The sequence below is a fragment of the Acinetobacter rudis genome, assembly GCF_000829675.1.
Classification (GTDB): Bacteria; Pseudomonadota; Gammaproteobacteria; order Pseudomonadales; family Moraxellaceae; genus Acinetobacter; species Acinetobacter rudis.
On record NZ_BBRX01000024.1, the window covers coordinates 1 to 94,369 of the forward strand.

Annotated in this window: 79 protein-coding genes, 2 tRNA genes and 1 pseudogene; 31 read left to right on the forward strand and 51 right to left on the reverse strand. The window is 39.5% G+C overall.

The genetic code is table 11. The features are described from left to right. From Aru01_RS06640 to Aru01_RS06655, 4 genes are all read right to left on the reverse strand, one after another. Positions 1–1,152 (reverse strand): HlyD family secretion protein (locus Aru01_RS06640; protein WP_016655723.1); only part of this gene is annotated, 1,152 nt, incomplete at its 3' end. Positions 1,153–1,665: 513 nt separating this feature from the next. Next, entirely contained in the window at positions 1,666–3,162 is a 1,497-nt protein-coding gene (gene scpC / locus Aru01_RS06645; protein ID WP_016655722.1) for a succinyl-CoA:acetate CoA-transferase ScpC, read from the reverse strand. A 120-nt stretch (positions 3,163–3,282) separates the two neighbouring features. Beyond that, a complete protein-coding gene (locus tag Aru01_RS06650; protein WP_016655721.1) occupies positions 3,283–4,452 on the reverse strand; it encodes a thiolase family protein in 1,170 nt (389 codons plus the stop codon). Positions 4,453–4,619: 167 nt separating this feature from the next. Next, on the reverse strand, positions 4,620–6,398 hold the full coding sequence (locus Aru01_RS06655; RefSeq protein WP_016655720.1) for an acyl-CoA dehydrogenase C-terminal domain-containing protein: 1,779 nt from the start codon (positions 6,396–6,398) through the stop codon (positions 4,620–4,622). Positions 6,399–6,992: 594 nt separating this feature from the next. On the opposite strand from Aru01_RS06655, the gene Aru01_RS06660 reads away from it, so the two are divergent. Further along, the gene (locus tag Aru01_RS06660; protein WP_016655719.1) at positions 6,993–7,619 is read left to right on the forward strand and encodes a TetR/AcrR family transcriptional regulator; all 627 of its coding nucleotides are present in this window, start codon (positions 6,993–6,995) and stop codon (positions 7,617–7,619) included. 1,044 nt (positions 7,620–8,663) lie between these two features. Here the strand turns inward: Aru01_RS06660 and Aru01_RS06665 are convergent. From Aru01_RS06665 to Aru01_RS06695, 7 genes are all read right to left on the reverse strand, one after another. Next, on the reverse strand, positions 8,664–11,609 hold the full coding sequence (locus tag Aru01_RS06665; RefSeq protein ID WP_016655716.1) for a TonB-dependent receptor: 2,946 nt from the start codon (positions 11,607–11,609) through the stop codon (positions 8,664–8,666). Positions 11,610–11,685: 76 nt separating this feature from the next. Continuing rightward, positions 11,686–12,120 carry a YbaN family protein gene (locus Aru01_RS06670; RefSeq protein ID WP_016655715.1) on the reverse strand — a complete coding sequence of 145 codons (435 nt, stop codon included), beginning with the start codon at positions 12,118–12,120 and terminating at the stop codon, positions 11,686–11,688. Between the two features lie 14 nt (positions 12,121–12,134). Next, a complete protein-coding gene (locus Aru01_RS06675) occupies positions 12,135–12,719 on the reverse strand; it encodes a biliverdin-producing heme oxygenase (protein ID WP_016655714.1) in 585 nt (194 codons plus the stop codon). A gap of 73 nt (positions 12,720–12,792) precedes the next feature. Further along, complete coding sequence (locus Aru01_RS06680; RefSeq protein WP_016655713.1) at positions 12,793–13,743, reverse strand: FecR domain-containing protein; 951 nt, start codon at positions 13,741–13,743, stop codon at positions 12,793–12,795. 7 nt (positions 13,744–13,750) lie between these two features. Continuing rightward, positions 13,751–14,236, reverse strand: coding sequence for a sigma-70 family RNA polymerase sigma factor (locus Aru01_RS06685; protein WP_016655712.1), 486 nt, complete (start codon positions 14,234–14,236; stop codon positions 13,751–13,753). 66 nt (positions 14,237–14,302) lie between these two features. Then, positions 14,303–14,929 carry a GNAT family N-acetyltransferase gene (locus tag Aru01_RS06690; RefSeq protein ID WP_016655711.1) on the reverse strand — a complete coding sequence of 209 codons (627 nt, stop codon included), beginning with the start codon at positions 14,927–14,929 and terminating at the stop codon, positions 14,303–14,305. Then, positions 14,926–15,582, reverse strand: a complete 657-nt coding sequence (locus Aru01_RS06695; RefSeq protein WP_016655710.1) for an FMN-binding negative transcriptional regulator — start codon at positions 15,580–15,582, stop codon at positions 14,926–14,928. Before Aru01_RS06695 ends, Aru01_RS06690 begins: the two co-directional genes overlap by 4 nt. A gap of 113 nt (positions 15,583–15,695) precedes the next feature. On the opposite strand from Aru01_RS06695, the gene pdxR reads away from it, so the two are divergent. Continuing rightward, complete coding sequence (pdxR, locus tag Aru01_RS06700; protein ID WP_016655709.1) at positions 15,696–17,237, forward strand: MocR-like pyridoxine biosynthesis transcription factor PdxR; 1,542 nt, start codon at positions 15,696–15,698, stop codon at positions 17,235–17,237. Positions 17,238–17,262: 25 nt separating this feature from the next. On the opposite strand, the gene Aru01_RS06705 is transcribed toward pdxR, so the two are convergent. Further along, on the reverse strand, positions 17,263–17,850 hold the full coding sequence (locus tag Aru01_RS06705) for a pyridoxine/pyridoxamine 5'-phosphate oxidase (protein ID WP_016655708.1): 588 nt from the start codon (positions 17,848–17,850) through the stop codon (positions 17,263–17,265). A gap of 171 nt (positions 17,851–18,021) precedes the next feature. Between Aru01_RS06705 and Aru01_RS06710 the strand changes: the two genes are divergently transcribed. Next, positions 18,022–18,891, forward strand: coding sequence for an NmrA family NAD(P)-binding protein (locus tag Aru01_RS06710; protein WP_016655707.1), 870 nt, complete (start codon positions 18,022–18,024; stop codon positions 18,889–18,891). A 96-nt stretch (positions 18,892–18,987) separates the two neighbouring features. Here Aru01_RS06710 and Aru01_RS06715 read toward each other — a convergent pair whose 3' ends face one another. Then, a complete protein-coding gene (locus Aru01_RS06715) occupies positions 18,988–19,848 on the reverse strand; it encodes a DMT family transporter (RefSeq protein WP_016655706.1) in 861 nt (286 codons plus the stop codon). A gap of 123 nt (positions 19,849–19,971) precedes the next feature. Here Aru01_RS06715 and Aru01_RS06720 point away from each other — a divergent pair, with 123 nt between their 5' ends. Beyond that, a complete protein-coding gene (locus Aru01_RS06720) occupies positions 19,972–21,363 on the forward strand; it encodes an aminotransferase-like domain-containing protein (protein ID WP_016655705.1) in 1,392 nt (463 codons plus the stop codon). A 50-nt stretch (positions 21,364–21,413) separates the two neighbouring features. Here Aru01_RS06720 and Aru01_RS06725 read toward each other — a convergent pair whose 3' ends face one another. After that, on the reverse strand, positions 21,414–21,851 hold the full coding sequence (locus Aru01_RS06725; RefSeq protein ID WP_016655704.1) for a GNAT family N-acetyltransferase: 438 nt from the start codon (positions 21,849–21,851) through the stop codon (positions 21,414–21,416). 336 nt (positions 21,852–22,187) lie between these two features. Here Aru01_RS06725 and Aru01_RS06730 point away from each other — a divergent pair, with 336 nt between their 5' ends. Together Aru01_RS06730 and mutS are read left to right on the forward strand one after the other, a co-directional pair. Then, entirely contained in the window at positions 22,188–23,171 is a 984-nt protein-coding gene (locus Aru01_RS06730) for a hypothetical protein (protein ID WP_016655703.1), read from the forward strand. A gap of 306 nt (positions 23,172–23,477) precedes the next feature. Then, positions 23,478–26,102 carry a DNA mismatch repair protein MutS gene (gene mutS, locus Aru01_RS06735; protein ID WP_016655702.1) on the forward strand — a complete coding sequence of 875 codons (2,625 nt, stop codon included), beginning with the start codon at positions 23,478–23,480 and terminating at the stop codon, positions 26,100–26,102. 64 nt (positions 26,103–26,166) lie between these two features. On the opposite strand, the gene Aru01_RS06740 is transcribed toward mutS, so the two are convergent. Continuing rightward, entirely contained in the window at positions 26,167–26,973 is an 807-nt protein-coding gene (locus tag Aru01_RS06740) for a DUF481 domain-containing protein (RefSeq protein ID WP_228128727.1), read from the reverse strand. A gap of 687 nt (positions 26,974–27,660) precedes the next feature. Here Aru01_RS06740 and Aru01_RS06745 point away from each other — a divergent pair. Together Aru01_RS06745 and fdxA are read left to right on the forward strand one after the other, a co-directional pair. Beyond that, the gene (locus Aru01_RS06745) at positions 27,661–28,833 is read left to right on the forward strand and encodes a Bcr/CflA family efflux MFS transporter (RefSeq protein WP_016655700.1); all 1,173 of its coding nucleotides are present in this window, start codon (positions 27,661–27,663) and stop codon (positions 28,831–28,833) included. A gap of 414 nt (positions 28,834–29,247) precedes the next feature. Then, the gene (gene fdxA, locus Aru01_RS06750) at positions 29,248–29,571 is read left to right on the forward strand and encodes a ferredoxin FdxA (RefSeq protein ID WP_004279936.1); all 324 of its coding nucleotides are present in this window, start codon (positions 29,248–29,250) and stop codon (positions 29,569–29,571) included. An 8-nt stretch (positions 29,572–29,579) separates the two neighbouring features. On the opposite strand, the pseudogene Aru01_RS06755 reads toward fdxA, so the two are convergent. Beyond that, positions 29,580–29,866, reverse strand: a pseudogene (locus tag Aru01_RS06755) (zinc ribbon domain-containing protein); the annotation flags it as partial. A gap of 227 nt (positions 29,867–30,093) precedes the next feature. On the opposite strand from Aru01_RS06755, the gene Aru01_RS06760 reads away from it, so the two are divergent. Then, on the forward strand, positions 30,094–30,807 hold the full coding sequence (locus tag Aru01_RS06760; protein WP_040331102.1) for a M15 family metallopeptidase domain-containing protein: 714 nt from the start codon (positions 30,094–30,096) through the stop codon (positions 30,805–30,807). A 91-nt stretch (positions 30,808–30,898) separates the two neighbouring features. Continuing rightward, complete coding sequence (locus Aru01_RS06765) at positions 30,899–31,564, forward strand: O-methyltransferase (protein WP_016655698.1); 666 nt, start codon at positions 30,899–30,901, stop codon at positions 31,562–31,564. 380 nt (positions 31,565–31,944) lie between these two features. On the opposite strand, the gene Aru01_RS06770 is transcribed toward Aru01_RS06765, so the two are convergent. The 8 genes from Aru01_RS06770 to Aru01_RS06805 form a co-directional block, all read right to left on the reverse strand. After that, entirely contained in the window at positions 31,945–32,787 is an 843-nt protein-coding gene (locus Aru01_RS06770; protein WP_016655697.1) for a universal stress protein, read from the reverse strand. Positions 32,788–32,924: 137 nt separating this feature from the next. Next, positions 32,925–33,581, reverse strand: a complete 657-nt coding sequence (locus tag Aru01_RS06775) for an acyltransferase (protein ID WP_016655696.1) — start codon at positions 33,579–33,581, stop codon at positions 32,925–32,927. Positions 33,582–33,590: 9 nt separating this feature from the next. Then, positions 33,591–34,178 carry an IMPACT family protein gene (locus tag Aru01_RS06780; RefSeq protein ID WP_016655695.1) on the reverse strand — a complete coding sequence of 196 codons (588 nt, stop codon included), beginning with the start codon at positions 34,176–34,178 and terminating at the stop codon, positions 33,591–33,593. Positions 34,179–34,238: 60 nt separating this feature from the next. Beyond that, complete coding sequence (lptB, locus tag Aru01_RS06785) at positions 34,239–34,985, reverse strand: LPS export ABC transporter ATP-binding protein (RefSeq protein WP_016655694.1); 747 nt, start codon at positions 34,983–34,985, stop codon at positions 34,239–34,241. Continuing rightward, the gene (gene lptA / locus Aru01_RS06790) at positions 34,985–35,551 is read right to left on the reverse strand and encodes a lipopolysaccharide transport periplasmic protein LptA (protein ID WP_016655693.1); all 567 of its coding nucleotides are present in this window, start codon (positions 35,549–35,551) and stop codon (positions 34,985–34,987) included. The genes lptB and lptA overlap by 1 nt, the downstream gene beginning before the upstream one ends. Next, positions 35,538–36,083, reverse strand: coding sequence for an LPS export ABC transporter periplasmic protein LptC (gene lptC, locus Aru01_RS06795; protein WP_016655692.1), 546 nt, complete (start codon positions 36,081–36,083; stop codon positions 35,538–35,540). Before lptC ends, lptA begins: the two co-directional genes overlap by 14 nt. 39 nt (positions 36,084–36,122) lie before the next feature. After that, on the reverse strand, positions 36,123–36,662 hold the full coding sequence (locus Aru01_RS06800; RefSeq protein WP_016655691.1) for a KdsC family phosphatase: 540 nt from the start codon (positions 36,660–36,662) through the stop codon (positions 36,123–36,125). Positions 36,663–36,665: 3 nt separating this feature from the next. After that, positions 36,666–37,643, reverse strand: a complete 978-nt coding sequence (locus Aru01_RS06805) for a KpsF/GutQ family sugar-phosphate isomerase (protein WP_040331154.1) — start codon at positions 37,641–37,643, stop codon at positions 36,666–36,668. 201 nt (positions 37,644–37,844) lie between these two features. On the opposite strand from Aru01_RS06805, the gene cysS reads away from it, so the two are divergent. Next, a complete protein-coding gene (gene cysS, locus Aru01_RS06810) occupies positions 37,845–39,266 on the forward strand; it encodes a cysteine--tRNA ligase (RefSeq protein ID WP_016655689.1) in 1,422 nt (473 codons plus the stop codon). Positions 39,267–39,328: 62 nt separating this feature from the next. Further along, a tRNA-Gly gene (locus Aru01_RS06815) sits at positions 39,329–39,404 on the forward strand. An 83-nt stretch (positions 39,405–39,487) separates the two neighbouring features. Here Aru01_RS06815 and Aru01_RS06820 read toward each other — a convergent pair. The 4 genes from Aru01_RS06820 to Aru01_RS06835 all read right to left on the reverse strand — a co-directional run bounded on the left by Aru01_RS06820 (position 39,488) and on the right by Aru01_RS06835 (position 45,546). Then, complete coding sequence (locus tag Aru01_RS06820; protein WP_016655688.1) at positions 39,488–40,843, reverse strand: MATE family efflux transporter; 1,356 nt, start codon at positions 40,841–40,843, stop codon at positions 39,488–39,490. 51 nt (positions 40,844–40,894) lie between these two features. Further along, positions 40,895–42,019, reverse strand: coding sequence for a siderophore-interacting protein (locus Aru01_RS06825; RefSeq protein ID WP_016655687.1), 1,125 nt, complete (start codon positions 42,017–42,019; stop codon positions 40,895–40,897). 75 nt (positions 42,020–42,094) lie between these two features. After that, on the reverse strand, positions 42,095–43,324 hold the full coding sequence (locus Aru01_RS06830) for an MFS transporter (RefSeq protein ID WP_016655686.1): 1,230 nt from the start codon (positions 43,322–43,324) through the stop codon (positions 42,095–42,097). Between the two features lie 38 nt (positions 43,325–43,362). Further along, positions 43,363–45,546: a TonB-dependent receptor gene (locus Aru01_RS06835; protein WP_016655685.1), complete on the reverse strand. Its 2,184-nt coding sequence runs from the start codon at positions 45,544–45,546 to the stop codon at positions 43,363–43,365. A 261-nt stretch (positions 45,547–45,807) separates the two neighbouring features. Between Aru01_RS06835 and Aru01_RS06840 the strand changes: the two genes are divergently transcribed. Continuing rightward, a complete protein-coding gene (locus tag Aru01_RS06840) occupies positions 45,808–46,548 on the forward strand; it encodes a thioesterase II family protein (RefSeq protein ID WP_016655684.1) in 741 nt (246 codons plus the stop codon). A 51-nt stretch (positions 46,549–46,599) separates the two neighbouring features. Then, positions 46,600–47,406 carry a 4'-phosphopantetheinyl transferase family protein gene (locus tag Aru01_RS06845; protein WP_016655683.1) on the forward strand — a complete coding sequence of 269 codons (807 nt, stop codon included), beginning with the start codon at positions 46,600–46,602 and terminating at the stop codon, positions 47,404–47,406. Between the two features lie 242 nt (positions 47,407–47,648). On the opposite strand, the gene fbsK is transcribed toward Aru01_RS06845, so the two are convergent. The 10 genes from fbsK to Aru01_RS06895 all read right to left on the reverse strand — a co-directional run bounded on the left by fbsK (position 47,649) and on the right by Aru01_RS06895 (position 64,194). After that, positions 47,649–48,257, reverse strand: coding sequence for an N-hydroxyputrescine acetyltransferase (gene fbsK / locus Aru01_RS06850; protein ID WP_016655682.1), 609 nt, complete (start codon positions 48,255–48,257; stop codon positions 47,649–47,651). An 86-nt stretch (positions 48,258–48,343) separates the two neighbouring features. Then, positions 48,344–49,504: a type III PLP-dependent enzyme gene (locus tag Aru01_RS06855; protein ID WP_081407222.1), complete on the reverse strand. Its 1,161-nt coding sequence runs from the start codon at positions 49,502–49,504 to the stop codon at positions 48,344–48,346. A 47-nt stretch (positions 49,505–49,551) separates the two neighbouring features. Next, a complete protein-coding gene (fbsI, locus tag Aru01_RS06860; RefSeq protein WP_016655680.1) occupies positions 49,552–50,847 on the reverse strand; it encodes a putrescine N-hydroxylase in 1,296 nt (431 codons plus the stop codon). 12 nt (positions 50,848–50,859) lie between these two features. Next, positions 50,860–52,479 carry a (2,3-dihydroxybenzoyl)adenylate synthase gene (locus tag Aru01_RS06865; RefSeq protein WP_016655679.1) on the reverse strand — a complete coding sequence of 540 codons (1,620 nt, stop codon included), beginning with the start codon at positions 52,477–52,479 and terminating at the stop codon, positions 50,860–50,862. Between the two features lie 11 nt (positions 52,480–52,490). After that, the gene (locus tag Aru01_RS06870) at positions 52,491–55,724 is read right to left on the reverse strand and encodes a condensation domain-containing protein (RefSeq protein ID WP_016655678.1); all 3,234 of its coding nucleotides are present in this window, start codon (positions 55,722–55,724) and stop codon (positions 52,491–52,493) included. A gap of 14 nt (positions 55,725–55,738) precedes the next feature. Continuing rightward, on the reverse strand, positions 55,739–58,954 hold the full coding sequence (locus tag Aru01_RS18780; RefSeq protein ID WP_016655677.1) for an AMP-binding protein: 3,216 nt from the start codon (positions 58,952–58,954) through the stop codon (positions 55,739–55,741). Between the two features lie 2 nt (positions 58,955–58,956). Beyond that, positions 58,957–61,455: a condensation domain-containing protein gene (locus Aru01_RS06880; protein WP_016655676.1), complete on the reverse strand. Its 2,499-nt coding sequence runs from the start codon at positions 61,453–61,455 to the stop codon at positions 58,957–58,959. 15 nt (positions 61,456–61,470) lie between these two features. After that, positions 61,471–62,250: a 2,3-dihydro-2,3-dihydroxybenzoate dehydrogenase gene (dhbA, locus tag Aru01_RS06885; RefSeq protein WP_016655675.1), complete on the reverse strand. Its 780-nt coding sequence runs from the start codon at positions 62,248–62,250 to the stop codon at positions 61,471–61,473. Positions 62,251–62,281: 31 nt separating this feature from the next. Beyond that, a complete protein-coding gene (locus Aru01_RS06890) occupies positions 62,282–62,917 on the reverse strand; it encodes an isochorismatase family protein (RefSeq protein WP_016655674.1) in 636 nt (211 codons plus the stop codon). Positions 62,918–63,012: 95 nt separating this feature from the next. Continuing rightward, on the reverse strand, positions 63,013–64,194 hold the full coding sequence (locus Aru01_RS06895) for an isochorismate synthase (protein ID WP_016655673.1): 1,182 nt from the start codon (positions 64,192–64,194) through the stop codon (positions 63,013–63,015). 375 nt (positions 64,195–64,569) lie between these two features. On the opposite strand from Aru01_RS06895, the gene Aru01_RS06900 reads away from it, so the two are divergent. Next, on the forward strand, positions 64,570–65,496 hold the full coding sequence (locus Aru01_RS06900; protein ID WP_016655672.1) for a helix-turn-helix transcriptional regulator: 927 nt from the start codon (positions 64,570–64,572) through the stop codon (positions 65,494–65,496). 346 nt (positions 65,497–65,842) lie between these two features. On the opposite strand, the gene Aru01_RS06905 is transcribed toward Aru01_RS06900, so the two are convergent. Beyond that, positions 65,843–66,514 carry a GntR family transcriptional regulator gene (locus tag Aru01_RS06905; RefSeq protein WP_016655671.1) on the reverse strand — a complete coding sequence of 224 codons (672 nt, stop codon included), beginning with the start codon at positions 66,512–66,514 and terminating at the stop codon, positions 65,843–65,845. 135 nt (positions 66,515–66,649) lie between these two features. Here Aru01_RS06905 and madL point away from each other — a divergent pair, with 135 nt between their 5' ends. Genes madL through Aru01_RS06950 form a run of 9 tightly spaced genes read left to right on the forward strand, consistent with a single transcriptional unit; the run spans position 66,650 to position 73,901 of the window. Next, positions 66,650–67,057: a malonate transporter subunit MadL gene (madL, locus tag Aru01_RS06910; RefSeq protein WP_016655670.1), complete on the forward strand. Its 408-nt coding sequence runs from the start codon at positions 66,650–66,652 to the stop codon at positions 67,055–67,057. A gap of 44 nt (positions 67,058–67,101) precedes the next feature. Next, complete coding sequence (gene madM, locus Aru01_RS06915) at positions 67,102–67,863, forward strand: malonate transporter subunit MadM (protein WP_016655669.1); 762 nt, start codon at positions 67,102–67,104, stop codon at positions 67,861–67,863. A gap of 15 nt (positions 67,864–67,878) precedes the next feature. After that, positions 67,879–69,534: a malonate decarboxylase subunit alpha gene (gene mdcA / locus Aru01_RS06920; RefSeq protein ID WP_016655668.1), complete on the forward strand. Its 1,656-nt coding sequence runs from the start codon at positions 67,879–67,881 to the stop codon at positions 69,532–69,534. A 16-nt stretch (positions 69,535–69,550) separates the two neighbouring features. Continuing rightward, on the forward strand, positions 69,551–69,868 hold the full coding sequence (gene mdcC / locus Aru01_RS06925; RefSeq protein ID WP_016655667.1) for a malonate decarboxylase acyl carrier protein: 318 nt from the start codon (positions 69,551–69,553) through the stop codon (positions 69,866–69,868). Next, positions 69,861–70,760: a biotin-independent malonate decarboxylase subunit beta gene (locus Aru01_RS06930; RefSeq protein ID WP_016655666.1), complete on the forward strand. Its 900-nt coding sequence runs from the start codon at positions 69,861–69,863 to the stop codon at positions 70,758–70,760. Before mdcC ends, Aru01_RS06930 begins: the two co-directional genes overlap by 8 nt. Then, on the forward strand, positions 70,750–71,466 hold the full coding sequence (gene mdcE / locus Aru01_RS06935) for a biotin-independent malonate decarboxylase subunit gamma (RefSeq protein ID WP_016655665.1): 717 nt from the start codon (positions 70,750–70,752) through the stop codon (positions 71,464–71,466). Before Aru01_RS06930 ends, mdcE begins: the two co-directional genes overlap by 11 nt. A 12-nt stretch (positions 71,467–71,478) precedes the next feature. Then, positions 71,479–72,129 (forward strand): malonate decarboxylase holo-[acyl-carrier-protein] synthase, encoded by a 651-nt coding sequence (gene mdcG, locus Aru01_RS06940; protein WP_016655664.1) that lies wholly within the window; start codon positions 71,479–71,481, stop codon positions 72,127–72,129. Continuing rightward, positions 72,122–73,009 carry a triphosphoribosyl-dephospho-CoA synthase MdcB gene (gene mdcB, locus Aru01_RS06945; RefSeq protein WP_016655663.1) on the forward strand — a complete coding sequence of 296 codons (888 nt, stop codon included), beginning with the start codon at positions 72,122–72,124 and terminating at the stop codon, positions 73,007–73,009. The genes mdcG and mdcB overlap by 8 nt, the downstream gene beginning before the upstream one ends. After that, positions 72,987–73,901, forward strand: a complete 915-nt coding sequence (locus tag Aru01_RS06950; RefSeq protein WP_016655662.1) for a malonate decarboxylase subunit epsilon — start codon at positions 72,987–72,989, stop codon at positions 73,899–73,901. The genes mdcB and Aru01_RS06950 overlap by 23 nt, the downstream gene beginning before the upstream one ends. 94 nt (positions 73,902–73,995) lie before the next feature. Here the strand turns inward: Aru01_RS06950 and Aru01_RS06955 are convergent, their stop codons facing one another. The 7 genes from Aru01_RS06955 to Aru01_RS06985 all read right to left on the reverse strand — a co-directional run bounded on the left by Aru01_RS06955 (position 73,996) and on the right by Aru01_RS06985 (position 80,433). Further along, positions 73,996–74,760 carry an MtnX-like HAD-IB family phosphatase gene (locus Aru01_RS06955; RefSeq protein WP_016655661.1) on the reverse strand — a complete coding sequence of 255 codons (765 nt, stop codon included), beginning with the start codon at positions 74,758–74,760 and terminating at the stop codon, positions 73,996–73,998. Then, positions 74,747–75,655: an efflux RND transporter periplasmic adaptor subunit gene (locus Aru01_RS06960; RefSeq protein ID WP_016655660.1), complete on the reverse strand. Its 909-nt coding sequence runs from the start codon at positions 75,653–75,655 to the stop codon at positions 74,747–74,749. Before Aru01_RS06960 ends, Aru01_RS06955 begins: the two co-directional genes overlap by 14 nt. Beyond that, positions 75,652–76,392 (reverse strand): ABC transporter ATP-binding protein, encoded by a 741-nt coding sequence (locus tag Aru01_RS06965; protein ID WP_016655659.1) that lies wholly within the window; start codon positions 76,390–76,392, stop codon positions 75,652–75,654. Before Aru01_RS06965 ends, Aru01_RS06960 begins: the two co-directional genes overlap by 4 nt. An 18-nt stretch (positions 76,393–76,410) precedes the next feature. Beyond that, positions 76,411–77,547 carry an ABC transporter permease gene (locus tag Aru01_RS06970; RefSeq protein ID WP_016655658.1) on the reverse strand — a complete coding sequence of 379 codons (1,137 nt, stop codon included), beginning with the start codon at positions 77,545–77,547 and terminating at the stop codon, positions 76,411–76,413. Then, the gene (locus Aru01_RS06975; RefSeq protein ID WP_051145765.1) at positions 77,547–78,923 is read right to left on the reverse strand and encodes a TolC family protein; all 1,377 of its coding nucleotides are present in this window, start codon (positions 78,921–78,923) and stop codon (positions 77,547–77,549) included. Before Aru01_RS06975 ends, Aru01_RS06970 begins: the two co-directional genes overlap by 1 nt. A gap of 293 nt (positions 78,924–79,216) precedes the next feature. After that, positions 79,217–80,149: an LpxL/LpxP family acyltransferase gene (locus Aru01_RS06980; protein ID WP_016655656.1), complete on the reverse strand. Its 933-nt coding sequence runs from the start codon at positions 80,147–80,149 to the stop codon at positions 79,217–79,219. A 207-nt stretch (positions 80,150–80,356) separates the two neighbouring features. Further along, positions 80,357–80,433, reverse strand: a tRNA-Met gene (locus tag Aru01_RS06985). Between the two features lie 245 nt (positions 80,434–80,678). Between Aru01_RS06985 and Aru01_RS06990 the strand changes: the two genes are divergently transcribed. From Aru01_RS06990 to Aru01_RS07000, 3 genes are read left to right on the forward strand one after another with little or no spacing between them, the layout of a single operon-like run. Next, on the forward strand, positions 80,679–81,290 hold the full coding sequence (locus tag Aru01_RS06990; RefSeq protein ID WP_016655655.1) for an MptD family putative ECF transporter S component: 612 nt from the start codon (positions 80,679–80,681) through the stop codon (positions 81,288–81,290). Positions 81,291–81,292: 2 nt separating this feature from the next. After that, a complete protein-coding gene (locus Aru01_RS06995) occupies positions 81,293–81,955 on the forward strand; it encodes an energy-coupling factor transporter transmembrane component T family protein (RefSeq protein ID WP_016655654.1) in 663 nt (220 codons plus the stop codon). Continuing rightward, the gene (locus Aru01_RS07000; RefSeq protein ID WP_016655653.1) at positions 81,943–83,370 is read left to right on the forward strand and encodes an ABC transporter ATP-binding protein; all 1,428 of its coding nucleotides are present in this window, start codon (positions 81,943–81,945) and stop codon (positions 83,368–83,370) included. Before Aru01_RS06995 ends, Aru01_RS07000 begins: the two co-directional genes overlap by 13 nt. A 374-nt stretch (positions 83,371–83,744) precedes the next feature. Here Aru01_RS07000 and Aru01_RS07005 read toward each other — a convergent pair whose 3' ends face one another. From Aru01_RS07005 to Aru01_RS07015, 3 genes are all read right to left on the reverse strand, one after another. After that, positions 83,745–84,926, reverse strand: coding sequence for a hypothetical protein (locus tag Aru01_RS07005; RefSeq protein WP_016655652.1), 1,182 nt, complete (start codon positions 84,924–84,926; stop codon positions 83,745–83,747). 164 nt (positions 84,927–85,090) lie between these two features. Next, positions 85,091–85,534, reverse strand: a complete 444-nt coding sequence (locus Aru01_RS07010) for an IrmA family protein (protein WP_016655651.1) — start codon at positions 85,532–85,534, stop codon at positions 85,091–85,093. A 62-nt stretch (positions 85,535–85,596) separates the two neighbouring features. Further along, positions 85,597–86,502 carry a LysR family transcriptional regulator gene (locus Aru01_RS07015; RefSeq protein ID WP_016655650.1) on the reverse strand — a complete coding sequence of 302 codons (906 nt, stop codon included), beginning with the start codon at positions 86,500–86,502 and terminating at the stop codon, positions 85,597–85,599. A gap of 107 nt (positions 86,503–86,609) precedes the next feature. Between Aru01_RS07015 and aptA the strand changes: the two genes are divergently transcribed. From aptA to Aru01_RS07030, 3 genes are all read left to right on the forward strand, one after another. Beyond that, on the forward strand, positions 86,610–87,941 hold the full coding sequence (gene aptA, locus Aru01_RS07020) for an omega-aminotransferase AptA (RefSeq protein ID WP_016655649.1): 1,332 nt from the start codon (positions 86,610–86,612) through the stop codon (positions 87,939–87,941). A gap of 62 nt (positions 87,942–88,003) precedes the next feature. Next, positions 88,004–89,500: a CoA-acylating methylmalonate-semialdehyde dehydrogenase gene (locus tag Aru01_RS07025; protein ID WP_016655648.1), complete on the forward strand. Its 1,497-nt coding sequence runs from the start codon at positions 88,004–88,006 to the stop codon at positions 89,498–89,500. Positions 89,501–89,657: 157 nt separating this feature from the next. Further along, positions 89,658–91,061 (forward strand): amino acid permease, encoded by a 1,404-nt coding sequence (locus Aru01_RS07030; protein WP_016655647.1) that lies wholly within the window; start codon positions 89,658–89,660, stop codon positions 91,059–91,061. A gap of 75 nt (positions 91,062–91,136) precedes the next feature. On the opposite strand, the gene Aru01_RS07035 is transcribed toward Aru01_RS07030, so the two are convergent. Beyond that, positions 91,137–92,774: a cyclohexanecarboxylate-CoA ligase gene (locus Aru01_RS07035; protein ID WP_016655646.1), complete on the reverse strand. Its 1,638-nt coding sequence runs from the start codon at positions 92,772–92,774 to the stop codon at positions 91,137–91,139. A gap of 205 nt (positions 92,775–92,979) precedes the next feature. Continuing rightward, a complete protein-coding gene (locus Aru01_RS07040) occupies positions 92,980–93,477 on the reverse strand; it encodes a MarR family winged helix-turn-helix transcriptional regulator (RefSeq protein WP_016655645.1) in 498 nt (165 codons plus the stop codon). A 475-nt stretch (positions 93,478–93,952) separates the two neighbouring features. Here Aru01_RS07040 and Aru01_RS07045 point away from each other — a divergent pair. Then, positions 93,953–94,369: MFS transporter (locus tag Aru01_RS07045; RefSeq protein ID WP_042111233.1), on the forward strand; the 417-nt coding region annotated here is incomplete at its 3' end.

Genomic DNA, 94,369 nt, shown 5'->3' on the forward strand with positions numbered 1-94,369 from the left:
CTTCGAGTTGAGGTCGATCGTGGCATCCATAGATAAGCCCACACGCAGTGGATGCTCTTGTAGCTCTTTAGGATCAAGCTGAATCCGAACAGGTAAACGTTGTACAACCTTAATCCAGTTACCTGTTGCATTTTGTGCTGGGATCAAAGCGAAGGCTGCGCCTGTACCTCCTGAAAAACCAATCACTTTACCGTGATATTCAACGTCTTTCCCATAAAGATCTGAGGTCAAAACAGCCGTTTGTCCGACTCGAACACGTTTTAATTGGCTTTCTTTAAAATTTGCATCGACATAAAGCTGCTGAACTGGCACGACAACCATTAATACAGAACCAGGTGCAACACGTTGTCCTACCTGCAAATTACGATTGGTAATCACACCATCCAAAGGCGCACGAATCACAGTACGTGATAAATCGAGTTTTGCCTGATCCACAGCAGCTTGTGCGACCAATACATCTGGCGTTGAGTCTTGCGAAGTACCCCGAATCAATGCTTCATTCGCTGCAAGATTACTTTGTGCTGCTTTTTGTTTGGATTCTGCTTGTGCCAAACTGGCTTTAGCCACATTTAAGTTGGCCTGTGCTGTATCCAAAGCACTTTGATAACTGGCCAACTCTTCTTTGGATATTGCACCAGTTGCTGCCAATTGACCACGGCGTTGATATTCATTTTGTGCTTTGGTCAAAGTAACCTGTGACTGTACCACCTGTGCACGCGCACTATTGATATCATCATTACTCACTAACACCTGTGAAGACAATGAACTACTGTTGGCTGAACTTTGCGTATATTGGCGTTTTGCTTTAGCCAATTGTGCCTCTGCTTGTTGTAGAGCAATTTGCGCATCACGCTGATCAATAATCGCTAAAATATCGCCTTTTTTGACTTGCTGAGTATCACCGACCATCACTTGAAGTACTTGGCCGTTGAGCATCGAGGTAATTTGTGCATTGTCAGCGCCTACATAGGCATTATCAGTGTTGACACTGTTGTCAAAAACTAGCGTCACAATTGCATAAATTAATCCAATAGTAATGACGATCACAGCAAAAATAGTGAGTAGTTTCTTGCGTTTGGATTTCATTGCTGTTGGATTATTTGCAGCCTTTGCTTCGACTTGAGTGTCTGCTGTATTTTGTGCATCTGTCATGGTTTATTCCTAAGCCGCACTCATCTACTTAATTTGTCCCATCACGTCACGTCGATACAGCGTAGAGACTGTACTCATTATTCATGTGATTGATTATTTATGTCTGGCATAATGGGTGGAGAACTAAGCTTAAAGCATTGAAATGGTTAGTTGTAATGACCTTAATTATTGAATTACACTGTAATCAAGTCATCCTAACCTTCTAGATTTAACTGCGTTAAAAATATCGCTAAAATCAAAAAGCAGCAAGACTTTATCCAATTACTGATCAGTCAGCAGCACGATGGCCTAAACGATTAATGCGTTTTATTTATTTTTATAATCAATAAGTTAAATAAAAAATACATCAGTTCCAAAACAGAACCATTTGATCGAATTTTAAACAAATTTTGCAATACACCACTCAGACCTTCAATTCAAACATGGCCATTTAATCCATCTACGACATTTGAGTGAATTGAATCAAATGTTCTAGATACCTAAACAGCCATTTCAAATCAAGCAATTGAATCGTTAAACAGCCTTCATACGACCCGTTTCTTGAAATTGAGCATGCCAAGACAAGGCTTCATGCAGTAAATGAGGTGTCTGACCTCCTTTCTCACAAGCTCGCTCAAAATAACTCATCAGATCTTCACGATAGCTTGGATGTGCACAGTGCTCAATCACCTTCAATGCACGTTCTCGTGGTGCAAGACCACGTAGATCTGCAAGACCCTGTTCTGTGACTAAGATATCGACATCATGATCGGTATGATCTGTATGACTCACCATTGGAACCACAGACGAAATCGCACCAGCCTTTGCCACAGACTTGGTCACAAAAATGGCGATATGTGCATGACGAGTAAAGTCGCCTGACCCTCCAATCCCATTCATCATTTTTGTGCCTGCCACATGTGTTGAATTTACGTTGCCATAAATATCAAACTCAAGCGCGGTATTAATTGCAATGATACCTAAACGACGAATGATTTCAGGGTTGTTTGAAAGTTCTTGTGGGCGCAGCATAATTTTGTCTTTGTATTGATCAAAATTATTCATGACATGCGCCGCGCAAGACTGTGACAGTGTCATTGAACTGCCTGAGGCAAACTTCATTTTCCCTGAATCAATCAACTGAAAAGTGCAGTCTTGTAGTACTTCAGAATACATCTCAAGATCATGAAAGTTTGAGTGCTCAAAGCCAGAGAAAACAGCATTAGCAATCGACCCTACACCTGACTGTAATGGTCCTAGATTTTCAGGCAAACGTCCTGCTGCAACTTCTGCTTCAAAAAACTGGATAAGATGTTGTGCGATCGCTAGCGTTTCTGTATCCGGCTCATCCATCGCAAATGAAGTGTCGGGTAAATCATTTAAAACAATTGCTGCTATTTTTTCAAGATCAACGCTGATTCCAATACTACCAATTCGATCACTGGCTTGAATAATTGGAATTGGGCCACGATTTGGACGTGCCTTCGGTACATAAATATCATGTATTCCTTCCAAAATAGGGTTAATCGTATTGTCAATTTCAACAATAACAAAGTCTGCCATTTCGACAAAGTTTGCTGAATTACCACTAGAACCTGTTGGAATAATTAAACCATCTTCAGTAATTGCGGTAGCCGCAATAACTGCAACGTTAATCTGCGGTAAATTATGATGACGTATATTGTCAGCCATTTCAGACAAGTGCTGATCGATATACATCACCTCACCAGCATTAATCGATTGGCGTAATCCAGGATCAGCTTGATAAGGATAACGACGTGCCAAAGCATGTGCTTCATTTAAGCGTCCATCAATCTGATTACCTAAACTCGCCCCTGTCGCAAGGGTAATTTTGAGTGGGTGATCTTTTGCGTAATCTGCCAAAGCTAAAGGAACCGATTTTGCTTCGCCAGCACCACCAAAACCGCTCATTCCAACTACAGCACCATCTTTAATCAATTGCACTGCCTGTGCTGCTGGCATCACTTTGTCATGTAGGGAATGTAAACGAATGCGATCTAAACCATTCATAATCAAAAAATCTCAAAATAAAGCAAGTCGATGTGATCTCTTTTTGAGATCACATGATCGAATGCTTATAAAACTAAATCACTAAAAACAGAATCTATAAAAGGTAAACTTTTCAATAGACTAAATAAGTTCAATCGCAATCGCAGTTGCCTCACCACCACCAATACATAGGGTTGCAATCCCTTTTTTGCCGCCAGTGCGTTTTAATGCATGTATCAGAGTGACAATAATACGCGAGCCCGATGAACCCAAAGGATGCCCGAGTGCACATGCCCCACCATTGATATTGACTTTGTTTGGATCAAGTTTAAAACCATCAATTGCAAGCATAGTGACCATAGCGAAAGCTTCATTGACTTCCCATAGATCGACCTGTTGCGTATCCCAACCTGATTTGTCTAGAACTTTTTCAATTGCACCCAGCGGCGCAATAGTAAACTCAGAAGGGTGCTGTGAATAAGTTGCATAAGCGACTATTTTCGCTAATGGTTTTAAACCACGAGCAGCCGCATTCTCTTCAGAAGTCAGCAACAATGCCGATGCACCATCAGAAATCGAGCTAGCATTTGCAGCAGTGATTGTTCCATCTTTTTTAAATGCAGGTCTTAAAGTCGCAATTTTATCGACCTTGGCATTTAATGGCTGCTCATCGGTATCAACTGTCACTTCGCCTTTACGTGTTTGAATATGGACAGCAACGATTTCATCTTTGAAAAAGCCACTATTAATCGCAGTAACTGCCTTATTGAGTGAGCCTATCGCATAAGCATCTTGTTGTTCACGGGTATAGCCTTTTTTATCTGCCATTTCTTGAGCCAACACGCCCATAGACAGACCTGTTTCAGCATCTTCTAAGCCTTCTTGGAACATATGATCAATGGTTTTTCCATGTCCCATACGATAACCAGCACGTGCTTTTTCTAAAAGATAAGGTGCATTGGACATCGACTCCATCCCACCTGCAACCACGATTTGTGCAGAACCTGCTTTAATCGCATCTGCAGCCTGCATCACGGCTTTCATTCCTGAACCACAAATTTTATTAATTGTTGTTGCACCTGTGCAATCATCTAAACCTGCTTGACGCATCGCCTGACGTGCTGGGCCTTGTTTTAATCCTGCTGGTAGTACACAGCCAAAAATCACTTCATCAATATCCGCAGCAACTAAACCAGAACGCTCAATCGTAGCTTTGATTGCAGCAGCACCCAAATCAGGTGCAGTACATGAAGCCAATGAACCCTGAAAACCACCCATTGCTGTGCGTACGCCATCTACAATTACAATCATTATTTTATTCCTTCCTGTTTATACATCTTGTTGACCTCAATAATGCAAAAAATGCTTTGAGGTTGATCATCTGTTTTCCTGTCAACGATGAACAGGATTGAGCATGACTAAATTTCCATAACCGAGTTTAAATCGTAGTCAATGTCTCAATCCCCATCGCCTAAACGCTATGCTTGAGCCGTAAAATATTCTTCAGGCAATTGCATAATCAATGTTGAACCTGCATGTATGCGAGCAATACGTGCTGCTAAATCAGGGAGTACCTTGGCAATATAATAGTCAGCCAGTACCAGCTTGTTTTGATAGAAGCTTTCTGCCTTAAGCGATGCAGCTTGGCGAATACGTGCAAACATATAAGTGAAGCTTAATAAGCCCACGCTATGCAAATAATCAACTGCTACGGCATTACTAAAATCAGCTTGAGTCTGAGCTTGTTCGACAATGAACTGAGTCAAAGCTTCAACTTGATCACATACTGAAGCTGTTGCAGTTTTTACGCTACACTCATCCATAGTCGCCACAAATTCACGTATTTCAGCGATATATTCAGCAATAAAAGCACCTTGACATTTCGTGGTTTTACGCCCAATTAAATCAATAGCTTGAACTGCATTGGTGCCTTCATAAATTTGAGCAATACGTAGATCACGGATACATTGCTCCATACCCCATTCACGGATATAGCCATGTCCACCAAAGCACATCTGTGCTTCTAAGGCTGAATCTAAAGCTTTATCAGTCAAATAAGCTTTTGCAATTGGAGTTAACAACGCTACGCGATCATTGGCTTTACGCACCGCCTCTGCATCAGTTGAGAACTTGGTGATGTCAAGCTGTTGACCCACATATACGGCAAACGCACGTGATGCTTCGTTATTTGATTTAATATTGAGTAACATACGACGCACATCACCGTGCACTAAAATTGAGTCAGCAGGTTTTTCAGGAGACTGAACACCTGTAGCTGCGCGACCTTGCAAACGATCTGTCGCATATTGTGCGGCATTTTGATATGCAAACTCTGCTGCACCAATGCCTTGAATCCCCATAGATAAACGCTCATAGTTCATCATGACGAACATGCCTGCTAGGCCTTCATTTTCATTACCGACCATATAGCCTTGGGCGCCATCGAAGTTCATTACACACGTTGCAGAGCCTTTGATTCCCATCTTATGTTCGATAGATCCTGCAGAAACAGCATTGCGTTCACCCAGTTGGCCTGCTTCATTGAGCAAAAATTTAGGCACGATAAATAGTGAAATACCGCGTGAGCCTGCTGGTGCATTTGGGGTTTTAGCTAAGACCAAATGAATAATGTTTTCACAAAGGTCATGTTCACCACTGGTAATAAAAATTTTGGTCCCTGTAATATTATATGAACCATCTGCATTCGGCTCAGCTTTGGTTTTGATCAAGCCTAAATCAGTACCTGAATGTGGTTCAGTTAAGCACATGGTCCCTGACCACTCACCCGTATATAGCTTAGGTAAAAACGTTTGTTTCTGTAGTTCTGAAGCGCGGTCATTAATCGCCATACCTGCGCCAACAGTCAACAACGGATAAAGCATAAATGATGGATTTGTACTCCAAATCATTTCATCTGCAAGTACGGTGAGCATTTTTGGCATGCCTTGACCGCCCCACTGTTCTTCTGCCCCTAAACCAATCCAACCGCCATCTGCAAATTGTTGAAATGCCTCTTTAAAGCCTTCAGGCGTGCTGACCTCACCCTGATTAAACTGCGCACCGCCTGCTTCATCAGCACTGCGGTTTAAATCTAAAATGACATTTTTTGAAAACTTTGCCATTTCTTCTAAAATGGCGTTGGCAGTTGCCATATCAATATGCGCAAAGTTTTCATTGGCCTGCCAAAATTCATCAGCTTTAAACACATCATTTAAAATGAAGTCCATGTCTTTGAGCGGCGCGTTATAAATTGGCATTGTTGCTTACCTTATCGTGCAAGTGAGTTAAAATAAATCCGTATCTTTTTCAAAGACAAATATGCCCGATAAAACCAGCATGCTGATTTTATTTAGAGGAAATTTAGGTCTGTATAATCAATGTCATTAATTTGAATCAATGACATAAAAAGAAAAGAACGTGTCGTCTAATCCTGTGGCGTTTTAGAACCGCGTTCGATTGGATAAAAACTGAATAAAATGGACTAAGTTCATAAATTGATTTTGCATTGAACAGTACATAAATAACCTAAAAACAAAACTTAAGACCAAATAGCAAAGATCAAACGATAAAAGTCAATTGCTGTAGTGACAGCAAGTCACCGTTGATTTTGTGCGCATTGACAATAGTTCAGTTTCCTAAAAAATGGAATTTTATTTGTTAGAATTGACCTCAACGGTTCACTTTTCTTGACTTTAGACGACAATTACTGTGAAAAATACAATAAAATTAAGCTGAAATGCTTATTTTATGGACACTTATAATAACTATAGTCTACCTTGGCATGATTTGAGATAAAATCAGGACAGCTTGATCTAAAATGACTTTATCAATTGATGTATATGGAATTCAAAATGACTACTGTACGGCAACAAAACCTTTTACAACGCAAAGAAAAGATTTTGGCGATGGCAGAAACATTATTGCTGGACAAACATCAAGATATAACATTAAGTGAATTGGCCAATGAACTCGACATTGCCAAAGGCACAATTTACAAACATTTTAAAAGTAAAAATCAGCTGTATTTGGAATTAATTATTTTAAATGAACAGCGTTTATTTGAAATTTCCAAAAAATATAATAATGACATCAAAGCTTATGTTTCACAGTACATGCTTTACAACATGCTTAACTCCAATCGCACGATTTTATTACATGTGATTGAAGAACGTCTCACCAATAACGAACGCAAGCTCAATGACCTGTTTAAAGAGCTTTACCATATCCGTGAACAACGAATTTTAGAAATTAAAGATATTTTTGCAGCCTATTTAAAAGAATCCAATAGCATCATGTCGATCCGTGACTATTTATCGTATATTTGGACGGTTACCTATGGCGCATCGCTATTACTCAACTCGACTCATTATCAAAAATCGATTGGTTCGCGAGAGCGTCTCATTAAGCTCTATGTTAATCAGGCTCTCATGACTCCAGATAATATTTCTAGTCATCACGATCAACATACGAGTGGCTAACGACTGCCGTTATTCTGGTGAAAGTTAAACGATACACTTTGATCTGAGTGAGCGACTTAAGGCATTCAATCTCAGCACCATGTTTAGGCATAAACTTTTTCGCTACTGAATAGCTTGATGAGTCGCCAAAACATCCAGTACGCTAAAGCGATCTGAGCAAATGGTATGACATTAAGCAGCTCAGGTCGCATCAGACTCTGTCTACCAGATATGAAATTCAAGCAAAAAGGTTGCTCGGGATTTAGTACAGTTCTACGACTGAGATCAAGTTATTCAACAGATCTAAGATTTTTATTTTTTAAAAATAAAAATTAAACTCAATATCCCAAATAGCATTTGAAAAAACAACCAAGCCAACATGAGGTAATTTTTACACATCGAAATAGATGTCATAATGACTTCTTTATAATCAAATAAAGTGAATATTCGATTGAATAAAAATAATTCTAAAATGAGAAAAAAAAACATCGCGAATGTAAATAAAATTTTATAAGGAATCAGCGAGGCAATAATGGCGAAAACTATACTGACTATAGCAATCATCGTAAAAACAACACCCTCATCATTTGACGTGCCTTCTAAATGCGCGATGATGCTCAATTGATTTTTTTCAAATAGACCATAAGTGCATATTTGATTCGAATCCATTGCAAAACAGAATACAGCGGATAAAACGAGGCAACAAATAGCAATATTGCGAATCATATTTTAAATGCCTGAATGAGTCTTGAGTGTATTATACAGAACACCTCACTGGGCACTATTCATTTTATCTATTAGGATTTTCTTTACTCTTGATGGGTATTTGTTTTAACTATTAGGTCTTGAAGAAAAATAAAGGAGAATTAAAACAGTCAGTTTAAACCAATAAAGAGATGAACTTGATTTGGTTCATCTCCGAAGTAAACATTTCCGATACTCAAAAAATTAATTATCCCAATGAACACCAAGCTCAATATCTGGTTTTTAATCAGCAGATCAATCCAGCAATCGAACTTGAATTGATCCTATATGTTAACTCAACTCTCAAGCATGGCCATGTGCTTAAAATTTATATTGAAGTGCTAAACGATAGTTTCGACCTGGAGCTGGCATTAAACTTTGGGCCAAAGGATCTAGATAATAACGATTAGTAATATTGTCCACCGAGAAATTAATATTCATTGCTTGGTTATAATCATAATTAACAAAAGCATCTATAATTTCAGTTGGGTGATAGTAAATCTGTGGTGTTGTCGTTTGTCCTTGCCAAGCACGATCTAATTTACTTATTGGGCCACTGTTTTTAGTTAAACGTGCACCGATAGTCAGCTTGTCATCTAACCAACGTGTGCCCATAGTTAAACCAATTGTATATTCTGGCGGGTTTTGTGTATTGACATATGAACCTTCAAAGCCACCACTCACACAAGCTGTTGGGTTGCCTCTGTACTTATTTTTAGCCAGTATTTGTGCTGCTTTTGCATCACAAGTTTCTGCTTTAAAGTACTTTGTCACGGCTAGATCGCTAAAGAAACGCCCCATGTCATAAGAGGATTGTAACTCCACACCTGTTACAGAGAAACTTTCAGCATTATACATTTCTAAAGTTTGAGGTAATGGGCCTTGTGTTTGAGTTAATAAATAGCGCGTAATAAAGTTTTTAATGTGATTGTCAAAATACGAGACTTTGATTCGAGCCGCATCATGATCAGTTAATAAACCATCTTTAAAAGCACTTAGACCAATTTCCCAGTTTTGGGTACGTTCAGGTTTTAAGTCTGGATTAGCATAAGTTAAACCTGATTGCATGCCCATCGTGGTTTCAAATAGACCAGGCACTCGAATTGCTTCACGGTAATTCACATATATTTGGCTATAAGGATTAATTTTATAACTTACTCCTACAAATGGAGCAAAAGCCTCTCCTTCTGTTTTCACAGGCTCACTCAGTTGATACTGAGTACCCAGATAAGTTCCTTTTTGCTCAGACTGGTCATTACGCATATATGAAATGTTTTCAATTTTTCCATACAGCTCTTCAAATTCTTGAACTGTAAATTGCTCTCCTTTGTAATTTTCAATTTTAAAGTTAGGATCTTGGCCATTTTTATAAATATTCACTGGATTATCACTTTCTTGATAAATTCCATTTTGATCTGGATACCATTTTGTAGAACCTAACTGGCCAATAAATCCATTTGGCAAACGCCCGCTGACCCGAATTGTTTTAAATGGCTTCTGATCAAAGACATGTTCTAATTGTGAAAATCGATTTCGGTCTGTATTTTCATATTTTGTATATCGCCCACCGACTTGAAATTCTAAAGCATCTATTGGTTTATAACTTAATTGAGTTAATAAGCTGCCTTCTTTACGTTTAGCATCACGCAAGACTTTATTATTGTTATAGTCATTTTGAGTAATGAGCACATCATCTGGTTTTACATCTTCCTCTAAATAAGAACCACCGACTGTCCATGCAAACTCACCGATACTCGGGCTAAAGGTCATAATGTTATTAAAATCAAAACCCCAACGCGTGTTTCTCAATTTTGCCCAACGATAATTAGATCCAAGTACTGATATTTGTGAGTCAGGTGCTGTAGGGCCTGCATTTAATTGATGACTTTTCGCATCCGTCAACCATGCATTCACAGTTAAGTTAATCAGTGGATTATCAGGTTTAAATTGGTATTTCGTGGTATAGCTATTTATTTTCATTGAGCCTACAGGCCACTGAGAAATTCCCTCACCCCGTATTAATGCTGAGCCCATTATCTCACCAAACTCACCATCATAATGACGATAACCCAATTCCAGCGATTGATGATCACTTGGTCGAATCACCGTTTTGAGCAAGAAAGATTCACTTTGATTAGAACTATTCATAACTTCTTCACCGGGTCTAAACATATCGGTGACCGTTTTTTTATTAGTTTCTTCATAGCGCTGACTGCCATGTTTACCCGCAAAGTAGTTGCCCTGATGCTGTATTGCATAAGCTGCAACCACATCGACTAATGCTGTTGTTTTAGCAAATGCAATACTGCCAGATCGACCTTTAAATTGAGACATTTCAGCAGGTGCTTGACGTGCGGGGACTTGCATAAAGCTCCCCCTAGGCGCATTCAACTGCGGATCTACACTGTTGGTCCAAAGATTACCTGTAATACGAAATCCAGTATCCTGATCTGTCTTTAAAATATCCTGTACACCCAGTGTTTGCATTGCCACTGTTCCACCAATGGCGCCTGATGCTCCTGCATGCTGACTTGGCCCCTTATCAATGGTAATGTTACTGATTAAATCCGCCGAAATATAACTTCTGTTTTGTGTCCCCCCATAACCACGGTAAGTTTCCATCGACTGTTGACTGCCATCAACCGTGACCTGTACACGCCCCATCCCCTGAATACCACGTATATTGACATCCAAAGCACCACCATTACGTGTATCACCCGTTTGTACACCTGCAACCCCTTTTAAAATATCCGCAGGAGAAATACGACCAAAACGATTCAATTGTTCAGCAGATAAGTAAGTACTTGAAGAAGCCTTTTTATATACATCATCTGCAGGATCATTTTCTGTTGCATATAAAGTAATCGTACTTAATCTCAGTATATTTTTATCTTTGCTCAATAAATGGGTAGGTGTAGGATAAATATCTGAAGACTGTGTTGTTGACGATTGAAGCAATACATAAATATCTCCGCGCTTAACTGCGGTATAACCTGTATTTGTCAAAATTTTTTCAAAACCCTGCTCAACACTATAACTACCCGTTAAACCTGAGCTTTGCATATTTTTTAGTACTGATGCATTAAAACTGAAAACGACTCCAGCTTGTGTTGAAAACTGAGATAATACTTTGACTAAATCGCCTGCGGGGATTTGATATATCTTTTTTTGAACCAACGATGCTGTGACGACTTCAGCTTGTGCATAGACGCCTCCTACGCAAATCATATTGATTAAAACAGCTAAAGTTTGTCGTTTGAATCGCATTTCAGTCTCCGCAATTAGTATAAATGATATTCACTCTTACTATCATTACCAACTGGAACTTTGAATCATGACAACTTTATTTTCTTTTTATCCATAGCCATACAATGAATGCAAAAATACACACATATAAACTAAGTTTTAGGTGCTGATGCAATTCGGAAAAATAAATAATTGCGCTTGAGAATATGAGGCTAGTACTAATAAAAAGCTTATAACCCACAGACATTTGTCTAATATTTTTATACTTATTTAATAATGGCCCAAATAATCGATGTTGATAAAGCCACTGATGTAAACGTTTAGAACTTTTGGATGCAAAAAAAGCTGCTAAAAACAAGAAATCTACTGTGGGTACACCAGGTAAAATGATGCCTATACACGCAAGTAAAATACACAATAGCGCCAATACAATATATACAGCCCTCACCAGCTTTGAAGAATGAGGGATGGCTTGAGTGTAAGAAGACAAAGCGCTAGCTCTGTCTTCGTTCAACTGGTTGCTAGTTTTCATATCAATGATTTTAACTATGCAGCTGGCTGATCGGTTAATAATGCTGCAAAGCGCTGAAATCCTTGCTTAGCTGCGAGTACAACCTGATCCATTTGTTCTTGGGTCAGATTGGCTTGATCTATCTCTGAAATAAAATGCTTCCACACTTTTGCACGGCCTTCTGGATACGCCGCTAAATTACGTGCACCAAATTCCGCAGATAACCCTAAACTTGCTTGAGCTTGTTTAAATAAAAATGCTGCGCCCAAAGTTGAGCCCTCTGACACATACAGCCAGCCAATTGACTCTGGGAATTTCACCTGTTCAGTCGCTAACTTTATTTCAGCATAGTGAAGTTCAAGATCTTGTAAGTCAGCTTTAGCTGCTTCAGAACGGCCACGAATATCCAGATCTGAAATTAAATCCATCAGATTTTCATCAGCAAAAAGATGTTCAATGTCCTTTTGAAAGTAATACTGGGCTAAAGTGAACTTAGAATAGTTTTCTTGATTTAAAAATACTGCTGCCTTTTCCATAAGAACATGCATATGCTCATGATCTACAGCAGTTTCTTGCTTTAAACGTAATGCTAAACCATTCGATTGTTCAGTAACACTCATGTCAAATTTCTTTTTAAGCCTATAGTACTAATAGAACCCATTGAAAAAAGAAAACCTGACAAAATATTTGAAATTATTTTTTCGGAAGAATAATCCAACGCTTTTTTTGTTGATCAAATTCAAAGTGAATTGGATAACTACTTTCCAAAGCTAAAACTAAATTATCAAAGTGATCCGTAGGATAATTACCTGAAATTTTCAACTGACTTAAACGAGGATCAACTTCCATCTGCTGCGAATAATATCGCCCGATCTGCATTATAAATGGTGCTAGTGCAGTCTCACTTGCAACCATTCTATTGCTTTGCCACAAAATATGGTTACTGTCCAACGCTTGTTTTTGAGAAAAATGTGCCTGATCAAAGCACAACTGCTCTCCTTGTTTCAATACATACTGTTCCTTGGATTTTTTCAAGGTAACTTTTACAGCACTTTCAACAACGCCTAGACAGGTTTGCTCAGCAGTTTTCTTGAAATATTGTACGTTAAAGACAGTACCCAAAGCCTGTAACTGAGCATGTGATGTATCAACCAGAAATGGACGAGACAAAGAATCGACAGCAGTACGAATAAATACTTCGCCATAGTGCAAACGAATCGTTCTGCTGTTCTTGGCATATTGAACATCAAGCGCCGTCTCAGCATTTAATTGAATATGACTACCATCTTCCAAATCAATGCTCTTGGTCTGTCCAAATGCCGTGACATAATCTGAAAAATACCGATAACGCATATCCGAAAACCAAAATAAACTACCCGAAACACATAAAAAAGCAAATGCAAATAGTCCGCCTTGTATTTTCTTTTTCATTGAGAAATGGCTGTCATGCAATATTTGAGAACTCTCCCTTGGACATTGATCAAACATACTCATCAGCTTTTCTGCTTTTTCCCATGCTTTGAAATGTTCAGGGCTTTGATTCAGCCACAGTTCAAATTTCTCCTGTTCGGCTACAGAGAATGGCGCAGATTGTTTTTTAATCATCCACGCTGCAGCTTCATCAAAAATCTTCTGACTTTCCATATTTTGCTTATTCAATAATCGATATACATTTAGATAAAACTTTAGTTAAATCACGCATTACCGTACGGGTCGATATATTTAAGCGTTTTGCAATCTCGACCTGAGAAATACCATCTAACTGTGACCAAAGAAATATTTGACGTTCTCTATCTGAAAATTGATCTAACAACTCGCTGATTAAAAATAAAGCTTCAACGGCTTCGACCACATGTTCTGGTGACCGTTCATACTCTTCAGGGCGGTTTTCCAAAGCCTCTAAATACGCTTTTTCAATTTCTTGTCGTTTATACCAATTAAATAAAATCCCTTTGGCTACCGTAGTTAATATCGCTCGAGGCTGCTCGAAATGCAAAGCCTCTTGCCTCTTCATAATTCTTAGAAAAGTATCTTGTGCTAAATCAGCAGCATCTTCAGAGTTATTTAATCGACGTTTGAACCATTGATACAACCAAGTATGATGACCTTGGTAAAGTTGATGTATTTGTTCAGACATAATTTAGACGCCAATGATTCTCATTTCCTTAGTGTAACAGAAGTTTTATGAAGCTTTGCTGAGAATTTAACGTGCTTTAGCCAATAGCCAAGCTAAATTGTGCTGTACTGCAGGCCACTCATGTTGCAAGATGCTATAAACAAAAGTGTCTCGCAAAATATCCCCTTGAACAATTTGATGACTACGCAATACACCATCTAACTTTGCGCCTAAACGTTCTATTGCTGCCTGACTTTTTAGGTTAAATGAAGATGTTCTAAACTCTACAGCTATGCAGTTCATCGTATCAAAAGCATAAGATAACAACAGTTTTTTAGACTCTGTATTGATATGAGTACGCTGTGCGGATTGCCTATACCAAGTTGATCCAATTTCTACACGGCGATGTATAGGTTCAATATTCATAAACGTGGTCATTCCCAGTGCTTGCCCCGTTTGGCGATCTTCAATATAAAAAGGCAGCATCGTTCCCGCTTGTTGTAGAGCCAAACGCCGAGAAATTTCCTCTGCCATTTGTTCTGGTCGCGGAATACGTGTATACCAAAGATTCCAAAGCTCACCATCACAAACGGCTTCAATCAGCTGTTCTGTTTGACAAAGCGCTAATGGTTTTAAAATAACATGTTCACCGACCAGCTCTAATGATGTATTTGATAGCACATCAGTTTGCCCTATCTGCTCAAATGTTCTCATTTTTTATTCTCCATTTTTTTAAAATTTGCCTTAGAGCTCGGACACATCAACTCTGCCATAGCCTGTTGGCCTGATTGTTTGAGTCCTGCCACCGCCCCTAAAATATCTTGCTCTGATTTATTTTGTCCCAGCTTAAACTTGCCTTGAATTTTAACAATCTCAATTTCTATACCCACGATCGCCTTTAACATAGACTCTAAGTAGTCTTTTGGTGCATCAGACATTTTCCATGGTTCATCTTGAGAAGCTTCATGCTGACGAGTCAATCGCGCCACTACACCACGTACATAACGCTCATCATCATGAATGCTTACTTTTCCATACACATGTACTACCCGATAGTTCCAAGTGGGCACTTGTCGATGATGTTCATGCTTTGAGGGATACCAATTCGGTGAAATATAAGCATCCCCAGCTTGAAAGACCACAAGTACTTCATCACCATTTTTCATATCGCGCCACACTGAGTTATCGCGGGCAACGTGTGCACGTAATGCACCAAACTCCCCGATCTCTGTATCTAACTCAAATGGGAGATGATTAGCATCTAAGCCATTACTACCATTACAAAAAAGTGTAGCAAACGGATACTGAGTCATCAGATCATGTAAAACTTCGATCCGCTGCTCTTGAAAATCATCTGGGATATACATGTTCAAGCTCCTTGCTCAATTTTCAGTACATGATTATTTGTAGTTGTAAATTCTCTGGTTTATGTGGATTATTAAAAAGTACCACTTTGATTTTTTTTGAGTAGACCAGAACTATGGCAAGAATGGCAAAAGTTATTGATCTTCCATCCATTGCAAAGATTGATAAATCACAAGGTAAAATTAGTACTCAACTCACTTTAGCACTGCGTGAGGCAGTTCAATGTGGCGATTTAAAAGCTGGGGATTCGTTGCCTTCTTCTCGTGAATTGGCACAAACACTAAAAGTAGCACGTGGTACTGTCATCCAAGCTTATGATCAACTACTGGCAGAAGGTGTATTCGAGGCTCAAGCCCGTTCAGGAACTTTTGTTTCTCATCGGTTATCCAAAACTATTCAACTCGATAAAAAAGCTAAAACACCGAGCAGTGACTCAAGTATATCCTTACCCCAGTCTGCGCACGCTTATGCCAAGCTTCTAAAAGAGTTTCAACCGCTTCCTCACGTCCCTTTCGCTGTATCTGTTCCCATTGGTAGAACACAACCAAATGATATCTGGCGTAAATTTGGCAATAAATTTAGATCACGTGGGGTCGGTGCTCCCACAGGTTACGATGAGCCGCAAGGGATTCTTTCTTTAAGAGTTGCGATAGCCGATTATGTCAGACGCTCACGCTCAGTACACTGCGAACCTGAACAAATCGTCATTACCAGTGGTATTCAACAAGCACTCTATATTTGTAGTCAAATTTTATTTGAGCATAATGATCAGGTCTGGGTTGAGGATCCAGCCTATCGCGGTACAACTGCTATTTTAGAAAATGCTCCACAACAGATTGAGATATTTCGTGTTCCTGTAGATGACGAAGGCTTAAATGTAGACCATGCATCCAAAGTTGCCCAGCATGCCCGAGCTGCATTTGTAACGCCATCACATCAATACCCACTCGGAATGCCCATGAGCTTAGCTCGACGTAGCGCACTCACCGCTTGGGCAAAACAGCATCGCGCATGGATTATAGAAGATGACTATGACAGCGAATTACGTTATCACGGCCAACCCTTTCCTGCCTTACACGCCATGGCACCAGACCAAGTAATTTATCTTGGTACATTTAGCAAAGTATTGTTTCCATCACTGCGATTGGGTTATGCCATACTGCCTCAAGCCCTCATTGCCCCTTTTTGTGGGCTACGCGTTTTAATCGATCGCCATCCGCCTTCTGCAGACCAACACGTGTTGGCGGCATTTATTCAAGAAGGCTATTTGGAACGACACATTCGTCGAATTCGTAAGGTTTATGCAGAGAATCGCCTTGAGCTCATCAAGATTATCGAGCAAAACCTCCCCAGATCGTTGGCTTGGTTACAACCTGGTGATCAAGGTATGCATATGGTGTTATGGCTACATCCCCAACTCAATGATCTACAGATTGCCACTGCAGCACTTGATGTCGGTGTCTCGGTGAAAGCCATTTCAACAACATTTTCTAAACAACAACAGCATGTAGGACTGATCATGGGTCTTGGAGATTTTGATCCAAAGCATATGCTTAAGGCAATAAAACGACTTGCCCAAATTATTGAACAAGCAGCTTTAAAGCATAATCTTAATGTTCATGATGAGCACCATTTAACACTTCATGGCGCAGTTTAAACATCATTTCAGAGCACAGTTACACTTAAGGCTGCAAAAGCTGCACTTCCCAAATTTGATGATGCTCATTCCAAATATATTGATGACGTATATGTAACCGAGTATCTTTAAAAGCTAAAAATTCGATTTTTGTGGGAATCAGTTCAAAACCACCCCATGTATCAGGTCTAGGTAAATATTGCTGATCATCTTGTTTTTTTGCATGAAGAAAACGAGATTCAAGCAAATCTACAGATGTTATGCCCTGACTTTGATCAAAAGTCAGGGAGGTTAACTGCGCATCACGCGGGCGTTGTTGCCAGAAATCATCTGCTTGTTGATCTGAAATTCGCTGACATATCCCCTGTATCCTAATTTGATACGCCACATGCTCCCACCATGCAGTCAAACTCACTTTAGGATGATTTTGGATTTCGATTGCTTTTGTCGAACTTAAATCGCTACAAAATATACATCCAACGTCACTTACCGCTTTTAAATCGACAAAACGTGCATTGGGAAAACCATGTTGATCAATCGTTGAAATACATACGGAGTTTCGATATCGATTTAAACCACTTTGTTGAGCTTGTATCCAGATGTGTTGAAACTTCTCTAGTGGATCATTCACCATATATTCACCTTTTCAATGATGCGTTCAATATTTACTCAAATTAGCTGTTTTCATTTTATCTATTATTCATCTAGCTCTAATATTTCAAAGATAAATGATGTAAAAAAATCTGTTTTAACTAATATGGAACAATGATCTTTTTCAATATCTTAAAGCTTGAGACATCGATTTATGACCGGGAAAAACACCATACTGATTACTGGCTCAACTGGACAAGTTGGTCGTTTAATTCAAGAGGAACTCACGCACTGGCCTCATCTGGATATTGTGCTCGCTTCACGCAAGCCCAAACCGCATCAACACTCCGCTTTTAAAAGCGTTTATATGGACTATAACGATCGGGACAGTATTCGCTCTGCTTTAGAAAATATTGATACTGTGTTTATGATGACGGGTTACAGCATTGATATGCTCCAGCAAAGTAAAAACTTTGTTGATGTTGCAAAACAAAGCCAGCTTAGTCATATCGTACATCTCGGTGCTTGTGGTGATAACGATACTGATGTTGCACACTGGGGATGGCACCAGTTTATAGAAAAATATATTGAATCTAGTGGGATTGGTTTTACTCATCTACGTCCTGAAGCTTTTATGCAAAACATCTTAGGTTATCAAGGCGACAATAATCTCGAAAAAGGCATTTTAAAATCCTATTTTGGAAATGCTCGCTTAAGTTGGGTGGACTGTCGCGATGTGGCTAAGATGGCGATTCAATGTTTAGCCCATCCGACACAACATCATGGTCAGACTTACCGCTTAGGACATGATGCAAAAACCTATGCAGAAATTGCACAGATCATTACAGAAGAAACAGGCATCGACTATCGTTATGAGGCTGAAGATCCTGAACTGTTTTGGAAAATTGCAGTACAAAACCAACTTGAATTGACTTATATGAAAAGTATTTATGATCATTATGTCGCACACGCTCAGCATAAGATCCCAAATGCAGATGCAACATTTTCCCACTTTAGTGAAGTAACAGCTCAACAGCCCACAGATATCCGTCAATTTATACGTCAACATTTATCGCGTTTTTAACGCATGAAGTGCAGTTCACTGCTCAACAAATGCGTTAGGTTTTTCCTCCAAAGCACACCAATACTGCTTTGGAGGGATTACTTTAGGTCAGTTGGCTTAAGCATATTTTTTTGATCCTGCAACACAAATAACCGCGATTAAAGTCACCATAAACATGGTCCAACTCACAGACTCATGCAACAGCACAGCGGCAAAAGTAAGACCAATAAAAGGTTGAAATAGCTGTAGTTGACCTACAGCTGCAATCCCTCCTTGTACCAAGCCCCTATACCAAAAGACGAAGCCTAGAAACATACTAAATATAGAAACATATCCTAAAGCCAACCACGCGGCCTGACTTACATTACTCAATGTTTCAGGCATGCTCCATAATGCAATTGGCAACATGATAGGCAAAGATAATAACAAAGCCCAACAGATCACTTGCCATCCTCCTAATGTTCGAGCCGCACGTGCACCTTCTGCATAGCCCAAACCACACACCAATACAGCAGCAAGCATCAATAGATCACCTTGCAAGGAAGCACCACGGCTACCGAATGCAGAATACCCTGCAACAAAAGCAGCTCCAAGTATCGAAAACACCCAAAATAACGGCTTTGGTCGTTCATCTGCACGCAATACAGCAAATAAGGCGGTACATAGCGGAAGTAAGCCGACAAATACGATGGAATGCGCTGAACTAACATGTTGCAATGCAAGTGCTGTTAATAGTGGAAAGCCTATCACTACGCCTAAGGCACTGATCGCCAAAGCAGGTAAATCCGTTCTTTTTGGGCGTGGCTGTTTTAAGATCAACAGCAGAAAAATCGCCAGTAAAGCTGCGATCGCCGCGCGTATACTGGTTAAAAAAAATGGATCAAAATCCGCAACCGCTACTCTAGTTGCGGGTAAAGAACCTGCAAAAATAATCACCCCAATCAAACCATTCAACCAACCTTTGCTTGAGTCCTTCATGATGTCTATTCCAACTTTACAATAGCCCTATTGGAACACGGCAATCATTCACTAAACGAGATACAGTTCAGTACAGTTAATAAAAACTGTTATGATAAAAATACCCCTACAGTTGGCATCGATATGAAGAAAGCTCAGACACGTATTAGTATCGTCATGGATGAAATTCAAAATAAAATTACCTCTAGAGTTTATCTGCCAAGCACTAAGCTTCCATCTGTTAGAGCTCAAGCTCGTATGTTGAGCGTCTCTGTATCTACAGTTGTAGAAGCTTATGAACGGCTCATGGCAGAAGGAATCATCATATCAAGACCTGGCTCTGGCTTTTACGTTTCTGGTCCAATTTCTCCACTGGCACTAACCCAAATGGGTCCTAAACTGGACCGTGAAGTAGATCCTTTATGGGTTTCACGTCAGGCATTAGATACCAATACAGCGACTCTTAAACCGGGCTGTGGATGGTTACCTGCAACGTGGTTATACGAAACTGGCATGAGAAAAGCACTGCGCAGTATGTCTCGTAATGAAAGTTTGGAATTAGTTGAATATGCAACATCTTTAGGGCACCCAGAATTACGCCAGTTACTTTCACGTCGTCTCAACAGTCATCGTATTGATGTCGATCCTAATCAAATCATGCTCACAGAATCAGGTACTCAAGCGATTGATCTTATCTGTCGTTTTTTCTTGGCACCTGGGGATACGGTCATCGTTGATGATCCTTGTTATTTTAATTTTCATGCATTACTCAAAGCACATCGTGTCAACATAGTGAGCGTTCCTTACACTGTAAACGGACCTGATCTTGAAATCTTTAAAACAGTTTTAGATGAATATACACCTCGGCTTTATATTACAAATTCGGCCATCCATAACCCAACAGGTGCAACACTGTCCCCTGTGACTGCACACCGCCTGCTTAAACTCATCGATCACACCAATTTAATCATCGTCGAAGACGATATCTTTGCAGATTTTGAACTTACAGCTGCACCACGTTTAGCTTCTTTTGATGGCTTAAACCGTGTCATTCAAATTGGTAGTTTTTCAAAAACCATCTCAGCTTCTGTGCGCTGTGGTTATATTGCAGCGAGAACTGACTGGGTTGAAGATCTCGTGGATTTAAAAATAGCCACTTCATTTGGTGGTGGCAGATTCGCAGCAGAACTCATACTCCACGTACTTAAAGACAGCGGTTATCGTAAACATATGGAAGTCGTGCGTACACGTTTGGCCAATGAAATGGTAAAAACAGCAGCGAAGCTTGAAGCTCTTGGCATTAAACCTTGGATTACTCCGCAAGCTGGTATGTTCCTTTGGTGCAAACTGCCACAAGGGCTTGATGCGGGACACATTGCCCAAGCTTGTTTAAAACATGGCGTGGTGCTTGCACCTGGTAATGCTTTTAGTCAATCACTAACAGCAAAAGATTTTTTACGCTTTAATGTTGCACAATCTACAGATGACCATATATTTGAGGTGTTAGCTGAAGTGATTGCACAACATATAAACTAAGTGAAGCGCACCTATACAAAATATATCGCCACGATAAATTGAATATATTTTTATAAGTGCAGCATTGCTAATATCTCTTCTTGATCCTCATCTAGACCATATTCTTGAAAACCAAATGAAGCATAAAACTTTTTAGCAACTGTATTTTCTTGGTCGTAGCAAATCCCAATTTTGTTAATATTTGCATTTTCACGTATCTTCAATAAAGCTAAGGCGAATGCTCTTTTCCCCATACCTTTTTTTTGAAATTTCTTATCGATCATAAAACGCCAGACATCAATCTGATCAACTTTTTCCTGAACCCACATAAAAAAACCAATCGGCGTTTCATCCAAATAGATGGCTAAAGCCGTATAGTGACTATTGTAGTGAGATTCAACTAAAGACCATGTATTTGATGCAACAAAATCCTCTTGTTCTTCGTATACATCAAGCAGACAGACAGCCTCATAATTGTCTTGGGTAATATCATTTAGGGAGATGTTCATGTGGATTATCTATAATCTTAATTCAGCCCTATGATCGGTTATGAATGTCAAGATTGAATTAAAGATATGTGTAGATTGAATGGATATTATTAGAGTTTGATCAAATCCATGAATACTTGGGTTGCGAGACTGATAATAAGTATTAACTTATATCTATAAACTTTATATTTCAATATAAAATTTCTTTTCATTAAAATTTTAAAGAATTAACTAATTTGATTAAAACACACTTATAATTAAACTAGAATAACGAATATTAAAATTAACCGAATGCCTTCCATAAAATAAATTTGTGTTAATAATGAACAGGATTACCTCCACTATTAAGAGAAATTCATGAGAAAATTTATTTTAGTCGCTATTTGCTTATCTATACCAAGTATTGGCTTAGCTGCATCAGTATGTAATATCGATAAAAAAAATTACAACTCCCTAGAAAAAGTCTATAAATTAGGGAAAATTAGAGTTTTTTACTCAACCAATCCAACTAGTGTGGATAAACTACCTCACCAAACAGACTTAAATAATAACTCCATTCCCGATTATGTAGAAGATGTAGCACTTCAAGCTAAAACTGCAGGAGAAGCATTAAACTATCTTGGTTTTACTGATCCACTTGAAAGTAAGAGATATAAAGGTGTTGCAGAATATATTGATATTAATCTTGTTTCAGAATCAGGAGGTGTAGCATACGAAATCCCTCAACGTGCCGATACACAAATTAAAGAAAACAAATGTGCTCTACTTATACAATTAACTAATAATATTTCAGACTTTCCAGGGAGCTGGTCAATTGTTTCACATGAATTATTTCATTTATATCAGTATGGTTATGCTCAGTTTAAACGAGGATGGTATGGAGAAGGAAGTGCTAACTGGGCTGAACGAGTAATTCGAGTTGGAGGGCATAAATATGTAACAGGTCCTAATCCACTCCCTCAGAATATGGAGGAACTCAAATTAAAAGTTTATGCAGAACACTATAATAACCTATGGTCACGTCTAGCTGAGTTATCTGAAAAAAATAATGGTGCTATGCTTCTTCCGACTGAACTATTAAATAGAAAATATGTAAATGGTTCCAAAGTAATTAAAGATGACCAGTTGAATGGTTATGCTTTTATGATTAGATTCATGGATAATCTACGTATAAAATCTGAACAAATATCATTTAATAACAATTGGGACCCATACGCTTGGGGAGCCAATAAACGGCTTGAGTCGAACAATGCAATTATTTTAGCTGTTATTCAAGATACAATGCATCAGTTTGGTATGAACAAAACAAAGGAAGAACAAGAGTTTTTAAATATAAAGTAGTATCTCAAATTTTACTGACGTTAAAGGCTAATCATTCAAGCTCGATCTTTTAAGACTAAGCTTGAATGATCAAAAGCTTTAATCACAACTTTGATATATAGCTCTACCTCAAATACCTGCAATCTTGAGTTTGCCTAATATTTCCCCAGTCTCAGTCGTATTCCTTTTTGTGAATCACTCTCAATTTGCTAAGATAGCCGCCTATAAGGTACTCGATAACGAAGTATCCATATTGTTGGTATTGCTTAGACAGCTAAGTTTTCAAAATACAATTATTGATCATCTCGATTTAAGGAATTAATGCGCATGAATAGCACTGAAATAGTGGCTGACCTGTCTTCCCATACACCAATGATGCAGCAATACCTTAAAGTCAAAATGCAGCATCCACATTCCTTGTTGTTTTATCGTATGGGTGACTTTTATGAGCTGTTTTTTCAAGATGCACATAAAGCTGTAAAATTATTAGGAATCAGCCTTACGCACCGTGGTAAAAGTAACGGTGAACCTATCCCTATGGCTGGTGTGCCTTATCATGCAGCTGAAGGTTATCTTGCTCGCTTAGTAAAAAAAGGCGAAACAGTGGTGATCTGTGAACAAGTAGGAGAAGTCACAGGAAAAGGCCCAGTTGAACGTGCGGTCGTTCGAATCTTAACCCCAGGAACATTAACTGATGATGCGCTTTTAGGTAGCCATCAGAACTCACACCTCGTTGCTTTATGTTTACAACAAAATCAACTGGGTATTGCCTTACTTAACCTAAGTTCAGGGGTGTTTAAGGTTCAACAGCAACATTATCAAGCTGAAAGCCTTGCGCTAGAATTGGCACGTCTCATGCCAAGCGAAATTATTATTGATGAAGATCTCATCGATCAAAATATTATTGAGCAAATCAAAAAATACTTAGACTGCCCGATTAGCAAACGCCCAAATGTTGACTTTAATCTAAATAATGCACAAAAAACGCTATGTGATCAGTTACAAGTGGGCAGTTTATCAGGCTTTGGCATTGACCATTTGCCTTTGGCCAAAGCAGCTGCTGCAGCGTTAATTCATTATGCCAAAGAAACTCAAAAAACAGCTTTACCGCATATTCATTCGATTCAACTCGAACAAAGCACAGATTTTATAGCACTTGATCCTGTCACACGTCGTAATCTTGAGATTGTTGATCCATTATTTGAACATGGTACATCGTTATTTCAACTCATCAACGACTGTAAAACTGCAATGGGTGGTCGTTTGCTCAGCCGTACCCTTATGCAGCCATTACGTGATACCAAATTACTTGACCAGCGTTTAGATGCAATCGAAGCTATGGTCAAAGGTTATCATGAAGCACCTGTACGTGATGTACTCAAAGATATTGGTGATATCGAACGTGTATTAGGCCGTGTAGCGCTTGGTAGTGCTCGACCACGTGACTTAGTTCAATTACGTCAAGCCTGCGCGCAAATTCCAGCGTTACGTCAATCCATCACACCAATGCTCAATCTGGATCATTCAAATTATCTTAATCAGTTAAATCAAGAACTCGGTGATTTCCAAGGACTATATCAGCATCTAATGGCTGCGATTGTCGAAAGCCCGCCGGTATTACTCCGTGATGGTAATGTAATTGCTGAAGGTTTTGATCCTGAACTTGATGAACTGCGTAAAATACGTGACCACGCTGGACAATTTCTCATCGATTTAGAAGTACAAGAGCGTGAAAATACAGGTATTAATACATTAAAAATTGGCTATAACCGTGTGAGTGGCTACTATATTGAATTAACCCGTGCACAAGCTGAACAGGCACCTGATCATTATATTCGTCGTCAAACTCTTAAAAATGCTGAACGTTACATTACGCCTGAACTAAAAAGTTTTGAAGATAAAGTCCTTTCAAGTGAATCACGTGCACTTGCACGTGAAAAAATGCTGTTTGAACAGTTATTGGAAAAACTAAGACTAGACATCGCTCAGTTACAGATGATGAGTAGCGCGATCGCTCAAATCGACTTGACTGCGAATTTTGCCTATCAGGCACGACTACAACAATGGAACCGTCCAACATTTACCCCAGATGTTGGTATTCAAATTCGTGCTGGTCGTCACCCTGTAGTTGAATCATTGAATAAAACACCATTTACACCCAACGATACTCAACTCGATTATGCGCATCGTATGGCGATTATTACTGGTCCAAATATGGGCGGTAAATCGACCTTTATGCGTCAAACTGCTTTGATTTGTTTGCTTGCCTACTGTGGTAGTTTCGTGCCAGCTCAATCAGCTCAACTCGGACCTATTGACCGAATTTTTACCCGTATTGGTTCTGCTGATGATCTATCTACAGGTAAATCAACCTTTATGGTGGAAATGACTGAAACCTCACAGATTTTGCATCATGCTACACACCAATCTTTGGTGCTGATGGATGAAGTAGGGCGTGGTACTAGTACCTATGATGGTTTATCTCTTGCTTGGGCCTGTGTGCTTGATTTAACAAAACGTATTAAATGCTTGTGCCTCTTTGCAACGCATTATTTTGAATTGACTGAACTCAGTCATGAAACTGGTATCGACAACTACCACGTCACTGCTAAAGAACTTAATGGCAATCTAATCTTGCTCCACAAAGTGCAGCATGGGCCAGCAAGTCAGAGTCATGGTTTACAGGTTGCCAAGTTGGCTGGTATCCCAAATGCCGTGATTAAAGAAGCGCAAAAACGTCTAAAAATCTTAGAGAAACAGCAACAATTGCAAGTGAGCACCACAGTACAAAATGACTTATTTGCACCAATAGTCGAAGCGACGCCTGAGATTGAAATCATTGAAGTTGAGAAAACCTCGCCTGCACTTGAGGCTTTAACAGCACTTGATGTAGACAACTTAACGCCTCGACAAGCTCTTGAACAGCTCTACGCACTCAAAGCTCAGCTCTAGTTCAAAATACATTTTCATATGATATAGCCCGTTTACGGGCTATATTTTTGACTCAATACTTTAATCAGTGACTATAGCGCAAACCAACCGAGAGTAATGAGTCACGACTATCTCCATCATCGGCTCTTAAGTCTTTAATTTGATAACTTACCAAGCCTGAAATCGTTTTAGTCAAACCCGCATTAATGCTACTACGACTACGCAAAGTTTGACTCTTGACACCGTACGCGTAACCTAAGCCTTGATGAAAAGATACAACTTCATTAAATTTATATTGGTAAAACAATGCTGTCGTACCAATCAGCTCATTATAATCACTATGTTTATGTTGAGCCTGATCTTCTAACTTACTAAAACGATAACCCGCACCGAGTTCAGCAGTTAATTCTTGCTGCTCCGATTTTAATAAATCAAATCCAGCACCTGCAGTCACTCCAAGCTGATATTCAAAACTACTACGCAGATCTTTATCCCCTTGCAATTTTAGATATTGATAAACGTGTTCTGAACTCAGAGGATTGCGATGCAATAATTTTCCATAAGCCATATAACGCTCTACATTCTTCGCAGCATCACTATCATCATTGGCTGAAACTGCTTCTGCCTTGATCTCCTGCCCCCAAATACCCGTTTGGCGCTGAAATAAAATTCGTGCAGCTAAATTTTCTTTGCTAGTCGATGAGCCATTCGAGCGGCTGCTATTGAGTAAATAACTGAGATCACCATCTAATCTATAAGTTTGGTTCTCTTTAATACTTATCTTCCCAACATCTGTCCGAGTCGGTCCTAAATCAGCAGCAATACTCAGTGTAGGTATCATTGCCATTAGGCTCATAATCGTTTTACGCATTGCAATAGATAACTCATTCACTCTTTCGTACTACATTTTAAAAGTAATATGTTGATCTTTGCAGTGTTAATTTAGATTCTTATTCAAATTTTTTCCAGTTGGTACAACAAATTTAAAAATACTTTTTCTGAAACAACCTTAACTATATTTTAAAAATCATTAAATGATGAACTCAGCTAAAGTAGAATTTTCCCAAAAATTAACGATTAGAAATTTTCAATATGATTTCAGCGCATCAAAAACCTTCATCAACTATTTATAGTTAATTTTAATAAATTAATTTAGAAACTTGTTATTATTTTTACTTGAAATATAAATTAAATAGTCTTAAAAAAACAACTTACCTTCACTCACACATTTAATATATTTATCTATTAAAAACTCCAGAAAAACATATCACAATGACTCTCGATTATAAAAATTCATCCCTCAATTCAATCATAAAAAATTGATAGACAAAAAGGAATATCTAAATGAAAAACAACTTGATTAAAGATTAACCACCAAAACATAATCTCAAATATGCTTTTACACAATCATTAAAACTAAAAACTCAACACATTACTTTTACTTAAATTTTTATAACGTTAGAACCACCAGTTATAGTAATCAAATATATTTAAAAGCAAAGTGCTCCCACTATATCCCACCCCAAATAAAGACTATACCCAGAGATTAAGAAAATTTCCCTTATTATGAGACGCGCTCATGAAGATTAATCAAATCATTATCATAAACTCATGTCTTATATTAATTATGGGCTTGCTATCAATTGATCTGTATAACCCCGCATTACCCGAAATGGCTAAAGTACTTAAGGTAACTGATGCTCAAATTCAATCACTGGTATTTTACTATTTAATGGGTTTTTCTCTATCACAACTTATCTATGGCCCTATATCAGATAAGAAAGGTCGAGTACCTGTGATTATCTTCTCTTTAACTGTAGCGGCTATTGCTCATTTTTTAACATTTTTTGCAAAGTCTTTTTCAACACTTTCAATACTTAGAACATTAACAGGTTTAGCTGCGGGTGGCTGCCCAGTAATAAGTCGAGCTATTTTAAGTGATACATTTAAAAATAAGATAGAACTTTCCAAAGCATTAACGATATTTTCTATGGCATCACAAGTATCACCAGCATTTGCTCCGATAATTGGTGGATATATCTCTACCTATCTAAAATGGAATTATAATTTTTTAGTATTATCGATCCTAATCAGCATAGCTACACTCTTTGTAAAATATACTTTAAAAGAAACAAATACCACGAGTAAAAGTTCGAGAAATACTTTTTCTAATTTTAAGATTCTTTTACAAGATTCAAAATTTATTACCTATAGTGTTATTTCTGCTATTTTATTTGCTATAACCATAGGCTATTTCACTGCGAGCCCTTTCATCATACAAAATGAGTATCGATTAAGTGCTAAACTTAATGGTTATTTGTTTTTTATTTACTCCCTAGGTATTGTTATTGGATCGTTTTTAACAAAAAAATTACTCAATTATATTTGCCCAGAGAAAATTTTAAAAAACTCACTATTTTTTCTTTGTTTTATAAGTGCTTCAACTGTAATTTTGAATTTAGTGCTAGATATTACTTCAATAATTTGCTTTTTGGTTTATGGCTTTCTTATTGCGCTGGGATGTGGTTTAGCATCCCCGCTTCTACTTGGCTTAAGTTTGCATTCACATTCACAAATTTCTGGAATTGGAAGCGCCCTACAAGGTACCTTAAAGATGGCTGGTGCTGCACTCTCACTTTTAGCTTTTTCACATGCCAACACTACATCCTCGACAGGATTAATCATTGCTTTTTGTCTAATGTCACTCATATGTTTTATGACTATCTTTTTTCTTCAAAAATCTAATATATAGCGAACTCAACAGCTACAATCACGATCAATAAAATTGCCACCAGCGCTATCACTCTTTAATGCTATATTTTTTAAAGTGACGTTTTGAACTGAACGTTCGATGATTATTTGAATTTTGCCTTAAGCACATTGCCTCGAAACCCCATAGCATTAAATCTTTTTTACTATTCTTTAAATATACTAAAGCCTTGATACAATATTTTTTATTCATGTATAGCTGTCTGATTGAGAATATCTAAGCCTAAAAGCTCAATTTACAGCCAAATAATGAGCTTTTATTCGCTCAAAAAACTACGTTATACAAAATAGCAGTGTGATCTATATGATTTATCAGTAAAAGCGATTGTTAGTTGGTGGCTTTTTTGCCTAAAATAGCCAACCATTAATGAGAACCGTTTTTTAGGTAGCTGACGCCATGACCTTTGTTGTCACTGAAAATTGTATTAAGTGTAAATATCAAGACTGTGTAGAAGTCTGCCCTGTAGACTGCTTCTATGAAGGACCAAACTTTTTAGTTATTAACCCTGACGAATGTATCGACTGCGCTTTGTGTGAACCAGAATGCCCAGCCAATGCCATTTTTTCAGAAGATGAACTGCCAGAAGGTCAAGAAGTCTTTATTGAACTCAATGCAGACTTGTCACAAAAGTGGCCAAACATCACGCAAATTGGTGATCAGCCTGCTGATCGCGAAGAGTGGAATGGCAAAGCAGACAAATTACAATATCTTGAGAAATAAGTCTGGCTCTATACTAAAGACCAGCTTCTGCTGGTCTTTTTTCTTGACATCTTTTCCCCTAAACGGGGGGCGATTCCTACTGCTAGACGCTTATGCCCTGAGAAACACTGTTTCCTAAGAAGTATGTTCTTAGCTGCGCTTACATCCCGGCGATTGGAACTTCCGCATTCACATTTCCATACGCTTATTCGTAAATCTATTCTACCTTTCGTACTGCTAGAGGTGATCTCACTACAGCTCGAACAGTTTGGCTGGTGAATCTTTCGCTGACTTCTTCAAACATGAGCCATGTGTTTACAGTGTATCCGGAGATACCGTTAGCAATCATCAAACAATATATTAAGCAATAACAAACACTTCATTAGCGTTGTAGCTAACACCAGTCGCTTATATCCTCACCCTGAACAGTGAGATTTTATGCTCCATTGGATAAAAATCTACAATTTCTTGCAAATTAAGGCTAAATCCTTTTGCAAACTAAACTAGAATAGCTTCTGCTTTCGTATGAGTTATAAATCTAACATGATGAAAATCTTGAAAGGTCTAACATTGATTGGTGTTGCCAGCATTGGATTGGCTGCATGTACAACTACTCCACAAAAAACACCAACAAATAATCAAAACAACCGCCTCCCTATTCCGCAAGAAAAAGTGATTATAGAGCAACCTCTTGCACCAAAGACTGTACCCACCTCTTATAATTACTGGCTCGCAACTGGTGATAATCGGGTTCGTGCACGTGAATACGAACGTTTCTTAGAACAAAATAACGTTGGCAATATCATTCCAAGCTTTGAACTCTTTAAAACTGCGCGCTCTTGGGAAAAATGTAATAGCAGTGAATATATGGTGCCTAACCGTGAGCTTTGGCAAAACCAACTCCCAACGCTAAAAGTGTTTAAATATTTAGTTGCGGCAAAAGTCTTAACTGATTTTGAAGTCACTTCAGTTTATCGTGATCTCACTTTAAATCAATGTGCTGGTGGTGCTCCATCTTCTCGTCACCTATTTAACTCAGCAATCGATTTTCGAATCGGGCCTGTTTATCCTCGTGCTGAAGATTATGCACATATTGAAAACTCTAAGTTTAAACTTTGCCAATTTTGGTCACAGTATGGACAAAGCTTTAATATGGGCTTAGGTCTTTATGCGACTGGACAAATCCATATAGATACACAAGGTTATCGTTCTTGGGGTCCAGATCTGACTCGCAATAGCTCAATGTGTCAATTTTAAACGACTGTTGCATGATGCCAATTCACCTTAATAATTGCACTCTGGCGCCAAAAGATTAAAATGCATATAGTTTTAATTGTGGAAAGTCATTATGCAACAACAGTGGTCTGAGATCGACACCTATATCGAATCTCATTTACTTCCTCAAGATCCTATTTTAAGCCAAACCGTACAGAATACTCATGACAAAGGTTTGGCTGAACACCTTGCCGTTGCCCCAAACCAAGGTATGCTTTTGCAAATGTTGATTCAGATGAATCACTGCAAGCGTGTATTGGAATTAGGCACTTTTGCCGCATATAGTACGATGTGGCTTGCACGTGCCTTACCTGCTGATGGTTATGTATTGACGATTGAAGGCCGCGAAGCCCATGCGCTTGTTGGCCAAGAAAACATTAACAATGCCAAACTCACCGTACCTGTAGAGCTCAAGATTGGTCGTGCTGCTGATGTATTACGTGAGCTGCCTGCAGACACAGCACCTTTTGACTTTATTTTTATCGATGCTGATAAGCAAAGTTATCCTGAATACATAGACCTATGTTTAGAGCATTCACATTCAGGAACGATTATCGTCTTAGATAATGTGATTCGTGCTGGAGATATTATTGATCCTGCTAACCATAAACCGAGCATTGAAGGTATTCGTGCTGCGTACAATAAATTGCAAAATCATCCTCAAATATTATCATGCACAGCGCTACAAACTGTAGGTTGCAAAGGACATGATGGCTTTGCGATCGCAATCGTCAAATAAGATCAGGTGCTGTTTGCCACAGCGATCAAGCAGCACCCCAAATCATTTTACTTTTATCCAACTTTTCCACCTAAACTTGATAAGAGTTATCCCCGTAAGTTGTTTGTAGTACTGTGGATAACTACAATAATCACACTTAACATACTGTTATTTATAAATTATGACAATAGGTTATTTATCAACCAACACGATTACAACCGATAAATCTTAGTTAATATTTCTTCAAAATAATCATAAAATCAGTGCAATTAAGTTGAAAAACTTTGCTCAAATATTAAGTGTATACACTAGATCTATCCTACAAATTAAATTAAAAAAAGGCGAACAATCGTTAATTAAATCACGATGATGTTCACCTTTTAGGGGAGTGTATGGATAAGCTATTTAACAACCAATAATGGTACTGTCGCGTGCCTAAAGATGGTTGTTGTCACACTGCCTAAGAAGAATTGATGAATTTTACTGTGGCTAAATGCTCCAAGTAAAATAAACTGAATTTGAAGTTGTTGCTGATAATCTAAAATATTTTCTGCAACATCGCCGTAGCGATATTCAACCACGACATCTAGACCAGCATCTTTTAAGAATTGACTTGGATGATTCAAAATTTCAGGATGATCACCGACATACAAAAGATGACACTGCAAATGTCCAAGTAAATCACTCTTGGCAACGCGTTCAAGCATTTTCTTACAAGTTGGTGAATCTTCATAGGCAAAAATAAATCGTGTTGGCGCTTTAAAGTTTTCACCAACAGCCAATACTGTACAATTTGCACCACGAATAAAGTTTTCAACATTACTGCCGATCGGTTTTTTTCTTTCTGCAGATTGCTCGCCAACGCGACCAATCACGACAATATCATCAGTTTCTAAAACACTAAAACTTTGCTCTAGAAAATCACCTTTTTCCTGAATTTGCTTAGGAATAATCCCATACTTTTCAGTGATCATTTCAGAAATATGCTGCAATAAGGTATTGCTATAATCCAGCGCCAATTCACTTTGTTTTTGCTCTAACTCTGCAAGCTCTTTTAATAGCATGGCATTGCTTTCAAAGCCAATTACACCGCTAATTTCACCCAAATGATAACTTGCAGGGTAATAATCCAAAATTTGTAACAGAACCAACTCGCGCCCAGTTTTTGTGGCTATCCAGGCAGCTGCTTCAGCAAGTGCATTAATACAGGGTGAGGAATCTATACAAGCGATTACACGGTTCATATTCACCTCTTCTTAGCTATAAGCTTAAGTATCGTTCTAACAATCTAATTATAGGGTTAAATTTCACACATCCCTATAGTCTAATAATTTAGCCACCAACTCAATATATTTTATACTTTTCATATAGTTTAATGGACTTAATCACGATAACGAATAAATCGTGCGGGGTTCCCTGCAACGATTTCACGCGTAGCAACATCTTTTGTAACCATACTTTGCATACCAACCACTGCATGTGCTGCAATACTTACACCATCTTTAACACCTACATGTGCGCCAAGCCAAACATCTTGACCAATTTCAATGCCCTGTGAGCGAACAGCTTGTTGATAGATCGGTTGATCAAGAGCCATGCCATGATCAAATGCATACAGATGACAGTAGGCTGCGATTCGTACTTGGTCATGCAAGATAATCCCCTTACGCCCACCATCTAATATACAGTGATGGTTAATCGCTACTTCACGACCAATTTGTAAGGGACCATGTAAAGTGCAGTCTGCTGCAATAAAAGTATTATCACCAATGACAATATCACGACCTGGTTCAGCAAAAATATGTGCTAAGGGTGAAATAAAACAGTTTTTACCAATATGTACTGTTTCCATTTCCATTAAATATTGTTGATATTCTTGTTGCCATTGTTCAGCCCATACACGATTTTTTGCTTTTAAACGCCAATATAACCATGGCATATAATTTAAACGATGTTGATGCTGAGCTCTGTATTTAAGTAAAATATCAGATTGATCTGTAACTAAACCTGTATCAGGTTGCATATTGGTCTGATCCATAGAACTTACTCAGGCTTTGGGTTCGCAAAGTTGGGAACGTCCGCGACTGACATCTTGTAAACGTAATGCAAAACTTGCAACTTGATCTTGTTGTAACTTTAGATCGACAATAATACCCTGCTCTACATACTGCTCAATATACTCGATATCAAGTTGTTTTAACTCATATTGTAAAATTGGCCATTCCGCGAAGCCACATTCAAAAGTGTATTCTTGTTTTTCAATGAGCTCTATTTTATTTGCTAACAAAATACATTGTCCAGCACAGCCTCCATAAGCCCGTACCAAACCACCTGTACCTAACTTGATACCGCCATACCACCGATTGACCAAGACGATTGTATTCGTCAACTCACGCCCTTCAATGGTGGCTAAAATGGGTCGACCAGCCGTACCAGAAGGTTCACCATCATCATTAAACCGTAATTGATGACCAATCTTCCAAGCCCAACATTGATGTGTCGTAGTGATATCTTTATGTAAAGCAAGAAAAGCTTTGACCGCCTCCTCACTGTCTACAGGAGCAGCAATTGCTTCGAAGCGACTTTTTTTTATTTCTTCTTCATAACGATAAGTGGTATCTAAAGTAAAAGGCATAAACACAACATATAAAAAAGCAAAAAGCGCGACTACTCAATATAATCGCGCTTTTTTTGGTTATACAACGAAATCGTCACCCAAATACACTCGACGAACCGTTTCATTGGAAAGAATCTCAGCTGGTGTACCTTCAGCAATTACAGCACCTTCACTTACGATATAAGCATGCTCACAAATCGCTAATGTTTCACGCACGTTATGATCTGTGATCAAAACTCCGATATCACGATCTTTGAGTGTCCGAATAATTTCTTTGATGTCACCAACTGAAATTGGATCGACACCAGCAAAGGGTTCATCAAGCAGCATGAATTTTGGATCTGCGGCCAAAGCCCGTGCGATTTCTGCACGGCGACGTTCACCACCAGATACACTCATACCTAATGAGTCACGGATATGTGTAATTTTAAAGTCTTCAAGTAAACGCTGTAATTCTTGTTCACGCTGCGCCTTGTTTAAGTCTTTACGTGTTTCCAAAATCGCCATGATATTATCAGCAATACTCAGCTTTCTAAAAATAGAAGCTTCTTGCGGTAAATACCCAATACCAATACGTGCACGTTCATGCATGGCTAAATCGGAAATATCAAGATCATCCAAATGAATCTCACCACGATCCATACGAACTAATCCAACCACCATATAAAAGCTGGTCGTTTTACCTGCACCATTCGGTCCAAGTAATCCGACAATCTGTCCACTTTTCATGCTAAAAGAGACATCTTTAACAACCCAGCGTTTACTGTAATTTTTCCCTAAGTGTTTAATGCATAAAACACGTTGTGGATTATTGCTCGATTGCATTAATCACGCGCTCCTGGGAAGGTTTTGTTTGTGGATGGTGGGATAACAATCTTCACACGACCGCCGTTGTTCTGTCCTGAACCTGCCCCACCACTCGCCTCTACATCACCTTTGTTCATGCTATATTTCAATGTATTACTACGGATACTCGCACCATTTTGATCAAGATAAGCATTGCCGCTCATATTGAGAATACCCGTTTCAGTGTTATAAATAATTTTTTGAGCTTCACCACGTGCTAAACCCTTGTTGCCATCCATTTGTTGCTGGAATTTAGCAGGAGAGCCCGTTGCAGTGACAATACGAACTTGTCTATTGGCATTAAACTGAGCAACGACTGAAGAGGCTTGAAGTTTCATGGTGCCTTGCTCGATCACAACATTTCCACTATAAGTCATTAAACCGGTCTTATCATTGAAAGTAGCGCTATCTGCTAACAATTCAACGCTTTGATTACGGTCAGACTGTAATGCAAAAACTGAAGCAGATGCACAGACCAGTGTTGTAAGCAACACACTTTTCTGAGTAAAGCGGGTCAATATATTAAAATGATTATTGTGGCGCATAAGTTCCTCGAATATTAGAAAAATCAAATTGACCCTGATTAAGATCTGCTTTTAATCCTTGACTTAAGAATAGACCACCTGGTGACTCAACACGTACTTGATGTTTGGTCTCTAGAGTACCCAATTCTGGATAGCCTATCAGCTCATCGGTAAAAAACTTCAATTGTCCTCCCACACTATTTTTAATAGCGCGGACATTGCCAGTTAAGACAACCTTTTCATTGTCATTAAAGCCATTACCTTGATCAGCACGAAAATTTATATCGACCTGATCATTACGGTACATAGACACATTAAGATTGATTAACTTAGAGGTTTTATCCTGTAAGTTCTGCTCCAGATGATCTACTTGAGCACGTACACTCACAATGCCTGTTTCATCTGTTTGTAAAAGTTGAACAGCATCAGCGGAATAAGTCATATTCCGCGCTGTATCCACTTTAAGTTTTTCATTTTTACCACTGTAGTAATAATAGCCCCCACTAATCAAGGCGATAATTACTGCAAGGGTATATAGTATGCGTGTATCCATAAATTGTAGATCACTTGCCTAGCGCAGACTTAAGACAGATTAATATGGGGCAGCCAAATATTTTTCAAGTAACTCTTGGTAAACATCTTTAGCAGTCAATAACATATCACAAACTTCACGTACTGCTCCACGTCCCCCCATCGCTTGGGTTACAAGATCAGCGCGTTTTCGAACCTCAACATGACCATTCGGCACAGTCACTTTCATACCTGCAATAGCAAAAGCAGATAAATCTGGCCAATCATCACCCATATATAGGCAATCTTCAGGACGTAAGTTTAGCTGAGCACATGCCTCTTTAAGTGCAGTACCTTTATCTTCTCGGCCTTGAAAAACCAGATCTACGCCTAAATCGCCCATACGCTTATCTACGATTTGACTTTTACGCCCAGTGATAATAATCACTTTCATACCCGCTTTTTGCACCAGTTTCATGCCTAAACCATCGCGAATATCAAAAGATTTTATTTCATCACCACTATTGGTCAAGCTAACAAAACCATCACTGAGAATACCATCCACATCAAGCACTAAAGCTTGGATATCACGTGCTTGTTCTAATAATACATAAGAAGACATGGCTTAACTCACCCCAGCTTGAATCAAATCGTGCATGCTAATCACGCCAGTAACTTTATTGTCTGCATCTACAACAACAAATTGACTAATTTTCTTATCGTTCATTTTTTCCAATGCTTCCACTGCACGAGCTTCCGATGAAATCGTCATCGGATTGCATGTCATCACTGAGGAAACAGGTAAGTTCACATCGAAACCTTGTTGTTTATCGATTAGACGACGTAAATCCCCATCTGTAAATATTCCCAACAATACGTTGTTTTCATCAACAACCGTGGTTACACCCATTCGTTTATTTGAAATTTCATATAAAACTTTATTCATTGGTGTATCTGGAGAAACTTTAGGTAAATCTTCGCCTGTATGCATTAAGTGTTTTACATGTAGCAATAAACGTTTGCCTAATGCCCCAGCTGGATGTGAGCGAGCAAAATCATCAGCAGTAAAACCACGTGCTTCGAGTAATGCCACAGCCAAAGCATCGCCTAAAGCCAATGTTGCAGTTGTACTTGAAGTTGGTGCTAAACCGAGTGGACAAGCTTCATTAATATCACCCAAGGTTAAGGCAACATCAGCATTTTTAGGCATTGGCCCGCTGTCATCTGCACTGATACTAATCAATGGAACTTGTAAGTGTTTGATCAGTGGCATCAACATCATAATTTCATCACTCTTACCTGAGTTTGAAATCGCAATCAGTACATCTCCACGCACCAACATTCCTAGATCACCATGGCCGGCTTCACCTGGATGCATAAAGAAAGAAGGTGTGCCTGTAGAGGCAAAGGTAGCTGCCATCTTACGACCAATATGACCTGACTTGCCCATGCCTGTTACAACTACACGCCCTTGGCACTGCAAAATAATCTGACAAGCACGATCGAAGCGTTCATCAATCTGGCCTGCAAGAGTATTTAAGGCATCCACTTCAACGCTTAACGTTTGTAATGCAACCTTTTGAAAATCTATTTGATTCTGTATATGCGGTAAATTCAAAATGGTGAACCTTAATTCGATACAATAGAGATAGAAATCTTTTCGACACATTCTAACATAGCAAAACTCACCTGCTCTTTTTTTAATGTATAAAATTCATTTGTATAGAAAAATTATTGATAAAACTTTATGAATAATAGTGCTTAGGCTATGATAGAGCACCTTTGTTAAAAACATCTAATGCCCATGCAACCATTCGTCCTTTATAACTCAGAGCAACGTAAAAAAGTTGAATTTGTTCCTCGCAAAGAAGGTCAAATCGACATGTATGTCTGTGGAATGACCGTTTATGACTACTGTCATATTGGACATGCTCGGGTCATGGTTGCGTTTGACTATATCGTACGTTTTCTACGGAGTCAGGGTTGGAAAGTTCGATATATCAGAAATATTACAGATATTGATGACAAGATCATCAAACGTGCAAAAGAAAACAATGAATCTATTCAGCAGCTCACTGCCCGCTTTATTCAGGCAATGAATGAAGATTCGGCCAATCTCGGCTGTGTAGCACCTGATGAAGAACCACGTGCAACTGACTACATCGACCAAATGCAAAGCATGATCGGTGACTTAGTTGAAAAAGATGCAGCATATGCAGCAAAAAATGGCGATGTTTATTTTCGTGTAGAAAATTTTGATCGTTATGGTCGTCTATCAGGTCGTAAACTTGATGATATGCAGGCAGGTGCTTCAGATCGTGTAGATGTAGAAGTTGATAAAAAGCATCCTTTTGACTTTGTGCTTTGGAAGCATGCCAAAGAAAATGAACCGTTTTGGCCATCTCCATGGGGCAAAGGTCGTCCAGGTTGGCATATTGAATGTTCAGCAATGTCGACTTGCTGCTTAGGCAATCATTTTGATATTCATGGGGGTGGTTCTGACCTACTCTTCCCTCACCATGAAAATGAGATTGCACAAAGTGAGGCTGCAACAGGCGAACAGTATGTAAACTACTGGATGCATGTTGGCTTTATCAATGTCGATGGTGAAAAAATGTCGAAGTCTCTCGGCAACTTCTTTACTATTCGTGACGTGATGGATAAATTCCACCCTGAAGTGATTCGCTATTTTATTGTCTCTTCGCATTATCGCAGCCCAGTAAACTTCTCTGATGTTGCACTTAAAGAAGCAAAAACAGCACTTAGTCGCTTCTATCATGCATTTAAAGCTTACCAACAGGTTTACGGTGAAGAAGTAACGACTCAGGTCGATCAAGCACTGCTTGAGCGCTTCAATAGTGCTATGCGTGATGACTTTAATACAGCTGAAGCGCTAGCCGTATTGTTTGAAGTTAGCAAAGAACTTAACCGTGCCATCAAAGAACAAGCTGCTGATCAAGCAGCCAGTTATTATGCGACATTACGTCATTTGACTGATATTTTAGGTTTGGTACAGCACCCTGTTGATGAGTTTCTTAAATCAGATATTGGTCAAACGGCTCTTGCCCTATCTGAAGATGATATTGCAGACCTGATTCAACAGCGTCAAGACGCGAAAAAAGCGAAAGACTTTGCTAAAGCAGATGAAATTCGCCAGTCACTATTGGCCCAAGGTGTCGTTTTAGAAGATACCCGCCAAGGTACTGTTTGGCGCCGTGCTGATTAATTCACCACTTAGCAGCATATAGAGTTGACAGTTTAATGAAATTCTCTATAATGCCACGTATTGCGGGAATAGCTCAGTTGGTAGAGCATAACCTTGCCAAGGTTGGGGTCGGGAGTTCGAGTCTCCTTTCCCGCTCCAGAATACGAAAAGCCCTTATCTTTTGATAAGGGCTTTTTTTATGTGGGGTTATTCATATTCAAATGTCTTGGGATCAATGCATTTTAAGATGGATCAGTCAAAAGATCTCGCTGTGAATGACGCGTTAAATAGCGATAGCTTTGCAAGGTCAATAAAATAGCAGCCAAACAAATCCCTCCTGTCAACACCATCCAAATCACGTTAACATTGGCCTCTGTCAGTAACCACCCTTTCACTCCCATAAAATAACTCATGGGAATAATAATGAACCAATAACAAAATAAAATCACAAATAGAGGCTGCATAAACTGCTGCAACCCTCGTAACACTCCTGAAGCAACCGTTTGTAAAGCATCAAAAATTAGGAAAATAGCCACAAAAACCATGAGTGCATTTGCAATGTGTAATACCTCTGCATCTTGGCTAAACAAAGCGGTAATTTGCGCTGAAAAGCCAAATAACAGACCAGAAGTCAAACTTACATAAATCAGCGTAATCACTGCCACAGCAAACCCTGTCGCCATTTTACCTTGTTGTTGATCTATTGCTGAAAAATAAGAAATTCGAATCGTGGTTGCACTACTGATTGCAATAGGAATCATTATAAGCAACATCGCAATATTAATGGCAATCTGATGTGCCGCAATTGTTTTCGCTCCCAGTTGTGAAGCAAAAAATGCAAGTGTTGCTAAAGCTAAAATTTGCAGCACTAGAGTTATACCAATGGGTAAGCCTTGTTTTAATAACGCTAAACTTTCGCTAAAGCTTACGCTTGTAGAATTCATTTTCAGCTCAGGCACAGCTTTAGCCACAAATTTATACATACAAAAACAAGCAATATATGCACTTATTGCCGTTGCCAAGCCTGTTCCTGCCCCACCCATTTCCGGAACGAATCCAATACCATTGACCAGCACAATACAAAGTAAAACATCACAGAGTAATAAAATAGCATAGGTCAACATAATCGGTTTCAGTGTACAATGACCTTCACTAATAAAGCGAAATAATGTCATATACACTAATCCTGGCACGGCAAAAGCAACAAAGTGGAGATACTGCTGAGTAATCAAAGCAACTTGTGGATTTTCAATAATACTCGGACTTAAAAATGCCAAGAGATGAATCAAGAGAAAACCAAATATAGACAATAAACAGGCAACCTTTTTACCTTGCTGAATCAGTACTCCAATTTCTTGGGATGTCCCTTGTTGCATGGCTGAAATTTTAGGAACCAATACATATAAGATACCTGTAAATAAGATAAATACAGGGGTCCATATATTACTTCCCAAACCAATCCCAGCCAGATCAATATAATGATAACGACCTGCCACCATGGTATTCATTACGCCTAATGATGCCTGGCAAATTTGTATTAACATTAAAGGCAATGCCAGCTTTAACACGGGTAAGCAAATATCGTTTAACATTTTCATAGGGTTCAATTCTTTAAGTCTAAATAAGCAGGAAGAAAGTAAAGTGCAGAATTAATGCTTCTTTTCTAAACGCCAATACCCTTTGATATGATTATTTTTTCCTGTGAGTTTGCGCTCATTACGGAAATAATGACGGACTTGCTTCGCCGCATTATTTTCTAAAGCTCCCCAGACCTGATCCAAGTGAGTAAACGTACTCAACAACTCAATGGTTTTTTGCCCTTGTTGTTCAACGGCGACTGTGATTTTTCGGATATCCGTTTTTTCAGGGAATCGATACGTCGCAAAGTATGCATAATCAACAGCATCAGCACAGAGTAAAATAACGATGGGTGGAATGGGGTTTTTCCAAAAATCTAAAATACCCGCAAGGGCAGGAAATGCAGTCTCATCTGCAATGAGAACAGCTTGTCCTGTATGTAAATGGTCGTGTTTATCATCAGTCTCTGTACGGCTAGAGATTAAAGTCCCTTTGCTCAACTGTTGTACCCACTGACTGCCTGGACTACTGCCATGTGTAAAGACATCAACATAACCATAGTGTAAATCTTGCGCATCAGGGTCCAAATCAAAAGCCTGTCTCAAAGTATATAAGCGTATATCTTTGTTCATATTTTCTAATAATTTTTGACGTTTCTGTGCAGATAAATGCTTCATGAGCCATAAGAATCCACGATCAAATAAATTTTTAACGATGCCACTTTGCGTGGCTGTACTCTGTGGGACTACTGGTGCTTTTTCCAATACTTTTAAAATAAAACCATAAGCATATCCAGCATAATAAGCAGGAAATGCGGTCTGACTTTTAATGGTCAATCGAGTAATGTTTGGACTAATCTGTGCTTTCTCAATGACTTCAAAAAACTGCTTGGCATTGTTGCTAAATTCAATTTTTTGCTTGGCAAATGAGTTATATGCCAAATATAAAATTTGCTCTTCTAAGTCCCCTTTCAATTCAAACTGAATAAATAATTCTTGTTGAGAGGGTGAGGATGGTGCTTGGGTATGCAGCAGAATGCCTTCTTCATAAATATCAGCAATTAAAGCCCCATGAATTGCATTGTTTTTGCCATAAGTCTGAGCAATGATCAGTAGCTCTTTATGATGATCTTGATTCACATGATCCATAATATCAAGCTTACGGTCTTGGTCTTTAATCGTGGTGAATGGTTTCATAACGCTGCCTAAATATCTCAGATAAAACGAATCGAATGATGAAAACTAGGTGAGAAATTCAATCTCAGTAAATAACTAAGATGAAGTAAATGATTGCTGATCATCAGCTGGCAAAATCTTCCATACCAAAACCGCGACAGCCAAAGCACAAATAAATGTCAAGATAACGACTGCGGTATAACCGATATACTGAGCTAGACTTAAGCCGATTGCCGAATAACTAAAGCCCATAAAAACAATTAAACTAAGCTGCAGACTAAAAAATGTTGCTTTGGCAGGCATCGTTGCAGCACGGTCCATAATCAGAGTGGAAAGTGTTGCCATCAGCCCAGGGTTTGCAATGAAATAGCCAAAAATTGCTAAATATACCAATGGTTTTGAGGTATAACCCAAGGTTAAAGGGATAAAAAGTAATAGGGTGAAAGCTTGCATCAGAGTGAAGCCGATCAATGCTTTTTTACGTTGTAATCGATTGATCAATAGCGTGGCAAGAAATGCGGATAATATACCAACGATAGAACCAAAGACCTTCGTTGCAAAACCAATATCTGCCAATGACCATTTTGCATCGACCAATAATGGATTTAAAATACCAAACACAGCAGTAAAGCCTATTGGGTAAATAAATAACAGGATAAACCAACGCCAATGTTTAGAGATAAAGACCTTAAGCTGTAAACCAATACTTTTAAATTGCGCAGCAATATGATGATGTGGATTGCTATAGACATCCTGAGGTTCGCGATAAAATAGTAATTGAACCCAAGTGATTAAAGTCAGTAACGCAAGAACATTGAACGCCCCTTCCCACTGCAACCACGGATATAAGATTAAAAGCAAACCTCCCCCAATAATATTACCCATTAAATTGCTGGCATATTGAATACTATTGGCAAATTGGCGTTCTGGTGCTTCGAAAATCTTACTGGCTAAACCATCAAGAGCAACATCTTGAATACTCATAAATAAGGTGTAGACAATAAATAAAATTAAGATGATGGAAAACTGATTTTGAATATCAAGTCGACCACAAAGCACCAGCAATAACACCATAGTCAACTGTGCAAAAATGAGCCAGCTACGGTATTGCCCCTGAGTAAATAAACGAAAACTATCGACAAAAGGGGCATATAAAATTTTACCCAGCATTGGTATTGCAATAAGATTTAATAACGCCAATTGATTCAGGGCTATTCCACTTTGTCTTAAAATGGCAAATGCAGCTGACATAATAAATGCCACACCAATGTATTGCGTGGTATACGCGCTAATCAATAAGCCCCAAGGCTTTGACGTCTTATTCATTTGGCAATGGCCCTATTCCTATTCAAATCTTGTTTATTTTAGAAATCAATTTGCATGGATAATTTATAAGTACGTGGGTCACCACCTACACCAACATAACCATTCCATACACCTGCCCAGTGTTTTTTATCGAAGACATTGTCAACACCGCCACGGAAGACCACATTATGTTTGGCAATTTGCGTAGCATAGCGCCCGCCTAAATCCATCACGAACCACGCTGGAATTTTCTGTGTATTGGTATCATTGGCGTACAAGCTTCCGGTATAAACTGTATTGGTGGTTAAAGTGAGGCCTTCTACTGCTTGTAGATCCCATTCCAGACCCAAGTTAGATTGCCAATGTGGAATCCCTTTGACATCGCGACCATTTAAAGCACCATCAGCAGTTTTTTCCCATTGCGCTTCTAAATAGGACACCCCACCCAATAAGCGCACATCAGGCAAAATTTCACCTGCCGTTGTCCACTCAATTCCTCGGTTACGTTGCTCACTTTCACTATAGTTACGCTGTGCATCTTGCATTAAGGCATTTTTAGTAATTTGGTAGATACTCAGAGTATTTTTAAAATTATTCATCTCCCACTTTGTGCCAATTTCATATTGTTTGGATTTATATGGCTTCAAGGTTCTTTCAGCAATCAGTGGGTTACTTGGGTCTGTAATGGTGTCGCCTTGAGACAAGCCCTCAATATAATTTGCATATACCGCCAAGGAGTTGTCCCATGGTTTAACGACAAAACCTATCATTGGGGTGACTGCACTTTCGTCATAATGTGGACTGCTTGGAGCACCATTTAAAATGCTATAACTTTGAGATTCTACATTTTGATGACGCACACCTAAGGTGAGCTGATATTTATCATCTAACGTTGCTAAAGTATCTGCTACAGCAAAACTGGTCAGTGTAGTATCTGAGGTTTTAGGTACATAAGTCGGTGTGGGTGCATTCCATGTTGGCCGACTTGGACGATAAATATTGGATGCCCAAGGCTTACCCATGGTCAATCCCATATGTGTCTTTTGATCCAAGGTATTTGCGCTGATCACCAGATTATGTTTTATCGCACCTGTAGTGAATTTACCGCGCACGCCCAATTCACCAGCATCAACATTGGTTTTATTGGCATTCATCCGAGATACAGCCATATAATCGCCATTTGGCTGTGCTGCATTGCCTAAAGCATTATTGGCAATCACCCCCGCACCATCTTGGTGTTTCGTTCCTGCTGAAAGAAATGCTGTCCAATCTGGGGCAAAATCATATTCTAAATGCCCAATGACACCACGTGTTTTACTATGTGAATAAGCACCAGGTTGATGATTCAACTTAGAATCAGGTGCCTTAGGAACAACAGAGGTCGCAAAGGACACCATCAGTGGTTGAGCACCGTTGAGTTTTTCATTGATGTCGTATAGATCTAAACTGCCACGGAGTTTTTCACCCTTATAATCGAGTGCAATCGCACCGAGATAACGATTTTCCTCTTGTCCATCTAGAGCTGTATCTCCATAGGATTTTAAAGCGTTGACACGTACACCAAAGCGATCCTCATGACCAAAACGACGACCAATATCAATATGTGCACCAAAAGTTGCATCAGACTCATATGTCGTCGTTAAACGTGTAATATCCTCAGCTGTTGCTCGTTTAGGCACCACATTAATCACCCCACCCACAGCCCCACCAATCGACATCCCATTGAGTAGTGCACTGGTGCCTTTAAAGACATCGATACGTTCTAAAAACTCTGTCGGTACACGGTTGTGTGGCAATAAACCAAATAATCCATTCCAAGCCAACTCATGGCTTTGAGTATATAAACCACGGATATTGAAATATTCTCCAATACCCCCTTTGGAAAATACACTTCGAACAGAAGGCTCACTTTTCAGCGCCTCAGCAACGGAGGTCGCTTGCTGATCTGCAATATATTTTGAGGTATAGCTGGTAATGCTAAATGGCGTGTCCATATCGGATTGATCACCGAGCATACCCACTTGACTGATTTTACTGATTTGTCCACCCGATAAAGTTTGTTCAGCATCAGCCGTGACGACTATTGTTGGAAGTGTGACTCTTTCAGTGGCTGCTGTGTTTAACTGATCTCCCTCTTGAGGATAACTTGTTTCAGTCCCATTCCCCGCCCAAATAGATTGTGTAGAAAGTAAAGCTACACTGATAAACAAAACAGATCTTTTAAACGGATATGGACTATTCATGTTGCGCCTTGGAGAGAAAAGTGACTATTTAGGCTAGGAATACTATCAAGAATCATTCTCAAGTAATAAAACAATCCGCAATATATTCATAAAATCAGGAAAGCAATTGATTTAATTGAATTATCATTAAATTCATCAGCTCGAATACATCAGATCTAAATTGACATTTTTTCACGTGTTGTTATTTTTATAAAGAAAATGATTCTCATTTAAATATACAAAATATTCATGATTTAATTTATCAACCATTTAAGCAGCGCTATGAACAATACCTCCAAGACTCATCTTTTTTGCGTGCCATCTGCTGGGAGCAGTGCCTCAATCTTTGCGGCATGGGATAAAGTCTCTACGGATTCAATACGCGTCATTGCACTTGAGTACCCCGGCCATGGACGCAAGATCCAACAGCCACTTAGTCATGATCCTGACTTTTTAGCAGCGCATTTTGCGACAGAGATTTTAGCGTATGGAGACGTACCTTATGCCTTATTTGGTCATAGTGTTGGGGCCTCTCTCATTTGGCATATTGAAGCAAAACTCAAATCCCTCCATGCACATCATGATTTACTTTTAAAAATTGTCAGTGCCCGTCCTGCCCCTGATTTTCAACAGTCTATTCGTCATTATGGACAAATGACTGATGCGCAAATTATCCAAGAACTCAAGCTCTACAATAATTTTCCAGACGAAATCCTAAATAATGCGCATGCACTCAACTTTTTTCTGCCAATTATTAAAAATGACTTTCTTTTAAGTGATCAGATGTGCTGCAAAGCTCCCAATAAAAGCACTGCAGCACTGATCAGTATTTATGGTCAAGATGATCCTTATCTTGATCATCCAGCTGTAATGGATGGATGGCAAAAATATTCAGAACGATGGTTAGGCACATATCGCTGTGAAGGAGATCATTTCTATTTCCTCCGCGCAGATGTACTGAAACAAACCTTACATATTATTGAAAATAATATATTTTCAATCATGCAAAATACTTCAGTATGATGCTAAGCATTGTGCTCCTTCATGCCCAATCTCATTAGGGTGGACATCACGATGAGTCACGATCAAATGCCCCAGCCAGAGATCAACGTGCAAGACATTTTTGCCAATGGTGATCTCGAATACACTGTTGTGCAAACCCCATCACTCACCTTACATCGAATAAGACTACATCAAACAACAGCAGAGAATATTGAACATTACTATCAGCAATTTCATATTGATCAACCACCTCAAGTCGCCAAAGCAAGTCTGAAACGCCAATGTGAATTTTTTATAGGACGTTTAGCTGCCAAATTTTCCTTATTGGGTTTAGGTGAATATTCTTCTTTTATCATTCACAAAGACCACAAAGGTGCACCAATTTGGCCGCCACATATTACAGGCAGTATTAGTCACAGTATGCTCAGTCATAGCTGTGGGGTAGCAATTGCAACAAGCTTATTTAATCCAGCCACAAAAGGCGCTCCAGCTGCATCCCATCCAGATCAACCACGCCCAATGGCAAAAGTCATGGGGATAGATATTGAAACCACACAACATATTGATATTTTTAATAACAATCCAAGCATGCTAAACAGCTTGCTCAGTCAACAAGAATATAAATTTTTAAAAAACGTGTTTAAAAACATGCCTGAGATTTATCTCATTCTGTTTTCAGCTAAAGAGAGTCTGACCAAAGCCTTATACAGTAAATATCAACAATTACTTTACTTTAAGGCCATGCATTGCATTGCCATCTGTCCCTATACCCAAACACTGACCTTTTACATTCCTCAACTCGTAGCTGAGCAAAAAATTAAAGTCCATTTTCTTCGATTTGAACATGAAGTTTTAACTTTTTGTTGTCTTGAATCATGAACAAACTATACTCACAGAGAATCACAGCTAATGTTTAAAAATGACTTAATAGATATTTTGATTATTTTAATTATTTCAGCCGTGATTTCTTCTATTGTCTCCACGCTATTGATCTATTTTTTGTATTAAGGCACGCCGAATAAAAATGCATATCTTCATTTATGCCGCTTCCTATATCGACACGATCATCTGATCTATGCTGCGCCCTCACCCTTGGCCATGAGTGAGGGATTTACACAAAATTAGACATGGCTTTTAGCTTTAAAATCCTGATAAAAATGGCCGCATTTTTTATAAAATTTTTCTCTAAAACAGTGATATAACATGGCTGTTTTTTCCTGAAGTTCAATGATTCCTTGTGCTTCGAGTGCAATATCCTCTCGGATTTTTTCATACACCGACATCGTTTGATCTGGTTCCCCGACCACCTTTTCGGCCTGTGAATGTTCAAAAATAAGAAAACTGAGCATACGCATGACTGCACGAAAATGCCCTTGACCTACAGCTGCCTCACTCAGTAGCACGTGCCACCCTAAGTCATCCTGCTTCGCTGCATAGTACAAGCCCAAACGATCACGCTTTGCTTCATAAATTTCTAAGTAACCAACATCCTGATCATCAATTTGAATGATGTACAAATGCTGATGATCATCACAGTGCATCCGTTCAAAATAAACCGCCAATTCTAGTTCTGACTTATTGAGTTGCCATTGTGGAATGATGTGAGCTTGATGCATCCACTGTACCAGCAAAGGCAGATCTTGTGGCAACACAACATCCCTTAAACAATAAGATGTCTGGCCTTCAGCATAAGCAAAAAAACTCGGTAATGCTTTTGATATTGTCATCATGACAAATCACCCTCTTTTCGATACAACAGCAAAATTTAAAAAATAAAAAGGGATGCATTTAAAGCAAATACATCCCAATCGATCGACTAGTTCAAAGCATAATATTGTAACGGTGGGAAACCATTAAACTCGATCGAGCTATAGCTGGTGGTATAGGCCCCTGTGGAGAGCCAATACAAATGATCGCCAATTTCAAGTGATAGTGGTAGCTGATACTTTTTGTTTTGGTACATGATATCCATGCTATCGCAGGTCGGTCCTGCCAAAATGATGTCAGCACTCTGTCCTGCTTTTTGACAGATAATTGGATATTGAATCGCTTCGCCCAAAGTCTCGATTAAACCATTAAATACCCCAACATCTGTATAGATCCAGCGCTTTGCACCAGATTGTGGCCGCTGTGAAATCAATACCACTTCTGAGACTAAAATGCCCGCATTGCCAACCAAAGAACGTCCAGGTTCTAAAATAATTTGTTCGAGTTGATACGGCTTAAACATCTCCAGAGCTTGATTCATTTGTGTCGAATAACTAGAGAAATCTTCTGTTTGCTGTACATATTGCGCAGGTAAACCACCACCCAAATTCAACATTTTTAAATGAATACCATGTTCATGAATTAAGTGATCAAAAATTGCTTTGGTTTCTTTTAAAGCACTTCCCCACAGATCGATATTGCGTTGCTGTGAGCCTACATGAAAAGAAATACCATACGGCAGCAAACCGAGTTGCTGTGCATGGATAGCAAGTCGAATGACACTCTGCGCATTACAACCAAACTTTCCTGAGAGTGGCCAATCTGCAGTTTCAGAACCATCGATAGACAGTCTGAAGAACACTTTTGAACCTGGTGCATATTGAGCAATATTATTTAAATCTGCATCAGAGTCAGTCACATATAAGCGAATGCCTTGCTCATAAAAATATTGAATATCCGCACGCTTTTTGATGGTATTACCAAACGCCAAACGTGATGGATCGACCTGAAATGCCTGTACTTTTTTTAACTCATTGACCGATGCTAAATCAAAACTCGAACCGAGCCGACTTAAACGTTCAATCACTTCATTGGCTGGATTGGCTTTTAATGCATAATAAATATCAGCATTTGGAAAACCTTGTTTTAATTCTAAATATTTTTTTTCAACTACAGTTAAATCGAGAACTAAAAAAGGCGTTGCTTTACTTTTCACAAGATCATTGATGCGATCTGTAATATTGCTTTGAAAATAGTGCGGAAAATTCATTGTCATGTCTAAAATCTCTCTGTCCTATGCTTGAACTGTATTTTTACTTAAGCAATAACGTCTTCTGCTAATGGAGCAAACTCCTGATATGCAATGCGTTTTTCTACAGGGTAAACCTCTCTACCTAAAATACTGTTAATCATAATGGCATTGCGATAACAGCCCATCCCCAAATCTGGCACGGTAAAACCATGTGAATAAATCCCAATATTTTGAGCAAAAATATTATTTTGTTGATTCACGCTATAGTTCCAATTCAACTGAATACGCCCTTTACTGTCCCAATTGATGTAAGAATGAATCGGCTGCAAACAGTTAGGGATTTTGTATTCATAACCAATCGCGAGAATTAAGACTTCGCTTTGTAATTGAAAACGTTGATTGAGATCTGAATGGTTAAAGGTCAAATTAAGCTGCTGACCATGTTGCTCTACTGTTTGTAATGCACAATTTGGCATCATCCGCGTAGGTAGTGTTCTATGCAGTGATTTCTGATATAACAAATCATAAATTCGATTAACAAAACTCAACTCAATCCCTTTATATAAGGCATTTTGATCAGCAATGACTTGATCACGTTTATCTTGTTGTAGTGAATAGAAATGCGACGTGTAATCTGGTGAAGTGTATTCCAAGGTTAACTTGCCCAAATCCATAGAGAAAAAATGCGGGGCTTTGGTCAGCCAGTTGAGCTGATATTCATGCTGATCGATCTCTGAAAGTAAATCATAGTAAATTTCTGCACCGCTTTGTCCGCCCCCCACAATGGTGATTGATTTCTTAGTCAAATAAGATTTTTTATGACGTAAATAATCCGCACTAGAATGAATCTGTTCTGGAAATGCCTGACAAAACTGAGGAATGATCGGGGTTGTTCCTGTACCCAACACTAAATTTTTAGTACGAACGGAAATCACCCCTTGAGGCTGTTGCACCCGTACAGTGTAGAGCTTGCTGATCTCATCATATTCAACATGTTCCACATAACTTTTAAAGTGAACATTATCGAGTTGTGAAACCGCCCATTTGCAGTACAAGTTATATTCAGCACGTAAAATAAAGAAGCTTTCACGAATAAAAAATTGATATAACTTATTATGCACTTTTAAATAATTCAAAAATGAATATCGATTCTTTGGATCGGCAAAACTGACTAAGTCAGCAATAAATGGAATTTGCAAGGTGCTACCTTCAGGCATAATCCCAGAATGCCAATCAAACTCATCCTTAGTATCAAAAAACAGCGTGTTTAACTCAGCAAGAGGAGCACTAAGACAGGCCAAGCCCAAATTAAATGGCCCTACCCCAATGCCAACGATATCGTAAGTCGATTGTGTATTCATTTTTATTAAGCCTTATCCCAGTTCTTTTCTGTTGACTTTACCCACATGGGTATATTTAAAATCTGCAACTATTTCTATTTCATCAGGTATTTTGAAATGTGAAATATTTTTACTCATCAAAAAGTGACGTATATTTTTTAAGTTAATTTCATGATGTTCAGTTTTGGGAATAATGATGGCTTTGATCCGCTCTCCCAGAGATTCATCTCTGACTCCAATCACACAGACATCTTTAATGCGTGGGTGTTGCAAAATGAACTCTTCAACTTCACTCGGCGTAATTTTTTCTCCAGATCGATTAATCTGTTCTTTTTCACGCCCAGTCACGACAATATTGAGCTCATCATCTAAATAGCCAATATCTCCAGTTTTATAAAAACCATCTTCTGTAAATGAGCGTCGATTAATTTCCGCCAAATTGTAATAGCCATTAATGGTATAAGGCCCACGTGTTTGAATATGACCAATGGCATTGTTTGGCAAAGCCTGTCCATCATGATCCGTAATACGAATTTCATCTAAATGAGAGAGTTTTTTGCCTTGGGTTTGGATGGTAATTTGATCAGTGTCATCTAAATGTGTGAAATTCACCAAACCTTCAGCCATACCATATACTTGTTGTAATTTCACATTGAATATCTTAATGATCTGCTCAGCCAGAGAAGGCAATAACTTCGCACCGCCTACTTGAACAACGGCTAAACTGGACAAATCATAATCTGTAAGGCTTTCGGAATTGAGCCATAATGTTGCGATCGCAGGTACCAAAGAGACCTGTTGAATCTTATATTTCTCGATCAATTCAAAGCAGATCCGCGGATGTAAAACTCGACTCAAGATCACTGTTCCACCGGCATAAAACACCCCCAAGAAACCAGGTGAACTCATACAAAAATTATGCATCACAGGCAATACGACCAACTGCTTGGTTTCTGGATTTAAACCTGTCACTTCTACACTTTTTTTGATGGAATAAATATAGTCGGCGTGGGTGCGTGGAATAAGTTTAGGTAAGCCTGTTGTCCCACCAGACAATTGTAAAAAGGCGATATCTTCTGCTGTACTTTGTGCCTGTAAATCACTCTCGCTTACAACCTGTTTTAACTGCGGCAAAGATGCTTCCAGAGAATGCTGGCTTATAAGGGTGTCTCTAAACCACAGGTTAAAATTGGGTACTGAGAATGCATCACAGATCTCGCTTGCTGTCGGCTCATTGTCTGAAGCACACAGCTTGATCATGCCAACAGCACGACTCTGTCGTGCAATATTTTCAATTTCATAGGATCCATGCCCATGCAAGCAAAAAACGGGGCGTGCTCCAATGGCATATAATCCAAAAATCACAATAAAGACTTCAATCACATTCGGGGATTGCAACAAAACAAAGTCTGTTTCCCGAACACCCTTCTGCTTTAAGTAACTTCCATAGTGAATGGCTAAACGGTATAACTGCTGATAGCTCAGTTGTTTGTCATCCTGTATTGCAGCAATACGGTCTGTATAACGCAGTGCTAAATCTGCCAACATTTGAAAATGGGTTTGAGATTGCCAACAGCCTTGTTCACGATACTGTCTAGCTCTCGATTCGGGAAATGGAACATAACCCTGTTGAATATCTTGCTCTAAAAACATGACTGAATCCTTTAAATAACAAGGTCTGGAAGTTGTAACGAGGTCAGTTGACGACGCAGTTCCATGACATCAAATTGCATGCAGGCATTGGATTGGGTATCTATCTGGATAAATTGCTGTAAGACCCGTTGTGTCACCTGTTGAATGATCTGAATTTGTGTTTCGTTATAACGATTGACACGATAATTAATCACCACACGTAATCGTTGATCTTCACTCATAGGTTCCTCATACACCTCAAAGTGCAGGCCAAACTTGGCACTATCACGTGGAGGTTCAATCAATTCAAAGCTAATCTCATGGCCAGAATTGAGCTGGAAAGCACCTGTTAGTGCATTTTGAGCATGTAATTGTACGTAGACTTCGTATGGACTTTCTGTCCATTGTTCACCCTCGGCGCGAATATTGTCTTCGACCATAGCAAAAGGAATATCTGCATATTCTTGTGCTTGAAAGATATTGTTTTGAACTTGATTAACGAGATCTTTAATGGTGAGCTGTTCATTAAATTGGCAGTAATGCATCACTACATTAGTAAAATAACCCACAGTATCTTGGTAAAGTGGATCTTGACGACAGGCGACTGAAGTGCCTGTCAAAATTTTCTTACCTGCTCCTAAATAATAGGTCGCCAACACCACTGCTGCATACACTACATAGAAGAGTGAGGAACGATACTGACGTGCTAATGCATACAGTTGCTCCACCTCAGCCGCATTAAAAGTAAACTCCACGGCGGCGCCCGTTACATCTCCATTTAAATCTGCGGACTGTGCAACCTCATCTGTTGCATAAGCAGCCAATAACGGTGGCTGTTTTTGAATGCGCCCGATACTATTCATCCAATATTGTAGATGTGCCTGTAAATTTTCATCATCTTGTGCCATGGCATATTCGTGGAACTGGCGTGGCTTGTTCTCCCAAACAAGTGCTTGACCAGCGACACGACTGACATAAGCTTGAAATAATTCACGAATTAAAATGCCCGATGACCATTCATCCATCGCAATGTGATAGAGCAACAGCGATAAAATATGTTGACCTTGCTCATCTTTGACAAAACGAACGCGGATTGGAAACGCCTGCATCAGGTCAAAGGAATGACGGGCCTCTTCAGCTAAAACCTGCTGAGCAGACTGCTCACCTTGTGTCTCACTTCCCCAAAACCAAGGATGCTGATCTAAGCGCTGCATCGGCACCACTGTCTGAAACACCTCTCCTTGATCGGCCTGAACAAAAATACTGCGCAAGGCATGGTGACGCTGCAAAATATCGACAAATGCAGCATAAAATGCTTGCTCATCGACCTCTTCACTCAAGCGAAAAGCAAAGGGAATGTTGTACATGGCATCTCGACCTTGATCTGAGAAACCCATAAATGCTTTTTGCAGTAATGTCAGTGCCACAACACCGCCTTGCTCTTCTTCCTCTTGCACTGTTGTCTGGTCAATCGGAGCATTCAACTGTGTGGCATACTGTGATAATTCGCTTGCACTGGGTGCATTAAAAAAGTCAGCAATTTTGATGACCACGCCATGTTGACTATGTAACTTTCCAATCACACGGGTCGCTAAAATTGAATGTCCGCCAAAATCAAAGAAATTATCATCTGCTTGTAATTCAGGATTCATCAATACACTTTTAAATTCTTCTAAAATCAAATGCGTGATCGATGCATGCGCTGAGGACTGGGCAACATTCGGTTGAGCTGCTGTTCGTTGATCTTGAGCCAACGTAGAACTATCGCGAGATTGGTCTTCGTATTTCGATTGCGCCTCATCCTCTAAGGAGGCACTAAACCGTGGGAACGGTTTCACAGCATGACGTAAATCTTGATGGCAAAACTCAATCCATTTTTCAAGTAAAAAACCAGCGATCTGTTGAGACAACTTTGCGCCTGTTGTGAGTTCAAAATGGATTTCATCTTGCTGCAATTGAAATGCGAGTGTTAGGTCATAATCAGAATGGATCGGTGGAATCACCAAAGTCGATGTCTGAACACCCTCTAGGTTTAGATACTGACTTGAATCAATAAATTGGGTCACCAAAACATTGGGAATGGCGTGTCGTTTGGTTTTAATCGCAGATAAAATTTGTTCAATGGAGAGATTATTAGACATCCCTTGCAAGATTTGATTGCGGACTTGTACCATCGAGTCCTTCACAGCATCTGTCACATGACTCGACTCATCTGCCCCTCCTGGTCGAGTAATGCGAATCGGTAAAACATTTGAACTTGACTGAATCTGCGCCAAGCTGGATGCATCATACTGTTCAACAATTGGCACAAATAGATCAATACTTTGTTTGTCCAACAAGTGAGTTAAGAAATGCCCAAAACTCGCAACAATAGTATGAAATAGCGATGACTGTGCCCATTCACTGAGCTGTGTCAGTGCCTGAATCGGCATCACACTTGAGCAACGCACCGCTTTTTGTTCATATCTAAATAATGCAGCGTGACCATGATGTGTAATAGTGTTTTCAAGTGATGAAGCCAGAAACAGTGCTGGCCATTGCAAGGTATTTAGCCCTGCTGGAAATTGGTTTTTCCAATATTTCAGCGCAGTCGCTGTATTTACAACGCGATTTTGATATGTGCGAGCGGCTATAGTTGTTGCACTTGGTCGATTTACAATTGCATCAGGTTGTTGATAATTGGTCGTTAACTGAGTAAAAATCGGTTGCCATGCTGTATCATCCAATAAAATGTGATGCCCTAAAATACCCAAAATGACGTCATCATTCTGCATAGCAAACAGTCTGAACTGTATTGCTGCATCTTGTTTTAAATCAATAGGTTTTTCAATCCATGCCAACAAGGCCTGAATCGCCTCTTGTTCAGAACGGACGAGCTGTAAATCCACTCCCGTGACAGATTGATCTGCATGGTATTTTCTTAGAACACCCTCCTGATCTAAGTCATAGCGTAAATTTAAGTTAGAAGTACCTATATAAAGTTTTTCAATTGCCTTAGATAATCGAGAAAGATCTATTTTCCCTTTCAAACGTAGCGCTAAAACAAATGGGCCTGATGAGGCTAAAGGATCGTGTTGATGCATCATCCATGCACGTTCTTCGGCAAAAGATAAGGCCTGATGTTGCTCAGGTTGTGCATTTGAATCAGGCAAGGCCTGAGCTTCACTTGATGAACTCGATGCGATATCAACCAGACCCACATCATTTAATTTACGTTCAAATAAACGAAAGAGTTCATCACTCATCACAGTGTGTTGCGTGTTCATTGGTGATTACCTCTTTATTTCTGTTGTAGTTGTGATTCGATGTTATTCACGATCTCGCCAATCGTTTTACACTTCACTAAATCAGCACATTGAATCGAGGTTTTAAGCTGTTGAGCAAAGTGTTTACTCAAACCGTTGAGATAACTTGAGCCAATGCCGAGCGCTAAAATTTCTGTATCTAAAAACACATCGTTGTTATCGACTTGATCCGCTAAAGCATCATGAAAATAGCGTATGACTTCTTGCGCAATCGATGCAGGCCCTGTCGCCGTCACACTCTGAATAGGTACAGCTTGCTCTGACTTATTCTGTTGTTGCTTTGCATGCGTCATATCGGCATAGTTTTGATTCAGAACGTCTTGCGCAGTTTGCTTTAACTGTTTCCGATCAATCTTTCCGTTACGTGTCATTGGGAAATCTGGCACCGCAATCCAACGTGTAGGAATATGTGAATTGGGCACGTGTGCCTGTAAGAACTGACGCAATTCAGCAGGTCGAAGCGTGTTATGCGATGAGACGACCGTGGTATATACAGCTACTAACTCATTGCCCTCATAAATTGGATTGCTGCAGGTGGTAACCATACAATCTGTAATCTGCGGATGTTTCAGTAAAGCATTTTCAATTTCAGAGGCTGCGATACGTACTCCACGTACTTTCAAATAGCCCTCATCCCGACCTGCAAAAATAATATTGCCATCTTCTCTTAAATAGCCTTTATCACTCATTCGAAATGCTCGGTGCACTTCACCGTTGGCCAAAGTCAGTTGGACAAAATCATGTTGCGTGATCTTGCCATCCACCAAATAACCATTTGCAAGATTGATCCCAGACATATAGAGCTGCCCCACGACTCCCACAGGACAAAATTCAGCAAATTGATTTAAGATGTAATAATGGTTATGTGACATCGCCCGACCATAAGGAATCAGCTGCTGATCCTCCGCTGTAATCTCATGCCAAATACTCCAGATCGTTGTTTCCGTTGGACCACCAATCGAAATCAAACGAGCATTGGGTAAAATTTCACGTAATTTTTGCACCACAGAAGGTTTAACATAGTCACCTCCTTGATTAATCAGACGAATGCTCTGTATTTGCTGTGCATGTGCCGAGGTTAATAACATGTCAGCCATAGCAGGCACCGTACACCAAATCGACACCTGATATCGCTCAATGAGTTCAGCCCACGCCACAGCACTTTTTGCCTGCTCCAAAGTCGGAATAACCAAAGTCGCAGCCACTGATAAGGGCGCCATCACATCAAATAAAGCCATGTCATGATGAAAAGGTGTGGCAGCAAAATGAACATCGTGCTGATTAATCCGCCAAAACTGAATGGTTTGTTGCAACACATGTGCAGTCGCACGGTTGTTGAGAACCACACATTTGGGTGTCCCTGTACTGCCTGAGGTGTATAAATAATATGCAGGCGATGTATCATGACGGTGTTGCCAACTGATCTCTGGCTCAAAAATACATTCAGCACTTCCAGAATATGAATTGATGGATGAATCTTTTAAAATTTCATTGATGTTTAAGGTGAGCAAATCATCGATGGGTGCAGTTGAAATAGCTAAGTCAGCGCGGCTATTCGATAAAATATACTGTTGACGTAATTTGGGTGAGTCCATATCTACAGGTAACCAAACAATGCCAGATAAAGCACAGGCCAAAATCGCATAAATATGTTCTGGACTTTTGGTTAAACAAATCGCCACCACTTGATTCTGGTTGATTTGAGCCAAATCTAATGCTCGACGAACTTTTGCCACATTTGTAGCAAGTGCTACATATGAAATATGCTGACCATCATAAATGAGGGCGGTTTTATCGGGTGTTTGTTCAAATAAATGATGTTGGATCTTGGCAAGATAATCAACAACATCAATGTGTTGGTACTCATCCATAATTTTCACATCATCATTAAGCTTTTGCACGTTGGACTGGCGCTGTGACTGTGCTAATGCGGTTTTTAATTGTGTAATATCGGTGAGCCGTGCCTCTAAGGCATCTGCCATCTCTTGAACCATACGGGTCGATAGGGCTTCTTCTATAAAATCAAGATCAATCACTAAATCAGACTGTGCCGAGTAGGACAAACGGATATCTAAAGCCAATTGTGGAGTTTGCGTTTGCCCAGCAACATAGCGGGCCTGAGCATGTTCAGATGGTTTCACCCATGACAAACCATTGGTCAATGCAACAGGTAGAACAATCGATTGTTGTAGTTTTTTAATCAAATACTTAGACAACTCAATCCCCGAATAAGAAGTATGAGTCATGGCCTCTAAAATTTGCTTTTGTGTTGCTTTCACCTGATCGACAAGGCATAGCTTGGGATTAAATTGATAATCTAATACGATGAAAGATGAACTATTACCCACCGTTTTATGTAGCGCCGAGTTTGAAATTGGCATGGACAGTAAGATGCGTTGCTCCTCAGTCCAACGAGATAATTCCTCTAAAAGTACAGTCGTCAATAAGGCGTTGGCAAAAATCTTATGCTGTATAGCCAACTGTGATAATTGATCAAACTGTGCCTTTGAAATGGTGACACTAAGGCGAGCATAATGCGGATCAGTAATGCTATCTAAACTGTTCTTCCACGGAAATTGAGCAACTTCTTCAACCTCTGCCAGTTTGTCTTGCCAAAATTGTTGATCTTTTTGATTGGCAGCATAGAAGCTCTCATTGTCTGGACTGGTGGCCGTTACTGCAGCTTTTGGTAAGTCATTGAGTGAATGATTAAAATCAAATAACAGATGGAGAATAACAGAAAGAGAATACCCATCAATAATCAGACCATCAAAACTACATAAGACTACGGAGGCTATCTCCATCTGTGTCGGTAGTTGTATTAATACGATACGCCAAGGTGGGATATTCAATGTTAAATCATGAGCAAAGTTTCGGTATTGCGCTCTACGTTTTTCCAATTGCAACATTGCTTCAGCTGGATTTAAATCACGATAATCATAGACTTCAAATTGATGATGTAGTGCACTATTCGATTGAATCTGCTGAGATAACCGTGTTTCATCAATCAATGTGCGCAGTGCTGGATAATGTTGGATCAGGGTAGCAAGACGTTGCGCTAACACCTCAGCATCCAAATGCCCCTGAAACTCGCGAAAGTCATGCATGGACGATTGGCTGAGTGGAAACATTTTGCTTTTACCCAATAAATAAGCCTTTTGCATTGGACTTAATGGTGTTTGATTGTTCATTGTTATTTCCCATTGATGACTTGCAAAAATACAGCAGCAATACGCTGCGCGTTGTCTGGTATTTTTTGTTCAATCAATTGCGCAAGATTTTTTACACTGCGTTGTGTGAAGATATCTACTACATTGATTTCACAGCCTTTAAAATATTGATTTAACGCAGCAACCAAATGTGTTGCCAATAAAGAATCTCCGCCTTCATCGAAGAAATCCAAATCAGTCTGGTCTGATTGCAATGCCAACCCAATGATTTGACTCATCATAAAACGTACCACCTGTTCAACAGGATGAGCGGCTGTTGATTGCTGTGAAGCATGTTGTTCGATCGATAGATGTGTCTCAATAAAATGATGAATGTCATCAGCTACTGTCGACGCCCCAAACGCATGCAAATGATCAACAGCATAGCTATGCTCCGGTCGCAAATACTGTGGTAGTACCTGACGATAAGCCTCTTGTAACGCTAAAGCAGACAAGGGTTGCTCAAACTCAACTAAGGCCACTAATTGCACTTTTTGCTCAATCTCAATGGCATAAACCCGCACCTGACGAAGAGCAGTAATCTGCAAAAGTCGTTTTTCGATTTCTTCTACTTCGACTCTGTAGCCATTTCTCATCAAGACCCGATGCGCATGTTCGACAACATGCAATCGCCCTTGATCATCGAAATACGCTTGCATTCCCGTGTCAGTCCATGACTCAGCCAGAGCAATCTGCCCTTCCTTAGCCCACTGAGCATTATCCTGTTGTTGTAGAAGCAACTGACCAACCACCCAATCTGGACAATCAGCACCTAAACCATTGACGATGCGATATGGTGTATGTGCATTGATCTGTGGCAATTGAGCAAAGCACTGTGCTGGCAGTGTAGCTTGTTGTTTTTGACGCGCTGCTCTTTGCTGTTTGGGTAATTCAAATTTAAAGGCTTGCGTCAATACCTGTTGCCCATCTGATATCAACTGTTGTATCGCAGCGATATAATGTTTAAACATGGCTTCAATGACATGGGGTTGAAAAGCATGGCTACGAATATCCCAATTCACCACCAAACTTTGATTCATATAGGCAACTTGGACATCTAAATTGACTTTAGGCCCTTGAGAAATACACCAAATTGGTCGCCCAAGTGTCTCTTGTAAAGGCGCAGAGAAAATTTCTCCTTCCTCTAAAGCCAAGGTGAAAACGATGGGTGAAATTTCGAGTTGTTGACGTTGCTTCGATAAATCTCGCAGCACATGGATGCCACCATAGCGATAATGCTCAGTCACTTGTGCTACATCTCGTTCAATCCGCTTTACAGCCTCTAGCAGAGTTTCTTGTGCACTTAACTTTAAGCTGAGCAAGCTCATTTGGGTGAAATCCCCCACCACCTGATGAATATTCGCAGCATAAGGCTCTCGAATAAAAGCAGGTAAGTTCAGTCGAAACTCAGCACTAGATGACCAAGAGGCAACGGTATGGGCAAACAGAGTCAAACACAGATGACCCACTGATATGCCATGTGTTTGTGCCAAATTTTTCAGGCATAAACACTCATCTTGATTAAAAATATGGATTAAACGTTCAAACTGATGCTCATCCGCCCTTAACCCTTCAGCAATCAATGGCAGCTGTGGTACTGGTGCAATGTGCTCAAGTTGTTGTTGCCACCACCTTTGATCGTGTTGCTGCTGTGCTTGAAAAGCAGGATCATGACGGCGTTGCTCTAAGTAATTAAAATATTCGGGTTGATCAAAGTCCAGAACTGAAGCTGCAACACCTTGATATAAGGCAGTTAAATCCTCGATCACGATCAGAAAACTTTGAGGATCAATAGCAGACATGTCTGAATCAATATGTAATCGATGACGATGTTCAGGCAGTAAGCTTAACTGTACGTTTAATACGTGACCTTCTGCGATGTTTAAATACTGGTGACTTAACCGCTGGCGTTTTTGAGATAAATAATCACTCAATGCTGTAGCACCGAGATGGCTTAAATCCTCAATCTCTAGATGTTGATGTTTTAATGACTTAATACCCTGCATTCCATCACAGATACAGACACTTAACATGGGATGTCGTTGAATTAACTGTTGAAACGCCTGTTGTAAAGCGGCAGGATCGAGATGTTCTCCCTCGAACTCCATATATAAATGTGCTGCAACTCCTTCGGTCTCCCGTCCAGCCCAATAGGCATATTGCATATCGGACAAAGGTACTGTTGCGGTAGGCAGTTTTTTTAACCATGCAGGTATGTCATGCGGATGATGATCAACAGCTACTTCTGCTGCTTGCTGTGCAGTATCTTGGATTAAGTCGTGCCAATCTTGCACCGTCGGTGACATTGCAAAGTCAGCATAAGACAAAGGTTTATTGTATTTTTTCTCAAAATGATCAACCAATTGCATAATCGCTAATGAATGAAGACCGTGTTCAATCAAATTATCTTGTGCTTCGATCATGACATCTTCAACTTGAAGCACTTGATGAATTTGCCGAGTAATTTCTTGCTGTAATTGCATGTTCATCTTTCCTAATTATCGACCTAGAGTTGCACCACCATCGACAACTAAATCATGCATGGTGATATGAGAGGCTTGATCACTGATCAGAAACATCACGGCATTCGCAATATCTGCGGTTAAGGCGATTTTTTGTAATGGAATACCTACTTTATATTTGGCCAAATTTCCTTGAATGGTTTGTTGTTCACCTTTTGAGTCTTGCCACAGTTGCTGTAGCATCGGAGTTGCCGTCGAACCTGGCGAGATAATATTGACTCGCACACCAAACTGCGCCAGTTCCAAACCAACTGTTTGACTAAAACTGGTCAATGCTGCTTTGGATGCACCATAAGCAGCCATGTTGATACGTGGAGCATGGGCAGAATTTGATGACACCATGACTACACTACCCGAGCCTTTCGCACGAAAGTGTGGGCTTAAATGTTTTAAAAAATAAAAAGGTGCAAAGGTATTAACCGCAAAAGTATCTAGCCACATCGCTTCCGATAAAGTGTCATGCTCTCCCAAGTGCAACACTCCAGCAGCATGAATAAAATAATCAGGCGCAGCCGATTGCAGTAGTTTTTGGCATAATGCTGTAACTTGTTCAGCATCACTTACATCACATTGATATATCTCAGCCAGATCCGTAGTCACAGGATGCTGTAGACAACGATCGAACCCCACCACATAGATCTGTTGAGCCATCAACTGTTGCATAATTTGGGCACCAATGCCCTGATTGACACCAGTCACCCAAGCAACTTTTCGAGTTTTATGATGCACATCACTTGCGTTGCTTTGTTCTGTCATAGTGATTCTCTAGGTATTGAATAAGCCATCTTTAAATTGAAGACGTCATGACATGTTGTGCATCCTCAACCACCCCCAAATTGCGCTGGACATAGCGCAAGGCAAAAAGGTGATCCTCTAAACTAAAATCAGCCACCGAGTCGCCAACTACAAACGGTTGAATACCATTCATAAAGGCTTCAGCAGCGGTTTGAAGTACACCAATATGCGCATAAATCCCACAAATAATGAGCTGATCTTTTTGGGTTTCACTGAGAATTTTCTGTAGATCTGAACGATAGAAAGCGCTATAACGCCATTTTGTCAGTAAGTGATCTTGTTCGTTGGGTGCCAATTGATGAACAATTTTGGCCTGTTCTGGATAGGCGGTTAAACCAGGTCCCCACATATCATTTAATAACGCACGATCCTGATCTTGTTGTGTAGCGGGTTGGGCGGTATAGAACACAGGAATATTCTGAGCAATACACCAAGCTTTAATTTGTGCAATGTTCTCTATAATTTTTTGCATCAATGGAGAGTTATCTCCATAAAAATGAATAAAATATTCCTGCATATCATGAATCAGTAAAGCAGCGCGATTTTTCTCAATTTTCCAATTGACCTTTGCTATGGGATAGTCTTGCTTAAATGGAAGTTCATAATTTTGGATTTTTGGAATCGCCATAATGTGACCTATTGATTATGTATCAGTATGGAAGTACGTTTTTTGCAGTAACACTTGTAAAGAAGTACCCTGTACGCCTTTAACCGTTTTAAAAATTAAGTTGTCATGTTTGCATTTAAGGTTTTCAAGATGGTTTGCATTTTGGCCTCTGTTTCATTCCACTCCAGTTCCGCTTCTGATCCAATCACAATACCTGCACCCGCATAGAGACGGATTTTTTGATCATTGAGCAAACCACAGCGAATCGTCACAACCCATTCACCATTGCCATCTGCATCCATCCACCCCACTAGACCTGCATAGTAATGGCGGTCATATCCCTCGTGTTTTAAGATAAAATCTTTAGCCAATGCTGTAGGAGAACCACAGATTGCAGGCGTAGGATGAAGGGATAGTGCCAACTGCAAAGCATTGGCCTGTATTGATTTCAATTGACCGTCAAATACCGTTGAAAGATGCAGCATCGTCGAGGTCCTTAAAACTTCAGGAGGATTGGAAACCTTTAACTCTGCACAATAGGGTTGTAAATTGCTCAATACACTATCAACAACAATCTGGTGCTCATATCGATCTTTTGCCGAATCATAAAGTTCCTGTACTCGGCAGCGATTAACCTCTTCATCATGGCTTTTTGGACGTGAACCCGCTAAGGGATTGCTTCGGATAGCTTGGCCTTGTTTTGAAATGAGTAATTCTGGACTTGCTCCAAGCAGATGTGCCCCACCCTCAACAGGAACCACAAAACTAAATGCTTGCGGATTTTTTTGTGCCAAAGTTTGCCCCAGTGCAAAAGGGTTTTGTGGCGCTGCTAGATCAAAATCAATCGCTTGTGATAGCACAATTTTTTGTAAATGATTTGATGCAAACTGCTGTAATGCCAAATCAATGGCTTGGTCAAAGTGCGCTCTTTGCACGAGGCGTTTCTGTTGACTCAACTGTAAACCTGGATACGTTATTTGCTGCTGATCGGTAAATTCTGTTTTTGCTATTTTTTGATATTGGCGATAGATATTTAAAGTAGAGGGCTTTGAGGTATCGAAAGGAATCACCCCGATCAATATTGGATCATTATTCTTTGTTTGTTTCAGCTTGGAAAAAATATCACCAATGGTTTTGATCAGCGTTTCCTGATCTGCAGCTGCGAGGCGAACCGTTTCCTCCAAATCAGATGCATAAATTTGATAATTCTCAGTTAAAAAACAAGAAGATCTTGTATCTACTTTCACTTTAAGCTTTGCTTTAAGAGCATCATCAATCGCTAAACTCACATCATTCATAAAGCCTCCTGCGCCATGACACGTTTGTAGGGTGAATTTGTTACTCGGCAATTTTTTTCTACACGAATCGATGCTGCAAAGATGATATTGAGAATTATTATTATTTAATACATAGAATCCGATGTATTTTTAAAATTATGGGAAACCGTTTGATTTAAAAGAAATTACTCATATGGATTGGCATAGGCCTTTTTATTTTTAACTTACTTACTCTCGTTAGAATTCTCCTGTATGTTAAAATACGCTTTCTACATATGGAAAAGACACGCTTTGACCCTTGCAAAACTTCGATAATTGAAATCAAAAAAGCTATTGACTTGTGAAAATTTAAAAATGAAAATGATTCTCGTTTATATTTAATCTGAGCATATAACAATGTCTGTTTATATTGATTCACACAAGGCTGTCTTAAAACAAGTCGGTGATCTCTTTTTAGATATGTATTCACCATTACCCAATCATCATCTCAATCATTTCAATCCTTCTGATGGTGATGGTTACAGTGAAATATATGATTTTGGCAAACTGTGTGTAGGAAAAGGTAAATATTGGGTAGATCGGCCATTAAAAATGAGTGCTGAAACACCTCATCATCTTTTTGGTATTACTATTCTGCTCTCAGGTACTCATCGTATTAAAAATCATTGTACTCAGCATGAGTATCAAATCCGCTCCCCCATGATTATTTTACGTAAAGGTAGTTTAGGTCTACAGACCATTTACCTCCAAGAGCATAAAGAAATGTCCCTCATTTCCCTGGACTTCAATAACACTTTTTTAGAAAGCATTAAAAATCACTTTCAACACTCTGATCTAGCCCAATTCTTTTTAACTGGCTCTAGTCCAGCCTTAAAAACGATTCATATACCCAATAAAAATGCATTGCATCAAGCCCACTACCTCTTAAATCTTCCCCCTGCCCAATCCTCTATTGATTTACTGCATCTAGAAGGTGCAGCACTCGAACTCATGAGCACATTACTCGAAGATAGCGCAAAAACAAATGATGTCCCCCTTTCCATAAAAAAGACCATCTCTATTTTAGAAACAAATTTTGAAAGCAAAATTACGATTCGAACCTTGGCCAAACAAGTAGGTATTAATGAATGTGATTTGAAAAGATTATTTAAGGAATATACAGACAAAACCATTGGGCATTATTTACTAGAGATTCGAATGAAATACGCACAGGCCTTATTGAAAAAAGGCGTTTCCACTGAAAACGTTGCCATTCAAATTGGCTATAGTAGTACCCAATATTTTAAAAAGATTTACGAACGTTATTTCGGTTATCGTTGTTAATCACGCTGCTTAAACCAGCATCCCAAAACCATTACTGCTCAAGGATTAACAATACGCCCACCATGACTTAGCTCGATTAGAGACTGTGCATATTCATCGTATTAAACTACATCCTCCTTGCATTGTTTTATGGATTTCTTATTGTACTTTTTGCACTTCGATTCAATCTCCCAGTCATCATAATTAACGGTATTTAAATGAGTATTTTTTTAAAGTAATATCCACATCCATTGCTAACATGAAGACTCATCATGGCCTAGTTTAAAAAGTTCAGCACAGTTTTTAGATTTCATATGCAAAAAGCCCCGATGGATATATCGAGGCTATAAAAATTAGGGCAATCAAATCACGACTTGGTATATGTACTGATGGTTGCAATCAGGTCAGTAAACTTCTGTCCTTGAATCACTACATGTTCACGTAGTAGTCTTTCAGCTTCTGCTTCATTACCATGAATAATGGCCTGTACAATTCCTTCATGTTCAGCAAAAGAATTACTCATTCGATTACTCACCCGCAGCTGAAGTCTGCGATATGGATGCAGTCGTTTATGTAAACTGCCAGCTTGTTCAATCAAAAAACTATTGTGACTTGCAAGATAAATTTGAAAATGAAACTGACGGTTCATTTCATAATAATTTTCAGAATCTCCTGACTCTAGATATTCAGCACAGCGTTGATGCATGCTCAGCAGCTTAGTTTTCTCATCATCCTGAATTCGTCTTGCTGCCAGACGACCACACATCCCTTCAAGTTCCGCCATGACCTCAAACATTTCACATAAGGTCATTGGGTTTACTTCGGGCACAATTGCCCCACGTCTTGGCCTAATTTCGACCAAACCTTCTGCTGCCAATAGCTTTAAAGCCTCTCGAATCGGTGTTCTAGATGCTCCATATCGCTCACACAACTCCACCTCATCTAGTTTTGTCCCGGGTAAAAAGTGCCCAAAGATAATGTCATCCTCTATTTTTTTACTCACTTGAATAGACAAAGGTAAGTCTTTGATTAAATTCATATTACACCATTTTGTATACAATATTTTGTATTTTGAGTACAAATATATTGTTATTTGAATACATTCCCGTTATAACTATATCAAAATATAGGGATATTTATTACTACTAAAATCTCAATCCATGGAGGATCGAAGATGATTATTTACGGAACAGCAATACTCGCAATCTGTCATCTGCTCGGTGACTATCTTGGCAATACTTTAGGTATTTTACTTGGGGTAAAAGCCAATGTTGGTGGTGTTGCGATCGCCATGATTCTTTTAATTCTTAGCAAGGAACTGCTTGCGAAAAAAGGATATTTACCGCAAGTCACTCAATTTGGCGTGCTGTATTGGTCAGGTATGTATATTCCAATTGTTGTTGCGATGTCTGCTGGTCAAAACGTGGTTGCTGCTTTGTCTGGCGGGATGGTGGGTATTATTGTTGCAGTCGTATCTTTAATCGCGACTGTGCTCGTCATCCGTTCTCTCAATAGAGTCAGTAATGACTACGACACCTTTGAATGGCCTGCTGAACAAAAAAATCAAACTGCTGAAGCATAAAGCCTAGCACTCCTCACATATAAAGGATTACAGGGAGTTACTGTATGGATGTTTTAATTGAAGTATTAACGAAAAATGCACTGATCACAGCGCTCGCTGTTACAGGGCTGATGATGTTTATTTCGCACTTACTATCAAAGTATTTAACCCGAGGAAAACTACAAAGCTCAGCCATTGCAATTACGCTAGGCTTAGTGATTGCCTATTTTGCTGGTGTATATACACAAGGCACTAAAGGTGTTTCAGACATCGCTATTTTTTCTGGCTTTGCTTTATTGGGCGGTGCCATGTTACGTGATCTCGCTATTGCTTCTACCGCCTTCGAAGTGGATGTGAAGGAAGTCAAAAAAGCAGGCAAAGTCGGCATGATTGCTTTGATGTTGGGCTGCATTATTCCTTTTGTCGCTGGTGCAGCAGTGGCTTGGATGATGGGATATAAAGATCCAGTTTCAATGACCACGATCGGTGCAGGCGCGATGACTTATATTGTGGGTCCGATTACAGGAACTGCAATCGGAGCAAGTTCCGAAGTCATCGCACTCTCTATTGCAATCGGCCTCATCAAATCTGTGTTCTTTATGGTGGGCACACCATTACTTGCAAAATTTATGTACCTCAAAAGTCCACGCTCAGCCATGATTTTTGGGGGTATGGCAGGTACAACCAGTGGAACAGCTGCAGGGCTTGCTGGTACAGATGTACGCCTCGTTCCCTATGGTGCACTGGTTGCAACATTCTATACAGGTTTAGGCTGTTTATTAGGCCCATCTATATTTTTCCTGACAGTCAATGCAATTTTTGGTTAAACACCAGGTGTAGAGATGAATAACATGATCAACAAACGTATTTGGAATAGTCAAAAATCCAAACGCAAGCAAAAACTTGAACAAGCAAAACTCAAAGGATTTGAAAAACAAGTCGCTCATTTACGTACCATTGAACTCCTTGAAACAGTGATTGCCTGTGGTGATAAAGTTTGCCAAGAAGGTAATAACCAAAAGCAGGCAGACTTTCTCTCCAAAGCATTAAGTCAATGTAATCCTGAAGTGCTCAATGAGCTTCATATTTTACAATCCGTACTTGCCCTACCTAGTCATTTGGATGTATTTGAAAAAGGAATTGCGTCAAAAGTCGATTTCTCCTTTGCCGGACCACAAAGCCTACGTCTTGCCCAACTGGTTCAACAGCAAAAAATCTCTATTGGTTCTATACATACTTATTTAGAGCTTTATGGACGTTATTTTATTGATCTTACGCCCAATGTCTGTCTGATTACTGCGCACTCAGCAGATGCCGAAGGTAATTTATATACAGGGGCCAATACTGAAGATACTCCAGCTATAGTCGAAGCCACGGCCTTTAAAAGTGGAATCGTCATTGCTCAGGTCAACGAACTAGTAGATAAAGTCCCACGTGTAGATATTCCATCGGATTGGGTCGATTTCTTTATTGTCAGCCCTAAACATAACTACATTGAACCACTTTTTACTCGTGATCCTGCTCAGATTACTGAAGTACAAATACTCATGGCTATGATGGTGATTAAAGGGATCTATGCACCTTACCAGATTCAGCGCCTTAACCATGGCATTGGTTTTGATACTGCAGCCATCGAACTTTTATTGCCTACTTTTGCTGATGAGCTCAATTTAAAAGGAAAAATCTGTACCAATTGGGCACTGAACCCCCATCCTACCCTAATTCCAGCGATTGAAAGCGGCTTTGTTGAATCTGTTCATAGCTTTGGCTCTGAAGTGGGTATGGAGGAATATATCCGTAATCGCTCAGATATTTTCTTTACAGGTGCCGATGGCAGTATGCGTTCCAATCGTGCCCTGTCTCAAACGGCTGGGCTGTATGCCTGTGACCTCTTCATTGGTTCAACTCTACAGATCGATATGCAAGGGAATAGCTCAACCGCAACAGTTGACCGTATCGCTGGTTTTGGTGGTGCACCAAATATGGGGTCAGATCCACATGGACGACGCCACTCCAGCTATGCTTATCATAAAGCGGGTAAAGAAGCCGTAGATGGTCAAGTCATTAAAGGGCGTAAACTGGTCGTACAACTGGTCGAAACGTACCGCGAACACATGCATCCTGTATTTGTAGAAGAACTTGATGCATGGCAGTTGCAAGACAAAATGGGCAGCGACTTCCCGCCGATTATGATTTATGGCGAAGATGTAACACACATTGTCACTGAAGAAGGCATCGCCAATTTGCTCTTGTGTCGCAGTGAAGAAGAACGAGAACAAGCGATTCGTGGTGTAGCAGGTTACACCCCAGTAGGCATGCAACGTGATCAGGAAAAAGTTGCAGAACTACGTCGTAGAGGCATTATCCAGCGCCCAGAAGATCTAGGCATTGATCCATCTAAAGCAACACGTGACTTGCTCGCGGCTCAGTCTATTAAAGATTTAGTGAAATGGTCCGAGGGAATGTACTCCCCGCCTAGCCGTTTTAGAAACTGGTAATCACGGAGTAAATGATATGGAACAACTCAATTTTAGCCTCAGTTCTGAGCATGCCGCTTTAACTGAGCACGATATGATTTGTGGTGTAGTCGGCTCAGGTAATTTAGAGGTTCTTGTAAGCCCGATCGGTCATCATGAAACGTGTGAGATCTCAGTAAATACTTCTGCAACTGGCTTTAAAAATGTTTGGTATGCAGTACTCACGGAATTTTGTAATCGCCATCAAGTGGGTGGTTTAAGATTTCAGCTCAATGATATGGGGGCAACTCCTGCTGTAGTGAGTTTACGTTTAAGTCAGGCAGTTGCAATGCTTAAGGATGGCGAACATGCATAAGATGATTAAAAAAAGTTTTTATGAAAGAACTGCCCGTCATCGAATCACCAGTCTTGTTGATCAAGGAAGTTTTAGTGAGATCCTGCCACCGGGTACAGTCGAACTCAGCCCCAACCTCAAAGCACTGGATATTCCAGGAAGTTTTGACGATGGTGTGATCATTGGAAAAGCCAATATCATTGGTACTCCTGTACACGTGATTGCACAAGAAGGTCAGTTCATGGGGGGTGCAGTCGGTGAAATACACGGCGCTAAAGTTGTCGGTCTATTACTTAAAGCAATTCAGGACAAATCATCGGCAGTCATTTTTCTAGTTGACTCAGGTGGTGTACGTCTACACGAAGCCAATGCAGGGCTTATTGCTATTTCTGAAATCATGCGTGCCATGCTCAAAGTCAGAAATGCTGGTATTCCAATTATAACTGTCATCGGTGGAACCTGTGGTGCATTTGGTGGGATGGGCATTAGTGCTTGTTTAAGTAGTCATATCATCATGACTGAAGAAGGCCGATTGGCACTTTCAGGACCAGAAGTCATTGAAACGGTCAAGGGTGTAGAAGAATTTGACTCCAAAGACCGTGCACTGGTCTGGCGAGTGACAGGAGGCAAACATCGCTATTTACTCGATCATATTCAACAGTTGTCCGAAGATGATACCAACGAGATTCGAAATTGTCTGATTTACGCACTGACAAAGACCACTGAAATTCTCGACTTACAAACGCTGCAACACCAGCAAAAGCGACTTGAACAACAATATGCACAATGGTTTGGCCAAAAAGATGGCATGGAAATTTGGAAAAGCATGAACATCGAAAATGCGGAACAAATTCCAATGCTCAGTGCAGCAGAAGTGATACAGATTAAACAAGGACATCATTATGCAAACTGAAGATATTCTTAAACAACTTTTTCCGCATGATCTTCGCTATGACATTCATGGACACTTCATATGTGGTTCTGCTCAGACAGCGGTAGGAAAAGTACGCATCGTTGGCACTGTAGATTCAGCAGCTATTAATCAGCAAATCGCCATGCAGATTGCTGCTGAAATCCTCGACATCATCGCAGAAGATGCAAAAACACCTGTAGTTTTTATTGTGGATACGCAAGGACAAGCGCTATCTCGCTCAGATGAACTGTTATGTCTAAATAGAACTTTTGCACATTTAGCCAGCTGTGTGGACTTACTTCGCAGAAAACAACATCCTAATCTCGCGATTGTTTTAGGCGAAGCTGTAAGTGGAGGCTTCTTATCTTATGGACTGATGTCCAATCAGGTTTTTGCACTGGAAAACAGCCAAGTGAAGGTGATGGATCTCAATGCGATGGCACGGGTCACGAAAATCTCCGTTGAACGTTTAAAAGAACTCTCTCAAAGCTCAGCAATTTTTGCACCAGGCGTAGAAAACTTCTACAAAATGGGGGCAATTGCCGCAATTTGGCCTGTACTCAATGAACATTTAATTGCTGAAGCCATTACACAACAACAAGCACACATCACTGGTTATTTAGATGATGAACGGCGTTTCAACGCACAGCAAAGACAAGGTCGTCTTTTGTGTAATGACATTGTACAGGCTGTACTTTCCGCTTAAGGAGTAACCTTTATGAACCGCCACGATCTGATCTATCTTCAAGCGAAGGATGCTTTTAAATTTCTCGATGTATCTCTCACACCTGCTGTACAACAGAAGATTGAGCAAATGATCCAGCACAACATGCCATTTACGGTATGTCGTCAAGAATCTGAAGATTATTTTAAAGTGGCGGCCAACTGTTTTGTCCATGGACAAAAGCATCGTGTGGCACTGGGTTTAGCCTCTGCTCCTGCGCTAAGCCACAGGCCACTCCCACTTTCTCATCTCATCGATATGTTTGATGTAGAGACGAAAAATATACTAGAGCAGTTTATTCTGCACCTGAACACCTTAAATTGTTCAGTATATGTTTATGGTTCCTATGCCTGTCAATATCTCTATCAGGAACAATTTATTCATGCTCACTCTGATTTGGATCTACTAATCGAATCAAGTCACACCAATATGATTCGCCCGATTCTTCAAGCAATTGATCAGTTGAAAACACAGTTACCGTTCAGTATTGATGGTGAAATTACTTTAAACAAAACACAAAATATCTCCTTTAATGAACTTATATTTGCCTTAAATCAGAAACAGGACAGCATTATCGTCAAGGAGTTATCAAAGATCAGTTTAGCGAGCATTGCTGCAATCTTTGGAGGGAATCTTAATGCATGACAACAACAGCACAATAGAACTGGCCCAAGCTCAAAATACAATTGGCCACATCACAACACAAATTGATCAACTTGCTCGGTCTGCACTATTTGATGAAGTTAGTCTTGAACTTAAACCCGGTTTAGTCTGTCCATCCACCCAGGGCAGTCATCATGACATGGACTATGCACTATTTTTAAAGAGCATTGAGGCAATGCAGGGATATTATGGTCAGCTCTGTGATTTTGGTTTTCAGCAATGCTCTTTTGAACAACTGCAACAAGCGGGTGTGCAATGTGAACAACGCATGATGCTTGCGACTCATCAAGTCAATACCCATAAAGGGGCTATTTTTAATTTAGGCTTTGCCAGTGCTGGACTCGGTCAGTGTTTAAAACAGCAGCTTCCAGTCAATGCTGAAAATATAAGTCAGCAAATCATTGAACATTGGCAACAAGATTTGCTCAATAAACTCAGTCGTAATCCACTGAGTCATGGTCAGCAAATGCGTAAAAAATATGGTATTTCTGGTGCAATTGAACAGGTTGCTCACGGCTTTCAAGTGGTTCAACAGCTTGCCTTACCTTGTTTTCAATCCACACTTGACGCGACTCAATCTAAAAACCATGCCTCGATACAAACGCTGATGACCTTGATTAGTCAATTACCAGATACCAATATCGTCTGGCGTGGAGGGATGAGTGCGCTGTTTATTGTTCAAGAAATGGCACAGAAATTTCTAGATGATGGCGGTGTATTGCAAACACATTGGCAAAACAAACTCAGTCAAATCAATCAATATTTCACTCAACACCACCTCAGCCCAGGAGGTAGTGCCGACTTACTTGGTATAACTTTATTTTTTCATAAGGTGGAACATGAACTTTGCTGTGATCTTTAGTGGACAAGGTTTACAGTCCAGCCAACATATCCATGAAATCAAGATGCTTGCGCAAAAACATGGACTCAGTACCCAGCTTAAAACATTATTTACACAACTCGATCTAGCTGCATCTAAACACGATGCTATTTTCTCCAACCAGATTGCACAGCCCTTTATTTTTAGCCTGCAATATTTAAGATGGTTAGACATTCAAGAGGACTTACCTGAACCTGAGTTTTTTTCAGGCTACTCATTGGGTGAAGCCAGTGCATTTTGTTGTAGTTCAACGCTAAGCTTTGAACACGCATTTGAACTCATCTCTACACGCGCCAACATGATGAGTCAGCATGTAGAACATGCAGCTTGTAGCATGGCAGCTATACAGGGGTTAAACAAACAGCAACTTCTTCCCTTGCTACAAAGTACGCATACAGAGATCTCTATCCGACTCAATGAAATGCATTATATTGTTGCTGGCACTGTTCAACATGTAGATCAACTTATTGCTGTAGCACGAGCACAAGGCGCACAACACGCCAGTCAATTAAAAGTCTCTGTTCCCTCTCATACGGCTTTTTTAAACGATGCAGCCAAACAATTTTCAACATACTTCAATACGCTACCGAGCAGTCAAATGCGTATCCCCATCATCAGTGCTAGTGCAGGTCAAAAATATTATACCCATCAACAAGCCATGACTATTTTATCTGAACAGATCAATCATCCTTTAGATTGGCAATTCTGTATGGAATCACTTCAAGAGTATCAACCTGATGTTATTGTTGAAATTGGTCCAGGCAATGCATTAAGTAAAATGATTGGTGAGTTTATGCCTGCAGTTCAAATTCGCAGTATTGATGATTTTAGTCAGGTTGATGGCATTAAACAGTGGATCTCTCGCTTTGTTTAATGTCATCTATTTTCAGTAAAAGAAGCTCCGCTTGAAAGCGCTGAGCTTGTTCTGATTGATTTTGACTCATGAAGGATAAGTTCAATTCAGCCTACTAATATGACAAAGAGCCAGAGACAAGTTCGCCTTTTACATGTTGATTTTTTACTGTATGCAATAAATCAATGGCATCTTGAAAGTTATCAATGCGTTGATGAGGAATCTTTTGCTTTTGGCAATAAGTAATCAAACGAGATTTTGCTAGAACCATATCTGCTTTGCCTGATACACAAAAATCAGAGTTGCCATCACCAATATACAATACCTGTTGTTTTTGTTGATGTTCGCTCTTTAATAACTGACATTTACAGTTTGCACTGGCCTTTGCACATGTTGGGTTAAACCAAGGTGTTTCTAAACGCCACTGTCGTTCACCTTGTTGCACCAATCGATTCGCAAAAATGGGTAAATGAGCTAAATTATAACGTGCCAAGATAGAGCGGATAGACCAATCCAAACCATCACTTACGATGTGTATAGGCCAACCTAAGCGACTTACTTCTGCAACAAATTCAGGAAATTGTGGATCTATCTCAATCGTGGTTAAGTGTTGTTCTAGCTGTTCACGTGACATATCAAGCAATGCAACTTGCCCTTGCATACATTCGCGAGAACCTATTTTGCCACTTTCCCAGTCTTCTTCTAACTCTTCCCAGCCTGGTAAACCGAAACGATTTAATAAACTATCGGTAACATCGCTGAGACTTATTGTTCCGTCAAAATCACACTGTACCACCCAGTTGGATTGCTGTTCAGATTGAATAACAAAATCAATAAAGGGAATTTGAATATCGGCTAAAAATGAATTATGGCTGGTCATAAAAGCTCACTATAACGTTTTGTCCAACTCGAGTTAAAGGTGCAGTATTGAACTCTAAAATACACTCCACCACGCGGCCAGGACTTTGTTGACTGTTTTGCTGCAATTGACTTTGTATAAAGACAGGACTAATCCGTGTAACACGTGCTGTAGCTAAATCGGTACGGTCACTGTCATGATCAATTTGCACTTTTGCTTGCATACCCACTTTCACAGACTGCAAATAACTTTCATTTAATTCTGCGCGAACAATAATCGGCTTTTTAGGTAAGAGTACCAATGCACTTTGTCCATTCGCCAAGAACTCGCCCGAGTGCGCATTAATTTTAACCACTGTCGCAGCAAATGGCGCATGTAAATTAAGTAATGCACCTCGGCTTTGAATTTGACTGAGTTTACTTTTGGCTAAATTTCTTTCTGCTTGAGCAATACTAATCTCTGTTTGAGCTTGTTGCAAAACAACTTGAGCTTCGTCACTTAACTGCATTTGCATTGCACCCGCTTGAGCGGCCAGATTTAAACGTTGGGCTTTTTGTTGAAGTTCAGGGATTTTATCGCGTAATCCTTGCAACTGTGTATCGGCCACAGCTAACTCACTTTCAGCTACGCGTTGATCTGCATTAAAAATCCGCTGATCTTGTTGTAGTAAAAGCTGCCCCTTTTCGACCTGTTGACCTTCTGCAACCATGATCTTATTGACCACACCCTCAGCCGAAAATGATAAGGCAACAAGTCCACCTTCTACATCAAGTTTTCCACGGGCAATTGCTGTAGGTTGCTTGGTCTGCACCGCTGATTTTTGCTCCACTTCAAGCGTATCCTCTTTACAACCAGCAAAGATCCCAACCGTCACAAAGGTACAGATACGTAAACCTTTAAGTAATACTAAATTCATGGCGCTAACCCTAGAGCTTCATTCTCTGATATATCGCTATCTTTCTGAATGACACCATCTTCCATATGCAACAACCGATCCGCATGTTCGATGAGACGCGGGTCATGACTGACACAAAGAATGGTTACGCCATGTGTCTTGGCAATACGATGCAAAATATTAATTACTCGCTGCCCACTTTGCGCATCTAGCGCGCTTGTTGGCTCATCGGCAAATAAAAGTTGAGGGGATTTTGCAACTGCACGGGCAATCGCAACACGTTGTCTTTCACCTCCTGACATTTGAGCGGGCCGCATATGTGCACGATGCAACATACCGACCTCTTCCAAAGCATTCATTGCACGCTCCTTACTCTCCTTTTGACTAAACCCAAGATAACCCAGTGGTAATTGCACTTGTTCAATCGAAGTTAAGGCAGGGAATAAATTAAATCCTTGAAAAATGAATCCTGTATGGCGAAGTCGAAAAGCATCCATCTCTTCACGGCTCAGCTCACTCAGATCAACACCTAAAGCTAAAGTCTGTCCACTATCAGGTCGCTGTAGACCTGATAACAATGACAATAAAGTGCTTTTCCCACAGCCCGATGGACCTGCAATCAGCGTTAACTCACCAGGATTGACCGTGAGTGACAAATTACGTAGCACCTGTACATTTACACTGCCAGAATAAAAAGATTTACTGAGTTGCACTGCTTGCAAAACAGGTTTTAAGGGTGTAACAGAAGATGCCTGCATGCTTACTCCACCTTTGAATCAACGTAGCAACAATGAAGGATCAACACGCAGCTGACTCCTCATGGCTGATAAACTTGAAAATAAAACCATAACTATAATCAACAACATGCAAAATAAAGCAGCCATCGGCGTCATGGCGACAGGGACCTGATAATATTGGGCGACATTGAGTAAAAGTGTAGTGACGACTGCTGCAAAGGTTAATCCTGCAGCTCCGATCCAAAGTGATTGCTCGATCACTACCCAAGCGAGTGAGCGACGACTTGCACCCAGCGCATTTAGAGTTGCATATTCACGACTATAACTATTTACGACTGTTTTAAGTGCTTGACTGGTAATCATTACACCAACCAGACAAACCAAACCCGCCATAAACAATACAGCGACGCCAGCACCCGTATCTAACAGCCAATAGCGCTGTGAACGTAAAGCAAAATCATCAGCAGACCACATTTCATAATTGCCAAAACGTTTGTCCGGTGTTGAAAATCGCTTTAATAGCAGTGGGAGTTGTTCTGCTTGTTTCAAACGCGCAAGGTAATATGTACTCCCTTCTGAAGAAGCTAAACCTGCTATCAATAATGCACTTTCTTGCGAAGACAATACATTTATGCCTCCAAGCCCACGCAAACCTTTTAGTAAACCCACAATGTGAACTGGTTGTTGATTGATCCATGCTCGCCCACCCAACGTTGCACCCAATGTTTCTAAATCAGCAGGATCTACAATAACTGCACCTGGTTCACGTAATTTTTCTCTCAATTCCGTAGAGATTAAACGTGAAAACATCATGGCATCAGGATGCGTTGCAATACCTGAAAGATACACAGAGACACTGCCGCCTTCAGTTTTGGCTGAGTACCACTCACCATCTACCCATTGATAAGATTCAACTTGTTCTATAGCGGGGTCCATCTGTAAATGTACTTTGACATCAGGACCAATTGTACGACCATAATTGACGCTTTGTGTGCCAGGATAGCCGACCCAGACATCAGCAGAAGACTCCTGAATATACACAGCTGCACTACCAAAAATACCCAGCACCAAGGCAGTTTGCACGATCAATAAAACACCAGCAAAACCAACCGACAGCCCAACTGGAATAAACCGACGCCACTCATAAATTAGCGTTTTTCTTGCCAATGAAATCATTATCCTGCCTCAGCTTGCGTCGCTAAGGAGCTTGTCATTACCGATAATGGCGCGCCTCCTAATGCCTTATATAATAGGACCAAAGCAACTGCTCTTCGAAACTGCGACTCTGCTAATTCAGATTCGATTTCTAACAACGTCATTTGGCCAGTTAATCCTTCATATTCACTTGAAAATCCAACTTTTTTTAATGTGGCTTGCATCTGATTTAAATGCTTTTGCTGTTCAGCTGCACTGTTGTATGTCTGCATACGTTTATCTTGATAAGCTAAAGAAGATAATGCCTCTTCTGTTTCACTGATCCCCGCTAAAACAGTCTTGCGATATCCAAATAATGCAGCTTGCAGTTTATGCTCCTTTGCATACTTTTCATTGCGTCGCTGTCCCCAATCCCACAGTGGAATATCTATAATTGGGCCAAATCCAGGTGTATTACGGCCACTCATCCTGCGGTAGTTATCCGTCAAATTATATGAAAACAGGATTGAGCCACTTAATATCAGACGAGGATAAAGTGCAGCACGCGCCAAACCAACTTCTGCTGCAGATTGCAATACGTCAGCTTCGGCTTGCCGAATGTCTGGACGGGTGCGTAATAAATCAGCAGGAATTTGTTCAAGTCGGATTGTAGGAACGACAACATGAGTCTGATTGAGCTGCGAGCTGAGCTCTGCTCGACTTTTAGCTGTAAGTAATGCCAGTACACGTGAAGATTGATCTTGGATTTGCTGTAAATCTATTCGCTTCGCTTCTAAGCGTGCCACTCTCAATTTTGAAGAAGCCAGCTCCTCTGTTGTCGCAACATGCGCTCTTTGACGTATGTTCACCAGTGCTTGTAAGCGCGCTTCTAGAGCAAATTGACGTTGTAATAATGCTAGCTGTTGATTGGTATAGGTATAACGCAAATAGTTTTCTACAGTATTGGCAACGACAACAATACGTACAGCTTGTTCACGTGCTTCAGCAGATAAAACCACTGCATCACCAAGATGTTTACGATACTCAGATTCGCCATACAAGCTCATTTCCCATGTCACATCAATACTTGCATGTAGGAAATTTTCTCGAGCAGCGGCATCTTGCACAGGCTGTACGCCTGCTGCGACTTTAGGTAAATAATGTCGAGCAGATTGTTCATTTAAACGACGCACTTTTGATAACATTTGGTTTGACTGGGCAATATCCAGATTGTTATTCAGTGCTGCATTTACCAATGCATCTAAATTTGGATCATTAAAACTCGTCCACCATGAACGTAATGAGACCAGCTGTCCGTCTAATGACTGCTTAACATCCCAGTTTACGGGGACTTGTTGTGGTAAATCTGGCTTATTTGGACTGACACATCCATTTAGCCCCGCCAATAAAAGAATCAACAAGACTCCATTCTTTAAATGACTATAACTGGCTATCATCTGATTCTTAACCACAACCTAATTTTCAATGGTCGAACAATACCTTAGAAATGTTGCCTCGATATCGAGCCTATGTGGAGATTTGATGGAGAGTTAATAATTATTTTAAGTCAGCTTATTTTTCTAAAATCATTTTTATACTCAGGCAATTTTTCTCAATGATCACTCAATGTTTTCAGTACTTTTACCCAGCATCTATCTCCCATAAAAAATCACCCTAAGGTGATCCAATTATTTCAATGATGAGGCTTTGACTAATCATAGATTTTCTCAAAACCAGCAGGTCTCGTCTTAAATCTTCGATGAAACCACATATACTGCGTTGGTGCGATACGAATTTGAGTTTCAATAATATGATTGACACGAGTCGCATCAAAGACCTCATCACTACTTGGAAAATTCTCGAGTTCTGGCTCAATGCAAATCTGATATCGAGGGTTTTTAAGATCCCCAGTACGATAAAAAAATAATGGAATAGCGGCTGCATTTGAAATTTGTATAATTCTTCGATGAGCAGTTAACGTGGCAGCATGTATCCCAAAAAATGGAGCCATGACCCCCTGCTTTAATCCAAAATCTTGATCTGGGCTATACCATACTGCTCGACCATTTTTTAAATGACGTATTAAAGACCGCATATCGTTTTTTGAAATTTGATTTTTATAGACACGACTTCGGCTACGACAGATCAGCATATTTAACAGTGGATTATTGTTTGGACGATAAACGACATCCAACTCAAAGAATAAACTACATATATATCCACCAGCATCTAGCAATGTAGAGTGAAAACTTAGAAATAGAATCCCTCTTCCCTTGATGTTTTCGATATGCTCAAGTCCAGTGATATCAACTCGATCTTTAAACCATTTCGGGCTATACCAAGCATTAAGGGCTTCGCAAAGACCAAGTAAGGCATTTAAAAAGATTTCCTTTCCTGCCTGTTCCACTTCAGCAGGACTTTTATCAGGAAAGCAAGTTTCAATATTTCTAATTGTGGTTTTACGTCGGCTTTTTAAATATTTCCATGCCGGGCCAACAAGTACTGTTGAAATTTTCCTTTGTACACTCCAAGGCAAAATTGCAAGGATAAAAAGAAAGAAAGTGATTAACCAAATTCCCCAATACTGTGGTCGTAAAAAAGACCATTGAAAGCTACTGGGGTCACTCGGGCTAGGCTTATCCATAAGGTATAATTTCTTAAAATTAGATAGTAGTGTATTCCCTCAATAAGTTATATAGATTTATGTATTTATTTGTTTTTTAGTCAACAGACTTTATTCACATTTACTTTGATAATTTAAAATACAATCAACAAATGACGAATTTCGGCACAAAAAAAAGCCCGGCTTTTGAGATCAAAATCGGACATTAAAAACTTTAATTTTTTTCGTTGGTAGCGGGAGCTGGATTTGAACCAACGACCTTCGGGTTATGAGCCCGACGAGCTACCAGACTGCTCCATCCCGCATCAACGAAGTGACTTTATACGTGCTATTCGAGATAAATGCAATGTTTAATGCATTAACTGGCTAGAAATCCTACAAAACAATGAAATCTATAGAATGAATCACTAATTTTCACATATAAATCATCAGAAAATCAGACATTGATATCGTGTTTCAGACATATTGAGCCTAGGCACAATTCGGTGCATTGAGAGCATTATGCGAATGAAGTATATTCTCATTTACATTTAATTTTAGCCGAGATATTGTGAAAAACTTAAATATTAAAGACCTCTCAATTATTGGTGTACTGTCTACCCTAGCCTTTATCTGTAACTCTCTGGTTGCAACCTTTGTGACCCCATTATTGGGTGATATTGGTATTTATGCACATGTCGGCCCATCCCTACTATTGGCGGGTATTATCTTTGTTGTTGTACTCAAGAAGGTCGCCAAACCGGGTTGCTTCTTTCTTTTTGGAGTCGTATTTTCTATCTTATTTAGTCTCATGGGCCTATGGCAAATGAGCTTTGTCATTATTCCAGCAACACTTATTGGTGAGCTTATTTTGGCTGGAAATGGCTATCATTCTAATTTACGCATTGTAATTGCCTATACCGTTTATGGCGGTATTTACAGTCTACACCCTGGCTTTTTTGTTTGGATCTTAGGCCAATCAGGTTTGATGAGTCAGTTTCCAGAAATTTTTACTGAAGCAGATGCAATTGCGCATGTAGCCAAATACACCAATACTGCCTTTGTTTCTAAGATCTTGATTTTTACTTCTCTATTTGCCTGTGCTGGTGGCATTTTAGGGGTAATGCTCTATCAGAAATTTTTTACTGAAAATAATAAAACGAGCGTATTGGATCAAATATAAATATGAAATTAGATCCTCGTACTGTTTTTATCTTGATGTTGATGGCAAGCATTGCACTGGCAAGTTTACCAACAGCATTTTATTTTGCCGCTCTGTTTTTAGTAATTTTAATTGCTTTATGGCAGAAAAGACCTGGACTCTATAAGTATATTATTTATGGTGCAGTAACTTATGCATTACATATGTTACTGATCTACTCTGAATCATCAGTCGCCTTTAAATTCTTCGGTATGCTGAGCTTCTTCTTATATCGATTTACCATTATTTTGATATTGGTAGACCTTATGCGCAGTTATTCGACCGGCCATTTAGTTGCTGCTTTATTAAAACTACGCATTCCAATCAAAGTAATCATTCCTCTTGCAATTGCACTTCGTTATTTTCCTGACTTTACTGAATCGATGACCAATATTCGAGACAGTATGAAAATCAGAAAATTTAAAGTGGGTTGGTTACATCCTTATAATTCATTTCGCTATTTAACCATTCCACTCATCCATAAAGCCTTAAATACAGCAAGTGATATTGCCGAATCTGTAACAACCAAAGGTATTGAGTATCAGGGGCAACGTAGCTGTTACCACGAGGTCAGTTTTAAAGTTCAAGATGTGCTTGTACTGCTGGCATTTCTTTCAATTTTATTGGGTGCTTTATGCTGGAATTAAACAATATTAATTTTCGTTATGAAGGTCAGGAATTAGTATTAAAGGATATTAACCTCAAGGTTGCAGCAGGTGAACTCGTCGTACTTACAGGGAGTTCTGGCTGCGGTAAAACCACCTTAACGAAGATTATTAATGGTCTTACGCCTAAATATTATCAAGGTGAACTTACTGGCCAAATACTTATTCAAGGTAAACCCATAGATCATATGGCGGCTGGCGAATTGGGCAAATGGATTGCCAACGTTTTTCAAAATCCCAAATCACAGTTTTTTTCAACTATTGTTGAGGATGAAATTGCACTCATCGGTGAAAACTTCGGTATTGAAGCAAACATACTCCGGCAACGTGTACGTCATGCATGTCAGTTGTTAAATATAGAGCATTTAATGTCTGCAGAAGTACACACCTTATCATCAGGTGAGAAACAGAAAGTCGCTATTGCCTCTACGCTAGTCCATGATAGTCCAATTATTTTACTGGATGAACCGAGTGCCAATCTCGATTTAAAGTCATCCTATGAACTTGGCGAAATTTTAAAACAGCTAAAACAAATGGGTAAAACCATTATTATCTCAGAACATCGTTTGTTTTTTCTCAAAGATATTCTCGATCGTTTGGTGATTATGCAAAATGGTCAAATATCCAAAATCATTCATGCTGATCAATTAACTCACTTCGATCCTCATGAATATGCATTACGCCCTCTACATTATCAGCAGTTAATTGCTGAAGCAGAATATAACCCCCAAAATACTCAACTTGAATTATGTCAAAATTTAAGTATTCAACATCCTAAAAAAGTTTTACTTCACAACCTAAATCTACCGATGTTCAAAGGTGAAATTATTGCTATTTTAGGTAAAAATGGAATTGGTAAAACCACCTTTGCACGGCAACTCTGTGGTTTAAATAAAATCAAAGCGGGACAAGTCTGTACAGGTCAAAATCCAAAACAACGTTTGGCCAATAGTTACTATGTTATGCAAGATGCTGACTCTCAGCTATTTTTTGATACCATTGAACAAGAGTTACTGGCTGGACAGACTCAGCCTGAGCAATTGCATTTAGCCAAAAAGCTCCTACAACAATTAGACTTATGGGAAATGCGCACCAAACTTCCACAAATGCGTTCAGGTGGAGAAAAACAACGGGTGTGTGTGGCTGTCGCCTGTATTCAACAAGTCCCTTTCTTGATCCTAGATGAACCTACTTCTGGTCTAGATTATGCACGTATGTTAAGTGTGGCTGAAGTACTGCAACACAAAACGCAAAGTTCAACTATTTTTATTATTAGTCATGATTATGAGTTTATTTTAAAAACCTGTCACCGAGCGATTTTGTTACAAGATACTCATTCTGAACTCATTACGGTCAAAGACAACGAACAACTTATTTTGGATTTTTTAGTCGCCTAAATAACACATTTCTCAATATAAAAAAGGCTTCAGGATATAAACTTCCTGTAAGCCTTTTTTTAAACGACCTGAACCCTTGCATAGATGCTTAGAAATATCTCTGACTTATAAAACAATAAATCAAGTACGTTTTAAATCGCATACAGATAACATCGAATAAGCTAATCTTTTCACGCAAAATATAATACTTCTGCGTGAAAAGCTTGAAAATCACTGCGGGGGACTATTAGCAATTGTGATGTGTACTGCTGAACCAGCTAAGATACTTGGATTGCCTTTTAAAACAAACGCACTCATCACTCTCCTTTGCTTTGATGGCTTTTCACGATCATCACATTGCTCATGAGCTTAGTATTGCTGACTTAAATGCTTGCTCAAAAATAATAACCCACGGCCAAGTACAGCAGTTTATTCCACTTGTTATTATCTCCTTCAGCCAGAGATTTAGCCGTACCACCAATCATGGCATCATTGCGCGATAAAATGTATTCAAGCTGTACACCAACTTTCTTATATTTCATTGACACACCAGAAATGATCCGATTGGAGTCTTTATACCCAGTTTGATCTTTAAAGAACTGACTATAAGAAATATAAGGCTTGATCCCTGTTATACCCTTAAATTCATCCTTAACTGAATAATTCAATTCAGCCATCGCATATTTACCATCATTAGCAATGTTATAAGCATAATCAAAGGCACCTAATGTTGAACTATCAGGCATGAGCTGATCTTTGTTATTGATCTTCTGTTGCCCTGCAAGCAACATCATCTGCCAATTTTGATAATTCGTGGTGCTAAAAATATTCCAGTTAGTTTTATGCCCAGTCGAGTCAGTTTTTTTATTATCAAGTTCGGAATACCACATTGAAGCGCCAAGCTGTGTACTGGCCTGCTGCTCAGTATCCCAAGTCAATGTTTTCGCTGCCCGTGCAACCCACATATTTTTTTCTTTGATATGGGTCCCATGTTCAAGATCATCGGCCTCAATAAAGTTACCTGTATAACGGCTTGCATCTTTAGAGGTGCCTTTAAAGCTTCCTCCATCGGTAGGATAAAAGCCCAGTGTCAGTTGATAATCATCATGTTTGAGTTGATACTTTACACCCAGATTATGTACATCTTCATAGCCAAGCGTATTAAATAAGGTTTCATAATAACTACTTCCCCAAAATCGCCCTAAACCAAAATCAACTGCCTGTAAACCAACACTCATTGTCTGCTCAGGGTCCAGCTTATATCCCACCCAAGCACTGTGTAAAAATACTGCATCACATAAACTATCGTATTCATAACAACGGATATCTGATTGTGCTAACCACTTCGGGTTTTCATAATCAAGTATCAGTCTTAAATCAGCCAGTCTCCAATCATTATTTTTTCCCTCAGTTGCAGCATCAGCAAAATCTTTACTCTGAAAGCGTGTACGGATCGCCCCTGAAACAGCAAACTGACCTGTTGTAGCTTGACGATCTCCCCATACCAAACCATCGGCATTGCTCAATGTACTTAAAGTTAAACCCGCGGTTGAAATAAATATCCCTAGTTGTTTCATAATATACGTCCCTGATAAAAGGATATATTCGTTGAATACAAAATCCTCTCCAATCAATGCATTAATTATGAACCTTACCTTTACACCACGTATTCAATGCAAGTAACTTTACAATTTACCTACTAGATAAAAACAAGCCCTAATCAAGATTAGGGCTTGATTGTTTATTTAATGACTATTTTCATGGCTTTAAAATCATCAAATTTCAACTTCTTACTCTTAACAATATCTTCAGATTTACGACCATCGTTGTAATTTACTATCGCTTTACTAATCAGCAGAGTTTCACCAAAGGCATTACACGCTTCCTCACCCTCGATAAAGAATCCCCCGTAGCTTTTACCTCCAACAAAATTAAACTCATCTGCTGTCACAACATCGCGAGCAATGATTTTGCCAGCCTTATCTTGCATGGTCACAGTAAATTCAATATTTTCCAGATTCTCTATGCTGTCATTTGCAGTCACGTCAAATGCCAATGAGCACATCCCTCCATTGACATAACTGGCATGGGTATTTCTCACATAGACTGTGGTATCAAGTCCTGCTGCATAACTATTTCCTGCAACCATTGTAGTTAAAGCTAAAAACATCCAAGCTTTCTTCATCAAAATATCCCTCTCGAGTGTGTTCAATTACGCCATAGTGTACTTATATTTTGATCTAAACTTTAAGCTTTAATTTTCTTAAGTTTGTCAAAAAACAAAGCCAAAATCATATTCGGTTTAACGCCCTTTTTAGTCACCATACAAATGCGTGTACTATAGTGAAATTGTTCAGGCAAAATCGCTTTCATATGCCCTTCAAGCACCCACTTTTTCGCATAATGGTCAGGTAAAAAACCTAGAAACTGGCCTGTTAAAATTAGGAATGCAATCCCTTCACGGTCACTTGCACTCGCTGTCGTTCGCATTTTTTGATGTAACTGTTGTGCTTCATTTGGAATACTATAACTCGGCATGACCGTATGGTATTGCAATAACTCTGCTGTTTGGATCAACTCAATCTGCTGAAATAACGGGTGATTGTGCCCACAATATAAGTAGTTATTTTCTTCGTATAAATCAAAATAATCCAAACCAGATAAGGGAGTCATTAGTGGCACCGCGCCTACATGTAAACGACCATCCATAATCTTACATTCAATATCTGACAAAGTACTCATACTGATGTTAATGCGAATATCACGACTTTCAGCACTTAATTCAGCTAAACTCTGCGTAATAAATGAACTGGGCATCGTAACTAAATTATTAATAATACCAATACTAAACTCACCTTTTAATTGCTTTTGAATTTGATTGGCTTGAATCCTAAAATCTTCAAGTGCTGCCAATAATACTTCGACATTCTTTAAAATTTCTTTGCCTTCAGGCGTAATAGCAAAGCCTGCTCTACCTCGTTGACACAAACGCATGCCCAAGCGCCCTTCTAAATCACTCATATGTAAACTAATGGCAGAGCGACTAATTCCTAAAACACTTTCAGCTGCCGTAAAGTTACCACTGTCACATACAGTTTTAAATATTTTAAGAAGTTTTATATCAAAATCAGATACTTGGTTAAGTTTAATCATATTGGTTTAGGTATAGTTTTTTAAATCTAAAGATATATTAGTTTGAATATATCTAACATAAAAATATGAGTACTATCAATAAAAAGATCACACAATGGAGTGCTAACATGTCGATCAAAACGGATATCAACTCATTAAATTATCGTGCACACTGGCTACCTTTTTCGGCCAATCGTAACTTTCAACAAGACCCTCGTATTATTGTTTCTGCCAACGGTGCTTATTTAAAAGATCAACATGGACGCGAAATCTATGATTCTCTTTCAGGGCTTTGGACCTGTGGTTTAGGGCATTGTGTTCCTGAAATTACCCAAGCTGCAAGTCAACAACTCGCTACACTTGACTACTCACCTGCCTTCCAATTTGGCCATCCTTTGTCATTTAAATTAGCTGAACGTATTAGTGAATGGATGCCAGGCTCCCTTAATCACGTTTTCTTTACAGATTCAGGTTCAGAATCAGCAGATACCGCAATCAAAATGGCCAAAGCCTATTGGCGCATTCAAGGAGCTGCAAGTAAAACCAAGATTATTGGCCGTGCGCGTGGTTATCACGGCGTAAATATCGGCGGTAGTAGCGTTGGCGGAATCGGTGGTAATCGTAAAATGTTTGGACAGCTGCTTGATGCCGATCATATTCCGCATACCTTACAAGCTGACAAAGCATTTACTCGCGGTATGGCTGAAGAAGGCGGAATTGCATTAGCTGATGAAATGTTAAAGCTGATTGAATTACATGATGCTTCAAATATTGCAGCACTCATTGTTGAACCTGTTTCAGGCTCTGCTGGGGCGCTGGTTCCACCAAAAAGTTATTTAAATCGCTTGCGTGAAATTTGTGATCAACACAATATTTTATTGATCTTTGATGAGGTTATTACTGGTTTTGGCCGTTTAGGCAGTAAATCGGGTGCAGAATATTTTGGTGTTACCCCTGACCTTTTGTGCTTTGCTAAACAAATTACCAACGGTGCGATTCCTTTGGGTGGTGTCGTGGTGAGCAGTACAATTTACGATACATTTATGCATCAGGATCTACCTGAACACGCAGTTGAATTCACCCATGGTTACACCTACTCAGCCCATCCCGTCGCATGTGCAGCAGCGCTAGCAACACTCGATGTCATTGAAAAAAATGCTGTGATTGAACAAGCAGCGCAGCTCAGTGCAGGTTTTGAAAACAGCTTGCATCAACTTAGATCAAACCCACATGTCGTTGATATTCGAAACTGTGGTCTGATTGGTGCTGTACAGATTCAAGCCCGTAATGGTGATGCTTCAATTCGTCCATTTGAATTAGGAATGCGTCTATGGAAAGACGGTTTTTATGTTCGTTTTGGTGGTGATACCTTGCAGTTTGGCCCAATGTTCAATAGCCAACAAGCAGATCTAGATCGTGTTTTTAATGCCGTAGCAGAACATTTGCAAAAAATTGACTAAGGACTGAACAGCTTAAATTTACATTAGAAAAACTCACGTAATTAAAAGGTTAAGGAAAACTCATGAATATTATTGGTCATTTTATTAATGGTCAGATTGATACTCAATCGGCTCGAACTCAAGCCGTCTATAACCCCTCAACGGGTGCAGAAACTGGACATGTCGCATTAGCCAGCGCAGCAACAGTGGAACAAGCAATAAAGATTGCCAGTGAAGCTTTTCCAAGTTGGCGCGATACCCCGCTGATTAAACGGGTACGGATTATGTTCCGTTTTAAACAACTGCTTGAGGAAAATAGTGAAAAGATTTGTCAATTGATTGGACAAGAACACGGTAAAATTGCTCATGACGCGATGGGTGAGTTACAACGTGGTATTGAAAATGTTGAATATGCCTGTGCTGCAACCGAATTCTTAAAAGGTGAATTCAGTAAAAATGTTGGCCCCGACATTGACTCATGGAGTGAGTTTCAAGCGCTCGGTGTTGTTGCTGGCATTACCCCTTTTAACTTCCCCGTCATGGTACCACTTTGGATGTTTCCCATGGCATTGGTCTGTGGTAACTGTTTTATATTAAAGCCTTCTGAGCGTGATCCCTCCTCGACATTATTCATCGCTGAGTTACTTAAACAGGCTGGTTTACCTGATGGTGTTTTTGCGCTGATCAATGGCGATAAAGAGGCTGTAGATACTTTACTGCATGATCCTCGCATCCAAGCTGTAAGTTTTGTAGGTTCTACTCCCATAGCCGAATACATTTATGCCACGGCGACTGCAAATGGTAAACGTTGTCAGGCGCTTGGTGGTGCAAAAAACCATGCCATTGTTATGCCCGATGCTGATCTTGACAATGTAGTCAACTCTTTACTTGGCGCTGCTTTCGGCTCTTCAGGTGAGCGCTGTATGGCACTTTCTGTTGCCGTCGCAATAGGTGATGATGTTGCCGATCAATTGATTGCAAAAATCAGTACTGAAATGCAAAAACTGAAATATGGTGCGTACTCAGATCAAAATAATGACTTTGGCCCGCTGATTAGTTCAGCACATCAGGCTAAAGTTGTTGCCCATATTGATAGTGCAGAACAACAAGGTGCCAAAATTGTCGTCGATGGTCGTCATGCCAAAGTCAAAGGCTATGAACAGGGTTTCTTTGTCGGACCAACATTAATCGATGCTGTACGTGCGGATATGAGCAGCTATCAACAAGAAATATTTGGCCCCGTATTACAGATTATTCGTGTTGAGAGTATGCAAGCAGCGATGCAACTGATTAATGAACATGAATATGGAAATGGTACCTGTATTTATACACGTGATGGTGAAGCAGCGCGCTACTTTAGTACACATATACAAGTAGGCATGGTTGGTATTAATATTCCACTGCCTGTACCTGTTTCCTATCACAGTTTTGGGGGCTGGAAACGATCGCTCTTTGGTGACCTAAGTGCCTATGGGCCAGATGGAGCACGCTTTTATACGCGCCGGAAAACCATTACTCAACGTTGGCCTGCAGCCGATGTCCGAGAGAAAACGCAGTTTGCAATGCCAACACTGAACTAATGACTTAAGGGGTAATACAACGTATTTCCCCTTATTACTTTTTATAGACTGAATATTTTATGTCGCAGCATTGAATATCTTGCAAACCGACATGTTCAGGAGAGCATATTTACAAGTAACCTAATTTAACTATAAGAAATCATTTGAAGGAATCAAAATGGCTCAACCTAATAATTTCCAACCAAAGCTTGTTGAAGGATTAACAAACAAGCAAATTGTGATGATCAGTATCGGTGGTGTAATTGGTGCAGGACTCTTTATTGGGTCCTCAGCAGCGATTGCTAAAGCAGGCCCAGCGGTCATTCTCTCCTATTTAATCACCAGTATCGTGGTGTTTTTCGTCATGCGCATGCTTGGTGAAATGGCTGTCATGCAACCCGATACAGGTTCATTTTCCACCTATGCCAGTAAAGCAATCGGCGATTGGGCCGGCTGTACAATTGGCTGGTTATACTGGTGGTTCTGGGTATTAGTTATCCCTGTAGAGGCCATTGCTGGTGCTGAAATTTTACATGCATGGTTTCCCGTTCTTCCTACATGGAGTTATGCTTTACTCTTCGTATTGATTTTAAGCTTAGCCAATTTATTTGAAGTAAAAAACTTCGGCGTTTTTGAATTTTGGTTTTCAACCATAAAAGTTGTCGCCATCTTATTATTTATTATCATCTGTGGCACTGCAGTCTTTGGTTTTTGGCCACTCGCTGATGTCAGTGGTATTGCAAACCTCTATCAAAATGGCGGCTTTATGCCCTATGGTTTTGGTGGCATTATGGGCGGGATTCTTATCACAGCATTCTCATTTTTTGGTGTAGAAATTTTATCGATAGCTGCCGCTGAATCAGCAAATCCTGCTGAAAAAATTCGCCGTGCAACGAATCTCGTGATCTACCGTATTATTTTGTTCTTTGTAGTCTCCATTTTTCTTGCCGTTGCATTGGTAGACTGGCGTTCAGCTGGATTTAAAGAATATGGTACTTTCCAATATGTATTAATGACATTAAATGTACCTGGCACTAAATTGATTATGGACAGTGTGGTATTTGTGGCTGTTGCAAGCTGTATGAATGCAGCTTTATATACAGCATCACGTATGTTGTTTTCGCTCGGGGCACGTAACAATGCGCCAGCATTTGTAACTAAACTCACTCCCAATAATGTACCACGTGTAGCGGTATTATTGTCTTGTGCAGTGGGTATTTTAGGTTGTTTAGCCAACTACTTTTTTCCAGGCCAAGTACTGACCTTCTTGCTTTCAACTACTGGTGCAATTGCACTGCTGGTCTATCTCGTTATTGCGATTTCCCAATTACGTTTGCGTAAACGTTGTGAGGCACAGAATATCGATATCCCATATAAAATGTGGTTATTTCCATGGATCACTTGGTTAGTTATTATCACCATTATCGCGGTATTAGGTTATATGTTCTTTTCTCCTGATTATCGCTATGAAACACTAATGTCCTTAAGCGTAAGCTTAATCGTTGTGCTCTTTAGTGTCATTGCGACACGTAAAAATAAAGCCAAAGCTGCTGCTGCACAGGATGTGCATCCCACTGTTTAAAATCACCGAATAAAACGCCTCTTGATCTCTCATCAAGAGGCGTTTTTAGTATTTAAATTGAATACACGTTAAAACTTAAGCAAATAACTCTCTTAACTTAAACTTCTGGATTTTTCCTGAAGCGGTCATTGGAAACTCATGCATAATCTCTAAACGCTCAGGTAAATACTGCATGGCCAATTGATGGTTTTTCAAAAAGTCGGTCAGCTCTTTTAAACTTAAACTACGATCAGGCTGTTTTAGTTTAACCACAGCACAAGCACGCTCTCCTAAGCGTTCATCTGGATAAGCCACCAAAGCCACCAAGGCAATATCAGGGTGTTGATAAAGTAAGGACTCTATTTCCATCACTGGAATATTTTCTCCACCACGAATAATCACATCCTTATTACGCCCACAAATTCGAATATAACCCTGTTCATCTTGGTAAGCGATATCGCCACTGTCAAACCAGTCATCAAAATCTGTGTCATTTAGATGGGGCCGTTTTAAATACCCACCAAAATTAGAACACGCACGAACAACTAATCTTCCAGGCTGATTTACCCCCTTGAGCTGCCCTTGTGCATCTATAATTTTGATTTCAACGCCAGGTAAAGCGACACCATCGGTATTAAATGCCCGTTCTTCTTGATCTTCGGGTAAAGTCGTTGCAACTCCACCTGTTTCAGACATTCCCCATGCTGAAATAATATTTGCTTGTAAATTCTGCCGAGCTTTTTTAACTAAGGCTGGCGGTATAGGTGCTCCTACACACACAAAAGTTTTTAATGATTGCACTGCAGCTGGAGGTCTTAATAATGCAGCTTCGGCTAAGTCATTTAAAAAAGGGGTTGAAGCTTTAGTATAGGTGACCTGATGCTTTTCAATGAGCTCGATCGCTTTATCTGCATCCCATATATCTTGTAATACAACCTTGGCATTTAAATAAATCGGCATCACCACACCATAGAGAAAACCTGTTTGATGGGCCAATGGTGTAGACATTAATTCAACGACTTGGTCATTTAAATGCAAGCGCTGTGCATAGGGTACTAGGTTGGCAAATAGAGTATTTGCGGTATGCATTACCCCTTTAGGTTCACCTGTTGTACCTGAAGTGAAAATTATTTGAGCAACATCATCTGGACCAATTACAGATTGTTGTAATGTCGCCAACTGAGCAGGATCTTGATCTAAATGATGGTCCAACAACAACGCAGCAAAACTATTTGAGCCTTGGCCATCAATAACGACGACATGCTCTAAATGTTCAAGGCTATCTTTTAATTTATATGCCAGTTGTTCGTGATCAAATTTTTTAAATTGCTTGGCAACAATAAATACTTTACTTTCACAATGCTGCAGCATAAAACTCAATTCACGTTCACGAAAAATCGGCATCAAGGGATTAAATACAGCACCAATACGTCGACACGCAATATATAACAAGCTAAATTCCCACCAGTTGGGTAACTGGCACGATACGACATCATTCTTTTTTACCCCAAGTTGTTTTAAGCCTAAAGCCATTTTATTAGAGAGGGTTAAAATATCTTGGTAACTAAAACTTTGTTCTGTTTGCGTTTCTGCTTTATAACTCACCAAGGCTTGTTTATCAGGATTGCATCTCACCGCCTCATCTAAAAATTGTAAAATGGTTTTATTTAACCAATAACCATGTTGTAGCATTCTCTCACGACGTGGTGGCAACAATACTGCATCAAATTCCATTTGCTTACTCCTTGTTGTTATTTAGCTATAAGTTATTCCTTGAAGCACACCTAGTTTTTTCAATCAAAAATAGAGTGTTACTTACAGTTTATGACTTATATCAACATGAAGTAGCCCCCTAACGAAGTCAAGCTACTTAATTACTTAAGTAGTGTTGTACCTGTTACGAGCTCAGCAGATGCGATGAAACGAATTTTAGAAACCGTTAGTTCGACTCATTCTGCTGTAACTGTTGTAATGTTACGGTATGCATATTTTGATTAATTTTATTGATTAAATGCAAAAAAGCGACTTTATCATCGAGAGACAAACCCGCCAAAGCCTGACGGTAAAACTCATAGGTCTTTTCTTGTAGGCTAATCCAATAAGTCCAACCTTTTTCAGTCAATTGTACAATCTTAATGCGGCGATCTTGTTGATCTGAATTACGCATGACGTATTCTTCTCGTTCTAAGCGCTTTAATATTCCATCCAAATTTTGTCGACTAAAACCCAAATAATGAGTTAAATCAGAAAATGACATACCCTGCTTCACCACTTCACGAGATAAGGCGCCCAATACCGACCAATGTGCTGTAGAAACCCCCATTTCCTTACTACTTTGACGATCAAGAATAATTCCAGCCTGAAACAATCTAAAGAACAAACGATTATGCACAGCATATAAAGACTGATCGACTTCAGTGATCCGTTTGGATGTCATTTTTATAAATACTCTTGCATTAAATTTTAATCAGCATAACTGATTACGGCACAATTGCAGCGGATTAAAACAATAAAATTCGTGCCAAATCCCCAATTCACCAATATCACGACAATATTGAACTCAGCTCGATATTTAAAATTAAGTCAACACATTGATATATCTTATGGATCTCAAAAATAATCTTAACCACTAAAATATGTAATATGGATTTCGTTGAAGATATAGCGACAAAGGCTGTATGCATCAACACAAGGTTATAGTATGAATATATATTTCTATATTTTTCAATAAATTAATAAAAAACCAATATTTATTTATATCAACATATTGACTATAAAATGAATCCAATCTAGTTTTATGAGGTGTTATTTTAAACAGAACACAAGATAAACAGCTTCTTTAAGGAATAAGGAAGCAAAATAATTTCAAACAAGCTTATGTAAATAACATGACATGTTTAAAGGACTATTTTATGCAGTACATAGATGTACAACAAAATATTGATAGTGCACCGCTTAGCCTATTTCACTACAAGGTTTTATTTTGGTGTTTTCTTATTATCGTCATAGATGGTTACGACATTGCGATTGCCGGTGCTGCCCTACCATCAATTATGTCCGATATGGGGGTTACTGCTGCAACAGCTGGGTTTATGGCCAGCTCCGCGATGTTTGGTATGATGTTTGGTGCGATTAGCGGTGGGATATTATCTGAAAAAATAGGCCGTGTTAAAACCATTGTCATCTGCGTATTTATCTTTAGTTTATTTACCGCCCTTGCTGGTTTTAGTCATGATCCAGTGACGTTTAGTATTTTACGTTTTATTGCAGGTCTAGGGATTGGTGGTGTATTACCTAATATTATTGCCCAAATGACTGAGTTTTCTCCT

Bases quoted from the DNA above. Each gene is read 5' to 3' on its own strand.
- Aru01_RS06725 (WP_016655704.1), bottom strand. From the start codon at position 21,851: ATGAACATCTCCCTAAATGATATTACCCAAGACAATTATGAGGCTGTC.
- Aru01_RS06960 (WP_016655660.1), bottom strand. From the start codon at position 75,655: ATGAATTTAGTATTACTTAAAGGTTTACGTATCTGTACCTTTGTGACG.
- aptA (WP_016655649.1), top strand. From the start codon at position 86,610: ATGTCGATCAAAACGGATATCAACTCATTAAATTATCGTGCACACTGG.
- mdcG (WP_016655664.1), top strand. From the start codon at position 71,479: ATGAACCGCCACGATCTGATCTATCTTCAAGCGAAGGATGCTTTTAAA.
- lptB (WP_016655694.1), bottom strand. From the start codon at position 34,985: ATGCAATCGAGCAATAATCCACAACGTGTTTTATGCATTAAACACTTA.
- Aru01_RS06950 (WP_016655662.1), top strand. From the start codon at position 72,987: ATGAACTTTGCTGTGATCTTTAGTGGACAAGGTTTACAGTCCAGCCAA.
- Aru01_RS06820 (WP_016655688.1), bottom strand. From the start codon at position 40,843: ATGAAAATGTTAAACGATATTTGCTTACCCGTGTTAAAGCTGGCATTG.
- lptC (WP_016655692.1), bottom strand. From the start codon at position 36,083: ATGGATACACGCATACTATATACCCTTGCAGTAATTATCGCCTTGATT.
- Aru01_RS06835 (WP_016655685.1), bottom strand. From the start codon at position 45,546: ATGAATAGTCCATATCCGTTTAAAAGATCTGTTTTGTTTATCAGTGTA.
- Aru01_RS06745 (WP_016655700.1), top strand. From the start codon at position 27,661: ATGAAGATTAATCAAATCATTATCATAAACTCATGTCTTATATTAATT.
- Aru01_RS07040 (WP_016655645.1), bottom strand. From the start codon at position 93,477: ATGACATCCAAACGGATCACTGAAGTCGATCAGTCTTTATATGCTGTG.
- Aru01_RS06865 (WP_016655679.1), bottom strand. From the start codon at position 52,479: ATGTTTTTAGAGCAAGATATTCAACAGGGTTATGTTCCATTTCCCGAA.
- Aru01_RS06800 (WP_016655691.1), bottom strand. From the start codon at position 36,662: ATGTCTTCTTATGTATTATTAGAACAAGCACGTGATATCCAAGCTTTA.
- Aru01_RS07030 (WP_016655647.1), top strand. From the start codon at position 89,658: ATGGCTCAACCTAATAATTTCCAACCAAAGCTTGTTGAAGGATTAACA.
- Aru01_RS06970 (WP_016655658.1), bottom strand. From the start codon at position 77,547: ATGATTTCATTGGCAAGAAAAACGCTAATTTATGAGTGGCGTCGGTTT.
- Aru01_RS06905 (WP_016655671.1), bottom strand. From the start codon at position 66,514: ATGAATTTAATCAAAGACTTACCTTTGTCTATTCAAGTGAGTAAAAAA.
- fbsI (WP_016655680.1), bottom strand. From the start codon at position 50,847: ATGAATACACAATCGACTTACGATATCGTTGGCATTGGGGTAGGGCCA.
- Aru01_RS06855 (WP_081407222.1), bottom strand. From the start codon at position 49,504: ATGAATTTTCCGCACTATTTTCAAAGCAATATTACAGATCGCATCAAT.
- mdcC (WP_016655667.1), top strand. From the start codon at position 69,551: ATGGAACAACTCAATTTTAGCCTCAGTTCTGAGCATGCCGCTTTAACT.
- Aru01_RS06650 (WP_016655721.1), bottom strand. From the start codon at position 4,452: ATGATTGTAATTGTAGATGGCGTACGCACAGCAATGGGTGGTTTTCAG.
- Aru01_RS06705 (WP_016655708.1), bottom strand. From the start codon at position 17,850: ATGGTGAATGATCCACTAGAGAAGTTTCAACACATCTGGATACAAGCT.
- Aru01_RS06955 (WP_016655661.1), bottom strand. From the start codon at position 74,760: ATGACCAGCCATAATTCATTTTTAGCCGATATTCAAATTCCCTTTATT.
- madM (WP_016655669.1), top strand. From the start codon at position 67,102: ATGGATGTTTTAATTGAAGTATTAACGAAAAATGCACTGATCACAGCG.
- Aru01_RS06660 (WP_016655719.1), top strand. From the start codon at position 6,993: ATGACTACTGTACGGCAACAAAACCTTTTACAACGCAAAGAAAAGATT.
- Aru01_RS07015 (WP_016655650.1), bottom strand. From the start codon at position 86,502: ATGATTAAACTTAACCAAGTATCTGATTTTGATATAAAACTTCTTAAA.
- mdcB (WP_016655663.1), top strand. From the start codon at position 72,122: ATGCATGACAACAACAGCACAATAGAACTGGCCCAAGCTCAAAATACA.
- fbsK (WP_016655682.1), bottom strand. From the start codon at position 48,257: ATGATGACAATATCAAAAGCATTACCGAGTTTTTTTGCTTATGCTGAA.
- mdcA (WP_016655668.1), top strand. From the start codon at position 67,879: ATGAATAACATGATCAACAAACGTATTTGGAATAGTCAAAAATCCAAA.
- Aru01_RS06830 (WP_016655686.1), bottom strand. From the start codon at position 43,324: ATGAATAAGACGTCAAAGCCTTGGGGCTTATTGATTAGCGCGTATACC.
- pdxR (WP_016655709.1), top strand. From the start codon at position 15,696: ATGGCAAGAATGGCAAAAGTTATTGATCTTCCATCCATTGCAAAGATT.
- Aru01_RS06780 (WP_016655695.1), bottom strand. From the start codon at position 34,178: ATGCCTTTTACTTTAGATACCACTTATCGTTATGAAGAAGAAATAAAA.
- Aru01_RS06655 (WP_016655720.1), bottom strand. From the start codon at position 6,398: ATGCCAATTTATAACGCGCCGCTCAAAGACATGGACTTCATTTTAAAT.
- Aru01_RS06825 (WP_016655687.1), bottom strand. From the start codon at position 42,019: ATGAAACCATTCACCACGATTAAAGACCAAGACCGTAAGCTTGATATT.
- Aru01_RS06895 (WP_016655673.1), bottom strand. From the start codon at position 64,194: ATGAATGATGTGAGTTTAGCGATTGATGATGCTCTTAAAGCAAAGCTT.
- Aru01_RS06685 (WP_016655712.1), bottom strand. From the start codon at position 14,236: ATGTCTGAACAAATACATCAACTTTACCAAGGTCATCATACTTGGTTG.
- Aru01_RS18780 (WP_016655677.1), bottom strand. From the start codon at position 58,954: ATGAACAATCAAACACCATTAAGTCCAATGCAAAAGGCTTATTTATTG.
- Aru01_RS06680 (WP_016655713.1), bottom strand. From the start codon at position 13,743: ATGGAAAGTCAGAAGATTTTTGATGAAGCTGCAGCGTGGATGATTAAA.
- Aru01_RS06770 (WP_016655697.1), bottom strand. From the start codon at position 32,787: ATGAACCGTGTAATCGCTTGTATAGATTCCTCACCCTGTATTAATGCA.
- Aru01_RS06965 (WP_016655659.1), bottom strand. From the start codon at position 76,392: ATGCAGGCATCTTCTGTTACACCCTTAAAACCTGTTTTGCAAGCAGTG.
- Aru01_RS06670 (WP_016655715.1), bottom strand. From the start codon at position 12,120: ATGAAAACTAGCAACCAGTTGAACGAAGACAGAGCTAGCGCTTTGTCT.
- Aru01_RS06890 (WP_016655674.1), bottom strand. From the start codon at position 62,917: ATGGCGATTCCAAAAATCCAAAATTATGAACTTCCATTTAAGCAAGAC.
- Aru01_RS06845 (WP_016655683.1), top strand. From the start codon at position 46,600: ATGAGTCACGATCAAATGCCCCAGCCAGAGATCAACGTGCAAGACATT.
- Aru01_RS06720 (WP_016655705.1), top strand. From the start codon at position 19,972: ATGAAGAAAGCTCAGACACGTATTAGTATCGTCATGGATGAAATTCAA.
- Aru01_RS06710 (WP_016655707.1), top strand. From the start codon at position 18,022: ATGACCGGGAAAAACACCATACTGATTACTGGCTCAACTGGACAAGTT.
- Aru01_RS06775 (WP_016655696.1), bottom strand. From the start codon at position 33,581: ATGGATCAGACCAATATGCAACCTGATACAGGTTTAGTTACAGATCAA.
- Aru01_RS06675 (WP_016655714.1), bottom strand. From the start codon at position 12,719: ATGAGTGTTACTGAACAATCGAATGGTTTAGCATTACGTTTAAAGCAA.
- Aru01_RS06690 (WP_016655711.1), bottom strand. From the start codon at position 14,929: ATGAGAACATTTGAGCAGATAGGGCAAACTGATGTGCTATCAAATACA.
- Aru01_RS06995 (WP_016655654.1), top strand. From the start codon at position 81,293: ATGAAATTAGATCCTCGTACTGTTTTTATCTTGATGTTGATGGCAAGC.
- fdxA (WP_004279936.1), top strand. From the start codon at position 29,248: ATGACCTTTGTTGTCACTGAAAATTGTATTAAGTGTAAATATCAAGAC.
- Aru01_RS06880 (WP_016655676.1), bottom strand. From the start codon at position 61,455: ATGCAATTACAGCAAGAAATTACTCGGCAAATTCATCAAGTGCTTCAA.
- dhbA (WP_016655675.1), bottom strand. From the start codon at position 62,250: ATGACAGAACAAAGCAACGCAAGTGATGTGCATCATAAAACTCGAAAA.
- Aru01_RS06730 (WP_016655703.1), top strand. From the start codon at position 22,188: ATGAGAAAATTTATTTTAGTCGCTATTTGCTTATCTATACCAAGTATT.
- Aru01_RS06980 (WP_016655656.1), bottom strand. From the start codon at position 80,149: ATGGATAAGCCTAGCCCGAGTGACCCCAGTAGCTTTCAATGGTCTTTT.
- Aru01_RS06760 (WP_040331102.1), top strand. From the start codon at position 30,094: ATGATGAAAATCTTGAAAGGTCTAACATTGATTGGTGTTGCCAGCATT.
- madL (WP_016655670.1), top strand. From the start codon at position 66,650: ATGATTATTTACGGAACAGCAATACTCGCAATCTGTCATCTGCTCGGT.
- Aru01_RS07010 (WP_016655651.1), bottom strand. From the start codon at position 85,534: ATGAAGAAAGCTTGGATGTTTTTAGCTTTAACTACAATGGTTGCAGGA.
- Aru01_RS07000 (WP_016655653.1), top strand. From the start codon at position 81,943: ATGCTGGAATTAAACAATATTAATTTTCGTTATGAAGGTCAGGAATTA.
- Aru01_RS06765 (WP_016655698.1), top strand. From the start codon at position 30,899: ATGCAACAACAGTGGTCTGAGATCGACACCTATATCGAATCTCATTTA.
- lptA (WP_016655693.1), bottom strand. From the start codon at position 35,551: ATGCGCCACAATAATCATTTTAATATATTGACCCGCTTTACTCAGAAA.
- Aru01_RS06930 (WP_016655666.1), top strand. From the start codon at position 69,861: ATGCATAAGATGATTAAAAAAAGTTTTTATGAAAGAACTGCCCGTCAT.
- Aru01_RS06665 (WP_016655716.1), bottom strand. From the start codon at position 11,609: ATGCGATTCAAACGACAAACTTTAGCTGTTTTAATCAATATGATTTGC.
- Aru01_RS07025 (WP_016655648.1), top strand. From the start codon at position 88,004: ATGAATATTATTGGTCATTTTATTAATGGTCAGATTGATACTCAATCG.
- scpC (WP_016655722.1), bottom strand. From the start codon at position 3,162: ATGAATGGTTTAGATCGCATTCGTTTACATTCCCTACATGACAAAGTG.
- Aru01_RS07005 (WP_016655652.1), bottom strand. From the start codon at position 84,926: ATGAAACAACTAGGGATATTTATTTCAACCGCGGGTTTAACTTTAAGT.
- Aru01_RS06870 (WP_016655678.1), bottom strand. From the start codon at position 55,724: ATGAACACGCAACACACTGTGATGAGTGATGAACTCTTTCGTTTATTT.
- Aru01_RS06840 (WP_016655684.1), top strand. From the start codon at position 45,808: ATGAACAATACCTCCAAGACTCATCTTTTTTGCGTGCCATCTGCTGGG.
- Aru01_RS06900 (WP_016655672.1), top strand. From the start codon at position 64,570: ATGTCTGTTTATATTGATTCACACAAGGCTGTCTTAAAACAAGTCGGT.
- mdcE (WP_016655665.1), top strand. From the start codon at position 70,750: ATGCAAACTGAAGATATTCTTAAACAACTTTTTCCGCATGATCTTCGC.
- Aru01_RS06695 (WP_016655710.1), bottom strand. From the start codon at position 15,582: ATGTATATCCCAGATGATTTTCAAGAGCAGCGGATCGAAGTTTTACAT.
- mutS (WP_016655702.1), top strand. From the start codon at position 23,478: ATGAATAGCACTGAAATAGTGGCTGACCTGTCTTCCCATACACCAATG.
- cysS (WP_016655689.1), top strand. From the start codon at position 37,845: ATGCAACCATTCGTCCTTTATAACTCAGAGCAACGTAAAAAAGTTGAA.
- Aru01_RS06715 (WP_016655706.1), bottom strand. From the start codon at position 19,848: ATGAAGGACTCAAGCAAAGGTTGGTTGAATGGTTTGATTGGGGTGATT.
- Aru01_RS07035 (WP_016655646.1), bottom strand. From the start codon at position 92,774: ATGGAATTTGATGCAGTATTGTTGCCACCACGTCGTGAGAGAATGCTA.